The following is a 115,343-nucleotide window of genomic DNA, read 5'->3' on the forward strand; positions in this document are numbered from 1 at the left end:
AGTCCATCTCTGGTCTCTTCTGTGGATGTCAAGAGTAGGTAAGGTTCTTCGCGTTGCATCGAATTAAACCACATGCTCCACCGCTTGTGCGGGCCCCCGTCAATTCATTTGAGTTTTAACCTTGCGGCCGTACTCCCCAGGCGGTCTACTTAATGCGTTAGCTTGGGAGCCCAGTGACTAAGTCACCAAACTCCGAGTAGACATCGTTTACGGCGTGGACTACCAGGGTATCTAATCCTGTTTGCTCCCCACGCTTTCGTGCATGAGCGTCAGTCTTTGTCCAGGGGGCCGCCTTCGCCACCGGTATTCCTCCAGATATCTACGCATTTCACCGCTACACCTGGAATTCTACCCCCCTCTACAAGACTCTAGTTCGCCAGTTCCAAATGCAATTCCCAGGTTGAGCCCGGGGATTTCACATCTGGCTTAACAAACCGCCTGCGCACGCTTTACGCCCAGTAATTCCGATTAACGCTCGGACCCTCCGTATTACCGCGGCTGCTGGCACGGAGTTAGCCGGTCCTTCTTCTGTAGGTAACGTCACAGTGATAGTTTATTAAACTACCACCTTTCCTCCCTACTGAAAGTGCTTTACAACCCGAAGGCCTTCTTCACACACGCGGCATGGCTGCATCAGGGTTTCCCCCATTGTGCAATATTCCCCACTGCTGCCTCCCGTAGGAGTCTGGGCCGTGTCTCAGTCCCAGTGTGGCTGATCATCCTCTCAGAACAGCTAGGGATCGTCGCCTTGGTGAGCCATTACCTCACCAACTAGCTAATCCCACCTAGGTTCATCCTGTCGCGGAAGGCCCGAAGGTCCCCTCCTTTCCCCCGTAGGGCGTATGCGGTATTAGCAGTCGTTTCCAACTGTTATCCCCCTCGACTGGGCAGATCCCTAGGCATTACTCACCCGTCCGCCGCTCGTCACCTCAGGAGCAAGCTCCCTTGTGTTACCGCTCGACTTGCATGTGTTAGGCCTGCCGCCAGCGTTCAATCTGAGCCATGATCAAACTCTTCAATTAAAGTTTTTTGAAAACCCCATTCTTACAAGTAAGAACGACGCTTTCGGCTCAATGAATTCTGATTTCATTAATTAGACTCGGAAGAATCTAAATAATGTTTGTACATATTACTATGAACACTCATCGTTGCATTGAGTTGAAATTTTTTGATTGCCAACATTCCGAAGAACAGAAGACAATTTCGAATAACTCAATACCTGTGAATGTCCACACAGATTACTTGATAAATTGTTAAAGAGCGTTGACCGTTTCAGTAGGTCAGGGGTGCGTATTCTACGCATTCCCTTTATGGCGTCAAGTGTTTTTTCAAACTTCTTTTTGCCTGTTATCAACACTATTAAGTAGTTGTTAATAACGCTAACCGGTTTTTGCTTTCGCTGTATGCCGTGTCAGTGGATGCGCATTATAGGCAGCTTGAGATTTAGTGCAAGCGCTTTTGTGTAAAAAAATGACCTTTTTATGATCTTTTATTCATTTCACCACTTAACTACAAGATACCCACTATTTACCCCCAAAGTTATCCACAATTGGTTAATTTATCAGAGAGTTTTAAGATAACAGAAACAAAAAAGGTAGCGAATAATCGCTACCTTTTTTATCTAATATCAATGATGAACTGATAATTAACTGAGTTTACCGTGACATTGTTTGTACTTTTGGCCTGAACCACATGGGCATGGATCGTTACGGCCTATCTTCTCACCTTCACGGATCACCGTTTTAGGCGCTTTTGCTTGTTGTGTATCTTCATTGCCTAATGCTTCAGCTGATGCGTGTTGATAAGCCAGTTCGATCTTTGCTTCTTCGTCACGGCGACGCTGTTCCATTTCGTCTACATCGGACTGAGCTTGCACTTGGACCTTAGATAGAACACTTATCACATCATTTTTCAATGATTCAAGCATTTGTTGGAATAACTCAAAAGATTCACGCTTATATTCTTGCTTTGGATTTTTCTGTGCATAGCCACGTAAATGAATACCTTGACGCAAATGATCCATAGCAGCTAAGTGTTCTTTCCAGAGTCCATCGAGTGTTTGTAGCATTACCGATTTTTCAAATTGACGTAATACCTGTGCACCGACCATTTCTTCTTTAGCTTTATATAAATCAGTCCATGATGTCACGATACGTTCGCGTAAGGTTTCTTCATGCAGATTATCATCTTTATCTAACCATTCTTGTATCGTTAACGCTAGACCAAACTCATTACTGAGGCGTTGCTCAAGCCCAGGCACATCCCAGAGCTCTTCGAGTGAACGTGGTGGGATATATTGATCGATAATAGCGCTGATCACATCTTGTTCGATATTCTGAATCGTTTCTTGAATACTTTCAGCATCCATTAACTCATTACGCTGTGAATAGACGACTTGACGCTGATCGTTAGCAACATCATCATATTCCAGTAGTTGCTTACGAATATCGAAGTTACGCGCTTCTACTTTACGCTGGGCATTTTCGATAGCACGCGATACCCAAGGATGTTCAATCGCTTCACCTTCTTCCATCCCTAGTTTTTTCATCATGCCTGAAACACGATCTGAGGCGAAGATACGCATTAAGCTGTCATCCATCGACAAGTAAAAGCGTGAAGAACCGGCATCACCTTGACGACCTGAACGGCCACGTAGCTGATTATCGATACGACGTGATTCATGACGTTCTGTACCAAGAATATGTAAACCGCCAGCTTCGAGTACTTTACCATGCTGAATGTTCCAGTCTGAACGAACCTTAGCAATCTGTTCAGCCGTTGGATTTACTAATTCTTCAATTTCAACTTTCCAGTTACCACCCAGAACAATATCCGTACCGCGGCCAGCCATGTTTGTTGCAATGGTTACTGCGCCAATACGCCCGGCTTGAGCAATAATCTCTGCCTCTTTCTCGTGGAATTTGGCATTCAATACACTGTGTGGAATTTTTGCTTCTTTTAGTAATGATGCTAAAACTTCAGATTGTTCAATTGATACGGTACCAACAAGCACTGGCTGACCACGTTCACGACAAGCTTCAATGTCTTTAACAATAGCTGCATATTTCTCTGGCGCGGTGAGATAGACCAGATCAGGCATATCGTTACGCACCATAGGCTGATTGGTCGGTACAACAACAGTATCTAAACCATAGATATGTTGAAATTCAAATGCTTCAGTGTCTGCAGTACCTGTCATACCGGCAAGTTTGTCATACTGTCTAAAGTAGTTTTGGAAAGTAATAGAAGCCAGAGTTTGGTTTTCATTCTGGATTTTAGCGCCTTCTTTGGCTTCGACAGCTTGATGTAAGCCTTCAGACCAGCGACGTCCAGGCATAGTACGACCTGTATGTTCATCGACGATAATGACTTCATCATCTTTGACAATATAATCGATATCTTTTTCAAACAAGGTATGTGCGCGAAGTGCGGCATGAGCATGGTGCAACAAAGAGATATTCGACGCAGAATAGAGTGAATCACCTTCTGCTAACATGCCTTTCTCAATTAAGAGTAGCTCAACTTTTTCTTGCCCACGTTCAGTTAAATAAACCTGCTTACCCTTTTCATCAATTGTGTAATCACCTTCGCCAACATAGTCTTCGGTATCTTCTTTGTCTTGACGGATTAAACTTGGGATTAATAAATTGATTTTAGCGTATAGCTCAGAACTGTCTTCGGCCGCACCAGAAATAATCAACGGTGTACGGGCTTCATCAATTAAAATTGAATCGACTTCATCAATAAGGGCATAGTGCAATGGTCGCTGAACACGTTCTTGGGGAGAAAACGCCATGTTGTCACGAAGGTAGTCAAAACCAAATTCATTATTGGTGCCGTAGGTGATATCGGCAGCATAGGATTCTTTCTTTTCAAATTGGCCTATACCAGAAATGTTAATCCCGACACTTAAGCCTAAAAACTCAAACAGTGGGCGGTTATTTTCAGCATCACGCGTTGCTAAGTAGTCGTTCACAGTAATGATGTGAACACCTTTGCCCGTTATTCCATTAAGGTAGGCTGGCAGGGTTGCCGTCAGGGTTTTACCTTCACCGGTTCGCATTTCAGCAATACGATTGCTGTCTAATACCATGCCACCGAGTAATTGAACATCAAAGGGACGCATTTCAAACACACGCTTTGATGCTTCACGTACAACAGCAAAAGCCTCTGCCATGATATTATCTAACGTTTCACCATTTTCTAGACGGGTACGGAACTCTGCAGTTTTAGCTTTAAGTTCTTCATCAGAAAGTTTTTCGTAATCAGATTCTAATGCATTAATTTGATTAACAATTTTTCCAAGACTTTTCAGGGTGCGGTCGTTGCGACTTCCGAATACTTTTGTCAGTAGTTTGCCTAACATCTTAATCACTTATCTGTTGTAGGTTTGGCTCATTTGAGCGCATTAACCGTTAATATTATTAACTTGCTTTGCGGTAGACGTATTTCTGTGGATCTATTTGTTGTTTACCGCGCAGCACTTCGTAATGCACATGGGGGCCGGTTGAACGGCCTGTGCTTCCCATACTGGCAATTTTATCGCCTTTGGCAACGACGTCACCTACGTTTACTGACAGAGATTTATTATGTCCATACCGAGTGCGAAGACCATTTCCATGATCAATTTCGACTAACTCACCATAGCCAGACATCCTTCCTGACCATGTTACTACGCCTGCAGCAGTCGCAGTAACATCTGTCCCTTCTTTACCGGCGAAATCAATACCTTTATGCATTGTTCGTCGGCCATTAAAAGGGTCATTTCGTAAACCATAGGACGAAGATAACCAACCTTTATCGATTGGCCGCCCTGATATAAAACGCTCTTCATCTATATGGAGATTAGATGCTACTGTTTCAAGTAGTGATAGCTGAACGTTATTATTATCAATTCTAGATGCCAGCTCACTCATTTCATCGATAAGCTGACTTAATTCGACACCATTGCCTATTTCGCTTAAACCGCCGATACCAACTTCTGTAGAGAAATCAAATTGATCATCAAGGAGGTTATTTTGCGCTACTTGTTGCCCCAGGGCTTCAAGACGGGTGATTTTGGCTTGCATCTTGGCCACATGAACAACCAAAGTTGTCAGCTGGGTTTCTGTTGCAGTTTTGAGTTCTACCACTTGTTGCTTTTGCTGTTGGCGCAGTTGTTTATTTTCATCAACTTTCGCTTGTTGGTTAGCAAAACGCTCAGTGCTATATTGATATATTCCTGTGCCTGTGGCCATTAGAATAATAGGTAGGAGTAACCAACGCTTGCTAGGTTGCCAGCGCGTTACACCATTTCGACCTTGGATAAAAACTGTTACACTCATAGCTTCATTCAGCCATCTAATTATCATATGAAAAAGCCCCCTCAAGATCTCAGTAATTTAGTTCATCTGTCTGGGAGACTGCCTGAACTGGCCGAGAAAGCAGAACTACTTAATAATCTGAATCGTTATGTAAAACAGACGTTAAATGGTCCTGTGGCCGAGCAGCTCAAAGTCGCCAATCTCCGCCAGGGTGTTCTTGTTATTGAAACTACATCAGCAGCATGGGCTGCTAGAATAAACTTTCAAAAGCAGAAGCTATTAAAACAGCTTCAAACTGATACGCTTCCGATGCTTACCGGTATTGAGGTTAAAGTCAATCCTGGACTTTCCTTAGCAAAACCACAATCTCAACCTAATCAAAATATGATCAGCACCACTGCTGCAAAACATATTGAAGCATTAGCAGAACATATCGATGGTTCTTTAGGTGAAAAACTAAAACGGCTGGCTGCATTAGCCAGCCGTAATAGGCAATCTTAACCAGTTAAGCGAGTGTTAACGCACCTGGAACCATGAAACTGACAGGCACATCAGCCTCTTTGTCAAAGCTCACTAATTCCCACGCATCTTGCTGAGCAAGTAATGCACGGACAAGTTGGTTGTTTAACGCATGACCAGTTTTATAAGCCGAAAACTCACCGACAATGGCATGGCCAGCAACATATAAGTCACCAAATGCATCGAGAATTTTATGCTTAACGAATTCGTCTTCATAACGCAGACCATCAGGGTTTAATACACGATATTCGTCAAGTACAACGGCATTTTCCATGCTGCCACCCAGTGCAAGATTATTCGCACGTAGATATTCAATATCTCGCATAAAACCAAATGTTCTGGCACGACTAATGTCTTTCACGAACGCTGATGTCGAAAAGTCCATCACCATGTGTTGCTGACTGCGAGCAATTTCTGGGTGAGCAAAGTCAATTTCAAAATCAACTCTAAACCCTTTGAAAGGTTTTAACTCGGCCCATTTATCGCCATCTTCAACACGCACAGGTTTGGTGATTTTTAGATATTTCTTCGCGGCTGCCTGTTCTTTAATACCTGCACTTTGCAGTAAGAACACAAATGGACTTGCACTGCCATCCATAATCGGGATTTCTGGAGCGTCAACTTCGATAATAGCATTATCGATGCCTAAGCCAGCAAGTGCAGCAAACAAATGCTCAATAGTTGATATTCTTATACCGTCATCGTTTACCAGGGCTGTACACATTGTTGTTTCACGAACCATATTGGCCTTTGCTGGTATAGACACAGCTGGGCTAAGATCGGTACGCTTTAGCACAATCCCGGTATTCACAGGTGCAGGCTTAATGCACAGAGTCACTTTGTTGCCAGAATGTAATCCGACACCAGTGCTCTTCACCATTTTTTGAACAGTTCTTTGAAAAATCATTCAGAAGCCCATAAATATCAATATTAAACAAATAGTTGCAATTATAGCCTCAGGCTATCATGCATAACTGGTACAACATCTTACCATAAATTTGGCTTTTCACAAAAAAAACGCCAAACACATAGCAAATTATAAACCTATTTACAAAATAACCCTTGTCAGCACATCGCGCTCATTAGTCACGCAAAAACATAGCGTTTTATCCGTGTACTAATCAGCTTGTTTACGCAAGAATGCTGGAATATCAAGATAGTCAGCATCTGTGCGCGGTACTGGTTGTGTCTGTGTCTGTGGAACAGCATTACCTTTTGACGCAGCATAACTTTGTTGTGATACAACTTCATCAACAGGTTCTGGACGAGGCTCCATTACAACGGGCTCTGGACGAGCAACAGGCTTAGACACTAATTGAATGTCTGGCTTTTTCTCTGCACCAATACCTGTCGCAACAACGGTTACTCGCAATTCGTCACTCATTTCTGGATCAATAACAGCACCCACAACAACAGTTGCATTCTCAGATGCATAGGCTTTAACGTGATTACCCACAGTTTCAAGCTCTTCAATGGTGATATCCATACCGGCGGTAATGTTCACTAACACACCGCGAGCACCTGCTAAATCGATATCTTCAAGTAATGGGCTGGCAACAGCTGCTTCTGCAGCTTCTTCAGCGCGATCATCACCACGAGCAACACCGGTACCCATCATGGCATTACCCATTTCAGACATAACGGTTTTCACATCGGCGAAATCGACGTTGATAAGACCTGGGCGAGTAATTAGCTCTGCGATGCCTTGAACGGCACCAAGCAATACGTTGTTAGCAGCAGCAAAGGCATCAAGTAGTGATGTGCCACGGCCAAGTACTTTTAATAACTTTTCGTTTGGAATCGTAATTAAAGAGTCAACATGTTTTGCTAATTCTGCAATACCAAGTTCAGCGTAGGCCATACGCTTTTTCCCTTCGAATGGGAAAGGCTTAGTCACTACTGCAACCGTTAGAATACCTTCTTCGCGAGCAATTTCTGCCACGACTGGAGCAGCACCAGTACCGGTACCACCACCCATACCGGCTGCGATAAAGATCATATCAGATCCTTTAATCGCCGCACGAATATTCTCGCGGTCTTCTTCAGCGGCTTGACGACCGACATCTGGGTTTGCACCCGCACCGAGCCCTTTGGTCACGTCGCGACCAAGCTGAATAGTTGAACCCGCACTTGATTTACGCAGTGCTTGTGCATCTGTATTTGTGACGATAAATTCAACACCTTCGATGCTGTGCTTTACCATATGTTCGACAGCATTTCCGCCGCCGCCACCGACGCCGATGACTTTAATCACCGCTTCGTCTGAATGTGTATCCATGATCTCAAACATTGTCTGATCTCCGATTGTCTGCGTTATTAAAATTCACCTTTAAACCAACTTTTGACCCGATTCAAAAAGCTGGTAACCCCTTGTCGCTCAGGTCGTTCGAACTGACGTTCGATAACTCGCCTTGCTCCATAATGAAGCAACCCTATTCCTGTCGAATAAATAGGTTGATCCACATATTCGTATAATCCTTTTACTGGTAGCGGTGATGCGACACGAACTGGCATGCCAAAGGTTGCTTCAGCAATTTCAACGGCACCCGATATCGAGGACGTTCCCCCAGTAAGCACAATCCCTGCTGCAATTTGATCTTCTAAACCGCTATCTTGTAACTGCTTGAGAACAAGCTCAAACAGCTCTTGGTATCTTGGCTCTACCACTTCTGCCAGAGTATGTCGTGACATGCTGCGTGAAGGACGACCACCCACCGATGGCACTTCAATACTGTCTTCACGACTTACCGTTGAACTTCTGGCACTAGCAAACTGCACTTTAATTTGTTCTGCATGGGTTAACGGTGTTCTGAATATCTTGGCGATGTCACTGGTGACTTGATTACCCGCGACAGGGATCACCGCACAATGACGTAATGCGCCGTTGGTATATACAGCAATATCGGTCGTTCCACCACCAATATCGACAATGCAGACACCTAAATCTTTCTCATCATTTGTGAGTACTGAATCCGCTGAGGCAATACCCGAAAACACGAGGTCATCCACTTTTAAGCCACATCGTTCAACACTTTTAGTAATGTTCTTTGCCATGTCATTGGCACACGTCACAATGTGAGCTTTGGCTTCCATACGCATGCCCGACATTCCAATTGGGCTCTTAATCCCGTCTTGAACATCGATAGAATATTCTTGCGGTAGTACATGCAAGATACGACGTTCTGTCGGGATCTTAACCGAGCGCGCAGTATGGATGACATTATCAACGTCTTCTTGAGTCACTTCTTCGTCGTTAATCGACACCATGCCGTTTTCATTTTGGCAGGCAATATGTTTACCCGAAATACTTAAGTACACCGATGACACCTGGCAATCCGCCATTAACTCAGCTTGATCTAACGCTCGTTGTACACTACGTACAATTGAGTCGAGATCATTTACACCGCCTTTATCCATGCCACGAGAAGGATGATTACCTAAACCAATGACACTAATCTCACCATCAGGTAATACTTCGCCAATGATCACTGCGACCTTGGATGTCCCTATATCTAACCCCACGATGAGGTTTCTTTCCTGATTTTTGGTCATTTATTGTCGACTCTCTGTTTTGAATCATCCCAACCTACGGCGAAACCGGTATCGTAACGTAAATCAACGGTCGCAACGGGTTTATTACTTTGCTTCAAAGTAGGATACACATTAATAAAACGTTGTATCCGTGACATTTTATCTTCTCGCCCAAGCTCAATTTCAATTCCATTTGCTAGTACGGCATGCCAGGCATGGCGTGGGCTTAAGCGTAAACTAGCCAACTTAAACTCGTTTATTGTCAATAAATCATCTAACTGCTGATAACTGGTCAAGACTTCTATTTCAGTCCCTTCTGGGCCAGATAACTTGGGTAGAGCATCATGTTCGGGATGCGCTAGCGCATCAAATATCTCACCGTTAATATTGAGCCACGACACTTCATTCCAATGCGCTACAGCTTGTTGCTCTTGCAAGGTGACCTTAAACTTTGCCGGCCATTCTCGTCTCACTGATGCATGATAAACCCAAGGCAAAGCCTCTAATGCTTTTTGTACATCCACGACATCGGCGTTAAAAAAACTACTTTGCATTAATGACTGCAATGCGTTTTTAATTTCGTCATCGGTGGTATAAATTCGCTCGCCTTTAATAGCAACCGCTTCAATTGGCAGTGTATCTGCATCATTTAACAGATCGTGTAGTTGCACACCGCCCCAGACTACGGTGCCAAGCACACTGCATAAAAACACTACACCAGTGCAAAAATACCAATTAACACGAGCCAGTTTATGTTTTAGTTGCCGCCCTTTATCGCTCCACGACACCTTAAATCCGCCTCTGACGTTGTTCTGACATTAGCCGCAAAAGATCGGTCATTATATAGGCCAATTTAGAAGGATTAAAGCCCGATTTTCACACTCAATAATGGGTGAGAAATCAATCACTTTATTGACCTTCTGCAGGCACTTTACAACCCAGATTATTCTGGGCTAATTCTTTCGATAAGCTACCAATATTACCTGCGCCTTGAGTCAGAAATAAATCCCCATGTTGCAATACATCAGATAATACTGACGCAAGTTGATCTGGGCTGGCGATAAAAATAGGGTCTAATTGGCCACGTAGTCGAATTGAACGGCACAATGAGCGCCCATCGGCACCGGGTATTGGCGCTTCACCTGCTGCATAAACATCTAATAACAATAAACAATCTACTTGTGATAATACGTCAACAAAATCTTCATATAGGTCACGGGTACGGCTGTAACGATGCGGTTGATATGCCATCACTAAGCGTTTATCTGGCCAACCTGCTCGCGCCGCTTTAATCGTTGCTAATACTTCACTTGGATGATGGCCGTAGTCGTCTACGAGCATCACACTGCCATTAGGCGTATCGAATTCACCTACATGCTGAAAACGACGGCCTATGCCTTCAAATTTTGCAAGTGCTTCTACAATCGCACTATCATCAATGTCATCTTCACTGGCGACAGCTATCGCGGCTAATGCATTAAGTACGTTATGCTCTCCAGGTAAATTAACCACAAAATCGACATTCTCTTTACCATGGCGCTTAACGGTAAAACTTGATTGGTAGCCATTCTGGGCAAAATTAATCGCCTGAACATCAGCCTCTTCGCTAAAACCATAAGTGACAATTTTACGACCTATTCGCGGCATAATTTCACCAATAACCTCATCGTCAATGCACATAACTGCCACACCGTAAAAGGGTAAATTATGCAAAAAATCGACAAAAGTGTTTTTCAACTTTTCAAAATCACCACCATAGGTATCCATGTGATCGGCTTCGATATTGGTGATCACACTCACCATTGGCTGCAAATGTAAAAAGCTTGCATCGCTTTCATCGGCTTCGGCAATGAGATAACGACTTGTGCCTAAACGTGCATTAGTACCTGCACTATTGAGCAAACCACCAATCACAAATGTTGGATCTCGTCCAGCTTGACCATAGACACTGGCGATTAGACTGGTTGTCGTGGTTTTACCATGGGTGCCAGCAATCGCAACACCATGACGATAACGCATTAACTCGGCCAGCATCTCTGCACGGCGCACGATCGGAACGCGTAACTCTTTAGCAGCAATAATCTCAGGATTTTGCTGGTTAATGGCAGTCGAAACGACAACCACATCAACCTGTTCAACACTTTGGGCCTGATGGCCAATAATGATTTTTGCGCCTAAACTCGCCAAACGTTCAGTGACTCTATTGATGGCGATATCCGAACCACTGACTTGATAACCTTCGTTCAAAAGTACTTCCGCAATACCCCCCATGCCAGCACCACCGATGCCAACAAAATGAATGCGCTTGATCCGCCTCATTTCAGGGATCATGCTACGAAGCTGTGCGTATCTTTCTGTCTTTGTCATTTCAACCCTTTATCGCAAATGAGGCACAAATATCTGCTACTCGTTGAGTCGCATCTAATACTGCCACGCCTCTTGCTTTGTGACCCATTTGGACCAGTTCTTGTCTATTTTTAGCAAATAACTGCAATTTCTCTGCAAGATTATCTGCATTTAAAATGGTTTGAGGTAATAAAAAACCTGCACCTGCATCAACAAGCACTGATGCATTAACGGTTTGATGATCATCAACCGCATGGGGGTACGGAACTAAAATACTCGGTAAGCCCACTGCAGCAAGTTCTGATACTGTAAGAGCGCCTGAACGGCACACCACTACATCGGCCCAACGATAAGCCGCTTCCATGTCATCAATAAATTCAGCAACATTTACACTGTCTGATTGTCCGAGTTGTTGATAGCTCGCTTTCACAGTGGCGAGGTTATTTTTACCCACTTGGTGCCAAACTGTCAGTGAATGGTGCTTGCTTAAATGAGCAACCACTGCTGGCATGACATCATTCAATACTTTGGCGCCTAAACTGCCACCCACCACCAGTACTCTTAACGCATCAGCTTGTGACGCTTTAATTTGTCCGCCTAACTCTATCAATTCTTGGCGAATTGGATTGCCCACAACCTCCACATTAGCCACGTGGCTGGCAAAGGTATTTGGGAATGCACACAATACCTTTTTGGCAATCTTAGATAACAATTTATTGGTTAATCCTGGAATCGCATTTTGCTCATGCAATACTAAAGGAATACCTGATAATCTCCCTGCCACGCCACCAGGGCCACTGGCAAAACCGCCCATGCCTAAAATCACGTCGGGCTGGAAATCATCAATCACGGCTTTGGCTTGAATGATTGAACGAATAATTTTAAACGGTGCCGCTAATTTGCGAATAAGTCCATTACCACGCACGCCTTTAATATCAATAAACTCAATATCAAATCCATGTTGCGGAACAAGGCGAGCTTCCATCCGCTCAGCAGTACCTAACCAGCGAATTTGCCAACCTTTGTCTGCTAAGTACTTAGCCACCGCAAGTGCTGGGAAAACATGGCCGCCAGTGCCGCCAGCCATAATCAATATCTTAGGAGAGCTACTAATATTACTGTTCATTAACTCGTTCTCCCTTGTACTGCTTGCACCAAACTAACTCGACGTTCATGATCTATCCTAACAAGCAACATCACAGCAGCGGTCATAATCCACAAACTACTGCCACCATAGCTAATAAACGGTAGGGTAAGCCCTTTGGTTGGTAACATACCAATACTGGCTCCCACATTCACTACGGTCTGAAAACATATCCAAATACCCACACCATAGGCGACATAACTTTCAAATGGTCGCTGCATTTTCAAACATAAATTACCTAATCTAATCGCACGAATAGCAATAAAAAATAATGTGGATAACACAATAATAATACCGATAAACCCCAGTTCTTCACCAATCACCGCAAAAATGAAATCAGTATGGGCTTCGGGTAAATACGCTAACTTCTGAATACTGTTACCCAATCCCTGACCAAACCAATCACCGCGGCCATAAGCCATTAATGATTGTGTTAATTGATAACCACTGCCAAATGGATCTTCCCACGGGTCCATAAATGAGGTCACTCGTCGCATACGATAAGGCTCAAATAGCACCAGTAATACGAATGTTGCTACGCCAAGTAAAACCAACACCATAAAGTCAGTAATGCGGGCACCAGCTAAAAACAGCAAGCTTACCGTACACACAAATAGCACCACCACGGTGCCAAGGTCGGGTTGTAATAAAATCAACACGGCGAACAGACCGTAAACCCCAATCGGTTTATAAAAGCCTTTACGGTTTTCACGAAGCTCACCATGGCGACGCACCAAGTAACCCGCCATGTAAACAATAAATACAAACTTGGCTATTTCGGCTACTTGGATCCTAATCGGACCGATAGACAACCAACGACGCGCACCGTTAACAGATGTGCCGATAAACAGCACTGCTATCAATAAGACCAACACGGCGAGCATCAACATGCCGCTATTTTTTTCCCAATAACTGACTTCGAACTTAAGTACCACATACGAAATAATCACGCAGCCCACAAGATAAAGCACATGGCGGTACATAAAATAAAATGGATCGCCAGTCAGTTTGGTCGCTTCAGGCATCGAAGCGGACATTACCATTACAAAGCCAAAACATATCAAGCCGACAATCGCGACTACAAAACTTCGGTCGTACAGCAGCATATCAGGAGCATGCTCATCCGATAATAACGAGGGTAAAGACCAATTAAGACCTCGTTTAAACAAGCTCAGTTGCGGCTCGTTATTCGCCATTGGCTAACAACTCCACACACTGCCTAAAATCATCACCGCGGGCCATAAAGTTCTTGTACATATCTAAACTGGCACACGCAGGAGACAATAGTACTATGTCTCCCGACGACGCTAATTCAGCAGCTTTGGCGACAGCATCGGCCATTGTTGCCACCTGAAGAGTGCCTTTTTTTAATTTGGCTATTTTGGGGCCATCTCGCCCCAAGGTAATCAATTGAGTAATATTGCTCAGCGGTTTTGCAAGTGGACGAAAGTCGCTTCCTTTGCCAGCGCCCCCAGCGATCAAGTACAAATCGCCTAAGTGTGAATTAAGCCCCTCAAGTGCGGCAACTGTCGCGCCGACATTAGTGGCTTTAGAGTCATTGATGTACGACACGCCTTGTTTAACCGCTATCAGCTCACAACGATGGCTTAAACCAACAAAGTTTTTGGCCACTTTAATCATGATCCCTTTACCCACACCACAGGCATCGGCTAATGCCATTGCGGCTACTAAGTTTGCATGGTTGTGGCTACCAATTAAGGTCACGTCAATTAAATTAATAATCTCACTGTCACCATGAAAAATCTTGCCATCACTTAATCCCCATGCATCACCCTCTGGCACGCCTAAACCAAAATTATTTTGATTCATAGGCTCTAAAGGATAAGTTAACTGATCGTCACGGTTGTACATTACAAAACGGCTTTGTGAATATAAACGCAATTTTGCTTCGCGATATGAATTCAAATCGCTGTAACGATCCATATGATCTTCGCTGATATTGAGACATGTTGCCGCGATACAATTTAACGAATAAGTGGTTTCCAGTTGAAAACTCGACAATTCAAGCACATAAAAATCAACTTCTTGAGCCAATAAATCGAGTGCAGGAGTGCCAATATTGCCACCCATCGCCACCGACTTACCGGCAGCTCGCAGCATATCGTAGACTAATGTTGTAACCGTGGATTTACCATTGGAGCCAGTAATACCAACAACACAAGGTTTTCTGTCAGCAATGTGGCGCGCAAATAGCTCAATGTCACCGATCACTTCAATGCCCATGTCCAATGCGGCACGCACTTCAGGCGTATCAACCGGAACGCCAGGACTTATAATGATTTGGCTGGCCTGAACTAAATAGCGACAATCAAACCCGCCGGCCAATAACTCAATATCGGCAAACTCTTGCGCCAACGTCTCAGCACCAGGTGGATGACGACGACTGTCCATCACTAAAGGTTTAATGCCTTTAGTCGCTAAAAAACGCACGACCGAGAGCCCTGTAGCCCCTAAGCCTAAAACAATGTGCGTGTATTGAGTTTGCATAATACTGACCTTTATTAATTGCTTAGCGTAATTTTAGAGTCGCAAGACCCAGTAACACTAAAAACAACGAGATAATCCAAAAACGCACAATAACCCGCGGCTCTGGCCACCCTTTTAACTCATAGTGATGATGAATAGGCGCCATACGAAAAATACGTTGGCCACGTAACTTATACGAGCCCACCTGTAAGATCACCGAGACTGTTTCCATCACAAAAACGCCACCCATAATAACCAACAAGATTTCTTGGCGAACTAAAATGGCAATCACACCCAATGCGGCGCCCAATGCTAATGAACCCACATCCCCCATAAACACTTGTGCGGGATAAGTGTTAAACCATAAAAAGCCTAAACCTGCACCGACCATTGCAGTACACACAATCACTAATTCACCCGCTAAAGGTAAATGAGGGATGTGTAAATAACTGGCAAACTGAGCATGGCCAGATAAGTAAGCAATTAATGCAAAGGCAGCCGCGACCATCACAGTTGGCATAATCGCCAAACCATCTAAACCATCGGTTAAGTTCACCGCATTACTGGCACCAACAATGGTGAAATACGCTAACACGACAAACATAACGCCTAATTGAGGCATAATATCTTTAAAAAATGGCACCACTAATTGGATTTCACCGGCCATAGTCGATGAACTGTACAAATACACTGCCACCACTAAAGCGGCGATAGACTGTAGAGCATATTTCCAGCGAGCAATCAGACCTTTAGTATCTTTTTTTACCACTTTACGATAATCATCAATAAAGCCAATTAACCCAAAACTAGCCAATACAAACAAAGTCACCAATACATAACGATTGGATAAATCACCCCATAACAACACGCTGATAAAAATACCCGCAAGGATCAATATGCCACCCATTGTCGGCGTACCATGTTTGCTAAAATGAGACTCTGGGCCATCACTTCGAACCACTTGACCAATTTGCAACATCTGCAAACGATTGATCAAAATAGGTCCCCACCACAAACTAAAGACCAACGCGGTTAACAAGCCTAAAATAGCCCGAAACGTTACATATGAAAAAACGTTAAATCCAGAATAAAACTGGGTTAAATACTCGGCTAGATAAACCAGCATCTACACTAACTCCCCACGCCCATAGGCATCTAATAAACTGTCCACAACTCGCTCCATGGCGGCGCTGCGGGAACCTTTAACTAAAACAGTGATATTACCTGTGATACTTGCTAACTGTTTTTGTAATGCCACTATTAATGCCTCTTGAGCAGAAAAGTGTTTACAACCAAATACTTCACTGGTATTAGCCGATAGCTGGCCACAACAAAACAATGACTCTATGGTTGCATTTTTAATCTGCAATCCAATGCTGGTGTGCAAAGGGCCAGCATTGTCGCCTAATTCGCCTAAATCTCCCAGCACTAAACATCGATATCCATCACGTTGTTGCAACCAATTAATTGCTGCGCTAACCGACGTTGGATTCGCGTTATAACTATCATCTATTAATAACACCCGGCCAAGTTCATGTGGCTGCATTCGGCCCTTTACGGGTTTGAGTGACGTAAAGCCTTGCGCAATCTCAACAAGCGATAGTCCTAAAGCAATGCACATAGACGCCGCCGCGAGCGCATTACTCACTTGATGTATACCTGCTAGCGGTAACTGCACCATCTCATGCTGCCCAGCAAAGGTTAATGTAAACTGAGAACAACCATTGGTATCTGCCACTATGTCTGTGGCGGTGACATCTGCATCAACATTTATTTCACGGGAAAAACGCAGTTGTTTACGCCCTTGCGACTGTTGCATCATAAAATCGGCAAACGGGTCGTCAGCATTGATAATCGCGCTGCCATCTTGTGAAAGATGATTAAAAATTTCAGATTTAGCCTGAGCAACACCTTCAAGCGAACCAAATCCTTCAAGGTGAGCGTTGCCGACATTGTTAACCAGTGCGACTCGGGGTTGAACTAATGATGAGGTGTAATCAATCTCACCACTATGGTTTGCACCAAGCTCAAATACCCCATATTCATCACCCTCAGTTAACCGCAGTAAGGTTAACGGCACACCAATGTCGTTATTAAAATTACCCGCGGTAAACAACACTTGATGATGTTGAGATAAAATAGTGGCCAGCATTTCTTTAACGCTGGTTTTGCCGTTTGATCCGGTTAAGGCCACACAAATAGGTGCAACCGTTTGGCGAACCCATGCTCCCATTTCGCCCATAGCCTTTTGGGGATCAGCAACCACAATTTGCGGAACATCTGCTGCAAGAGGGTGATCGACTAATAGATGATCAACCAAAACTGCTACCGCACCATTTTTTATCGCTGTCGCGGCAAAATCATGGCCATCAAAACGTTCGCCTTTTAACGCGATAAACAAGCATTGAGCGGCAATATTGCGACTGTCAGTACTAACACTGGTGATCACTCTATCCTGGCCGTGTAAAGTGCCATTAAGGTGCTGCGCTAATGCTAACAAATTGACGCTAATCATGACGTCTCCTGGGACAACTTGAATGCTAAGGCGCGTTCATCATAATCAATTCGCTCGCCAGCGACTTCTTGATAGGTTTCATGACCCTTACCCGCAAGCAGCACAATATCGTCAGCTTGTGCCAATGAAACAACATGGGTAATGGCTTGAATACGATCAACCTCGGTGAGTACGTTTTGAGGCTGACTAATTCCTTGCAAAATATCATTGATAATGGCTTGTGGATCTTCGCTTCTGGCATTGTCACTCGTGATCATCACATTATCTGCATATTGCTCAGAGGCTTGTGCCATCAAAGGGCGTTTACCTTTGTCACGATCGCCACCGCAACCGAATACACACCATAACGTCCCTTTGCAGTGCAGTCTTAATGCCTTTAACGCTTGTTCAATGGCATCAGGAGTATGGGCATAATCAACAACCAAAGTAGCTTTGTTAACCGATGAAAAACGCTCCATACGCCCTGCGACAGGAACCAATTGTGGGATCACGGCTAATATGGATGCCATTGCCATTCCTTGTAGATATAACACCGATATGGCTGCCACAAGATTAGACAAATTAAAGGCACCTAATAGCGGTGAGCTAAACATCGTGCTTAGCGGACGTTCACTATTATTGTCGACAAAATGCAGTGTCGCCGTCACCCCAGCATCATGGTATTGGATGGCATCACAGTAAAAGTCCGCTGCGGTATTAGCTTCAATGCTGAAGGATTTATTCTTTTGGTTCGCCAGTTCGGTCAACCATTTGGCACCGACTGCATCATCAAGGTTAATCACCCCATGTTGGACACAGGGGAATTGAAATAAACGTTTTTTAGCGGCGGCGTAGGTATCCATATCACCATGATAATCAAGGTGATCACGGCTTAAATTGGTAAAAACTGCTATCTCAAACGGCGCAGCTTCGACACGACCTTGGACTAAACCATGGCTTGACACTTCCATCGCACACAGTTCAGCGCCTTGAGCAACAAACTCTCCAAGTTGACGCATAACAGTCACCGCATCAGCCGTCGTATTGCCGCTATCAACAAGCTGCCCCCACAAACCATTACCTAACGTCCCCATTACCGCGGCTTGATGGCCGAGTAAATCAACAATTTGAGCGATAATTTGGCTTACTGAGGTTTTGCCATTGGTCCCCGTTATTCCAATCAAAGACAACGATTGACTATTGGGTAAATAAAACTGTCCGGCAACTGCCGATAATTGACGGCTTAACTGGGAAAAATACACTAATGGCACAGTATATTGAAGGCGATCGACCTTACCGTGTTCATCAGGATTATCAGTATGAATAAGTATTGCCGAAGCTCCCGCTTGGATCGCTTGAGAAATGAAGACTCGACCATCAACTTTATAACCGGGCAGCGCCACAAATAAACCACCCGCTTTAACATCACGGCTGTCTAGCGTTAATCCGCTAATAGATTCGCCGCCAGAATAATGAAACCACGGTGCTAATAGGTCATTTAATAACATCATTGTGGACTCCTTGCACAGCGGCCACATGAATAGCATCCCTAGGTTCAACATTGAGCATTTGTAAGGCACCTGACATAATTTTAGCGAATGCGGGGCCAGCAACATCACCACCGTAATATTTGTCACCTTTAGGCTCATTAATCACAACCGAAATGGCTAAACGCGGGTTATGAACCGGCGCAATACCCGCAAATATGGCCACATAGTCATCGCCATAACCACCAGCAACGGCTTTACGGCTGGTACCGGTTTTACCGGCTACAGGGTAACCATCAATATGAGCTTTAGTCGCCGTTCCTCCAGCCTCAGTCACACCCACTAACATTTTCATTACGTCGTGAGCCACTTGAGTTGAAATCACTTGCTCACCCTTGGGTGCTTGCCTCAGCTTTAATATCGACACCGGATAGAGAATACCGCCACTGCCTAGCGTGGCGTACATACGTGCAATTTGTAATGGCGTCGCAGTCAAGCCATACCCGAAAGACAGGGTGGCACGCTCAAAGTCAGACCAGCGATGACGAACATGAATTAACCCAGCGCTTTCACCGGTTAGATTAATACCTGAATAATTGCCTAAACCCATTGATTGATAAGTGGCTAATAACTCTTGCACAGGTATAGACAACGCCAGTTTACTAATGCCAACGTTACTCGACTTAACCAGAATTTTAGCTAATGAAATTTCACCGTAATTATGGGAGTCGCGAACTTGACGCCCACCAAGTCGGATCCAACCTGGTGATGTCGATATCAATTCATTTACTTTCACTGTGCCAGCTTCAAGCGCTGCAGCAACAACAAAGGGTTTAATCGTTGAGCCCGGTTCAAATGTGTCAGTTAATGCACGATTACGCATCCGATGTGGTTGTAAATTATCTCGGGCATTGGGATTATATGAAGGCGTATTCGCCATCGCTAATACTTCTCCGGTATTAACATCCATAACCACCACAGACCCAGAAGTCGCTTGGTATGTTTCAGTTGCACGCTTCAGTTCGCGATAAGCCAATTGCTGAATACGTTGATCAATACTGAGCACTAAATCGTTAGAACTTTCGCCTTCTTGGACAATATCTAAACGCTCAACGACGCTACCATCGCGTGATTTACGGACTTTTTGTTTAGATGGCGTCCCGGTTAACCAAGTATTATAAGTGTTCTCAATGCCTTCAATACCCACATCGTCAATATTGGTAATGCCAATTAATTGAGCGGCTATTTCACCTGAGGGATAATAGCGGCGCGATTCTGGTTTAAGATAAATACCACCAATTTTAAGCTCCTCTATATAGTCAGCAACCGCTGATGTTACCTGACGTTTGAGGTATACAAAGCGTTTGTCGGGGTTGTTTTTAACTTTGTTAACCAGCTTATCAACAGGCTCTTGCAATACATCGGCGAGGGCTTGCCAACGGCGCATATCTTTAAACGCATCTTGATCATGGGCATGTTTTGGATCCGCCCACACCGCTCGTACGGGCACACTGACCGCCAGCATATCGCCATTACGATCGGTTATTAAGCCTCGCTGAACTTGGTTACTGGTCGTGCGCAACGTGCGCATATCACTTTCGTGGCGAAGTTTGTCAGGTTCTATAATTTGAATATAAGCCGCACGTGCAACTAGACTGCAAAATAACAACAATACGAACCCCACCACAACGTATAAACGCCATGGAATGAGTTCGTGATTTAACTTTTGCTTTGCTTGTCTAGCCATATTCCCTATGCTCACTGGACTCGAATGATCACTTCCTCCTTAGGAAGTGGCCGAGCCATATTTAATTCTTTGGTTGCCATCCGAGTCACGCGACTGTGCTCAGATTGCGATTGTTCTTCTAATAATAAATTTCGCCATTCAATATCTAAGCGATCTTGCTCTTGCAGAAGTTGATCCCATTGGGTAATTAACTTACGAGTTTCGTGGCTGGTGTAAACAACAGCTACCGCATTTAACATCACCAATACACTCAACAGCAATATCCACTTGTGGTGCCAAATGTCCTGTAATACAATTTGAGGCAAATTTAATGGTGATTGGCTCACATGACCCTCAGTGGTTAATAATCCAGACGCTCGGCAACTCGTAACACCGAGCTGCGCGCGCGTGGATTTTGCTCTAATTCCGCATCAGAAGGCTTCATCGCCTTACTAACTGCTTTTAATTTACGAGATTTATTAATTTCAGCTTCGGTGATCGGTAAACCACGTGGCACGCTTTCACCTTGGCTATGACGACGAATAAAACGTTTCACCATACGATCTTCTAGCGAATGGAAACTGATCACCGATAGCCGGCCTTGAGGTGCTAACACTGCTAATGCACCTTCTAATGCTTGATCTATCTGTTCTAATTCACTGTTGATATAAATACGAATCGCTTGAAACACTCGCGTCGCTGGATGCTTATTACGCTCTTTCTTTTTGGTAATACGCGCGATTAAATCAGCTAAGTCTTTGGTGCGTAAAAAGGGGGTTTTCTCACGATCAGCTGCAATACAACGTGCAATATGACGCGAATTCTTTTCTTCACCGTAGGTTTTAAATACCCATGCCATATCTTCAATTTCTGCACGCGCTATCCACTGGGCAGCTGTTTGACCTTGGCTGTTATCCATCCGCATATCGAGCGGGCCATCACGTAAAAAACTAAAGCCACGTTCCGCATCGTCTAATTGTGGCGACGACACCCCAAGATCAAGCAATACGCCATTTATCTGGCCTGTTAATCCAAGCTCATCGACATACTCAGCTAATTGACCAAAGCCACCGTGGACAATTTGGAATCGTGGGTCATCAGCAAACTGCTTAGCAGCCTCGATGGCTTGCGGATCTCTGTCAATCGCAATTAAACGACCATTTTCACCCAGATGACTCAATACATGACGCGAATGCCCACCACGGCCAAAAGTGCCATCAATGTAGATGCCATCACTTTGGATATTGAGACCATCGACGGTCTCATTCAGTAATACAGATAAATGGGCAAACTCTTGGCTCATTGGATTCTTCTAACCTTTTTGGTTACTACAGTGAAAAGTGTGCCAAGCGTTCATTGCTGGCTAAATCTTGGCTTTGAATGAGCGTATTGCCATCATCCATTTGTTGCTGCCAAGCACTCTCTTCCCATAATTCAAATTTATTCAGTAAGCCCACCAGCATGGTTTTCTTTTCTAAGCTGGCGAAACTTCGTAATGCCGGCGGGATCACAATGCGTCCGTGGCTGTCTAGTTCGCAATCTTGTGCGTGACCTAGTAATTTTCGTTTAAAGGAGCGCTCAAGTGGATCGGTATCAGAAAGCAATCTTAGCTTTGCTTCAATCTGCTCCCATTCGTGTAGCGGATAAATCAACAAACAAGCGGCTTCAATGTCTACGGTAATAATCACAGTCCCGGCATGTTCGACACGCAACGCATCACGGTATCTCGCTGGAATAGCGATCCGCCCTTTAGCATCCATGTTGATTGCACTGGCACCACGAAACACGTTATTGAGTCCTTATTGTTATCATTTGATCCACAATGATCCACTTCTTCCCACAAATGCTAAGTTTAGGGACTCTATGCAAGTTTTGTCAAGGGATGGACAGATATATTAAATCCAGACACCAAGCGGGTTAGCAGCAAATTAATATCAAGCAGGATGAATGACAGAGCCATTTGTAGAAAACAGCTAAAAATCAGGGTAAATGAGTTAAACCAGAGACATAACGGTCGTTTTATCGGCAAAAATAAACACGTGATCTTTTTAATTAATCTTATTTTATGCTTCGAATACTCCATCTTTACGTCGTAATCTTGCCCATAAACGCCATTTTAATCACATTAAAGATCAACAAATAGTCGACTGAGTCCACTTTATATGGTTAAAAACCGCCTTATCTTATGCAATGTCTTGCGACTGTATTCAATCTCAGCATTGATCGCCGCGTTATTGAGACGTAAAAGCCTCTTTATTCACCTTGATGTGCATTGTACTGATGAAATGAATAACAATGCTTAAACGACTTGGTATCATTAGCTTATGCTAAAACGCTATCACTCAAGATCACGGTATTTGTCTTCGATATCTTAATGTTGAGCGCAGCATTTTATCAATTTATCTGGCAATCACAGTTAATTATGTTTAATGCCTTAAGGGTCATGCGGTTGTGATGACTCAATGAAAACGGTTAAAGGCAGTGCTCGAAAGTGAATAACGCGGTGATCACACTAAATCTAAATCCAACCAGAAGTTACACCTTCTTTGGTCAGCTAAGATCAAAGCGATGCGTTGTTGACGTCACTCTGTTAGTAACGCTCTGTTAGCATTATTCTGTTAGTGTTAATGCATCATTGAAATAACGCATAACAATAATGAAATGAGCATATTTGCTGATACCCAACACAAGCAAAGGGCCAGTCTAAATGCATCCATCAAGAGAATGAAAATGTCAGCCAAATTATTCTTAACCGAAAAAGATTAAATTTTAACCAACCTGAGTCGATAAACAGTTATGATGATTAACATCAGCGTCATTTCATCGTTACAGGAGAGCAACATGAGTATTGACAGCATTTATGCCATGCTAGCCAGGCCAGTACAGGCTGTGAGTGAACGTAAACGGATTGTTGAACAAGTCAAAAATGCCAGTGCGATTAGTGCTGACAGTCACGAAGCGCCTCAGTCACAATTACCACCAAACATTAGCCATAAAATGCCTATTCAACGGCAGGAAGCACCTCGACAAGATAGACGAGCCAAACCGCGAACGGTTAATGAGAAAAAAAATGTCGGTAACAAAATTAGACTAATGAAAAGTGATAAGCGATTCTCCACTCGTGGAGAAACCGCCAGTCAGCATATTGATATTGAAGTGTAACGCTTGCCTTAGTTAAGCAAGGTTACCATTAGGACTCACTTGAGATACTGCTTGCTTCCAACCATGGTACAACTTTGCACGGATCTCTATATCCATTGTCGAGGTAAATTCCCGCTCGGTAGACAGCATGGTTTGTAATTCATCCGTCGACTTCCACACACCAACGGCCAAGCCCGCTAGAAATGCCGCCCCCATCGCGGTGGTTTCAGTTACAAGGGGACGAATAACTGTTGCCCCAGTAATATCTGCTTGAAATTGCATTAAAAAATCATTTGCCACCGCACCACCATCGACTCGAATTTGTGTCAGTGGTACATTAGAATCTTTACTCATAGCATCAAGCACATCACGTGATTGGTAAGCAATCGCCTCTAACGCCGCACGAATAATATGATTCCGATTGGCGCCACGGGTTAAGCCAATGATGGCACCACGGGCATCGGCATCCCAATAAGGTGCACCTAAGCCCACAAATGCAGGCACTAAGTACACGCCATTGGTGTCACTCACTTTGTCGGCAAAATATTGAGTGTCGCAGGCATCGGTAATAAGACCTAGCTCATCACGCAACCATTGAATCACGGCCCCGCCCATAAATACCGAGCCTTCTAAGGCATAATTCACTTTTGCATCAGTACCAATAGCAATGGTGGTTAATAAACCATGGGTTGACTCGACAGCTTTGACACCGGTATTCATTAACAAAAAACACCCTGTGCCATAAGTATTTTTAGCCATCCCAGGTTCGATACATAATTGGCCAAACAAAGCCGATTGTTGATCACCCGCCATCCCCGCCACAGGAACAGGATTGCCTGCAAGTTCGGTATAACCGTATATTGCGCAAGAAGGTTTCACTTCAGGTAACATTGCCCGAGGTATCGTAAACAAATCGAGTAATTCTTGGTCCCACTGTTGATCGTGAATGTTAAATAACATGGTCCGAGAGGCATTAGTCGGTTCGGTCACATGAACGTTACCTTGTGTTAGCTTCCACACCAACCAAGTGTCAACGGTGCCAAACAATAGATCGCCCGCTTCTGCTTGTTCACGAGCACCGTCAACATTATTCAAAATCCACTCAATTTTTGACGCCGAAAAGTACGGATCAAGTACTAGCCCGGTTTTCTGACGCACCATCTCTTCAGCACCTTGTGCTTTATGATGTTGGCATATTGCTTGGCTGCGGCGGCATTGCCATACAATGGCGTTATATACTGGCTTACCTGTGTGTTTATTCCAGACTATCGTGGTCTCACGTTGATTGCTAATACCAATCGCGGCAACATCATGATGACTTATCCCTTTACGAGTCAGTACTTCAACCAGTACTGAACTTTGTGAAGACCATATCTCCATGGGATCATGCTCTACCCATCCCGCTTGCGGATAATGTTGGGTAAATTCACGCTGAGCCACGGCGACGATATTGGCTTGATGATCAAACACAATGGCACGAGAGCTTGTAGTGCCTTGGTCTAACGCGACAATGTATTTATTGGCAACCATCTGACTTCCTATCTCATGTAGATGTGATCTGTTATGTGGTTTTATTATTCAATTATTTACATAATTGTTTTATCTGAATTTTATACTTTTTTATATCGTTTCTGTACTGACTAATCCAACATTACATCGTAAATCGATATATAAAATCAATGCAAGTAAATGTCCTCTGTTAGCATAAACCCAAACCACTTCAACATGCTCGTGTCAGTACTCCCGTAGGAAAACGAACAAGGCAGTAATTGAAGGTAATGGTGACAGCCTTACCGAGAGCGTCGCTTCGCGACTGATAGGTTCTAGGAACTGGCAAGCTCGCCAAAGGGCGGACTTCGTCCTACTAGATCCTAGCAGCCGCAGGCTCTCTAGCACCTAGAAGCGACCCTAGGCCGCACTATCCGTGAGCGCAGCGTTCGCTTGTTATCCGTTATCAGCTTTCCGTAAGCATAGCGCCCTATTCCTAGCACCTTAAACCTTGTCTCTTCTCGACATGCTATATACTGCATCTAGGGGTCGTTTAGACATAAACCTCATCATGATTTTAGGCTATTTAATGATGTTAGTAGCTTAACTGCATCACGTAAATAGCAGACTAAAAGGCCCCGCAATTGCGAGGCCCTTTGATCAATGATATCCAACGACATCGATTACATTTTATAGTTTAACTGCACGCCTGTTATCCAGACATCACCGGTGGCTTCACCAGTATAGCTAACAGCAGCAAGGCCTAATAGGTCTTGTGTTTCAGTAATAGGCGCATCACCGTGGGTTTTAATATACGTCACCCCTAAATCTACATTCAGATTTTTAGTCAATTGATAGCCTGTACCAACGCTGAACCATAAACGGTCAGAATCAGGGATTGTGGTGGTGCGATCTTGATCGTCAACTGCGGTTTTATCTAATGCCATACCTGCACGTAATGTCCACTGATCATTAAGGGTATAGGTAGTACCGAGCGCATAACGCCAGTTATCATTAAAGTTCTCTTCTTTTACTATGTTTGACGTTAAGTCACCGACAGGCTTAACATCTCCAGGGAAATACGCCACTAGTTGCTCAAACACATTCCATTCAGTCCAGTTTACGCTGGCATGCATTGCCCAATTTTCAGTTAACTGATGATAAGAAGCAAGTTCGGCAAAGGCAGGTAACTCAACCGGTAAATAACCTTCAATTTCGATATCTTGACCACCAGTATAAACCACGCCATCAACATGACCGTCGAGTTTAAGGTCGACGCTACTGTGGTAAGCCAAACCAATGCGGTTAGCGGAGTTAATTTGCCAGCTCGCGCCCGCTTTCCAACCATAGCCAACATCATCACCTTCCATTGACTTTAGATTCGTCCCACCCGCGGGTAAACGTGCGCTAATGCTTGCGGGTAAACTCGTTTTAATCGTATCAATCCAACCTGGCGCAGTAGCACCCACTTCACCTTCGCCGTACACCACACGAAGGCCAGCGCCTACGGTAAATGCATCATCAAGACGGTAGGCAACATTCGGGTTAAATTCGACTGTCGTAATTGAAGTTTTACTGCCAAAAATAGCCGCCGCATCCGCCACTGGAATATTGGTTTCTAAACCATAATTTGAATTGACGGCTAAACCCCAAGTCCATTGGTCATTCAACTGGTTTGAATAGTAAAAGTTTGGCACGAGTGCATTATCAGCAACATCGTAGTCATCTGCACCGATCACTAATGGCTCTGAGCCTAATAGTGGTGAAGAAATGCCAACATCACCCATCACATCCACATTTGGCATGACATAGATGCCGCCTGATGACACCTGGCGGCCTTCGAGATAAGCCAGCATCGCAGGATTACGCGCTTGAGTTGACGCATTATCTGCAATGGCGGCTTCACCAGCAAATGCACGGCCTAAACCTGTCGCTGAATATTCTGCAAGTTGGAAACCTGCCGCATTCACTTGAGTCGTTGCCCCAAATACAATGGCGCTAATCGCCAGTGTTAACACTGTTTTTTTCATTATAATTCTCTGTGTTTAGATTCAAACTGCATAAATCGGCTTATATAGAGTTAAAGCTCGACTTAAATGAAGCTGTCAGTGTACTGATCCAAAAAAGCATTGCAACAGCCGCAAGGGACTGAACAAGAAGTGAGTGATTCAATTTTAAATTGTGATCGTGATCAAACTTTTGATTTAATGATGTAAAAGACAACCCGAAAAACAGGGTAACGGTAAATCTAATGGACCTCACCTTACCAATAGTTAATTTTTTGCATTAATAAACAGTATCTTAAATAAAAACTATCGTATAACAATAAGCTTAAATGGTTAAAAATATTGGCCTAAAATAAGCCTAGCTTGTTTTTGTGTACAAAATGGTTACATAAAAGTTTTTACAATTAAAAACAAAAAAAACCTCTTCATGACAAGATGAAGAGGTTTTAATTCATTGTTTACACAATATTAACGACACACTAAACACTCAGTGATAGCCGATTATGCATACCAATCGGGTATATGAGCTTCATAGTCACTGATCTGTTGCTCAAATGACAATGTCAATCCGATAGCATCCAGACCATTGAGTAATTTATGCCTTGCAGACTCAACCATGGCAAAATCAAACACACAACCAGAGGGTGATGTGACCGTTAGCGCATGTAAATCTACTGTAATCTGCGCTCCTTCTTGGGCTGCCACTTCATCCATCAATTGTTGTACTTCAGCAGAGGTTAGCGTTACCGGTAGAAAGCCATTATTTATCGAGTTGCCGTAAAATATGTCCGCAAACGTCGGGGCAATGATGACCCTAAGACCAAAATCAGCTAATGCCCAAGGTGCATGTTCACGTGATGACCCACAACCAAAGTTTTCTTGCGCTAATAAAATAGAAGCACCTTGGTAACGAGGCTGATTGAGCACGAACTCAGGATTAGGCTGATCACCCGCATCATCTAAATAACGCCAATCATGGAACAAGTGCACCCCAAAACCGTCACGAGTCACTTTTGACAAGAACTGCTTAGGAATGATTTGATCAGTGTCAACATTGGCGCTGTTAATGGCTACCGCTAAACCGGTATGTGCTGTAAAAGCTTGCATAAAATATCCTTGTTTAGCTGATTAATAAGGTTGACGAATATCAACAAAGTGGCCCGCAACTGCTGCAGCTGCAGCCATAGCAGGGCTAACCAAATGGGTACGACTGCCACGACCTTGACGACCTTCGAAATTACGATTGCTGGTTGATGCACAGCGATCACCCGCGTCTAAACGGTCATCATTCATTGCCAAGCACATCGAACAACCTGGTAAACGCCATTCAAAACCGGCTTCAATAAAAATCTTATCTAAGCCTTCAGCTTCTGCTTGCCGTTTGACTGGGCCCGATCCCGGCACCACAATCGCCACCACGCCGTCAGCCACTTTACGATTTTTAGCCTGCGCAGCAGCAGAACGTAAATCTTCAATGCGCGAGTTAGTACAAGAACCAATAAACACTTTATTAATGCTAATGTCGGTCATTTTAGTACCCGGCGTAAGGCCGATATACTCTAACGCTTTGACCATACTCGTCCGATTGGTAATATTGGTTTCTTGTTCAGGATTAGGCACCACACCGTCAATAGCCACCACTTGACCAGGGTTAGTACCCCAGGTTAACTGCGGCGCTATATCGTTTGCGTCAAATACCACTTCAGCATCAAATACCGCATCAGCATCGGTCTTCAATTGTGACCATGTGGCAACCGCTTGCTCCCACAGCGCATCTTTAGGAGCAAACTCACGGCCTTTAAGATAGTTAAATGTGGTCTCATCAGGCGCGACCATACCGGCTTTGGCACCCATTTCGATGGCCATGTTGCACAAGGTCATTCGTCCTTCCATGGTTAATGCCTCAATGGCATCACCACAAAACTCAACCACATAACCTGTGCCGCCATCCATACCTAATTTACCAATAATGGCTAATACGATATCTTTTGCTGTTACGCCATCGGTCACTTGGCCGCGAACATCAATCTTCATGGTTTTGGCTTTTAACTGGCGTAGGGTCTGGGTGGCCAATACGTGCTCAACTTCTGAGGTGCCAATACCAAACGCCAATGCACCAAATGCACCATGGGTCGCGGTGTGCGAATCACCACACACAATAACGGATCCCGGTAGAGTAATCCCCAATTCAGGCCCCATTACATGGACAATACCTTGATTAGGATGATGAATATCATACAAACGCACGCCAAACTCTTTACAGTTTTGCGCCAGGGTTTCAACTTGAGTGCGGGCCATAGGGCTCAGTGCATCTAAACTGGCACTGCGGGTCGAGGTATTATGATCCATGGTGGCAAAGGTTTTGTGTGGTGCACGTAGTGTGCGTCCAGCCACTTTTAAGCCACTAAATGCTTGAGGTGATGTCACCTCATGCACTAAATGCCGGTCAACATACACGACGGGGGCTTCGCCTTCAGGAGAGGCGACAATGTGTGCATCCCACACTTTTTCATATAAGGTTTTACCCATAACTTGAGCCATTACACACCTTCCTTTATCGCTTGGGCAATAAAATCGCCCATTTGTGCGGTCGACTTTGCTTCACTACGTTTATCTGCTGCCATAAGTTCGCCGGTTAAATAACCACTGGCGAGTGCTTTTGTCACCGCGCGTTCAATGGCATTAGCGGCGTCTTCTTGCTTTAAGCTATGACGTAACATCAGTGCGGCAGATAAAATCTGCGCCACCGGATTAGCGATACCTTGACCAGCAATATCGGGGGCACTGCCGCCGGCCGGTTCAAATAAACCAAAGCCTTTACTGTTCATGCTTGCCGAAGACAATAGCCCCATAGAGCCGGTTAACATGGCAATTTCATCGGATAAAATATCACCAAATAAATTAGAACATAACATCACGTCAAACTCATCTGGACGACGCAATAGCTGCATAGTCGCATTATCGATGTAGATGTGTTCTAAGGTGACATCAGGGAAGTCTTTAGCCACTTCTTCTACCACTTGACGCCATAGCACTGAACAAGCCAGCACATTGGCTTTATCTACAGAAGTGACTTTGTTTTTACGTCCTCGCGCAGCTTCAAAAGCAATACGAGCAATGCGGCTAATTTCGCGGCGACTATAACGCATAGTGTCGAAGGCTTCTTCGTCGTCACCTTCACCTTGACGCCCTTTTGGCTTACCAAAGTAAATACCGCCGGTTAACTCACGTACGCACAACACATCAAAACCACGAGCTGAAATATCGCTGCGCAGTGGTGACATATGCTCTAAGCCGTCATGTAATTTGGCTGGGCGTAAATTACAAAATAGCTCAAAGTGACCACGTAACGGTAATAATGCGCCACGTTCCGGTTGATCATTGGGTGGTAAATGTTCCCACTTGGGGCCACCAACGCTGCCAAATAAAATGGCATCGGCAGCTTCACAGCCTGTTAATGTTGCATCAGGTAATGGACAACCATGGTTATCAATCGCAATGCCGCCAACATCATATTCGGTATAGTTAATATCTAATCCAAAACGCGCTTCTACCGCACTCAGCACTTTACGCGCTTCTGCCATCACTTCAGGACCGATACCATCACCCGACAAAACTGCTATTTGATAACTCATACGCCACCTAACTCCCTATTTTTATGGATCTGTTGTTTAAAATCAGCAACCTTGTCTGCGCGGTACACTAAATTCATCACATGAACTAACGCTTGGGCTGACGCCTCAACCACATCGGTGGCTAATCCGACACCGTGGAACGTCTGCTCGTTGTATTTCGCGGTAATATCAACCTGCCCTAGGGCGTTTTGGCCTTCACCTTTGGCACTTAATTTATAGTTGGTAATATTGATTTGACGACCGGTTGCCCGTGCAATGGCATTATAAGCGGCATCGACAGGTCCATTACCTGTCGATGCTTCGGTAAGATCTTTGCCATCTACCGCAATACGCACCGTCGCGGTTGCCACACCTTCAGTCGAATCTGAATGCACCATCATATGTTGTAGTTGATATTTATCATCATCTTGAGCTTGCGACTCCACGAACACTAACGCTTCTAAGTCGTAATCAAATACCTGACCTTTCTTATCTGCCAAGGTTAAAAACTGCTCGTAAAGGCTGTCCATATCATAATCGCTTGGCTGGTAACCCATTTCTTCCATGCGATGCTTAATCACATGGCGACCAGAGCGTGAAGTCATGTTCATATTATTACGATTCAAACCAATGCTTTCTGGGGTCATGATCTCATAGGTATTTTTGGCTTTTAGCATACCATCTTGATGGATACCCGATGAATGAGAAAATGCATTAGTCCCCACGATGGCCTTATTAGCTTGAATAGGCATATTACATAGTTGACTGACCAACGACGACGTACGATGTATTTCTTTGGCGTTAATACCACACTCTACATCAAGCAAATCTTTGCGTGTTGCAAGGATCATGGCAATTTCTTCTAACGAGCAATTACCGGCTCGTTCACCAATGCCATTAATAGTACATTCTACTTGGCGAGCCCCCATCTCTACTGCAGCAATCGAATTAGCAACCGACAAACCTAAATCATCATGACAATGAACCGAAATCACCGCTTGGTCGATATTTGGCACTCGATTAAATAAGGTTTTAATAATGCCAGCAAACTCGCTTGGCACAGTATAGCCAACAGTGTCTGGAATATTAATGGTACGGGCACCGGCTTTAATTGCCGCCTCTACCATACGACACAAATTGTCGATTGGCGTGCGGCCAGCATCTTCACAGGAAAACTCAACGTCATCCGTAAAACGTCTGGCGTACTTAACCGCGTTAACGGCCATCTCTAACACATCGTCAAAAGAGCGCTTTAATTTACTTTCAACATGAATGGTCGAGGTTGAAATAAAAGTATGGATCCGAAATTGATCGGCTACCGATAAGGCTTGGGCTGCGGCATCAATGTCCTTTTCAAGTGCACGGGATAACGCGCACACTCGGCTATTTTTAATGGTTTTGGCAATGGTTTGCACCGATTTAAAATCACCAGGAGAAGACACCGGGAAACCCACTTCCATTACATCAACGCCTAAACGTTCCAGCGCCAAGGCAATTTGTAGTTTTTCTTTAACGGTTAAACTCGCTGCCAGTGCTTGCTCGCCATCACGTAGCGTAGTATCAAAAATTATAACTCTATTGGACATCGAATTTCTCCATCGACCATCATGTATCTATTTACCCAACTGCAAACAGCACAATTGGTACATTTCAAAAGGGCTAGAAACAAAAAACCCCGCGACTGTTAGCGCGGGGTTTGTGTATGCTTAATGAATTATTTTGCATGTAACACAAAGGATTCCGCGCAGGGTATGCGAGAGAGGAGAAGGAGTCCGAGTAAAAACAATTGTGTGTTCATGGCGTTAATATTCACTTTTAATAACTAAATATGCTAAATGTGCTAAATGTGTGATGCAAAAAATATGTCTATACCTAATATGTAACTCGACCAGCCTTCTGTGTCAACCCTAATTTAACCATCGTGAAAAAGATGATAGTGTACTAGTGCCTCATTACAGTTAACCAACAACATTATCAGCCAATATGGATTCGCTTTCAATTAATGAACTTACCTCTCAAAGTGCAAATAAACATCAATCTAAGTTGCTGCATCAATTATATTTTTATGTATCTGGATATAAATAATCGTATACTGCTACCACCCCATGTTAAGTAGATATATGACGATGATGTTGTCGAAAAAGAGTATTGAATATAACTTTAGTCGCATTTTTGCTTTAATCTTTGGCATCACACTATATTTAGCGACTACGGTAGTTTTTGCTCAACCAGCGCAACGTTTATTACTCTCCGGCGATATCATTGCCCAAACTCAACAACTGAGCGCTCGTGAACAACTCGATGTGATCAGCAGTATCAATTCTCAACGATCTACAGACGCAAAATCACTGATTGATTCACTTGAACAACAACATGCTCAACAACCATTAGCCAATATCGATGCGCTACGATTAACGCTGTTACGTTGTGTTAATTTATTGGAATTTGGTGAGTTCAATCAGGCTATCACCTTGGCAAAACAAGGGGAAATAAAGGCCAGGCAATTTAAGTACGACACGGCTCGTCCCTACTTCATGCAATGCCAAGCCGCAGCACATCAAAGCCTTGGCAATACACTCCAAGAACAACAACTCACCGAAGAAGCGCTACGCTTGGCAAAGCGTTACTCTGAAAAGCAAGCGATTGTAAACAGCCTTTATGCCAGAAGTAGGCAAAATACTAGCTTAGAAAATTATAATCAATCGATTGAGGATTTACGCTTAGCATTAGCTATTTTTGATGAGGCACAAACACAATTTCAACATTGGTACTTATTGCCGAAATCATTCATCCAATCGGAAATTTCAAACGTTTTTTTCTCTATGGGTGATTATGTAGAGGCACTGTATTTTTCAGAAGCGGCTTATAAAGGTATTTCTTTTTTCGGAAAAATAAAATCGACAGTGGCTATCAATTTAGCACTTATACATATCGCGCTAAATGATAAATCCAACGTGCTGTATTATTTAAATAAAGCAGAAGATTTCAGTAGAAATATAACCATGGGCTCTGAGAGAGATGCGGCAAACCAGGATGCTATACTTGCGATAATTCATTTATACGTTGGCGATTATGACATCGCCGAGCAACTCGCCCACTCAAGCATCAGCCTTTTCACAAAATACCAACAGCCTATTTATGTGATGCGCATTAAGCGTACATTAGCCAAAGTGTATTTTGCACAACATAAAGATCCCCTCGCCTTGTCGCTATTAAATGAGATTATTGAACAAGCCACTGAACTCAAGCAATTTTCGGATTTAGAAGAATTTAATCAAATAATCAGCCAATACTACGCTGAACAAAATCAATTCGAGTCGGCTTATCAATTTCAAGTGCAGCGTTTTGACGCTGCTAAACAAGCTGCGGCCAAGTTAAACAATGCCCACTTTATGCAGTTTAAAGCCAGAATAGCTGCACAAAGTGAAGTCAGTACAGCACCCGAAAAACCTGCCAGCAACATCAATCAAAATTTGACCATTACAGCTTTAATCATTTTGTTACTGTCCGTTGGATTAGTGCTGTTTTTGGCCCGAAGACCACAACGCCTCAATGCTGATACTCAAGAAGAAAACCAGCAGCAACGTATTGATCATATGCTGAGCAATGCCAAACAAGGGCAGTATCAACTGAGTCTATTGCTGATTAATATCAATCATATTAATCTCGAGGATATACCGTTTATGATCCCACGACTCAAACTCACACTGAGAGAACAAGACCAATTATTTCGTCACAACACTGACGAACTCATTATTATCCTGCCACACACCTCGTCAATGGGAGCGGCGAGAGTCGTAACCCAAATAGAACGAGTACTCAGCGAATGGAAAACGGGGATCAAAGCAAATATTGGTATGGCGAGTTTACAGCAACTTGACAACTTTGACGTGCTAGTAAAAAAAGCCGTTATAAATCAATTAAACAAAATAAAACTTCAAGAGACCCCGCCTAATGATGAACATTAAATGACTAACTTTTGGTCAGATAATCAGAGATTTCATCTAAAAAATCTCCGCCAAATCGGTCAAGTTTAATCTGCCCAACCCCGTTTACTGCGAGCATCTCTCCAGGACTTGTGGGCAGCATGACACACATTTCAACCAAGGTAGCATCGTTAAAGACTAAATAAGGTGGAATGTCATTCTTTTCAGCCAGTTCACGGCGCAGTAATTTTAAACGCGCAAATAATTTACGATCATATTGCTGCGGCCCACGCGCACTTGGCTTACGTTTAACATTGATTAATTGAATTCTGGGTTCCGCTAACTTTAACGATAGCTCAGCCTTTAACACCGGCCTCGCGGCAGGATTAAGCTTAATCGCAGATCCCCGAGTAATATCCTGACTCATCAAACCTAAGTGAATTAACTGGCGGATAACACTGAGCCAAAACTCTGTTGATTTATCTTTACCAATGCCCCATGTCGATAACTTATCATGGCCTCTATCAACGATATTAGCCGCTTTAGACCCGCGTAATACTTCAATAACATGGTGGATACCAAAACGTTGCTGCAAACGATAAATACAAGAAAGCACTTTTTGTGCATCTTCAGTACCATCATATCGTTTAGGTGGGTCAAGACAGATATCACAGTTACCACAAGGCTTAGAAGCCACTTCATCAAAGTAGTTTAATAGCACTTGGCGACGACAAGTCTGCGCTTCAGCAAAGGCTGCCATGGTATGCAATTTATGAAATTCGACTTGTTGTTGAGGACCCGGTTCAGATTGCTCAATCAAATGTCTGACTCGGCCTATATCAGCAGGGTCAAACAACATATAGGCTTCAGCGTCTAACCCATCGCGGCCTGCACGCCCGGTTTCTTGGTAATAAGCTTCAATGCTTTTAGGAATATCGTAATGCACCACAAAGCGCACGTTAGACTTGTTGATCCCCATACCAAAAGCCACGGTTGCCACCACAATATCGATTTGATCTTTTAGAAATTTATCTTGAACATTGCCACGATCTTGCTGGCTCAATCCTGCGTGATACGCTTGGGCATTAAACCCCTGTAGGCGTAAACGCTCAGCCACCTCATCAACTCGTCGCCGGCTACTGCAATACACAATACCACTGGTGCCGTTTTGCACCGTTAAAAACTGACGCAGCTGATTCGCCGCATTCAGTTTTTCAGCCACGGTATAACGAATATTGGGGCGATCGAAACTCGACAGCAAAGTATAAGGTGTTACCCCTAAACGTTCGCAAATGCTTAAACGCGTGGCGTGATCTGCCGTCGCGGTTAAAGCCATTAATGGTAAATAAGGAAAATATTCTTTTAATTGACCTAATGCAGCATATTCAGGTCTAAAATCATGGCCCCATTGACTAATGCAGTGCGCTTCATCGACGGCAAACATTGAAATATCAACTGATTGAAGACGCTCAATAAAGTCAGGACGTAACAAACGCTCTGGCGACACATACAACAATTTAATCTCGCCCGCATGAAGCTTGCGTAACACCTCAGCACTTTGTTCGCGCGGTAATGATGAATTGAGATAAGCTGCCGATACCCCACTTTGCAATAAACTGTCGACTTGGTCCTTCATCAACGAAATTAATGGCGAAACGACCACAGTAACGCCAGGCAACACAATAGCAGGCAATTGATAGCACATACTTTTGCCGCCACCAGTAGGCATAATCACTAAGGTATCTTGGCCTTGTAAACTTTGCTCAATGACTTCTCGCTGCCCTTCACGAAAGGCGCGATAACCAAACACCTGCTGCAAGCTTGCAGCAAGTACATCTTGCTCTGTCGTCAACACATCTGAGGACGCAATATTGGCCGAAATCGGAGTATCCATTACACTACATCATCATTCAAGGGGCACTCATTTTAAAGCACTCAGCCACAGATGTCTTGAACCAAAACACCTTTACGCTGTTTTCACCCAAGATAGAAGATTGAGTCAATGTCACTTTAGGGTTAGATTAAATACTCTTTAGCAGTAAGCCGCCCCTACAAACAACAAGCATAATAATTATAAAACAGACAAGGATTGCTCATGACCACCGCTATTCAAACCCAAGTATTACAACAAGTTGCACAAATATTTGACCAACATGTTCCGTTTCATAACCTGCTCGGATTAGACATAAAACATTACGACATCAATGGGGTTGAAGTGGTAATAAAAATGAAGCCTGAGCTTATTGGTAATATTCATCAAAACATTTTACATGGTGGTGTCACAGCAACCTTACTCGATGTTGTCGGCGGGCTCACGGTATTTGCTGGGCTAGTTGCCAGTAAAGAAAATTGGACAATAGAGGAATTACAACAACGTTTAACCACCTTAAGCACTATCGATATGCGCGTCGACTTTCTTCGTCCGGGTCGCGGTGAAGTCTTCACTGGCACAGGCAGTGTTATCCGAGCGGGTAATCGCGTATCAGTTTGTCGGATGGAGTTACATAATGAACAAGGGGTCCACATCGCCTTCGGCACAGGGACTTATATGGTGGGATAAGCTAAACGCGCTGCCATTTAAAGCTGACAACCGGTTTATAAAAGAATTCGCTTAATCACTTGTGTCATCCAAAATGGCGACCTACAATCGCCATCTATTATTGTTCTTCCCACTGTTGACTCACTATGCCTGATTTAGAATACCGTAAAGGGGTTTTACTGGCCGTTTGCGCTTACACCATTTGGGGTGTCGCACCGCTGTATTTTAAACTTTTACATAACGTCCCCGCGACAGAAATATTAATGCACCGTGTGATTTGGTCATTTATTTTTATGATCATCATGATGCAGTTTATCGGTGGTTTTGATCGTCTGCGCCTTATTCTCAAACAACCTAAACAACTTGCGGTACTGTTTGTCACCTCGGTGCTAATTGCAGCAAATTGGCTGATTTTTATTTGGGCCGTCAACAACGACCATATGCTCGATGCCAGTCTAGGTTACTTTATTAACCCGCTGTTTAACGTATTGCTTGGGATGGTATTTTTAGGTGAGCGTCTACGTAAATTGCAATGGGTTGCGGTAGGTTTAGCCAGTACCGGAGTGCTGGTACAATTAATTTCTTTTGGCTCTATTCCACTATTGTCATTAGCCTTGGCGGCCAGTTTTGGTTTTTATGGTTTATTACGTAAAAAAGTTAATATCGATGCTAAATCAGGATTATTGGTCGAAACGGCCATTTTATTACCTATTGCCTTAGGGTATTTACTCATCACCTTAGATACGTCATCGGCAAGCATGTTAACCAATGGCCTTAATTTGAACCTATTACTGATTGCCGCGGGCATTATCACCACTATCCCATTATTATGTTTTGCGGGTTCTGCGGTAAGAATTCCATTGTCGAATTTGGGGTTCTTCCAATATATTGGTCCTAGCATAATGTTTATCTTGGCAGTGAAACTCTTTAATGAACCGTTTGATATTGAAAAAGGCATTACCTTTGGCTTTATTTGGGGCGCGTTAGTTATCTTTGTTGGCGACATGATATTGCAACGTCAACGACGTAACGCCTTAGCCAAAGCGTCAGCTTGATAATTCAACATTGGTTAGTTTAAGCCACTAAAATAATTGATAATTGATAATTGACTCACAAAAATGCCAGATTACTTTATTCAGTAATCCGGCATTTTTTATGTGTTAACTGTCTTGTTACTTCTACAAATCTAACGCAAGAATTTTTGAGCGACGTTGATAGTTATACAGCTGCTTTTTCATATTCGGGAGCACATCGACATCGACAATATTAAAGCCATGCTCTAAAAACCAATGAATACTCCGAGTTGTCAGTGCAAATAAACGCGAATAACCACGAACACGGGCCTGACCAATAATATTATTTAGCAGTAAACTACCTCGGTCAGCATCACGATAATCGGGGTGCACCACCAGACACGCAAACTCACCCGCATTGTCTTCTTCAAATGGATACAATGCTGCACAGCCAATAACCAAATTGTCACGTTCAACCAGCATAAACTGTTCGATTTCCATTTCAAGTTGCTCACGAGAGCGGCGCACCAAAATACCTTGTTCTTCCAAAGGCCGAATAAGATTTAAAATACCGCCGATATCGCTAATGGTTGCCCGGCGTAAACGTTCGGCGCTTTGGGTAACAATTTGAGTACCAATACCTTCGCGTGAAAATAATTCTTGTAATAATGCGCCATCTTCTAAATAGCTCACCAAATGACAACGTGGCACGCCTCGGCGACACGCTTCAACGCTGGCTTTTAAGAAAGCCATCGTCCCCACAGAAGCATGCGTATCTGTAGACATCGTCTTAAGCATTTCTTCAACTTCGTCTGGCATCAGTTCAGCAATCACGTCGCCATTTTCATCCAAAATGCCGTGACTATTACTAAAACCAATAATCTTATCAGCCTTTAGCTTTATCGCGACTTGGGTCGCGACTTCTTCTGCCGTAAGGTTAAAACTTTCACCGGTAACTGAAGCCGCAATCGGTCCCATCAAGACTATGCCATTATTGTCTAATTGACGACGAAGTCCCAACGCATCAATACGGCGCACCTTACCACTTAAACAAAAATCGACACCGTCTTCGATGCCTAACGGTTGCGCAATCACAAAATTACCACTGACAAGGTTAATTTGGGCATTTTGCATTGGCGTGTTGCCTAAACACATCGACAACCTTGCGGTGATATCAAATTGAGTCGCTCCCGCAACCTGTTTGATAATTTTAAGGGTTTCATCATCAGTAATGCGTATACCGTTATGATAGGCGGGTTCAATTCCAGCAGCCTTCAACCCCTCATCAATCTGTGGCCTGGCCCCGTAAACTAATACCACCTCTATTCCAAGTGAGTGCAACATAGCCACATCATTTAAAATACCGCGAAACTGCGGATGTGCTAAAGCTTCGCCACCGAGCATGACGACAAAAGTTTTACCTCTATGTGCATTAACATAAGGAGCAGAATGACGAAATCCATCAACCAGTTCAGTGGTTCTCACAGGCAAATTCACCTCAGGATAAGTTTGATATTCATTAATAGTTATGACAAAGAACGTCACATGATTTTTTATTACGTTAAAAGGAATGGTATTGCATTTTAATTCACTTTTAAAGCATTTTATTTCACTTTTACTAAAATATAGTGTGTCACTTTAGTGTGAAAAAATCATGACAGCCAAAAAGTTAACTCATTTTAGCCGCTAATAGCCCTTTACGCATTTTTTATATCGATTGAGTTACATTTTTACATCAAAATATTAACGAAATAGCAGGTTACCAATGTTGAAGACTCAATCAAAATAAAACGACATTAATGATGAGCGCATCAGATCAACGCTGTAAATTAGCACAACTTGGGATAATAAACGCTTATCAAACATTTTTGTGGCCAGTCTAAGGTGTTATTCAGTATAGACTATTTTTAAACGGCCATAAAAAAAGCCCCTATTAAGGGGCTTTTTTAAGAATCAAAAATCAATTACTTAATTTTAGCTTCTTTGTACATAACGTGCTGACGAATGACTGGATCAAATTTCTTGATTTCCATTTTTTCAGGCATGTTACGCTTGTTCTTTTCAGTAGTGTAGAAGTGACCAGTTTTAGCACTAGATACTAATTTGATCTTCTCACGATTACCTTTAGATTTAGCCATTTTCTATTATACCTTCTCGCCACTGGCACGAAGTTCAGCAACAACTACTTCAATACCTTTTTTGTCGATAATACGAATACCTTTAGTAGATACACGTAATTGCACGAAACGCTTTTCTTCTTCTAACCAAAAACGATGGTTTTGTAGGTTAGGTAAAAAACGACGACGAGTCGAATTTTTTGCGTGCGAACGGTTGTTACCAACCATTGGCTTCTTGCCAGTTACTTGGCATACTCTTGACATGTCAATCTTCTCCAAAACAATTTTTTAACGCTCGAGCATTAATGTGCCTCGTATGGCCGTCGCCCGAGGCACAAAGAGGGCGCATTTTATACACGATTGACCATATAAGATCAAGCAGTGTTTATACTATCCACCCTCGCTCAGCAAAGGAGACTATCTCCTGATCACCTACAACCATATGATCTAACAAAGAAACATCTATGGTTGCCAATGCATTTTTTATTCGCTCAGTTATTCGCCGATCAGCCTGACTTGGCTCTGCGATGCCAGACGGGTGATTGTGACACACTATTACTGCCGCTGCTTTTTTCTCCAAAACAAGGCTTACAACCTCGCGAGGATAAACAGAAGCGGAATCGATGGTGCCACGAAATAATTCTACAAATTGAATGACTCTATGTTGGGTATCCAACAATAGTAAGGCGAACACTTCATAGGATCGGTCGCCTAATTGTCTCATTAAATAGTCCCGAGTTAAATCAGGATTTGTCAAAATTTGCCCTCTTTGTAGATTTTCATGGGCAATTCGCTTAGAAATCTCGGCCGCGGCCTGTAATTGAGCGTATTTTACCGGTCCAACGCCAGCTAATTTACACACTTGGCTTTTCGATGCACTCAGCAAACTGCGCAAACCACCAAACTGACTGATCATCTCTCGGGCTAAATCCACCGCATTTTGCCCCGCCAGACCATTACGCAATAACACCGCAAGCAATTCTGCATCAGACAAATGTCCAGCGCCTTTGAGCAGTAACTTGTCTCGAGGTCCTTCTCCTTGAGGCCAATCTTTAATTCCCATGAATGTCCCTTATATTCAATGTGGCGATTTAATTGCACGCATTAACTCGACGCTATACCCGATGACCACACCCACAACGGCTGGTTATCTTTTTCAACAACAGAGTTCGAATTAATGACTACAGTATGGTTGATATTTTTGAGATTGGATCTGCGCCACTTGTCATAGGTTTGTGATATTGTTAGCCGTAATTAGATTTGAGTCGGATAATGTGCATCATGCTGACAAATAAAAAAGTATTACTCGGAATTGGTGGCGGCATTGCCGCCTATAAAAGCGCGGACCTTATTCGCCGTTTAAAAGAGCGTGGCGCGGATGTGCGAGTCATTATGACTCAAAGCGCCATGGCGTTTATCACCCCGTTAACCATACAAGCGCTTTCTGGCAACCCAGTGGCCTCTGACTTGCTTGATCCCGCAGCAGAAGCGGCTATGGGTCATATCGAACTCGCTCGTTGGGCTGAGGTGGTATTAATTGCTCCAGCAACAGCAAACATAATCGCGCGGATCAATGCCGGTATGGCTAATGACTTATTAACCACAACCTGCTTAGCCACCAGTGCGCCTGTCATTGTATGCCCAGCGATGAATCAACAGATGTACCAAAATATTGCCACCCAAGAGAACATGGCCAATTTAGTCCGTAAAGGCCTGATAATTTGGCACCCAGCATCGGGTAGCCAAGCCTGCGGTGAAGTCGGCCCCGGCAGAATGCAAGAGCCCGTGGTTATGGCAGAACAACTGGTACAATTTTTTGGTCCTAAAACACTTCAAGGTCATCAACTACTCATTACTGCTGGGCCAACGCGCGAAGCGATAGACCCTGTGCGTTATATTTCCAACCACAGCTCAGGGAAAATGGGTTTTGCCTTAGCCCAAGCCGCAGCAGAAATGGGCGCCAGCGTAACATTAGTGTCTGGTCCAGTTAACTTGGCAACCCCAGCAGGTGTGACTCGTATTAACGTTGATTCTGCACAGCAAATGCTTAACGCAGTGATGGAACAGGTTGAGCAGCATGATATTTTTATCGGCTGCGCCGCAGTAGCGGATTATCGAATTGCCGATATAGCAGAGCAGAAAATCAAAAAATCAGCCGAAAAAATGCAGCTTGCACTAGTACGTAATCCTGATATCTTAGCCACGGTTGCTGAGCACACACCTCGACCTTTTACTGTCGGTTTTGCAGCAGAAACTAACGATGTGGAGCAATACGCTCGCGGTAAATTACAACGCAAAAAGCTCGATATGATTGCCGCTAACGATGTTTCTATTCAAGGCTTAGGCTTTAATGCCGATAGCAATGCACTACAGGTATTTTGGCAACACGGCAGCCAACAACTGCCAGCAACAGACAAACTAACACTGGCGCGCCAATTACTCTCATTAATAGAAAAACAATTAAAAAAATCATGAAAACACCCATTGAACTAAAAATTCTCGACTCGCGTATTGGCAATGAATTTCCATTGCCAGCCTACGCAACTCCCGGTAGCGCAGGCATGGACTTACGTGCCATGACCGACACCACTATGGTGATTGAACCTGGCCAAACGGTATTAATTCCAACGGGTATTGCCATTCATGTGGCCGACCCAAGCCTTGCCGCGGTTATCTTGCCACGCTCAGGTATGGGTCATAAACATGGCATCGTTTTGGGTAATTTAGTGGGCTTAATTGACTCCGATTACCAAGGGCCATTAATGGTGTCATGTTGGAACCGAAGTGATAAACCATTCACGCTCGAAATAGGCGATCGTTTAGCCCAATTGATGTTTGTACCTGTGGTACAGGCAACATTTACCTTAGTGGATGAGTTTAATCTCTCAGATCGTGGAGAAGGCGGATTTGGTCACTCAGGAACCAAATAATCTTTTCTAGTCGTCACTGAGCCAAGGAACAGATAATGGCTGAAAGCCCTAAAATGAATCGTCGTGAGCATATTTTACAATGCTTAGCAAAAATGCTCGAAACCAGCCCAGGCCAACGAATTACCACAGCTAAACTTGCTGCCGAAGTCGGTGTATCAGAAGCGGCATTGTATCGTCATTTCCCCAGTAAAGCGCGGATGTTCGAAGGCTTAATCGAGTTTATTGAAGATGCGATATTATCGCGCTTAAACCTCATCATGGATGAAGAAAAAGACACCATGGCCCGCTGTCAGTTAGTACTGCAGTTATTACTGGTCTTCTCTGAACGTAATCCTGGTATTTCACGGGTATTAAATGGCGATGCTCTGCTGGGTGAAAACGAACGTTTACGTAGCCGAATCGATGTGCTATTTGCCAAAATTGAAACCCAAATAAAACAAATTCTGCGCGAAAAGACTTTACGCGAAGGCGTAGGCTTTAACCTCGACGAAGCCGTTCTCGCCAATCTATTACTCGCTTTTGTAGAAGGCAGAATTTCACAGTTTGTCCGCAGCGAATTTAAACAAAAACCAACGCTCCACTTTGATGAGCAATGGACCTTTATTCAGCAGCAATTATTAAGAAGCTAATATCGCATAGATAAAGGATCTAGTTCGGTCCTTTTTCGGCCAATGCTACTGACTCTTCCTTTACCCTTAAACCGTATCAAATCGAATATTTATACCACATAAAAACAAAGTAAGAACGAAGTAAGAACGAAGTAAGAACGAAGTAAGAACGAAGTAAGAACGAAGTAAGAACGAAGTAAGATCGAATGATTAAACAAGGATGTCTCATGATTTTCACCAAATACCTAACCATTATGTTACTTGTCTGTGGTGGCCTATTCACCCATGCATTTGCTGCAGAAAGTCTTTCTACTGCACAGCTATTTAGCCGAGGGGCTGAATTTAGCAATGTAAAAATATCTCCAACAGGCGAATATATTAGTGCAATAACCAAGCACGATGGCAAAGACAAACTACTGATATTAAATGCTAAAACAAAACAAATACATCACGCGATATTTTTCCCTAGCAATGCCCAAGTGGGTGATTACGCTTGGGTAAATAATGAACGAATCGTCTTGCAAAAAGAATACTTAAAAGGTTGGAGTGACGTACCGCTGTATTATGGTGAGCTAATGGCTGTTAATGCCGATGGATCAAGAGCAACTTACCTTTTTGGTTTTAATAGCGGCGAGCAACAAACTGGCTCACATCTGAAAAAAAATACCCCGATAAGAGCAACTGCTTTTATTTTAGATCCCCTCCCCGATGACGACCGCTATATGCTCGTCAATGCAATCCCATGGAATGAGTCGAATTCTTTAAACTATGAATTATCACAAACTGTATACCGTGTAAATTTATACAAAGGGTTCCGCAGAAAAGTCACCACTTCGCCTATAGGTTACTCTCGATTTTTAACCGATCATGATGGTGAAGTACGCTTTGTTGCAGGCGAAGATGAAAACAACATAACAAAAGTATTTTATCGTCAAGACCGCGAATGGCTTAACACCGATAAGCTCAAACTCAATTTAGATGATTTCTACCCAATATCTTTTGCCGAAAATAAAAACAGTATTTATGCAGCAGCTCGGGTAAAAGGCGAAACCTTAGGGATTTATGAAATAAATCTAGAAACAGGTGAAAAAACACAAATTATTAAAGATGACAAAAGTGATCCCAGTAATTACTGGATAAACCAAACGACCAAAAAACTCTATGCAGTTGAATTTGAAAATGGTTATCCGTCTTACGCTTTCGTCAATCCAGAAGACAGTCATTCAAAATTGCTAAAACAGTTGCTCGCATCATTACCTGGCCATCAAGTTCGTATCGTTAGCGAAACTCGTCATTCAGAAAAACTCATCGTGGTGGCATTTAACGATCGGAATCCTGGTGATTATTATATATTTGATACCGAGGCGCTCACACTCCAACACTTAGCCTCTGCCAAGAAATGGCTCGACCCAACGCGAATGTCAGAAGTGAAGCCAATTAGTTTTACCAGCCGAGACGGTAAAATAATTAACGGTTATTTAACATTACCTTATGGTAAAGAAGCGACAAACCTCCCTCTTGTGGTCAACCCCCATGGTGGTCCGCATGGAATAAGAGATGAATGGGGATTTAATACTCAAAACCAAATGCTAGCAAATCAAGGGATGGCGGTATTACAAGTCAATTTCCGTGGTTCAGGTGGTTTTGGACAAAATTTTGAACAAGCTGGATTCCAAAAATGGGGTTCAGAAGTACAATATGACATTCTCGACGCCACTCATTACGTCATTGAGCAAGGTTATGTAGATAAAAACCGTATCTGTATTTCTGGTGGTAGTTTTGGGGGTTATAGTGCATTGCAAAGCGCAATACTTGAACCAGATCTGTTCAAATGCGCTATCGGTTTTGCAGGGATTTATAATTTAGAGTTAATGTTCGATGAAGGAGATATTGCAAGTAGTGCTTCGGGAACTAGTTACCTTAAAAATGTTTTAGGTCAAAATAGTGAAGTACTAAGAGCGATGTCTCCCTCAGAGAATGTAGATAAGCTTAAAGCAAACTTGCTTCTAGTACATGGCGGTGACGATGAACGAGCGCCCATTGAACAGCTAGAATCATTAGAAAAAGCCCTTAAAGCACGTGATTATCCCTATGAAAAACTGGTGATGGATGATGAAGGCCATGGTTTCTACAATGATGACAATCGTGCCCAATATTATGAAAAAATGCTTCTATTCCTTAAAAAGAACCTAAACATTAAATCGTAATGAGCTAATAAATATTATTTCAACAAGCCGAGACTCAGTTAACGGGGGGTCGGCTTTTTTGTGCCTGTTTTATGACTTTCAAGCAAATTCTACTGCGCAAAGAGGCCAATAAAATGGGTATTAACATAAATTAAAAGTCGTAATACACGTTCATATTCTACCTCATTTCAATGAATAAATAGTGAGTACGTATTGCTCTGATCACTTGAATTAAATACAATACCGTTACACTTTTAACATTTATTACACGGATTGTAGTCATGCTGCGTATTTTATACCTCACTTGCTGTTTGCTTATTCTTTTTACCTCTCACACTTTTGCTAGTCCTCAGATCAAAGATTTTAGTGCTGATTCCGAATTCTCTGAAGTCAAAATATCACCCGATGGTAAACACCTTGGCGTTATTTTAATTGAAGATGAAAAGCGCACCCTATTAATCCTAAACCTTGAAACCATGAAGCCGACTAATGCAGTCAAATTTAGTGGTGATGAAGAAGTTGGTAGTTACTATTGGGTGAATGATGAGCGGATTGTATTACAAAAACTCTATAAGCACGCACAACGTGAGGTTTCTGATTATTACGGGGAGTTACTGGCGGTAAATTATGACGGCAGCAAATCTAAGTACCTGTTCGGTTATAATGGCGGTTCCTCAACTGGCACAAGCATTTCCAGTAATGAAACTATCCGAGCAAGCGCATTTGTTTTAGACACGTTAAAAGATGATGATAAATATATCTATGTTATGGCATATCCTTGGAATGGCCTTAACTATTCTTACACCCTTGTATACCGAGTCAATGTCTATTCCGGTAAACGCAAACGCCTTACCACGTCACCTATCGCCAATGCAGGTTTCCTTGTTGATAATAAAGAAGACGTTCGCTTTAGCTTTGCACGAGATAACAAAAACGATGATCAGCTCTTCTACTATGAAAATGGTGAATGGGTTGATGCTGAAAGAATAAAAGGCGGACTAACAGATTTCTACCCTATTTCGTTCACCGAAGACAACAAATCAATTTATGCTATTGCACACGGTGAAGGCGCTACTCAGGCGATTTATGAAGTAGAACTTGCAACGGCGAAACATAAAAAAATCATCCAACATGATGTTGTTGACCCATTTATGACTTGGATTAGCGGACAAACAAACACACTCTACGCGGTAGAGTTTGAAAACGGTTACCCAGAATACCAATTTGTCGATACCGAAAGTGCTAAAGCCAAAGCATTGCAGCAGCTTATGGCAGCAATTCCTGATCATCGTATTCGTATCGTAAGCGAAACCATCGACGGTAACACACTCATCGTTGCGGCAATGAATGATAAAAACTCGGGTGACTACTATCTGTTTGATCGTAAAAAACTCAAACTCAAATTCCTGTTTGCTGGAAATGCAGCACTTGACCCAAGCGAGATGTCTGAAGTACGCCCCATCAGTTTCACAAATCGTGACGGTGTAACGATCCATGGTTATTTAACCCTTCCAAGTGGCATTAAAGATCATAAAAATATGCCACTTGTAGTTAACCCTCATGGTGGCCCGCACGGTCCACGCGACTTATGGGTATTTAATCCAGAAAATCAATTACTCGCACAAAATGGAATAGCGGTATTACAAGTTAACTTCCGAGGTTCAGGTGGATACGGTAAAGCGTTTGAGGAGTCAGGCTACCTCGCATGGGGAAGTAAAATTCAATATGACATTATCGACGCAACTCAATATGTTATTGACCAAGGTTATGTAGATAAAGATAGAGTGTGTATTTCTGGTGGTAGTTTTGGCGGATATTCAGCACTAATCAGCCCGATGTTAGCACCCGATATGTTCAAATGCGCCATTGGTGTTGCCGGAGTATACGACTTAGAACAAATGTATAACACAGGCGATATTCCAGACTCTTATGGTGGGGAAGCATTTTTAAAAGAAGTGCTCGGTACAAATACCCAACAACTACAGACAATGTCGCCAACCCACAATGTCAGCAAGCTCAAGGCCAAAGTGTTATTAATTCATGGTGAAGAAGATGAACGTGCACCCATAGAGCAATTTGAAGCAATGGAAAAAGCCTTAAATCAAGCCAATTACCCATTCCAAAAAGAAATCTGGGAAAAAGAAGGTCATGGCTTCTACAATGCCGAAAATCGCGCTAAATATTATGAAATAATGCTTAAATTCATCAAAGAGAATCTAAACGTTAAATAGTCATAGCCAAAGCGTTTACACCTCAAAAAGCCGATACCCGACTAAAAGGGTCGGCTTTTTTATCGTCTACAGTGTTAATTTGCAACGAATCACGTTATTCTCCATTCCCCTTATGGCATAAGCGTCCTAAGGCTTTTTAAGATATACTTATCGCAGTATGACAGGGTTGTTGGAGGATATATGGCACTAAGTGAAGCCGCAATAAAAGTACAAGCCGCGCTGAAAGATCGTGGGCTAGAAACACCTATGTTGCCAAAAACCTCGACGCCAGAACAACGTAAGGTAAAAATTGAGCATCATATGAGAGAGATCCTGACATTAATGTCATTGGATTTATCAGATGACAGCTTAGTCGATACCCCTCGGCGTATTGCAAAAATGTATGTCGATGAAATATTCTCAGGCCTAGATTATGAAAACTTCCCCAAGATCACTGTTATCGAAAACAAAATGGGTGTCGATGAAATGGTGCGGGTGCAAGACATCAGTCTGACCAGCACCTGCGAGCATCACCTAGTGACCATTGATGGATTAGCCACAGTAGCCTACTTACCCCGCAGCAAAATTATTGGCTTATCGAAAATTAATCGTATCGTACGATTTTTTTCCCAACGCCCACAAGTGCAAGAGCGCTTAACCCAGCAAGTGTTAGTGGCACTGCAAACCCTACTTGAAACCAAAGACGTAGCGGTAAAAATGGATGCAGTACATTACTGCGTTAAATCACGTGGCGTGATGGATTCAACCAGCTCAACGACCACCACGGCATTGGGCGGCGTGTTTAAATCTAACCCTGCGACACGTGCCGAGTTTTTACATCTGGTAAAATAGGCTATGACTCAGTGTTATTGCCAATAAAAAAACGCAGCCGACTAACGCAGCCATCTAAGGCTGCGTTGTTGTTTAGGATGATAAATAGAAAAGATTAACAGAAAAGATTAAATCCCGTATTGCTCACGATAAGCGCTAACGGATGCTAACTCAGCTTCCATGCCCGGTTTTTCAGACAAGTAACAGATTAAATCAGCCAACTTAATAATCGACACAATTTGGCAGCCAAAGTCGCGCTCAACTTCTTGGATCGCCGACAACTCACCCGGGCCTTTTTCTTGACGATCTAATGCAATCAATACACCGGCAAGCTGTGCATTATGGGCATTAATAATCTCCATCGACTCACGAATAGCGGTACCTGCAGTGATCACATCATCCACCAGCATCACTTTGCCTTTGAGCTCGCTGCCCACCAAACTGCCACCTTCGCCGTGGGTTTTGGCTTCTTTGCGGTTGAAACAATAGGGAATGTCCACATCGTGATGATCGCACAAGGCAACTGCGGTGGTAGTCGCAATCGGAATACCTTTGTACGCAGGGCCAAATAACAAATCGAACTCAATACCCGAGTCCATTAACGCCGCGGCATAAAAACGGCCTAAACGTGCCAAGTCTTTACCCGTATTAAACAGTCCAGCATTAAAGAAGTACGGGCTAGTACGGCCAGATTTAAGGGTAAACTCACCAAAACGTAACACTTGGCGGGCTAAAGCAAACTCAATAAATTCGCGTTGATAGGCTTTCACGGTTAGTCCTCTATGATCAATTTTCAGGCTAAAAAAAAGGACCGTAATCGGTCCTCATTTTTCAACTGCATATTAACTTAATGCGGCTTTTTGCACATCGACAATTTCGCGAATACTGTTTTTAGCTAACACTAACAACTCAAGCAACTCTTCATGGCTGAATGGCTCGCCTTCTGCAGTACCTTGAATTTCAATAATTTTACCGGTTTCGGTCATCACTACGTTCATATCAGTTTCTGCAGCGCTGTCTTCAATGTATTCTAAATCACTGATCGTTTCGCCTTTATAAATACCCACGCTCACAGCGGCAATTAAAAACTTAAGCGGGTTAGCTTTAATAATGCCTTTGCCACGCGCCCAGTTAAGCGCATCAACCAATGCCACACACGCACCCGTAATGGCAGCAGTACGCGTACCACCATCAGCTTGAATCACATCACAATCGATAACGATAGTGTTTTCACCCAATAATTTCATATCAACCGCAGCACGTAATGCGCGGCCAATTAAACGTTGGATCTCTTGAGTACGGCCAGATTGCTTACCACGAGCGGCCTCACGGTCCATACGGCTATGAGTTGAACGCGGTAACATACCGTATTCAGCTGTTACCCAACCTTGACCCTGACCTTTAAGAAAACGCGGCACGCCTTCGGTAAAGCTCGCGGTACATAACACTTTTGTGTCGCCAAATTCGACTAAAACAGAGCCTTCAGCATGTGCAGTAAAAGAACGCGTAATAGTGATCGGGCGAGTTTGAGCAGGTGTACGGTTACTTGGGCGCATGAAAAGTCCTGTAGTCGATTTTAGATCATATTTGAGGGCGTATTATAGAGCTTCATGCCGTTAGATACTATGCCAAGCCAAAAATCTATCGACTAATCCTTTAACCTAGTCACCTAAAACGGCTATAATCAACCCACATTCGCGTAATAATATAACAGGACATTTCATGATCCAAAGCATGACAGCTTTCGCTCGTATCGAGCACAAAGCACAATGGGGTACCGCCTCATGGGAAATCCGCTCAGTCAACCAGCGCTACTTAGAAACCTACCTGCGCCTACCTGAGCAGTTTCGCAGCTTTGAACCTGTCTTACGCGATCGTCTACGTAAACGCCTAAACCGCGGCAAAGTAGAAGTTAATTTACGTTATGAACTCGTCGACAGCAGCAATAATGAATTGCAACTTAATCAAGACTTAGCCAAGCAATTGCTTAACGCTGCCAATTGGTTAAAGCAAGAAGCCGGACAAGGCGAACTTAGCCTAACTGACGTATTGCGCTGGCCTGGAGTTCTCTCCGCAGCGGAACAAGATATGGACAGCATGGGTGCCGAGCTAATGACCGCGTTTGACAGCGCTGTCGATCAGTTTATCGAAGCCCGTGGCCGCGAAGGCGAAGCGATTAAAGACATGCTACTGACTCGCTTAGACGGCGTTATGAAGCAAGTGACGATTGTGCGTGAACACATGCCAACCGTGATGCAGTACCAACGCGAAAAACTCACTAATCGCTTAGCAGACATCGTCGGCGAATTAGACTCTACCCGTGTAGAACAGGAAATGGTACTGCTGGCGCAAAAACAAGATGTCGCCGAAGAAATGGACCGTCTTGAAGCCCACGTCACCGAAGCCCGCCGCATCCTCAAAAAGGGTGGCAGCGAAGGCCGTCGTTTAGACTTTATGATGCAAGAATTTAATCGCGAATCAAATACCTTAGCCTCAAAATCCATTAGCGCCGAAATCACCTCGGCCGCAGTAGAGTTAAAAGTATTGATTGAGCAAATGCGCGAGCAAATTCAAAACGTCGAATAACTTTTTTGGCTCCAACATTTGTAACGTAAAAACATTAAGCCCAGTATTTGCTGGGCTTAATGTTGTTAATGTTTTAAATAGGGATGAATTAAGCCAAGATATAAACGATCAATAATAACCAAGGTTGCCACCATTAAATGACCACTAACACGCTATAGCGCGTAAAAAAACGTCAACAATGGTCTGTCATACTCTCTTGCCAGCTCAAGCTCGATCCTAGTTATAAACCAGCAACCCTTAATGTCGTGACCAAATGGCCAAGACTAAAACTCACACCCAAGTAGCAAAGATGAATATCGCTAAATCTGGCGGTTATTAAAGCTAAATCTAGCCGTTATTAGTACTAATAGTGGGTACCACTGACATGCCGACACGTAGTTGAGCGGTATCAGCTTGCCCGTCATCAATGTTGATTTTAACCTGTAAACGCTGAACAATTTTGGTAAAGTTACCTGTCGCATTATGGGGTGCCACCGCAGAATAACTGACGCCACTGGCTGGTGCGATACTATCAACATGGCCTGTTAATACTGTACCCGGTAATGCATCTACCGCTATGTTCACCACTTGGCCTGCGGTTACATTCGCCAGTTGAGTTTCTCTAAAATTAGCATACACATAAACCTCATCAAGCGGCACCACAGCCAATAGCGGTACCCCAGGATTAACATAGCTGCCAACTCGTAGCGATTTTTTACCCACTATACCGTCAATTGGCGCACTAATTTGAGTATATGATAACGTCAAATTGGCCACATCTAATATCGAATTAGCTTGCTGTAGAACAGCCTTAGCTTTATCAATATCGGCATATTGAATATCTTTATCTTGCTTAGCCGCCAGTAAACCCGCCTCGTTTTTGCGTAAGTTAGCTTGCTGAATACTCACTTGCGCTTCAGCTTCTTGTCGCGCCTGCACAGTGCCAGAACCGTCTAACGCCAAGTTGCGATAACGCTCAAGGTTAAAATTAGCCAATTTAAGCGCAAAAAAATTGGCATCTAACGTTGCCCGAGCTTGTTCAATGACCGATGCCTGATGGATAAGCCTAGCCTGCAGGCTGTTAATACTGGCTTGCGCACTAACCACTTGTGCTGCAGCGGTTTTCACTGCGGCAACAAAATCACGGTCGTCAATGATGGCAATAATATCGCCCTGCTTGACCACCTGATTGTCATTAACCAATACCTGGCTAATTTTACCGGCGATTTGGGGCGCCACTATGGTGAAATCGGCTTGAATATACGCGTCATCGGTCGATTGTGTTGCACTCGCTGACTCGGGTGTGTTGAGGTAAAAAATACCACCAATCGCTACCACTAATAAACTGGCTACTACGGTGACTTTCATTGATTTAGATAATGCGATTTGTAATTACTCACTTGAAAAATATAAACTTAAGATTTGCTAAGATCCGGTGCTGGCACATGAGTCATCATAAATGCCAACGGGATTAACATTAGTGCCAAAACACCCAGTACCCAATAAGCATCAATCACAGACAACACCATAGATTGCTGTGCCACTGCAGTGCCCAGTGCCGATACATCTAAGGCTTGTGGAATCGAACCATCTACTAGGCCAGCATGATCAAGTAACATCTCGCTATGAAATCGACTGCGTACCGTCATTAATTGGCCAACCACCGCCCCACCAATAAGCGAACCAAATACTCTAAAGGTGTTGATAGCCCCAGAAAAATACGGGCCTTCACTGGCGTGTAAAACACTGGTCATTAAAAATAAAATCGACACCACGGCCATAGGCTGACCCAAGGCTTGGAGTAACTGAGTAAAAATAAATTGGTCGCGGTTCCACTGCGGTGTAAGCTGCGCGCCAGAAAAACAAGCCAAGGCAATAAGCACTAAACCCAACGCCAAAATAGCCCGCGCATCGACCCACTTTTGATATAAAAGAAAAGCAACCACAGACCCTAACACTAACTGCGGCAGGGCAATTAATAACCCTATAGGCGCAATTTGCATCGCCCGGTAATCTTGTAACCCTGCCAAGTAGCTAGCGGGAAGTAACGATCCTGACATCAGTACTACAAGTAAAAAAGTTAACAAAATAGTGCCAATAAATAGGTTTCGACGGCCCATTAATTGAGGTTTAATAAACGGAGCATGATGATGCCACTCGGTGAACGTATAACTGCCAAACAATATAAGCCCGCCGATTAACGACACCACAATCAAAGGTGAATTAAACCAATCTAGGCGCACACCTTGATCCAGCGCGATAGTGAGCAATAACAACGATGCCACCCCGCAAACCATTCCCAACCAATTACCTTCAGAAAATCGATCATACTTGACCTTTTCATGTGGTAAGCCCCACCCGACAAATAACCCCGCCAAGGCGCACAAAGGAATAACCTGCCAATATATCCAGCGCCAGTCAGACAAACCGTCAGTCCACATACCGGTTAACCAAATCGAAAGATTAGGCGCAAAAGTCGCGGTCATCGCATACAGCGCCAAGCCATGTAAACGAATATGTGGCGGAAGAAACTTAAGTGCCGCCATCATCAGAAGAGGGATCAAGGCACCACTACTAATGCCTTGTACAAAACGTAATGCAATCAGTAAATTTAGGTTTTGAATAAAAGGCAAAATGGCCGCAATTAGCGCACAAATAAACACCATCGACAGATGAAAACGCCTAACCGACAAGGTAATAGCAAACCAAGCCGCAAACGGCATAGCAATCAGTTCACCCATGGCATATGCGGTCGAAAGCCAAGAGCCATCGTCTGAGCTGACGCCCATCACACCACGCACATCAGCTAAACCGAGCGCACCAACCCGATTGTTTAAGCCCGACATCATGGCCGCAATAAAAATACCAATTAGCCCAGCAATAACCTGCTTTGGCAAACCGGCTTTGTGTGTAGGAGCTGCGGCGACTTGATCAGGAAGTACTGCAGAGTTCATTTAGCCTCCCCAAGTGCGGCGACAGATATGGCGCCATCGTTTGCTTGCATAAGGCTGTTATTCCAACCACCACCCAGTGCTTTATACAAGGTCACCACGGCCATTTCAGCTTGAGTTGTACTGTTATTAAGTTGAATCTGGCTATTGAACACATTGCTTTGTTGCTGCAACACACTTAAATAATCGCTGCTACCTTGTTGATAGTTTCGCTCAACCATACTCAGTGCTTGCTCAATGAAATGGTGGGCAATCGATAATCTTTGATGCTGACTCTGCTGTGCACGCCAAGCATCAATCGAGTTATCAACCTCATGCCAAGCTCCAAGCACGGTTTGACGATAATTCAACGCCGAGCTTTTCTGTTGCTCTTTGGTTAATTCAAGTTGTTGAGTCAACTTACCACCGGAAAAAATGGGTAAATACACCTTAGGGCCAAGAGAAAATGAGCGAGAATCCCACCCCAGTAAATCACTGCTATCAAAAGACTCAACCCCAAGGCTGCCAGACAAGGTAATACGAGGATAAAAATCAGCTTCTGCAACGCCAATGGCCGCAACCGACGCATGTAAACGTGCTTGCGCTTCAAGAATATCCGGACGACGTTGCGCTAAGTCCGATGACCATTCAAGTGGCACGCCACTGGGCAGTTGCATGCGATAATCCGAGGTTGCTAACAATTCGTCTAGCGCTCGCGGCTGTTCACCAAGTAACAATGCCAGAGCATTCATTAGTTTATTACTGCCCATGGTCAACTCAGGAAGCGTCGCCTCAAGTGTGGCTAGCTTTGTTTGCGCCGTAATGGTGTCAAAATGTGTGCCTACGCCATTGGTTTCGCGGCTTAATACCAATGCCAACGCACGCTTAGCTATCGATTGTTTTTCAAGGGTTATAGCTAATTGGGCTTGCGCATTACGCAGTAACAAATACGTTTTGGCCACTTCGGCAGATAAGCTGACACGCATCGCTTCACGTTGGTACATCGACGCCTCAAGTCTTGCGTTCGCGCCTTCGGTTGCACGCTGTGCTCGGCCCCATAAGTCAAGCTCCCAACTGGCATCAAAACCTGCAGTCCAATAATTAGTCGCCGCTGACGGTGCACCCAACCCCACCATTTTACCGTTTTCACTGTTACCTTCACGGGCATAACTCGCATTGGAAGCAACACGTATTTGCTGATCTGCCGCGGTAATACCTAATGCTGCACGGCTTTGTGCAATGCGGCTACCAGCCATTTGCAAATCCAAATTACCAGATTGAGCTTTCGACTCGAGCGATGTCAAAATGGGATCGTTAAACATTGCCCACCACTGCCAACCGACATCTTGACTGTTTTGAGACGGGTTTAAACCATAATCGGTTCTAGGCGTTAACGTCTGTGCAATTTCATGGTTTGGTATTTCAAAATCTGGCCCTACCGCACACCCTGACAGCATCGCCAACGACACCATCATGGTTATTGCATAACTTGAAGGACGAATATTTTTGCAATTAGACATCGTTTTTCACTCTCGTTAATCCACAATCAAAACTAAACTGTACCGCTCGGTTCAATGCAAAGGCAATAAAAAATCGTTGGTTAGCACTAAGGCATCACTCAACGAAACATTTAGCGTCTACTTCTTAAAATTGAATCAAGCAATTGAACTGTACCGTACGGTTTGATATGGTGTCAGTATCAGGCATTATTGTCAAGAGGACAAATCGATGAACGTTCCACAAACTGTCGCTCAACTAAATTTAGATCTGGGTCCCAAAGCACGTACCGTCATACATGCAGCCAGTAAGATTTTTTTAACCCATGGCTTTAATGGCGCTACAACCGATATGATCCAACGCGAAGCGGGGGTATCAAAGTCGACGGTATATGCTCATTTTGCCAATAAAGAAACGTTATTTTTGGCCGTCATTCAAAATGAATGCGCCATGTTTACAGCATCAATCCAAGACATTGAATTTACCCCAGGTAATATCAACCAAAGCCTACGACTGTTAGGTCACGCTTACCTCAACGTCATCTTGTCAGACTCCGCCCTAGCACTGTACCGCATCGTTGTCGCCGAAGCGCCCCGCTTTCCGTCGCTTGGCCACATGTTTTATCGGTCTGGCCCTAATGTTGTGAAATCCATGGTGGCTACCTGTTTATCTCACGCCAACAACGCCAATGAAATTAATTTAAACGATATTAACGAACAAGAAGCGGCAGAAGTATTTATTGCCTTGATGCGCAGTGAATTGCATTTGTATCGTTTAACTCACCCAGATAAGCCCGTAGAACCCAGCTTACAAGAACGTTGGACAGAAATTGCTATCATGACTTTTGTGCGCGCATATGGGGTGCATTAATTTATCAGATTGATAAGGCTCAAATACGTTAACATGACAAGCGTTACTGCCAAGTCGTCAAAAACGCCTCAAAAAATGCATCATGCAAGCAAACAAATGCACACCTTTGATACACTTATGTGTGCACTGCGGCCTAATGTCGACTATGTTATCGATTACTTATCAAAAAGGCATTTAATGACAAACCCCTACTCAGCTAAGCAGTGGCTCCAACTCAATATGCAGCAACAAGGGTTATTACAACCCGCCACCTCGTTAAGCGCATTACTGCAGCAATTAAGTTATGTGCAAATCGACTCGATTAATGTGGTCGAACGCGCGCATCATCATGTATTACACACTCGCCTGCCCGATTATTCGACCACCATGCTTGACCAGGCAATGCGCAATAAAACCGTATTTGAATATTGGTCACATGCGGCCGCATATCTGCCCATCGATGATTACCGTTTTAGCCTATATCGCAAGCAGCATTTACAACAAGGTGGCACACATTGGTTTGAACCCGAACATAAAGTCATGCGCGAAGTTAAAGCCCGTATTAGCAGCGAGGGTCCATTAAAATCCAGTCAGTTTACCCATAGATCAGATACCCCCAATGGCACTTGGTGGGACTGGAAACCGGCAAAAAAAGCCCTTGAGCAATTGTTTATGCAAGGCGAGTTAATGGTCGCTAGGCGCGACAAGTTTCAAAAGGTGTATGACTTAACCGAGCGAGTACTCCCCAAGCATATCGACACTACAGTACCTAGTGATACCGAATTTGCCCAACACTTGATCCACCGTTATTTATCCGCCCACGGCTTTGGTAATTTGCAGCAAATACAATATTTACGCAAAGGCCTTAAACCGCTACTCAGTAAAACATTGGCGCAAATGTGCGAGCAAGGTGATATCGCCAGCTTTACTGCATCCAGCTCCAACACACAACAAGTTTACTTTTACCAACCTCAGCATCAATTACCGATAAAGATACCCAATAAAGTCTGGCTGCTTAATCCGTTTGATAATTTAGTCATTCAACGCCAAAAGCTTAAGCAGTGGTTTGGGTTTAACTATCAAATCGAAGTGTATGTGCCTGAAGCAAAACGTCAATTTGGCTATTACTCACTGCCTATCCTCTGGCGCGACCGCTTTGTTGGCCGTGTTGATGTTAAAGCCGACCGTAAAAATCAGTGCTTGTTACTGCAACAAATCAGCTTTGAAGCAGATGCTTTTGATGATCACTCTACAGATATAAGCATGAGTGACACTACCGATAGAGAGGCGTTTATAGCCGCATTTGTCGATGCCATTGAACACTATGCAACATTCAACAACTGCCAGCGCTGGCAACTGGTGCAATGTAACGACGCAGCCATTCGTTATTTATTGGTTAAAGCCAGTAAGCATAGGCCGTGATTGACAGATAAAAACGGCTTGTGTGACTTATCAATCGTAATGAATCGTTGTTCAGTATTTAGCTTGTTTAACGAAAAACGTCCACTCTTACTGTAGATTTTGATTCAATCTACACGTTCCACATTGCCGTTAGATAGTGACTTTCGAATAACGTAAACCGATTAAATGCACTGCTCAAGACCTACGCGGATCGAGTACAAATAAAAGTACCCTAAGGTTTGTCATATCGTTCACATTTATAACCTTTGCAATAACATACAACTCAATTACTTGAATTAAATCACTAACGGAAAAATACATTGTGATATACCTTCTCAAGGCTAACTAATGCCTAAATCCATTGGGAGAGAACACAATGTTTTATATACACATGCTGCTGTTATTGGCGGTGATATTTGTTGGTATACGCCACGGCGGTATTGCCTTTGGTTTACTTGGTGGATTAGGCGTTTCGGTACTCGCATTTGTCTTTGGCATTGCGCCAGGCACACCTCCGGTCAGCGTAATGTTAATTATTCTGGCGGTTGTAGCTGCCTCGGCGACATTAGAAGCCACCGGCGGTTTAAAGCTGTTGGTAACGTTTGCGGAAAAGCTGTTACGTAAACATCCTGAACATATCGTCTTTTTAGGCCCACTTTGTACTTATTCTTTAACAGTACTTGTTGGCACCGGCCATTCCGTTTATCCCCTTCTTCCTGTTATTTACGATGTGTCATACAAGAAAGGTATTCGACCTGAACGTCCATTAGCCATGGCAACCGTAGCTTCACAAATGGGTATTACTGCTAGCCCAATTGCAGCCGCAGCGGCTGTGGTGCTTGCCACTGCCGTTGATAATAATCTTGATATTAACTTAATTGATGTACTGATGGTGACCATTCCAGCTACCTTAACGGGTTTGCTATTGGCGTGTACTTGGAGTTTAAAGCGCGGTAAAGATTTAGATAAAGATGAACAGTTTCAGGCGCGCCTGACTGATGAAGAATTTCGTGAAGCATTAACAGATCCAACCACTGACGCAGAACAAACCCCACAAGCTAAGTCGACGGCAAAGAAAGGCTTAATCGTGTTCTTACTCGGTATTCTTGCCGTTATCATGGTGGCGATGTTTAGCAAGCAAGTGCTGCCAGATGGCGTAAAAATGTCGGTAGCCATTCAGTTTATGATGCTGTCCGTCGGTGGCTTGATATTACTGGCCACTAATATATCACCGAAAAAAATTGTCACCAGTAACGTGTTTACCGCCGGTATGACTGCAGTGATTATTATCTTCGGTATAGCCTGGATGAGTGACACCATCATCGAACACCATAAAACCTTTTTGGTGAGCGCGGTAAGCGACATTGTCAGTGTTTATCCATGGACATTTGCTATCGCCATGTTTGTGTCATCAATCTTCTTAAAAAGTCAGGCGGCAGTATTAACCATTATGTTGCCATTAGGGTTTTCATTAGGCATCCCAGCACCGGTATTAATTGGGGTACTGCCAGCGTGTTATGCCTACTTCTTCTTTCCGTTCTACCCAAGCGATTTAGCGGCGATTAGTTTTGATAGAACCGGTACCACTCATATTGGTAAATACGTACTCAACCATAGCTTTATTATTCCAGGCTTTATCGGTGTAGGTACTGCAACGGTTGTTGGTTACTTCCTATCGATGGCAATTAACTAATCTCAGCTTTGGTTTGAGCTTTGGTTTGAGCTTTGGTTTGAGCTTTGGCTTTAGCTTTGGCTTTAGCTTTGGAGAAAGTGATTCACTAGCATCAATAAAAATGGCAGCCAACATGGCTGCCATTTTTATTTTTAACCATTGAGAACCTAAACCCTCTAAGATCTAAAAAGCTAAATTATATAATGAGTTATCGACAGGTTTATTCGGTAATCCGCCCACCACATAGTCCTCTGCAACACGCCGTACACCCACCCATGGAGGCTTGACGAAAACATCCTGTTTTCAACAGCTGCCTATGCCTATATGGCAGGTTTCTGTAGTATTCATTTGTTTATAACAATGAGTAGTGCATTAACACTACTCATTGGTTCGCCATTACTTAAACAGACTAATCCTCCCCAACATAATCCTCATTATTTGGGTTATGGATATCAGCCCAATCATCCATATCCGCTTCATTATTCGGATTATTAATATCAGACCAATTGTCCAACTCTTCTTGCGACATTTCAGATGTATCTGGCATAAAAATTTCCTTATTTTTTGCCTTGATGGCGTGGGTTATTAGGGTTCAATTGCTGACTGCGATTATCCAACGCCTTTTGATAGGATTTGTTAGTTCCTGAAGAGCCTTTGTTTTCATTTGATTGATCTGCTTTATGGTTATTCATTTTTATATCCTTAAAAAGTAAGTTAATTTGATTACAGGAGGATTAGTTAGCTAATCCCCCTGTAATCGTCGTACATCACTTTTAAAGTTATTGAATGCCCTTACATCACTGGGGGTTCCAGGTACTGACAATTTACGCCCATTCGGAGCAATTAAGATAAGATGTCGCCCACGACGATACTCCTCCCATCCCTTACTTTTAATAATATGATAAACAAGGTTATTAATATTTTTATCACTGCTGTATTTTTTCATGGAGCATCCCTAAGTTTTAAAGACAGCAGCTGCATAGCTATTTCTGCAAGCTGCGTTTAAGCCGAATCTCTAAAAATTTTGGGAATACTCAAAACTAAGTGAAGGTTGGTAGCGATGAGAAAATGCTTCTGCATTAAAGCTTATCTGTTCAAATGCCGCTTTAACGCCAACAGCTAAAATGGGCTGGCTTTGGGTTAGCCCTGCACCATGGCTACTATTCTGATAAAAACAGCCATCTGGATTAATCATCAAATATGATTGCCACATCGCGTCGTTATCTTCCTCAACAATACAGTCCGACAATGACTGATGCCAAGTAACATAGGCCCGATATTGATAATCAGTAATCGTACAATTCTGATTATGCACAGGCAGGACTCTTAATAATTTCCACTTATCGGGTTTAATCTGTTGTACTGTATTTAATAGGTTTTCACGCCAGTTGAATGCATTAACAACAGTGTTGAGTTTAAGCTTACCTACTGGATTCAAAACCCGGTAAGTACGACAAATGTCGATCAGTTTATCGGGTGATAACCAAGATCCTTTTCTATCAATACGTCCCATGCTACTTGCAACGAGATAATCTCCTGTGTCAAAACTGATCCCCAACATATCTATTTTCGATGCAATGCGGGTTAACATCTGAACATTCAAAAAATGCCCATTAGTAATTATCGAAGTATTAAACCCTAGTGATTTAGCATAAATCAACGCATCGATAAATCGACTACCAAGCATAATAGGCTCACCACCAGCGAAATTAATTCGTACGGTGTGATAACCCATTCGATGTTTTAGAGGATTGTCATGAAGGAAATAAGCTGCCAAGTTATCGAGCAAGTGAATAACTTGGGTTGTATCGTGGTGTAATTCTGATGAGTGAACATGGTTATTCCATGTCGCATAGCAGTAGTCGCAACGGTAGTTGCACGCCTCGGTCATGTGAAAGTTAATCACGAGTTCTTGAACTTTACTTGTTAGCATTTTGAATCTCCGTTTGTTGATAACAAACTCAGATTCATTCAGTGCAATGCACTAACAAGACATTATTTTAAACTTTTTAAAAATTTTTCATTTGATCAAGCAAATCATCAAAACCTCTAGCCTCTTCCAATTGTGAAGCGATTGATTGTTTGAGTTCTTTCATACCCAAAACAGAGTCATCTATATGCTCACATAATTGTTGAGCATTATCCCAATCAGATTGAAGATAAGCCATCAATATTGTATCAGTAGAGGCTAACGTTGAAGATTGAACCAACAGCGCATTTAAAATGCCAGTATTATCATCCATAGCTACCTGTGGAAGCTTAGAAAATGGATTAGGGAGCTTAATTTCGTAAAGGCTTGCTGCTGACGACAAAGTATCAACTAAATCCTGTACTAGCTTATTTTGAAGTGCTATCCCCATAACACTATTCATCCCAGTTAAAAGAGCCTTAATCGTCTGGGAACACTCATCCCGATAAGCTCTATCATCAAAAATTTTTTTCACATCTTTGGGGTCAAGGTAAATAGCATTGATAATTAAGGCATTATGTAAAACTGTTAATTGATCGCGATCGGCTAAATAAACAGTCGCGCGTTGGACATGCTTTTCTTGAACAGTTTTAATCAAACCGTTGCGGACCAAAGAATTAGCTTTATTCTTAAGGAATGGGCTGTCTTTCGCTACTTTAATACCAAATAATTTATAGATAGCATCCGGTATTGTCATTCCACTATCCATCACAATAAACCCTTTCTAATAAAGCAGATGATGAGGTCGCTGGATCAATCGCATTAGCACCAAAAGAGATGTTTGCGATTGATTCAGCTATTGGATACCAGTTACTTCTCAGGTAACGACTGTAACCACAAGACAAATTCTGCCTTATGTATTGCTGCAAAACACCAATACAATACCCAGCTCTTAGAGCCTCTGATGAAGATGTTCTTACCGCGGCCAATAATGCTTTTTCATCACGGCTCTTGTAAACACTAACGGCTTCTTGGCAAGCTTGTACTAAAAACTCTGCATCATCACTAAAAGGTAACGGCTTAGCATGTGCTGGCACAAAAATGTTCGCACAGAGCATCAAACTAATTAATGTTATTTGTTTAAATACCATTAGGTTTTAGCTCCAGATCAGAATCATTATCAACTTCTTTAGGAGTCTCAACCTGAGAGTCTTTTTTGTCATCTGCAGTGTTTACACGTTTTGGCTTAGCAGTAGGTATTAGCCCGTATAGCATGATTATCAAGACTATTGAGTCAAAAAAGTTGACCTCATCTTTAAAGCGCTCAAAATAGGCAGTAGTAAGACTTCCCTGTTCGTCAAGAAGGATGTACATGAAGCTAGCTTCTATTAAATTCAAAAATAACAAGCCTAAAGTGAGAACAATACATAGTTTTTTTATTGCTGCCCAGTAACTAAACCCTGCGGTTTTAGATTTTTTGACGAAGCGCCAGATCATAATAAAAAAGAGAGCGATTAAGAACGTTTCCAAAAAATCGAGATCTGCAAACCCTTCTGAATACTCAAGGAAAGTAAGCGGAATTGAAATAATTGCGGTTATACCAAGTAGAGCAACCAAAACATAACCTATCTTGTAAATTAGCCATGCCACTACATTGGTAAAAAATAAATCTATTTTGCTTATAACTGTCATAAACCGTCCTTGGATACAATCTATATTATTGAAATTAATTACTTTATCATTTTATACCCGTCCTATAGCCCCGTCTACGTTTACATATAAATACAATCCAAATTAGTGAATTTCCACACATTGCTAACCAAAAATCAATCTGTAGTGGTCAACAATCAATGTGACTCATAGTCCGTGGACTCACAATTGAATAATGCCGACAATAAAACATGTATTTTATTGGAGATAACACCATGTGTGGTGATTCATATACCGAAATAATTGAAGAGACTATTGATGGTTTTGATATTTATATCGAACCCAATCCCGACCAATACCGTGGCGGCTATGCTTGGTCGGTTTCGAAGAATGATGACGAGTTAGAAACGGGGCTGGTTTTTACACTAGATGATGCAGTATCAGAAGCTCTTAAAATGATAACTGGCTTAAGTGCTTCTAGGTATTAATGCATGGCAAAAAAGTCCGCTTACTGAACAAAAAGAAAAACAACCACCAACTAACCATGAAAAACTAGCAGAATAACTCTTGCCATGTATAATTTGCGGTTCGAATTTTGTGTTTGGGCTAATGATTAATGAAAGCGATAGATCTCTTTGCTGGTGCTGGTGGCTTCTCTTTAGCCGCACATCAATGCGGTATTGATGTAGTAGCAGCCATAGAGTTAGATAAAGCCGCTTCCATTACTTATCAAGCCAATCTTATCGAACGTCTAGAAGCACCAACAAAACTCATTAATGGTGACATTAATGAAGTCGATCTTCCTACTCTGATGAAAGAGCTAAAACTTAAATCGGGCGATCTAGATTTATTACTTGGTGGTCCACCATGCCAAGGCTTCTCGACACATCGCATTAATAATGCAGGCATCGATGATCCTAGAAACCAGTTACTGTTAAAATATTTCGATTTTGTTGATGGATTAAAGCCTAAAGCTTTTCTCATTGAGAATGTGGCTGGGCTACTGTGGAAACGCCACGAAGACTACCTTAATCAACTTTTAATTCTGGCAGAACAACACGGATACACGATCCATTTTTGCGGAATACTAAACGCTAAAGACTACGGTGTGCCACAAAACCGTAAGCGGGTATTCATTTTTGGTACACGTAAAGATTTCAATATTGAAAACCCAGAGTTTCCACCTGTTACCACTCATTTTTCACCTTCATCTAAAAATGAACCAAAATGGAAAACAGCTTCAAGTGTGTTTGAAAAGCTTACTCCAGAATTAGTAGAGCTCTATATCGAAGAGTATTTTCGCCCAAAAACCAAAATATCTGATGAAAACGCAAGATTACTCTTAATGTCACTAGAACACGGTGAACCTGTTAACCCTGCTGATGTGTGTAACATCAATATGCAGCCAACTCCTGCAATGGTCACACGATTCGAAAACACGCCACTTAATGGCGGACGAGTCGATTCCGGCCACACTCTGAAATGTCACTCAAATGGATATGAAGGCCATAAAGATGTATACGGCAGAATAATGATCCACATACCGGGTAATACTATTACTACAGGTTGCAACAACCCTTCGAAAGGCCGTTTTGTTCACCCATGGAAGAACCATGGCATGACACTTCGCCATACCGCACGATTCCAAACCTTTCCTGACAGCTTTAATTTTATAGGTACTTCGACTCAACAAGGCAAACAGATAGGCAATGCCGTACCAGTCAAATTAGGTAAAGAATTAATCAATTCTATAAAGACAATTATCACATCATAGTCTAATAGACTATTTATTCTGACGAGAAAAAAGCATATTATCCTGACTAATAAGGAATTTTAGTTAGGGAAGCCAAATGCTCACGTCAGTATCATTTCAAACTCGAGCCCGCACAATTGATCACCTAGGTCGCGAACAAATAGCTGATTGCCCAACAGCAATTTCTGAGCTTTGGAAAAATGCTTATGATGCTTATGCCCGTAATGTCGAGCTACATATTTTCGACGGTGAAATTGAAGTCGCAGCTTTGATTGATGATGGCCATGGTATGAGTCGTCTGGAGTTTGAAGAGAAATGGCTCACCATTGGAACTGAGTCAAAAACCTCTGGCTTTGAAATCAATGATAATGATCGTGATGGATTAAAATATCGTGCAAAGCAGGGGCAAAAAGGCATAGGTAGACTATCAAGTGCTGCGCTAGGCTCACTTCTGCTAATTATTTCTAAACGTAAAGATAATAACTATGTTGCCGCACTTATCGATTGGCGACTATTTGAAAACCCTTTTATGTTTCTTCAAGATATCCGAATTCCAATTGTTGATTTTGAATCTTGCCATGAACTAACCGATGTTCTGCCAAATTTATTTGATCAGATGATGGGTAATGTATGGGGAGGTGGTGATGGTGATGATGAAGGAAGAGATTCCCGCCTGACGAAGGCTTGGCAAATGTTTAGTGAACAAGAAGAGCAAGAAGGGAAAGAAAAGCTAACAAAAGATGAAATCGTAAACACCTTGATTAGTGATGCTTTTGGCGAAAGGCACTTTGATAAATGGCCTTTATGGCAACAAAACGTAGGTCAAGGTACAGCTATGTTTATATCTAATATAAATGATGATTTACGACATCAATTATCAAAAAAACCGATACAAGATGCCGATGGACCTGAAACAGTTGCTAGAGAACGATTTTTCCAAACACTTTCTAATTTTACCGATCCTTTTTCCGCAGCAAATGAGCCGCAAGCAGCAAACTTTTGTAATTCTGTCACTGTATGGCATGGACCATTTTCGCGAGTATTAATTGACGATGTACGTGAATTTGATTTAAAAAACCTTGAAGGTTTAGAGCATATTATTGAAGGAGAAGTTGATAGTGATGGTTACTTTAATGGAAAAGTTAAAGCCTTCGGTGTATGGCATGAGGATTACACAGTAAAACCTAAAGTCTCGTACAAAACACGTAAAGATAGTGCATTTGGCTCCTTTCATATTAGATTAGGTACTTTTGAACTACAGGTGGGAAGCACTTCTCTATCGGATGTTATGCATTCCGCTTTTGTACAACAAGCCGAAAAATATGCTGGTTTTAGGGTGTATAGAGATGGCCTACGTGTAATGCCTTACGGTCGTGTTGATAGTGATTATTTTGAAGTAGAGTATCGTCGCTCAAAGCATGCTGGTCGGTACTTTTGGGCAAATCGTCGTATGTTTGGCCGAATTGCAATTACTCGAGAGGATAATCCAAATCTAAAAGATAAAGCGGGTCGGGAAGGTTTTATAGAAAATCGAGCTTCAAAATTATTCCGAGAAATAGTCGAGAATATTTTACAAGATGTAGCAGATCGTTATTTAGGAACTAAATCGGAAAATAGAAAAGAAAACATAACGGATATTAAAGAGAAAAAAGACCAGTTAAAAGCTGAAGAAGATCGTAAAAAACTGCAAGCCGAAGAGCGTAAAAGAATACGCAATTCGATTAAAAATAATATTGACTCATTAGAAAGTCACACTCGTGAATTGGAGGGAATACGCGCCACATTCATTAGTAGGATAGAGTTAAATGATCTAAAAGAGTTACAAGAACTTAAAAAGCAAGTTGATGCCTTTGTTGATAAAACGAGGAGATACTCTTTAAGCCCTATACCTGCCAATCTGGGCCGACTTGAAGATGACTATCGTGCTTATAGAAAGCAAGAGCTTTTAGCTAAAGATTACGTAAATGAACTCAGTATTTTAGTTAATAAAGCCATTTCAGACTCCAGTGAAAAGTCTTTAGTTGAAAAAGCTGAAGAAGTGTATCGCAGTAAATTAGCTAGCTTAAATTCAGGTATTACACAATATGCCCGTGACGGTAAAGAAATGCTGGCAAAACAACATGAAGAATTTAACGAGTTAGTAAAACAATGTCGTGATCAATATAAACTAGCAACTCAAGAATACCTTGAAGATCTAAAATTAGAGCGAATTAGCCTTAACGACGTATTGAACAAGCTTGATGAAGAACAAGAAAAATTAGAAATTGAAAATAAACAAAAGCTATCGCCTTACGTTACTGCACTTTCACGTATTAATGAGCAGATTGATCTCGAAGGTCTGGCTATACATAGCATGAATGAAACGATTAAGTATCGAGAAGAAATAAATCGATTACATGCTTTGGCACAATTAGGAATAACAGTAGAAATTATAGGCCATGAAATCGAAGGTTTAGATATGACAATTACTCGCGGCCTTAAAACTATAGCTAATGGTGTACTCAGTCCAAGCCAAGAGCAAGCTTACCAAAATGTACTTGGTGCTCAGCAATCACTTAGTGATAAATGGAGATTTTTATCACCACTTAAGCTTTCTGGTGAAAAGGTTAATCGTAAGATAACGGGTCAGGATATCTACCAATATATTTTGAAGTATTTCTCTCAATTATTCAGCGGTTTAAATGTAACTTTTACTGCGACTAATGCATTTTTAAAAATGTCAATTGTCGAACAATCTTCTAGGATTTACCCTGTGTTTGTGAATATTGTAAACAATGCGCAATATTGGGTACAGAAAAATGAATCTAATCAAAAATTAATCACTCTCGATCTAAAAAATCAATACGTAATAGTTGCCGATACGGGTCCTGGAGTTGACAGGGATGATTTAGAACAATTATTTACTTTATTTTTCACCCGAAAACAACGTGGAGGAAGAGGTATTGGCCTGTATTTATGCCGACAAAACTTAATGGCAGGTGGTCACAAAATTCGCTACGAAACTCAGGATGAGAATAAGATATTACCAGGTGCTAATTTTGTAATTGAATTTAAAGGACTAAGACATGACTAATTCAGCTACAGCCGAAGAATCATACTCGGACTTAATTATAGAGGCTTTTGTCAATCCGATACGAAGTGTAGCGATTATCGACGATGAGTATCCAACTCTAAATAGCTTTTTGAATGTAGAGCTTAACAAAAGTAGAAACTTTGGCGTTTGGGCTAGAGCAGAAGAGCCTGAAGAAAAACAATTAAAAATTGAAAATATTGAACGGCTTAATGCTATTACTCAGATGTGCCAGCAAAAACATAAATGGAGTATAAGTATTTATGATGGTAAAACTCCTGGATTTGGATTTGATCAGCAAGCACATGAGGAGAATCTTAATCATAATGATCTATTAATTTTAGATTACCATTTAGATGGTGATACAGCTGATACAGGCGGCATTAGGGCAAGAAACATACTAAATAGTTTGTCTCAAAATAATCATTTCAATTTAGTGATTGTTCATACTAAAGGTGATGGACATAGCATCGAAAGTGTATTCGATGATATTTTGAAAGATTTTTTAAAAATTGAAAAGCATGAATTTGATATTGATGAAAAAACTAACAATATAATTGAAGAATGGCTAGATGAAAACGACCCCGACGGTTCTGATATTACCGCAGTGAATGATTCATTAGATATAAAAGACCTCATCAAAATTCTAACTTGTAAGGCATTAAAAACCAATATTCGCAATCCTCAGCATCCTTTTCATTACGCACAAGATGATGTTAGAACGTTAGAAAATGGAACTGGTTTATCAAAATCTGAAGTAGTAAGTTGGTTAGTGCTCAAAGAGCTAGCAAAACATCAGGAGCTTCAGAGTGGTCATTCAAACTCCCATTTAGATTGGGGCTATGAAGCCGATGGTAATTTTATTGCGACTGGCCGTGTGTTTATTACGGTTGTGAAGAAAGAAAAAAGTGAAGCCGCTGAATTGCTTTACGATAAACTTTGCCTTGCACTAACGAAGCAAAGTGCAACACCAATGTATCTATTAATGGCAAAAATGCGCTATGAATTAGACGAAAGAGGCTTGGCTCAAGCTAGCGATATTATCAATAACCGCTATGCACAAGCTGGTTGGTTGTTTAACCTTTTAGATAAATCAGACAACGATCCGACACAACATGAAAAAGCAATAGATCTCCACTGGGAGCAGTTATCGACCTCATCAAAAAGAGAACTAGTCAATTTTTCTAAAAGAATGATCGACAGTTTAAAAACTACAAACCCCGATAAAAGAGATATTGTTAAAAGCTTCTTTCGCGAGTGTGTTGGAAACAAAGACCTAGCGCTTGGAAATTTAAATGCTTACTCATGCTCGAGATCTGTTTCAAATTATCACTTAACCACTGGCACTATTTTAGAAACAGAAAATAATGAACTTTGGCTTTGTCTTTCACCAGCCTGTGATCTAGTTCCCAAGCAACGACAAAATGATTGGGAAGATAGAATTGGCCTTAACTATATAGCTTTCAAAGCAGTTAAGCTCCATAACGATAATTCTCAAATTTCTACGGCCAATAATAAAGCCAATGATAATGAATATATTTTTTTAAATATTAATGGGACGCTTAATCACTATAAGTTTTCAGATGGCAACCCACTATGGGAAACATTTTATGCTAATGATTTAGGTATATTCAACTCTGATGGCATAGTTAAAGAAATAAATGTTAATTGTTTACGCATTGAGAATTTTGATGAAGGTGCAGGCGATAACACTATCGTTCAAATCCCTGCTTTAGTAATCGTTAATTTGAAAATGAAAGCAATTGCTGAATTACGCTATGAGTACGCTTTAAACTTTCTTCATAAGTTTGGTTCTAATCAAACTCGAGTTGGGTTAGGTTTTGCAGATAAGTTATGGTAATAAGTACTCTCATATGACATCAGGATATCCCAACTGGGAAAAATATGAGCGCTTGATTGCTCAAATGATGCGAGATCAGTTAGACACTAATTTCACAGTTACACCTAATGCTAAAATTAAAGGTATTTTAAGCAATCAAAATCGTCAAATTGATGTGTTGATTGATTCTCGTCATGATACAGATAACTCAACTAGACTAATTGTCGACGCAAAAATACGGAAAAGGAAAATAAACCTTTTAGATATTGAGTCGTTTATTGGTTTAATGAGTGATGTTCAAGCGACACATGGTTATTTAGTCTCGACAAATGGGTTTACAAAGTCAGCAATCATAAGGGCACAGGCAGCAATCACGCTAAGGATTCTTCCGCTTGAACATCTGGAAAACTTCGAACCATCGGATTGGCCTGATTGCACAGTAAAAAGCTGTAAAAATGGAAAGGTGTTTTGGGATGGCTATCCAACTATAGATTTATATGTTCAGCCACTGGGTACTATTAATCATGAAATATCAAAGTTAACAATTGTGCATTATGTAGGAAAATGTGATAAATGCAGATGCTTTTATATAAAATGCACTAATTGCAAAACAATTTTAATGATTCCACACTCAGATAACAAAGACTATGGCCATCAATGCACCTGCAAACCAAGTTGGTTTTGGCTAGGGAGTATTGAAAGCGATTCTTCTGGAAAGAAATCAGCTGAATTACATTTAATAACCTCTAATGAAGTTATGACAGTAAGCCGCAGATCATTCTAAAAAATCTATAGGTTTAAAATCTCTTCAGCTTGCCTTTGCTTTAATCGCGACGGATACATTGTATCCATCGCGATTAGAAACTCGTGTACATTCGAATAAACTTCACTTTCATACACAATCTTGGCGACTTCTTCGGCAACCCTTAGCCCATGGATCAATATTATGGGGTATTTATCTTCGATCACTTCTCTTTGAACTGAGTCTGAGAAATAGCTGGTTGTCACATACACACCTAACCAACCACGCTTTAACCGAGCAACGGTTCGGGCAATATGATTGCCGCCTGTTGGAGTATTCAATGATTCACACTTAGCTTGGCCTAATACAATCAGTTCGACCTTAGAAAAACCGCTGCCAAGAGTTACCTTACCGATAAAATCAGCACCACCGTCACCAGAGCCTTGAGTGACCCAACCTTTTTGATAGATACCATATTCTCTATCTATAACACGCTCTGCAATAACCTCAGCTAGCGCTTCAAAACTATGTTTCTTGTCTGCATAAAAAACATAAATTTCATTCAATATTCTGTCAGTTTCACTGCCTGATATTGGCTTTTGATTCACGGCTTTTTCAAGACGTAATTTTGAAACTCGCCGACGTAACTTATTAAGTGAATTGCTACCCTCTTTAAGCCATTGTCGCCAACTCTTCGGTGCAGTTTGATTCGTCAGATCTAAAGAAAATGCTTTTTTTCGCCGACTGTTAATCCAACCCCATTCAAACTTTTCATGTTCGAGGGCTATACAAAACACAGTAAAATCGAAAGCATAGTTGGTAAACGTACGCCCCAGTTTGTTATCCCATTGGGTGACTAACTCAACACTATTAATAACACCTAAGCCTTGAAATTGAGGAAAGCCTTTCGCTTTGCTTTTAATAACCACACGCTTAAAAAATAAAATTGGCGGTGTCAAAGAACGCTCTTGTGGACAATGTGAATGTGCTAAGCGAAATGCTTCAAGTAATGCTTTATTACCTGGAGCGGTAGCAGGATCTCTCCCGGGTTCCTTGTTATCACCAAAGTAGCGAATATGGCCATTATCAGCGTCATAGAAATCTTCCCACGGCGTTTCTGTTGAACCCTTCTTGTTTGGACTGCTTGAAATGAGTATTGCGGGACGAACAAGCTCACCAGAGCTAGTTTTAATTTTTGCAGAAGCGTTAATACCTTTCTCTAACTGCAGGTTTTTAGCATCCAGTGATTTAGTCAGAAAATGAAAGTTTAGGTAACCATCTTCATAAATTCTTTCAGCACAAGCAGGCTTTTTATATCTGAGTACATCACCAATCTGAATTTCCATATCCGCCTACTGACAACAAAGCTTTATGAGTAATAATACTACAGTGACCAACAAACAACACAATGTTATTGTTAGATTTTATTGATTTCTATCAAGTTGAGGTAAACATGACAAATAGAGAAACACTAGATTTTGCAAATAGGGATTTCAATGCAGATTTTACAACCTCAAATACTCACTTTTTCAATGTAAATACAGCTAAGCCAATCTGGTGGATAGAAATACCAATCAGTAAAATAAAATCACCTAGTTTGCCTTATATTCATTTGCTTCTAAAAAGTGATAACAACTTAAATTGGTTAAAAGTAGATAAACTGTATCTTGTCGATAATTTGAAAGGCTTTAAGATTAGACAAAACAAAGATGTGATTTGTTTAGAAATTGATTCGCATACATTTCAAAATATGGTTGGCTCCAGCAAAACTTCATTCAAACAGTTTTTAACCTAATACAAAAATCACAACGCCAACACATACCTCGTGCTTCGACCACCCGCACCAGTTTTGACCAAACATTGCGGTTCAACAAGCAAGGCCAAATGACGGGTGGCGGTGGCGCGCTGACTTTAGCGACTTTTTGATACTGGCTACTGCTGATCCCATCATTAAAGTCACCATCTAACAGCCTATTAAGCACTTTTACTTGTTCTGTTGTTAATGCTGGAGTGAGTAAGCGTTGGTCCACTCGACGCCAAAATTGGGTTTTAGCAGTGGTTTGCTCAATGCTATTGAGTGTGTGTTGAATAGCGTCATTTAAGGTGTCTAAAAACCACAGCAGCCAAGGTGTGATATCTAATGCACCTTGTTGGGTAGACTCTACTATTGCGTAATAGGCTTTGCGTCGCTCAAGTATGCTGACTGACATAGCGTAAAAATGAATAGAACGATATTTTCCTCAAAAGCTTATCAAACATTAAAGGCTTCTTGCTTCATGGTTTGTTCTGCCCGACTGATCCCTAAACGCTGGGCAACTTGCTGCCACTGCTTCACTGCATTTAAAACCTCATCGTAAATTTGTGTTGCTTCGATTTGAGTTAGCCTAAAAAAATCGATTACATCAAATGCAAGCTGATAGTCCAACGCATTGTCTGATTCTGTAATGTTCAGGTGAAGTCCTTGTTTACCCACTATGGGGTTTAAATCGTAAGCGGGTGATAGCTTCCACCCCTTGCCTGTTAATAGAAAACCATGATTGCGAAGGTGATCGTCTGTATTAGACACTGCAATATTAAACACTATCCGACGCCATAATTGGGCAAGATCGGCTTTCGTTTGTGATCCCTGGTTAGAAAGAAACTCGGCTATTTCAAGATAACTGGCACCGTGCGAATGCTCACCATCATAATACTGAAGTTGAGTCATTGCTGATGAAAAATGCAGACGTTTACTACCAATCCGATCAAAACGTTTGGTCAAAAAGGTATGGTGCTGCGTCGAAAATTTTCGGATCTCACTAGGGCACATTTCAACGCTGGCCGCTAACGCAAGTTCGTAGCACACCATCTCCCATGCGCCTACATCACAGGTATCATTTAAATTTGGAAATTTGGCAATCCACAGGTGATTTCTCTCGTCAGTGACGCAGGCCTTTGGCCTTGCTCCACCCAAAGAAGAGCCCGGAGAAATAAGCATTTTCAGCCAGTGATAATATTCGTCACTTTCTATATTGTCGTCTTTTTCGATTTGAATGGCGGCATGCTCTAACTCACGTAACGATGCCATTGGTGGCGCGGTAAAATCGGTGTTGTTATCCAAAAAATTATGGGAGCCTGATTTTTTAAAGCGAATACCACCCATTCGGTAGGAGTCATGCACACCGAGTAAATAATCCAGTTCAGTTAAACGATTGCTCGGTCTAATACGTTTACGACATTCAATAGCCGCTCTCCGCTGCATAAGAATACGACCCCAGCGATCTGGGGCTGAATCTACAAAGGCGCGAAAGTTTTTATCGGCGTCATCATTGTATAACTCACCTGAATGCAGGGTAAGCAAGGGGTCAATTTGCAAACAGTATGGTGATGTTAAAAAGGCTTTATCGTAGGCAAAGCTAAAGACACCGCCTCGGCTTGAATCACTATATGCCAGCTGACCAATTAATATCGGCTTCTCGATTGGATACCAATCAGCATATACTTCTACCAATTCTCGGCTCATGCTGAACCTTCCAGTAGTTTAATGTTTTGCAGCTTAATGCCTAATTCGTCATGCGCAGCCAGTTCAGAAAAATTGTTTTCCATGCCCAGCACAGCCATAATTTTCAAATAGGTTCCTATAGCCACGCCCGGATCACCAGCAAACACTTTGTTCACGGTTTTATGGTCAAACCCGGTTCGCTCGCAGAGCGTTTTTTTTTTCAATCCACGTCGCTTCATCGCTAGCAGCAAATCCTCACCAAAAAGAGTGAGAATTTTTCGCTGCTTTGGAAACAGCACACTATGTAAGTCTCGCCTTGCCATACAACCACCCAGAATAGGACTATGTTCCCATTTTCAAACATATAGTGGGAATATAGTCCTACATTTATTAATTAGCAAATCGAAGATCGAAAAATAGGACAATATTCCCATTTTTAATAAAATAATGGGAATACAGTCCAACTCGCTATGTTGAGGTATACGCTAACGGATCATTGTTTGGCTTCAGGTTCTATCGTCACATAAGACTAGATACTATAGAGTCTATTTTCAGCAAAAATAAGAATTTCGGATTCTATAATATCAATTAGCTTAAGATTTTCCTTTCACTCAGAGTTAAGCTGTGAACCAGATAACTTGAGCCGATGATTCAAACTCTGCTCAATAATCCCTTTAAAATCGACTATTCTCTCCCCTAACAGCAACACACTTTTCAGACTTTTTTCAGGAAGAACAACACTATGTCCCAATGCCCACAACTAAAATGTAGTCAATGCCAAAGACTAGTGGTGGGCAAACAGATTTTTATAGTTACTTCTTCGTTAACTGACTGAGTAGATATGGCGATTTGGGCAAATAGCAAGTTATTCGCCTCACCAAATGAGGCGAATAGGATGGCTAATTGCCTCATGATTCTCATTAGCCAGCTCAATAACACCTTGGCTGGCATTTCGGTATAATCATTTACTGTCTCTATACCTTCAATTTCTATAACCCAATGCGACTGTAATTAATGACATCCAAGCCGACTGAAATATTAACATCACCACAAGCCGCTATGCCTAAACCGACTTTGGCAAATAAGCTGCCCCATAAAGTGTTTATTATCGGCTTGCCGCGAACGGGTACTACCAGCGTGAGTGTAGCCTTGCTTGAGAAAGGGTTAACGGTGGCCCACCAAGCCTTTACTAAGCAGGCGTTTATGTTGGCCGATGCGGTGTCGGATGCGCCGTGCTTTAGTGATTATCAGCAGCTTGATGTGTTATTCCCCAAGGCAAAGTTTGTTTATTTAGATAGGCCGGTAGATAAGTGGCTGCCGTCGATGCAAATGTTACTCAGCAGAATGTTAGTGCATTTAGATAAACACCATGGCCGCTTTCATCCGCTGATGAAGCGCAGTTTTAAGCATTGTTTTGATATAGGGCAGGTTGACGATGCACTTGATGAAGCCCATTTAACAGCCTGTTATCAACGCCACCAGCAACAAGTGTTCAGTTATTTTGCTGGTCGCGATGACTTTTTATCCATTGATATTAGTGTTGCAGGCAGCTTTGCCGCGCTATTGCAGTTTATCGGCTTGCCTCAGCCAAATGAGGTTGAATTTCCGCTACTTCAATTTCCACAACTGAATTTTCCGCAGCTAAATATGGGCCGTAATGTGGCCAGCTGGGATGAATATAAACACCCCAACAAGATTAGCGCCAATGCCTCAGGGCCCGATAAACGCAAGTTTTTTGATTACCAACTGTAACGATCTCAATTTGGAATGAGCGAGTGAATGCAGCACTCGTCGCGCGACAACCGCGGCTTGATAACCGTTGATATGTCACATTGAAGTTACTTATCTTTATCGCGCTTTTTCTTAGCGACGGTTAACCAATCTAAACTGACACCCGATATGGCATTAAAACCACGGATCCGGAAAATAAGTGTCAGTAATTGCGGCCTTGGGCGCGCTTTGGGTTCAACTAAGCGCGGAATAAACCACAATGCCACCAGCGATCGCATGGTGGTCGATACCATAAACACCAAAAATATTGGGTTGGATAACCAAGCGTTTAAACCTGTCCAGATTAAAAACGCTGCTGCATACGAGGCAATTATTCCTCCCACCATCGCGCCAACAAACACAAAACTCGCACTCAATGCAGCCTGTAATGCGGCATAAATAGCAAAGTCACTGCGAAAGGGTCGAATATCGTAAAGGTAATTGGCGGTACTTAAGGTAAAGCCGCTCCAACCAAAACCGGCAAAAGCTTGAATGGCGAGAATGTATAAATAATTATCTGAGAATAACCATAATAATGGCAAACTTGGAATTAAACAGCTGGTGATGATCATCACTAACCTATTACCGTATAGATCGCTAAATCGGCCCCAAAATCGCAAAGTAATAAACTGAGTAACAATAGAAGCCACGCTAGAAAGGACAAATTCAAAATAGCTAAAATGCAGATTTTCAAGCATGTATACCGCAAAAAATGGTGCCGAAATGGCGACCATGCACTGCATACTAGCAACAAATAAGCTGTAATGGCGGAAGGTTTTATCTTTCCAAGCTTCGCGGAAATTACCAAATGTTTGTTTAAACACCCCAGGTGCTTTCGCCACTCTCGGTTCAGGGTCGTGCATTTGCAACAATAACCAAGCCGATACAAACCGGCCCATTGCCGCAATCGAAAACAGTAAACTAAAACCCAACCACGCCATTTGCACTGAGTCGGTTAGCGTTAATATGCCACCGCCGACAAAGAACACACTCAGCGAGGCCATCATGGTTAAACGGGTGCGTGAAGCAAAAAAGGCGCCACGACGACGCTGCGGTACTATCATGCCCATCCATGCACGCCAATGTGGCTGAATGAGATTGATAAACCCTTGATATAGCGCCGCCAAACCAATAAATATCCACACAGCATTATCTGGCCTAAACGCCGCTAGCGCGCCCATTGCCAATACAACAACAGCCTGCAATACCGCACATGCAACAATGAACTGCCGACGGCTAAAATGACTCGCCAACCAAACAGATAACAGTTGTGCCATAGCACCAAACAGCTGAGGTAAGCCTGTTACCCAGCCCATCTGACCAAGGCTTGCTCCTAAAAAGATCGCATAGGCATTAAAAAAATTATCACTGGTGGCGGTCATGGTAGACGACGCCACCGCCTCTTGTTGGCTACGTCGCAGGGTACATCTAAGCCACGACAGTCTATCGCGACTGCGTGAACAAAGGTTATTGATGTCTGATGAATGCGCTGCAGCCATAAAATATTTTAATGCATGTTTTTGATAAATTATTGATTAAAATTATGACTGATAAATGTTTAGCTCACAATCTATAACGATTACATAATCACCTATTGTTATTGTAAGATTAAGTAACCACCTTAATGTGGTAATTATTACGATTAACAAGCTATAACCTAATGGCTTAGCCAACAATAAGTGATATCGAAATGAATAATCACCTTGACTAAAATGAAACAAAAAAACTACATTAGTAAAACAAGATGAGTGCTATGGAAAGTGCTTCACCAACTAACATAATATTGTTAAGGCCTATTCACATAGGCAATGTTGGCCCTTCTGCTTTCTGCAACCCATTGGTAAAACTCAATCTAGGTAAATACGTCGCACGCTTTGTCTTTTAGAGTGTGTTTATTCATGTTGTCACCTTAATATAAAAGTAAAAAAATATGAAATTACCCTTAATTATCAGTTGTTTTGTTTTAGTAGGATGCCAGTCGACGCCTTACGCCATGATTGATGGTAGTCAAAGTAAGATATCAGATGCTGACAATTATAATGTTGAGATTATCGCCATTGATGGTGCTTTTCAAAGCGGTAAGCTGACAAAAAATATTAAACCGGGATATCACACTGTACACCTAAGCACCACAGGACCACTACGCAGCAAAAAAGCCTCTTCGACATTAGTTTATCCGCTATTAGCCAAAGAGTGCATGCGTTACGTCGTATCCGCACAGCATGGACCTAGCAATAAAGATGACTGGGAAATAAAAGTATTAGATGAAAGGCTTATTCCGGCGTGCACGCCGTCTCCAGCAGAACCTGAAGTCGCGGTGGTGATCCCTGATTACGCTAAACCACCTAGTGAAGTAAACTGCTTAATGCCTAGCCAATTGAATAATCACACAACACCTGTTGTGCTGTTTCATTCTGTTGCTGCTTGTATACAATCACAAGACTATAACGCGGCAATTAACGGCTATTTTTTAGCCGGCGCATATGTGTATTTTGATACTCTACGGGTCACCCACAAGCCATCACACGCAGTGGTAGAGTTAATTAAAAAAAACTCTATTTGGAAGCTATCAGCTCTTGAACAACAACATTTTGAGCAAAAGCTTGCGGAGTTTCTTGCGTCAGAACAAAAAAAAACAGCTTGTGAATGGGTCGCCACGGTGGCTGAACCAGATTACTCACCTGATTATATGCTACAACATTTACCCAAAGCAGGTGCCACTTCAAATAGCGCAACAGATCTATCGGTAGACATAAAAGCCACCTTATTTAACGCAACACTAAAAGACTATCTTGGGTGCCCGTCACCAAAAGCATAATGCTGTTGTAACGTGGTCAATGGTAAAAAGCTCTGGCGACATTAACCGACAGGGCTTTTTTACTGCAGTGATTTTGGTTAAATCAAAACGACACAATAAAAATAAACTAGGCCGTACGGCCTTCATCCGCATCAAAGCGCCTACCCATAACGATATGATCTACATGATGCAATAACTTAACTGGCGTTTTGTCATTTAACTATTTGTCAGCATTTTTTGTTGTTTGGCTCGCCATTCGCCAGCAGTCAGGCCAACATAACGTTTAAAGGCTTTTTGAAAGGCCGATTCTGAACTATAACCCACGTGCTCAGCAACGCACACAATACTCATGCCATCAGATAATAGCTTTGAAGCCAGTTGCATTCTCCAGCGATTGATATATTGCATCGGTGGTTGTCCAACATAATGATTAAATCGCTCCGCCAGTGATGAGCGGGACATGCCACACTCAATAGCGAGTATTGCTAGGTTCCATTTTTTAAACGGCTCTTGATGGATCAATATCAGCGCCCGGCTTATGTGCTCATCTTTCATGGCCGCGAGCCAACTTTGGCCCTGCGTGTCCGCAAGATTTTCCATGTGTTGCCTTAAGGCCTGAGTAAAAATTAATTCACTTAACTTAGTGACAATATTGCGCGCCCCCTCACTGGACTTGCGCATTTCACTTAAGGTAGAAACGAGTAATTGCTTCATCACCCCCTCACTACCCACATGCTCTTTGACCACCAGCATGTCTGGTAAGGTCTTTAACAGCGGATTTAAGGGCTGGGCATTAAAACCGATATAGCCGCAAATAAGTTTTGAGCGCTCACCTTCTTCACCAATTTTTACTAATGTAAACGGTTGTTTTTTTGCAGCAGTTTGTTGATAAAAACGGGCATCCGCTGCTATTCCCTGCCAATTATTGATGTTGGATGTCAAGGAATGGCTTGAACCCTTAGGAAACATAACGACGTCGCCAGATTCAAGTCTTGATGGTGCCATCAGCTTATTGTCAGATTTTACCCAGCCGTTGCCGTCCAACATAATATGAAAAGGAATAACATGTTCTACTTCGGTCAACATAAAAGAACCAATTAAATTCATCGTTGGATTAACTAATACCCATGGCTCTGCCGCTTCCACTTCAAAATAGAGCGCACCTTTTATATGTATGGTATCGAGTACTTTTGACAATATATCCATATCAATCATCCTTTAATTTATGCAAAAGCTAGCTTTGCACAATTCTTGTTTGTTCAATTTGGTTTTATTGAGAGCTTCATTACTCAATTTTTTTACTCGCGTTCAAAGTTTAGGTTAATAAATGGACGATTGGACATTAATTAAAGCGCAATGGCTATTCACTATTCGCGGTATACCACCCAAGATAAACTATGCTTTTTACATGGCGGGCAGATAACCGTGCTCACTGCTGATTATCAAAGCCTTGCCCCGTAAAAATCAGTATTCAAGGTCAATTCAATAAAATTCAATGACCTACTGGATTGGGTGGTTTTGATCTCGGCATCATTATGCAATGACTGGGTAAACACTGATGTTTATAGCTTATTCAAAACCTCGAATATAGAACGATAATCTTGAAGTAGAGCAGTAATGGATAGGAGTAATAAGCATATGAATACAATACGTTTTAAAAAAATGGATGGCACGGCTGTAGCCTTAAAGAAAAGCGACATTAACAGCTCTCTATCGGGAGAGATCATCATGCCTGACTCAGAAAAATATGATGACGCCCGCGCCCTATGGAATGGCATGATAGATAAAAAACCGAGTTTATTTGTTCGCGTTAGCGATGAACAAGCGGTAGTCAAAGCTGTCAATTTCGCCCGTACCCATGGCATTTTGTTAGCGATAAAATCGGGCGGCCATAATATCGCCGGTAAGGCATTAGCGGACGGTGGACTGGTAATTGATTTTCAAGCGATGACAGATGTTATCGTTAACCAACAACAGCAAACCGTCAAGGTCGGTCCCGGCGCAACCTTAGCGGATGTAGACAAGGCGACGCAACAATATGGTCTGCTGGTGCCAACTGGGATCAATTCAACCACGGGGATTGCGGGGTTGACCCTGGGCGGTGGTTTTGGCTGGACAACCCGAAAATTTGGTTTAACCATCGATAGTCTGCGCTCGGCTAAGCTGGTCATCGCAACAGGCGAATTACTCGAGGTTAATGCCAACCAACATGCAGATCTCTTTTGGGCAATACGGGGTGGTAGCAGTAATTTTGGTGTGGTCACTGAATTTGAATTTAATTTGCATCTAGCTGGCCCAGAGGTATTAGCCGGCATGGTAGTGCACCCCTTTAATGATGTGAAAAACGTGCTGCAACAGTATCAAGCCGCCATCGATAAGGCTCCTGAAGAACTCAGTTGTTGGGTGGTGATGCGCAAAGCACCACCTTTACCGTTTTTACCGGAAGAGTGGCATGGTAAAGAAGTGGTAGTATTGGCTATGTGTTATGTGGGCGATATTGCCCAAGGTCAGGCTGCCACAGCAGAAATTAGAAAAATTGGCCAACCCATTGCCGACGTGGTGGGGCCGATGCCGTTTGTTGATTGGCAAGCCGCATTTGATCCCTTGTTAGCCGAAGGCGCCAGAAATTATTGGAAAAGTCTTGATATGGCGCAGCTCAACACTGAAACCGTGACCGAAATAGCACACGCCATCCAAACCTTACCCAGCGATGAGTGTGAAATTTTTATTGCTCACCTTGGCGGGGCGATGACAAAGGTGGCGCCGCACGCAACGCCCTGGCTCAATCGTAATGCACACTTCACCATGAATATTCACACCCGCTGGCAACATGCACAAGACGACGATCTTTGTCGACAATGGGCGCGGCAGTTACATGCAAAGTTAACTCAATATTCAATGGGCAGTATTTACGTGAATTTTATCCCAGAAGGCGATGACAACAGTATTGGCGAAGCCTATGGCTCGAACTTTGCTCGGCTCAAAAGCATAAAACAGCAATTCGACCCCGCCAATCTATTTAGGATTAATCAAAATATTGTCCCCTAAATATAGCCCCCTAAATATTATCCCCAAATATAGTCCCCTAAATTAGCAAGCAATAGCGTCAGCCGAACAAGATTTTCGGCTTACGCTAATTAAGCTTTCAAAGGGGGGCGTTGATGAATAAAAGCAAGGTCAACGGCATTAGCACGACAAAGTGTGTTAACTAACCTGTTGGTAAAATAGATTTTTTATCAGCTTAATCGACAAAGCGTCGCTGGGTCGTTCACATCTAGGCCGAGGCGGATTAAACAATCGTTTCTACGTGCCAGAACGCCTTGTCCAACCTTGTTTAACAAAAAGGTCAGTTTAAGGGGGTGCGACGACACGTTACCACCAATGTAGCGCCTAAATGGTGAATTGAATCCACCATCTTATTTTGTAGGTCATTGATTATCCGAGCAGGATAATCCGCCCAAAAATCAGCTAACAAAAAGACACTAAGCCCTCGATAACAAACTCCTCAGGGAGCTTTTGTAATTGTTTTAACAATAAAGGGTTACCCAGTAAATAGGCCAATTCTTGACGCGTAAAAAGGTTGGCAATGTTGTGTTGGCATTGTGCCTCTTGCACTTTAACGCGAGTAATCGCTTCGAGCGACTCAACCGCAGAACCTGGTAAGCGATGAGGTTTTTTATCAATAATGGCTAAATGAAGCTCCATTAACTCTGGGTCTTGCAGCAGTGTTGATAAGGTCCACGGCTGAGCAATGGCGTTAATATAATCTTCACGGCGAGATAACGAGTCTAGGCTGAGCTTTGGCGCACACATTTCTTCCGGTGTGGCCAAAATTTGCAGACGCTTGACCCACAACCCCAAACGCTCTGATCCTGTCATGCCAGAAAGCGGCACCGCCAGCCACAAACCAATTAATGCCGGACTCATCCAAGCCAGTAAGGTAAGTGAATCCAGCACCGCAGCGTAACCTAATAGCGCACCAACCAACATGTGCCAACGATGGCGGTAAATCAGGGTTAACCAGGGTAAGCTGCCGTCGTCACGTCGTTGTGGCGACCAACCGCTATCGCGTCCTGCTAAAATCGATAGTACTGCACCGCAATGGATTAGCATCATGATTGGCGCAATGAGTGCCGACAAAATCACCTCAACCACCACGCTAATCATGGCTTTGCCTCTGCCACCTAATTGCTTACTCATGGTGCTATTTTTCAGTAATAACACTATCCCCAGAATTTTAGGACCGAACAATATCCCCATGGTGATATAGAACAACCGCAGGGCACGGTCTGAGTCCATAACAGGCCAGGTCGGAAACAATGAGAATTGATCGGTGAAATATTCTGGGCGAATAAAATGCGCCTGTAACGCCAGCATTAACCCCGACAAGATCAGCATTAACCAAAATGGCGATGACAAATAGGCCATAATTCCGGTGAGTAAATGTAAGCGACTAACCCAATGCAACCCTTTAGTAAACAACACTCGAGTGTGCTGTAAATTACCTTGGCACCAACGTCGATCGCGCACGGCTAAATCGACAATCGAAGGCGGGCATTCTTCATAAGAGCCTGGCAGGTCTGCGGCAATTACCACACTCCAACCCGCACGGCGGATCAAGGCTGCTTCAACAAAGTCGTGGCTCATAATATGGCCACCAAAAGGCGGTTTACCTGCAAGGTTGGGCAAGCCTGCGGCGCTCATAAATGCCTCAGTACGAATGATGGCATTATGACCCCAAAAGTTGCCTTCTTTGTGCGCCCACCAGGATAGCCCCGTACCAATAACAGGACCATAAATTCGCGCAGCAAATTGCTGTAACCGCGCCATTAAGGTATTGCCATTGATTAAATACGGAATGGTTTGGATAAGTCCGGCGTCTGGATCGGCCTGCATGCGCTGAGCAAGGCTAACGATAGTATGGGTTTCCATTAAACTATCTGCGTCTAGCACTAAAAGGTGATCGTATCTGGCGCCCCAACGTTTACAAAAGTCGGCCACGTTACCGGCTTTACGGGCATCATTTTTACGACGACGTCGGTAATAAACCCGCGCATCTTTGCTCACTTGATGACGCAAAATCAAAAAAGCCTGCTCTTCAGCCAACGCAATATCGGGATCGGTAGTGTCACTTAATATAAACCAGTCAAAAGCATGTGCTTCGCCCGACGCCGCCAGCGCCATGGCCATCACTTCAACTGCGGCAAAAACACGATCGGGTGATTCGTTATAAGTCGGCATTAATATCGCGGTTCGGGTATGCAGCGCTACGGTTGCCGTAGGTACAGATGAGGTGCTTTTCAATAGAATAACAAAGCCTGCTATGCCACCACTAAATGCCAACGCTATCCAACAAAAGTTAACCGCAAACAAGACTAAAACGATGTATTCAAGCGGCGTAATACCGCCGACATTAAATACCGACACCATTTCATAAATCGCCATCACCGAGATAATAAAAGCACTACCAACCACCCAAAATCGGCGGGAAGCCTCGGACGTTACCCCATTGGCGATGGTGCTTTTACGCGGCATGCCTTCAGACAGCACGCGTAAACTCTGCGGCGCCATTGGGCTTGGTCGCTCTAGTGGCATCACTGCGCCGCCGACCAAGTTGATTTCGGTGTCGCTTATCCTAGTGTCGCTTATCCTAGTGTCGCTTATCCTAGTGTCGCTTATCCTAGTGTCGCGGGTAATAGTGTCGCGAGTAATAGATTCAGTCTGCATCATGTTTGCTATGACCGAGTCCAACGGTAAAGCCAGGTTTCGACTTCGCGTGGGCCAGTAAACTTAAGCTCAGCACGCAGCTCAATCAATTCCGCATCTTGTGGGTCCATTTCAAATGCCAAACGATAACCATTGTTTTTTGGCTGACGAGACACGACTACATTGGTGATAACGCCCGCTGAACTTTGGACTTTCACAACGGGCATTTCATCGTTATTGCCGGCTTTAACTTGATAGTCGACAACAAACAAGCGCCTTGGCGTGGCTTTAGCAATATCAGCTCGGCCGCTAGCAGTGCGCGCAACAATAACAGTGCCATCATCTACTTCGGGCTCATCACCCCAAATTAAACGATAGGTAAAATGAAACTCGCTGCCTGCGGCGATAGGTTGTTTGGGTTTCCAATAACTGACGATATTGTCATGAATTTCAGAATCAGTCGGTATTTCGGTCAACACCACCTCACCTGCACCCCAATTTCCGACCGGTTCAACCCATAAACTTGGGCGACGTTCATAGTGAGCTTCGAGGTCTTGATAAGCTTCAAAACTGCGTTCGCGTTGAATTAAGCCAAAACCTTGAGGCGAGTTATCCATAAAGGCACTCACCTGTAATTGCTTTGGGTTAGCCAATGGCCGCCATAAGCGTTCGCCACGACCGTTTAATATTAATAGCGCATCGGAGTCGTGCACTTCAGGCCGAAAATCATCGGTGTTTTGACGACCATTCATCGAGTGTAAAAACATACTCGTGCTAGGAGCCAAGCCCACTTTGACTAACTCTTTGCGCGGAAATAAGGTCGCTTCCACATCGATATGAGTATTATCGCCAGGCCTAACAGAGAATCGATACGCCCCAGCAACGCTAGGACTGTCTAGCAATGCATGCACCACGATTAAATTGCTGTCACTGTTTGGGCGTTCAACCCAAAAGGCGCGAAATATCGGAAATTCTTCGCCTTCAGGCTCTGCGGTATTTAACGCTAAGCCCCTTGAAGACAAGCCGTAATCGCTACCTTTACCCAAGGCACGGAAATAACTCGCCCCTTGGAATACCATTAATTCATCAAAATACGCTGGGTTATTCAGCGGGTAATGAATGCGTAAACCTGAATAGCCAATATCTTGTGTCGGTAACTTTTGGCTAAGCACATCGCCAGCAGTAAAAAATCCCGAATTATAGGCCAAATGGGTGGCTTGATTGCCTTCGACCAAGGCAATTTCAATTAAATCTTGGAAATAGAAACCACGATGAAATAGCTGCATTTGATAAGGCAAGCCTTCGGCTTTCCAAATGGAGGCTTCTGGCTTAAAGCGAATATCGCGATATTCATCATAAGAGATTTTGGCCAAACCAGGCGGTAATGGATCATTAAGAACCCCATACGGTTTTTGGGCTAGTCGGCGGGCTATTTTAACCACGGAATCAGGATCAAAATTGGCCGTTTTCGCAAAACGTACTTTAGTTGGCACTTCTTCGGTATTTTGCGCTTTAAGCGGTAATTTTTCATCTGCGTAAGTCTGCAGCGGTATGGTCACACTCGGTGGGACAGTGATAGGCGTGTTTGATTCTTGTGCCGTAAGGTTAAAACAAAGTCCTGCGGCAATGGCTAACGACAAGCTCGTCAGCCCTTTTTTTAGCGTTTTAGATGAAACAAATATGCGAAAATTCAGTAAGCTAACCATAGATAGGCAACCCAAAATAAACAGCGTTAACGTGCATTTTTTAACGCGGTAATTGCTGCAAAATATCTTTGGATACAACCCCACATTAGATTGCGCGAAAGATATCAGAATGGCAAAAAATTGCACAGGCATTTATAGATAAAGCCGACTAACGGTAATAACATTTTAATCTATTGATATAGCCAAATATCACACTTGCTTGCATGAAAAATTAACATAATAATTTTTATATGGTTAAAGCAATCCTAATGTCATCAATCCCAACTACAATTAAATCTATACGACAGATTAATTATTGTTTCTATTACTCATTTTTATGCTGTTCTAGTGTCTGAGTGACAGTGTCTCTCTAATGATTATTGATATTAATCATTAGAATTTATAGTTTTATAACAACAAGGTAATAGGTTAGGGAGCCAAAATGATTTCAGCGTTATCAGCTAGGTTCAACATCTTATGCTTAAGTGCATTATTGACTTTGATAATATCTTGTAACGCTATGACTGAAACACTGGAACTCTCCACTCTTGAATGGCCACCATTCACAGGATCACAATTAATTGATGCTGGAATTACCAGTCAAATAGTTGAACAAGCATTAAGCTATGAAGGGCATAAGCTTAACGTCACGGTTTTACCCTGGAATCGTGCCATACGAATGGTGAAGATAGGCAAGATTGTTGGTTATTTCCCTGAATATATGATGACTTCAAATGATTTTCTATTTTCTAATTCTTTAGGAATGAGTCCGATAGGCTTACTTGAACGTAAAGCAAAGCCTATCATTTGGAGTAAAGAGAGTGACTTAAACCAATATGTATTAGGGGTTGTTAATGGCTTTGTGAATACGGTAAAAATCGATAAAATGATACTTGATGGAAGTCAGAAATATGAAACAGCCAACAATGAGAGACAAAACATATTGAAATTGGCAGCTGGACGTATTGATACCATAGTGATTGACGTCAATGTCTACCAGTATTTGAAGTCAGATCCACAAGTAGCAAAAATTACCTCCCTTGTGCAAATGAACAAAAAAGTTCTAAAACAGAAGAGTTTACACATTGCATTTGGTAATAATCCGCAGGGGGAAAAGTGGCTAGCGATTATTAATAGAGGCCTATCAAAATTTGATGTCCAAGCCACTCTGGATGCTTCAATACAGAAGACAATTCAGCCGTAATGGGGATAGGGTATTAGGTAAAGGCTCCCTAATATGTTGTCAACGCAAGCTAGTTGATGTGGAACCACTGTGCTATATGGAGTGTCTATGCATGGCCATGTTGCTTCATCTCGGGCCACTGGGCCGAAAACCAAACTGGGCAAACCTATCGGCTAATGTTGAAATTCGCTTAAGCTAGGCGCTATTGAGGCAATTCTTGCCCTTATTATATTACCGCCAAAAAAATAAAGTTAATCGTTAATCGTGAGTTAGGTGACCGCAAAGCATCACCATGAGAAATAACACCATTAAGAGGGCGACGCCAATAACTGAAATCGCCCCAATAAATGCTTAAATTAATGCTTAAATAAATGCTTAAACAATCAAATCCTTCATTAAACCTTCCAACACATCCGCCTGACGGCTCAAACTCTCGATTTCTGTAGCCGTGGTATTCACTAAGTCCATCACTTGAATAGAGCTACTTCTGACTGAATCGACATCACTGGCAATATTATCGGCCACAGCACCTTGCTCTTCAGCCGCGGCGGCAATTTCCAAACTTCTATCGGAGATATGCTGATTTTGCTCCGCGATCTCACTAATACTTTGGCTGGCATGAGTCATCAACTGTTCGCTTGATCCAGCCTCTGTTACGGTTTGCGCCATAACGTTCATCACACCTTGGCTATTGGTCTGCAGGGTTTCAATGATTTTTTGGATCTCTACTGTCGCCGTTTGAGTTCTACCCGCTAAGGTTTTCACTTCATCGGCAACCACTGAAAATCCGCGGCCATGTTCGCCTGCTCGAGCAGCTTCAATTGCAGCATTAAGGGCCAGCAAGTTAGTTTGGTCGGAGATGGCATTAATCGTTGCAATCACATCACCAATTTTAGTCGCACTGCTATCAAGTTCAGCAACGGCAACAGAGGCACCACGAACTTCGCCAGCCAAATGATTAATCTCTACTAATGTTTTTTGGATCTGAGCTTGTCCTTGCGTAGTTTTTTCTGTTGCACGCGATATTTGCGTCGACGATTCTTGGGCGTGACTGGCAACCTCTCTGATCGAGACCGCCATTTCTTCAGTGGCACTGGCTAGCGAATCAATGCGGTCTTGCTGCACGCTGGCCAACTGGGTATTTTCATCACTACGAACACGTAACTGGGCACTAATTTGTTGAATAAGCGCAACCGCTTCTTGAGTGGTTTTCACCAACAGATGCTCTCGCTCTGAAACCCGATCAACGGTTCTGGCGATCAAATTGAATTCATTTCGTGATGGCGCATAACCAATACGAGCAGCAAGATCGCCCTCGGCTAACTTTCTCAATGCTTCATAAATATGAAATAGGCCGCCGCCAATAAACGTCTTAATATAGTGGGAGCAAACAAGCATCAACAATAAACTAAGGCATATAGTAATGATGTGCCACAGGCCTAATCCAGTCAAAAAGCTGTTGCTACCAACATAACTGAGTGAATAATCCTGACCTGACACCTGAGCTGAAATATCAGTATTACGGTCAATTTTGATCGCGGAATGTTGCAGTACTGGCGCCAATTCGGCTGCGGATAATTGAGTAGCAGATGCCAATTTGGCAATCACATCGACTTGTTTTTGCGCCTCCACAGTACGCTGCGAAGATGCGGCGTCAGTCAAACTCACGCCAATAACCACAATAGCAAACAATGCAGTGAAGAAAAGAACAAGAAAATTTTCCTGTAGTTTTACGTTGATCAGATACTTATCTACCCAACGGAATGCAACCTCTTTCACGATGATATCTCCAACAAAAAAATGAAACAGTGACTACCGAGTGTGGCTTACAAGGTTCCTTCAGCCAGTATTATTGATATACAAAACACCCAACTCGATGAGTGTTATAAACAATATATGACTATCGCTATCAGATAATTCTAAATGACTAAAGTGATGCCTAGATCACAAAGAATGTTACTCATGACACTTATGGCAACTGAATAATCACAAACTGATAACCTTAGCCAAAGGGGCGTTGTGGTATAAAGAATCGTAAGTATGTCCCGAAATATTGCCTCAGCAAGCTACGCCCGCAATAAACGAGCCCAACAAAAAATGACTTAGCGGATCCCGTCCTTGCAAGATTAGAGATAACGTTATCATTATCCCGAGCTTAGGTGAGTATCATTAGTAAGCATTTAACCCGTTCATATATTTCATCGGTGATGTTTTCATGACTTTTTTAAACATGGTAATAAACGCACTTACCGACTCATAGCCTAATAATTCAGAAACCTGTTGCACACTTTGCCTATCTGACAGCGCTTGCAGCGAAGTAATAATATGCAGCTGAGTGCGCCATTTCCCAAATGTCATCCCGGTTTCTTTTGTAATCAGTCGCGCCAATGTGCGCTCTGTTAATGCAAATTGTTCGGCCCATTGCGGCAGAGTTTTTCTCTCGCCAGGCTGACTTATCAATTGTTGGCTCATCGCCTGAATGACCCTATTTTTAGAGAGTACAAAATCTAAATGCTGGATCGGCATCTCAGTAAGTTGCTCAAATAATACCTGCGCAAGCCGGGCGGTTTTGCTGTGTGAACCGTAATGCTGATTGCTCCCAGCAAGCGCAAACATCAGCTCTTTAACTAAGGGCGTAATCGCCAAGGTGCAGGTATTTTGTGGCATACCGGGCATATTGCCATCAATAAATAAGTGGCATAACTCAGCGTTATCTGACGCGCGGTTACTATGAACTTTATTTGCCGGGATCCAAATAGCACTATGGGTTGGCACCATCCACATTTTTGCAGATACCTCACAGGTGACATAACCATGCAAAGCTAAAATTAGCTGCCCTTTGGGATGAGTGTGTAAAGGAATTTCATGGCTAGCACAAGCCTGCTCTATTTTGGCTATAATGGGTTGGTCCATATATTCAAAATTTTTGATTTCATCCCAGCCAATGGTTTCAAACATAGTTTTGTCAGTTTTTAGTTATTTAATGTCACTATTTCTAAATTATATCGCCCGCAAAATCTTTATACTAGCGGCCATTATTTTGCTATAAAAACAAAAGCACCTTATGACGGCACTTACGTTAACTCAAAAACCGCAATCTCGCTTCTCAGGCATATTGCTGGTGATAGGTATTTTGCTTATTGCGGCTAATTTACGCGCGCCTTTTACCGGTATTGCGCCAGTGCTGGAGCAAATTATTAGTCACTTTGGCCTAACCGATCCTCAAGCAGGTTACTTAACCACACTGCCGTTAATTGCCTTTGCAATTGTTTCACCCATGGCGGCTTTTTTTGCGAGAAAACAAGGCTTAGAGCATGCCTTGTTTGCCGCGTTAATCCTGATATTGTTAGGCATTGCGACTCGTTTTATCAATTCATCAACCATGCTATTTATCGGTACCGCCATTATTGGCGTAGGCATTGCGATTGCTAACGTATTATTACCAAGCCTCATTAAACGTGATTTTGCCACTAAAGTGGCACTCATGACCTCGGCCTACGTGCTGACGATGGGGGTAACATCAGGTGGTTTTTCTGCGTTGGTATTCCCGCTTAGTCAACTAAACGGTTTGGGCTGGCAACTGGCACTTGGCTCGGCAGGCATCATCACGGTTGCCAGCTTAATTGTGTGGACAGCACAACTGGGCAAACACACAAGACCGACCTATTGCGCACACCAATCGGCACCATCAAAAAGTGTATGGCGTTATTTATTAGCCTGGCAAATTAGTTTGTTATTAGGCCTAAACTCATTTCTGAATTACATCATCATTACTTGGTTGCCAAGCATATTGACCGATACCGGCCACTCGGCCGTTGAAGCGGGGGCGTATCATGGCGCTTTTCAAATAGCGACAGCATTACCTGGCTTAGTATTAATACCACTGCTGGCGAAGTTAAAAGATCAAAGCGCGCTGAGCTTTATTCTGGCACTACTGAGCGCCGGCAGCGCACTTGGGCTGCAGTATATGCCTCACTTTGCCTTTGTATGGACGCTAATGCTGGGCTTTTGCTCTGGGGCGTGTTTTATTTTGGGGCTGTCGTTTATTAGTTTACGCACCGATGACCCGCATCAAGCTGCGTCACTTTCTGGTATGTCGCAAAGTGTCGGTTATTTACTGGCGGCAGTTGGTCCCATGGTGGCAGGCGCGCTGCACACTGCAACAGGCAATTGGGATGCGCCATTATGGTTATGTGCTATTGCAGCTGTGTTGTGTGCGTTATGCGGTTTCGCTGGCGGCAGAAATACCACCTTACATAAGTCGGCTAGCTAAAAAACCACAAATCGGCTACTTCGAAATCGTGATAGCCGATTTGCTATTGGAAAACATTAAAGACTTCGGTTGAGATATTTAAGCGCTTTTTCATTACCTAATTCAGCACTTTGCTTTATCCATTTATCACCTTCAACTTGATCTTGGTTGCCAATCAATCGCTTTCCCAAAGCATATTGAGCATCGTTCTGTCCAAGCTCAGCGGCTTTAGTTAACCAACTCAAACCGAGCTTTTCGTTAACCGCTACCCCTTCGCCATTCAAATAAATTTCACTAAGATTCACCATGGCAATTATTCCACCCCAGTCTATAGAGGCTTCATAGAGTGAAATTGCTTTGTGTATATCTTGTGGCACACCCGTTCCTAAGCGATACATTTCGCCCAGGTTATTAGCAGCAGTGAGCTGCTTATTGGCGATTGCCCTTTCAAAGTGCAACTTAGCTTTTTGATAATCTTGTTCAACTACATCGCCGAAAAAGTATAGATTACCAATAAGCGCATCTGCATCGGCCTTTTCTATTCGTGCATATTCACGGTAAAGCTCAAACCCCTTATCGAGGTCTTTGGCTACACCCTCACCTTTTAGATATAACTTGGCTAGCCTAATACATGAATAAGAACTTGAAAGACTTTGTTGATACCAGTTAATGGCCTTTTGAATATTATGATGTTCTGGACTTGCAGTTTCATATATCCAACCAAGATTCGAACCAGTCTGTTGACGCCCTAGCTCATATGCTTTTTCAAAGTAAGTAATGGCTTTGTCAAAATCATGAGTAACCTCGGAACTTTGCGAATAAATAACCCCACTATAATAAGCTGAGTTAGCACTATGGTTAACTGAATCCAATAGATATGATAGCGCTAACTTATCATTCTTCTCAGTCCCTTTGCCTAAATGATAACTAATACCCAGATGCTTATAAGCAGCTTTAAAGCCTAAATCTGCAGCTTGCTTAAGGTAAGAAAATGATTGTTTATCATCTTGTTGCACACCATTGCCGAAACGATACATTACACCTAAGTTTGTGAGTGCATTTGGATTACCTAATGAAGCTGCTTTATAAAAAAACGGTACCGCAGTTGATAAATCTTTCTCTACTTTTTCACCGTTTAAATAGAGTACTGCAATATTATTTAACGCGAGCGCATTACCTTGATCGGCAGCCATCTTATAGAGTTGTAAAGCTGTTTGAATGTTTTGGGAAACATACTCACCATTTTCATAAAACATACCCAAATTGACTTGCGAGTCTGCGTCACCAAGCTCTGCGGCTTTATGATAAAGCTCTACAGCAGCTAATTTATCCTCACCAACATTCCAGCCAAAATCATATATTTTAGCAAGATAACCAACAGCAAAAGGATAATTATGCTCTACAGCAATGGCTAAATATTCATGCCCAAGTTGGATGTTTTTGTCAGCTCCAGCCCCATTAATATACATGAGAGCAAGGTTATACTGCGCAATTGCTGAATCACTATCAGCCGCCAATTTGTACCATCGAAAAGCTTGCTGTTGATCATTTTGTTCAAAGTCATAAAGATAAGCTAGCCCCAAATAACAAGGTACTTGTTCTGACTCCGCCCCCATAAGGAAGTTAGCCTCGGCTTTGTGTAAATCTTGATAACTTGGTTCATCTAGATACAGGTACCCTAACTCGCAATTTGCCATGGCAAACTTTTGATTAAGTGCTTTTTGATAATAGAAAATCGCTTTATCAAGTTCTTTTTCTACAAATTCACCTTCACGATAAAAAGAAGCCAAATTAACAAAGGATTGAGGGTCATTTTGTTTCGCGGCTTTATTATACCAATGGAATGCAAGAGCATTATCTTCTTTAACCCCTAAAGCACCTAGGTCATAAATCAACCCCAATTCACCCTGAGCTCTAGCATTACCGTCATTTGCTGCTTGCTGATAGAGTGTTAATGCTTTCTCTGGCTGATTGTTCTTATAATACGACTCTGCTAAACGTAATTTATCATCACTGCTATGAAGATTCGTATCCGTTTTGGTTTTGTCATTATTGCTAGATGTCGATGAACAAGCAGCTAAAAGTCCAGCGATCAGAGTGATAAGAAGAAGGTGATACATGTTATTCCTTTAACGATAATTTAGCATTTCAACATCATGACTAGTGAGCCCACAATAATAAATATCACTTAGGTTACTGTTTAGTTTTTATTATAAAAACATTTAATATCATGAAGTTATTAAACTTCCATTTATTCCGCACAACAAAGTTCTACATAAGCGTCATGCTCTATATATGGGTTCAGCGACACAAGTGGCACACTAACTTCTGCCTTCAAAATAGAAGCTATTTCATCGCAGCGCGAACATACACGTCAAAACGATTTTTCTTACTTGCGATGATCATGCTGGGTTTTACCCCATCAAGATCGCCGGCGTAATCTGGACGCTTTACTACGACTCTTTTTGTGGCTAAGGCGATTGCGGGGGCTAATAGTCCATCAGCATCGAGGTCTGCGCCGACTAAGGTTTGGAACACGCGCATCTCTTTTTTAACCAGAGCTGATTTTTCGCGGTGTGGGTACATGGGGTCGAGGTAAACCACATCAATTTCGCTGACGTTAGTGCTAGTGCTAGTTTTCACTACATCGGCTAATGCATTAATACTTGAACCGTGAAATAAGCTCATCCGCTCGCGCATCCACTGACCGATTTCGGCATCTTCATAGGCTCGGCGTAAACCGTCTTCTAACAAGGCTGCGACCACGGGATTACGTTCAACCATAATGACCTTACAACCTAGGCTGGCCAGTACAAATGCATCACGACCTAAGCCAGCAGTGCCATCGACAACGGTCGGCGTGACGCCTTGCTTTAGTCCGACCGCTTTGGCAATTGATTGGCCTCGACCGCCACCAAACTTGCGGCGATGCGCCACTGCACCAGAGACAAAATCGACACTAATGCCATCAAGCTTAGGCTCATCACGCTTATGCAAACTTAAGCAGTTTTGCTCAAAACGCAATTCAAAAGCAGCGTCGTTGTCCCACACCAAGTGCCAGCGCTGGGCGATATCGACTAATGAAGGATACTGCTGATTAAAGAAGATAGGTGTCTGCAACAAGATGATTACCATGCCAATGTAAGAAACTACGCCATTATGCCAAAAGCCATCACCAGTGAACACCTATACCTCGCGCGCTAGACCACTTATAATGTCACTATTACACAGTTTTACTGTCTCATTTAGTTAATGGAAACGCCCATGCTCAGTTATCGTCACGGTTATCATGCAGGCAATTATGCCGATGTACTTAAGCACGCAATGCTTATTCAAGTATTAAAAGCGATGCAGAAAAAAGATAAACCTTATGTGTATATCGATACTCATGCAGGCGCAGGCGCGTACTCGCTAACCGATGAGTTTGCCCAAAAGACCGGTGAATACTTAGAGGGTGTTGCCAAATTATGGGACCACGCTAATTTACCCAGCGCATTAGCCGATTATGTTGAATCGGTACGACACTTTAACGCTGAATTTGATGGCGAGTTAACGGTTTACCCTGGCTCACCGGCCATTGTCGATGTTGAACTTCGCCCGCAAGACCGTATGGTGTTACACGAACTGCACATTACTGATCATGAATTACTTGAAAATTATTTTATGAAAGACAAGCAAGTCAAGGTCATTAAAGGCGATGGTTTGCAGGGATTAATTGCCGCGGTACCGCCATTAGAGCGCCGCGGAGTAATATTAATTGACCCTAGCTATGAAATGAAAACTGACTATCAAGATGTTGCAGAAACCCTCATTAAAGCCCATAAGCGTTTTGCGACTGGGACATTTATTTTATGGTATCCGGTAGTGAAACGTGAGCAAACTGAGGCGATGTTAACCCTGCTCAAAAATAGCGGCATTAAGAAACAACTGCGTATTGAGCAAGCGATTAATGCCGACAGTGATGAGTTTGGCATGACGGCTGCAGGTTTATGGGTGATTAATCCCCCTTGGCAAATGGATGTATTGGCTAAAGAAGCACTGGATTATTTAGCGCCTTTATTAGGCCATGCCGACGGAAAAACGACGGTAAAGTGGGAAGTGGGCGAATAATTTATGATACCCATTCTATTCATTATTCTGTACGGTTTTATTAATGAGTATTGATATATAAAAATGCCCAAACAGCAGCAACTGTTTGGGCATTTTTGATGATTATTTTTAATATACATTACGGGTTTTTATTTAAAAAATGCCCCCGCAGCGCCTGGAAATACCACGGGGCTGACATTACCATTGGCAGCGACACTCGCGACGCCAAATAGATAGTTGTCGATAACCATATTATCTAAGGTGAACTGATCCACTTTGCCGACATAGCGACTGTGAGTCCATTGTGGCACTGTCGTTAATCGCCAATAAATGCGATAGCCGACAATGGTTTTATCGTCACTCTTTGCCCAGCTTAACGTAGTGCTCGGTGACACTTGCCCTGCAATGGTAACCTTGGTTGGCGGCGCGGGCGCCCACGCCATTGAGGCTAAACTAAGGGCATTTAATGTGGTGAGCTTAGCAGTAAAATCAAAATCGACACCTTCAATCACATCACCATACGCAATGCCGTTTTCAACACGAATATCTTGATGTTGACGATTATAGTTCTCGTTGGTTTCCATGATACGAACGGCAGGTAAACCGGCCTGATTAAACGGTAAATGATGACCACCACGGCCAAAGCGGTCGAGGCGATACACTAGCATCACCTCCAAATTAGTCATGTATTGGTCAGCTAGCGACTTAATTTTACGGGCTAGATTACGTGACGCGGAATCATTCTCGCCGCCGCTAAAATAACGCTGTTTGGCTTCTTCTGCGGTTTCGGTAAAACGTACCCCTTCAGAAAACACCCGTACACTACTATTATTAATCACCCCATTAATGCCAGAGATATTGCCAATCATGTCATTGTTTAATACTGCTTGAACCTGCCATTTTTGCGCTTTGGCATAGTCCGCTAAAATATTACCGCCATACAAGCCTTGCTCTTCGCCCGACAACGCCGCATACACAATCGTGCCGTTAAATTGATATTTTGACAATACTCTGGCAGCTTCTAGCGCTCCAGCAACACCCGATGCATTATCGTTTGCACCAGGAGAAACCGACGTCGCATCCAATACATCACTGACACGCGAATCAATGTCACCGCTCATCATCACTACGCGCTTAGGGTCGGTTTTACCGCGTTGAATGGCGATAACGTTAACCACTTCAGTTGGGTTCGCGATTCGCTTGCCTTGAACTGTGTCACCCACAGTAATAACCTCTAAACAACCGCCGCACTCTGTTGATATCCGCTTAAATTCTGCTTCAATCCAACGCCTTGCCGCGCCAATACCTTGTTTGTCCGATGCAGTATCTGACAAGGTATGGCGGGTACCAAAACTGACTAAAGTGCGAAGATCTTGTTCAATTCGTTTGGCTTGTGGTGCGCTAGCAATGTCGTATAAACGCATATCTTCTTGTGATGGGGCGACTAGCGATGATTTGTCTGCAGCAAATGCGGGTAACGCCGCAGCCCCTAATACCAATAGCCCAGTAATACTGGCCATACAATAACCGTTAGTACGACTCATTTTAACGCGCTTAGGTTGAACGTTTTCAATTAGTTGATTCATCAATAAATACCTTAAATTAACTGGATAATGCTTTTTGGTAACGTTTTAATAAGATTTTTACCCGCATCACATAAGCTTGTGTTTCAGGATAGGGCGGTATACCGCTGTATTGCATCACAGTAGTCGGACCGGCATTGTATGCCGCACAAGCTAAGTCGATGTCGCCGTCAAACTGACTTAATAACTGGGCAAGATAACGGCTACCACCGCGAATATTTTGTTGCGCATTAAAAGGATCATCCACCCCCATGTCCTTGGCAGTCCCTGGCATTAATTGCATCAGGCCTTTGGCGCCAGCTTTTGATAGCGCTCGCATTTTAAATGCCGACTCTGCATGGATAACGGCGCGGATTAATGCCGGGTCTAACTGATATTGGCGCGCAGCCAACGCAACGTCGGTAGTAAAAGGTGAGGTAAATAGTGGGATCTTATACCAGTCGATAACCGAATCGACTCGACACGCAAAGCATTCATACAGTAAAACTTGGAAGTCTTGATGTGATGGTTGCTGATCACTAAATACCATCACGCCGTTGGTTTGCTTGTATTGATATACTTTACGTTTTTCAACGCCAAAATCACTGACAATACCATTTTCGGAGTAAAGGGCCTTCACCCTAGGCTTACTTGGAACCCCGCTCGGTTGCGTTAACGGATAATCATTGGTCAGGGTGCGTTGTTGCGGTGTTTCGCCGACAAAGCCGGCGTCCAATAACCATTGATCATTCGCAGGCTGATCATTCACCGATGTAGTTTTACCTTGATTCATCACATTATTCACTTCGAGAGTCGGCGCGATGAGATTTTCAGTAGTAGTACGTTGAGATGGTTGTAACGATAACTGTTTTTTTACTGTGGTTTGCTCAGGAATAAACTTAGCGTTGATTTGCGGTTTTACAACCTCTTCTACGGCAGGATGAACCACTTGTTTGGCTTGTACATGCACTTGTACACAAGCACAAGACAACAGCATACCGATACCCAATAGCGTCTGCCGATTACGCCATATCATTGGGCTAATCATGCACTTGATCAAATATCGGCATCGGCGCGATACGAGCCAATTTAGCCACAGCAGCACCTGGGAAAATTTTAACACCACTGTTCAACTCATCGACAGCTTTACGATAAAAATCTTCTGCGTGAACAAAATCGAGTTCTAATTGTAAATATTCGGCAAGCTTGTCTTCACTCAACTTGTCTTTATTCACCGTAGCTAATAACGCCTCTAAACCTTGATCAATTTGTTGCCAAGCAGCAATCGATACTGACAAAGAGCCGCCCGTCACGTTTGACGCTTCAATGGGTTGTCCCCAATCATGCTGAGGTTGCAGTTGTTTTAGTTGCTGTAATTGGGCTTGCTGATCATCCGTTAAGGGATGGTAAGACGGTCTGGCCTGACACAGCTCAGTAAACAGCGTCAATCGCATATCAATTCTTGAGTCGATCACTTTCAGTGCTTCAATGGCTGAAGTGCGTTTTTTAAGTAAACTGGCATACCAAAGATAAGCCAAAATAGTGGCTAAAGTAAGGCTAAGTAACAGCGCCTGCATGATGACATCCTTTATTCTTGTTATTAGCTATCATAATCATAATTTAATCAAAAGTTCATCTTTATCGGCGCAACCTTAGCGAAAAAACAACCACTAAAGTATAAACCCTGTGCCTATAGATGTTAATAAACTGTTTTGATTAAGATTTTAACTATAACACAAGTATCCGCACTGACACGGTCAAACATTCTACAGTTAAATTTTTAATGTTTAGCCTTATCAACCACCTAAATCAATGTTGATAAGGGCGTTTTTTAAACACTCTTACAGTTTTCTATCGAATAATAATAAGAATATCGTTAAATAATGCTGACTTAACACCCTTTAAGCAATTTATTAATGACGATACCGACATCTACACAATAGACACAAAAAAGCCCAGCAAAACTGGGCTTTTAAACTTAACGATTTAAAAAATTAAATATCTTTTCTATCGTTATCGACTTTCTCATCTTCTTCTGCAGTGGGCTTTTCACGCTTACTGAAAAGGCGCTCAACCACCACAAAGAATAGCGGCACAAAGAAAATACCTAAGAATGTCGATGATATCATACCGCCTAATACCGCAGTACCAATGGCATTTTGACTACCAGAACCCACTCCAGAACTAATGGCTAATGGCAGTACACCTAGACCAAATGCTAATGAAGTCATCAGAATTGGACGTAAACGCACTCGCACCGCATGCAAGGTGGCCTCGATTAATCCCGACCCTTTTTCGTAGTATTCCTTAGCAAACTCGACAATTAAGATGGCGTTTTTAGTCGCTAGGCCCACCGTAGTTAACAAGCCGACTTGGAAAAACACGTCATTAGGTAAACCGCGAGCACTCATTGCCAATAGCGCACCGATAACCCCAACGGGAACCACTAAAATAACTGACAATGGTACCGACCAACTTTCATACAGCGCCGCGAGTACCAAGAACACGATTAACACCGACAAAGCATATAAGCTCGGTGCTTGGTTACCCGATAGACGTTCTTCGTACGATAAGCCATTCCACTCTAAGCCATAACCAGGCGGTAGTTTCTTGGCCATCTCTTCTAACGCATCCATTGCAGCACCGGTACTATAGCCTGGTACTGTTGAGCCCTGAATATTGATTGCAGGTACACCGTTAAAGCGTTGTAATTGCGGCGAACCGAACTCCCAAGTACCTGATGCAAATGCCGAAAACGGCACCATTTCGCCAAGGTTGTTACGCACATACCAAGAGTCTAAGTCGCCAGGCTGCATACGGTATTTAGCCTCACCTTGAACATAAACTTTTTTCACTCGGCCACGGTCAATAAAGTCATTTACATATGACCCACCCCATGCTGTTCCTAAGACACTGTTGACGCTGTTGATATCAATGTCTAACGCACGCAATTTTGCGTGATCGACATTAATTTTGTATATCGGCGCATCTTCTTGACCATTTGGACGCACCCCAACAAGGTTAGCGTTTTGTGAGGCCATGCCTAATAATTGATTACGCGCCTCAATTAACTTGCTATGCCCTTGACCGTTTAAGTCTTTCAGATAGACGTCAAAACCATTTGCAGTACCCAGTTCAATCACTGATGGTGGCACAAAGGCAAATACTAACGCCTCTTTGATTTGCGAAAAACGGCCCATGGCTCGACCCGCCAACGATTTCACATCTTCACCCGGCGCCTCACGTGTAGACCAATCTTTTAAGCCCACAAACGCAAGACCCATATTTTGCCCAGAACCGGCAAAACTAAAGCCTGCAACGGTAAACACTGAATTTACAATGTCTTTTTCTTCAGTAAGGTAATAATCAGAGACCTCTTTTAAGACCTTAACCGTGCTTTCTTGAGTTGAATTGGTTGGCAAAATTGCTTGAGTGAACAAGATGCCTTGGTCTTCATCAGGTAAGAATGCGGTTGGCATGCGTAAGAAAATCCAACCCACAGCGATAACCAAACCAACGTAAATCAACATGACTCGAAAAGAGCGTTTAAGAATACTGCCCACACTCGATTCATAACGCGATGTCATTGCATCAAACTTGCTATTAAACCAACCGAAGAAACCTGTATCGGCATAGGTATGGCCTTTTTTAATCGGCTTTAGCATGGTGGCGCATAATGCCGGTGTCAGCACAATCGCCACAAATACCGATAAGGCCATCGCCGATACAATAGTGATCGAGAACTGACGATAAATAACTCCAGTGGAACCAGACATAAAGGCCATTGGGACAAACACCGCCGACAAGGTCAAACCGATCCCGACTAAGGCACTGGTGATTTGGTCCATTGACTTGCGGGTGGCTTCAAGCGGGCTTAAGCCCTCTTCAGACATGATCCGCTCAACGTTCTCAACCACCACAATCGCGTCATCCACCAGCAAACCAATGGCCAAGACCATGGCAAACATGGTTAAGGTATTGATAGTAAAACCTGATGCAGATAACACAGCAAACGTTCCTAACAGCACCACCGGAACAGCAATAGTTGGAATAAGTGTGGCTCTAAAATTTTGCAAGAACAGATACATAATCAAGAACACCAACACAATGGCTTCTATCAGTGTCTCTACAACCCCTTCAATGGATTGCTCTATGAATGGCGTGGTGTCATAGGGATAAACAACTTCAAGCCCTTGAGGGAAAAACTCTTTCATCTCATTGACTTTAGTCTTAATACCTTCCGCCGTATCTAACGCATTCGCACCCGTGGCTAACTTAAACGCTAAACCTGAGGCAGGCTTACCATTATAGTATGAGTCAACCGCGTAGCTTTCTGCGCCTAATTCGACTCTGGCGACATCGCCTAAATAAACATTGGCACCTGATGAGTCAGATTTAACAATAATTTGCTTAAATTGCTCTGGGGTTTGTAATCGACTCTGCGCTGATACGGTCGCGTTAAGTTCTTGGCCTGCAACCGAGGGAGCACCACCTAATTGACCTGCTGATATTTGTGCGTTTTGCTCACGTACCGCTGCAATAACATCAATACTGGTTAATTTGTATTGGGTTAACTTAAGCGGGTCTAACCAAATACGCATAGCATATTGCGCACCAAAAAGGGTGATCTCACCAACCCCAGGTACACGACTCATTGGATCTTGAACATTGGCAGCAACATAATCAGAAATATCGCTTTTGCCCATTGAACCATCAGCAGACACAAAACCGAGTACCATTAAAAAGCCCGAACTGGACTTGTTAACTTGTACACCTTGTTGCTGAACTTCAGTAGGTAACAAGGGGGTAGCCGCTTGCAGCTTATTCTGAACTTGCACTTGAGCAATATCAGGATCGGCCTCAGCGTTGAATGTTAACGTAATCTTGGTATTACCAAAACTGTCACTGGTTGAAGAGATATAGCGTAAGTGATCAAGTCCCGTCATGCGCTGCTCAATCACCTGAGTAACCGTGTCTTCCATGGTTTTAGCCGAAGCTCCAGGATAGAAAGCACTGATCACCACAGTTGGTGGTGCAATGCTCGGATACTGTGCAATGGGCAAGCCTCTAATGGCTAGTACACCCGCGAGCATAATCAATAATGCAATCACCCATGCAAAGATAGGGCGATCAATAAAAAAGCGAGCCATAATTATTCCCTATTTCTGTGGTTGGTCAGCCGTTAAAACCTGTGGTGAAACCGGTACACCAGGGCGGATTTTTTGTAATCCTTCAACAATTAATTTATCACCAGCAGATAAGCCATCAACAATACGCCATTGATGGTCAATCACTTCGGCTGTTTTTACTACACGCATTTCGACATTGTTGTCTTGATTGACAATCATTGCGACGGCTTCACCTTTGGAATTACGCGTAATCGCACGTTGCGGCACTAAAATCGCTTGTGGATCTTGGCCAGCATTTAATAGCGCACGAACAAACATTCCAGGTAACAATATGCCGTCAGGGTTAGGGAACTCTGCACGTAAGGTTACCGAACCGGTAGTTTCATTAACATTGACTTCAGCAAATTGAAGTATGCCCTCTTGTTCGTAGGTCCTGCCGTCTTCAAGCACCAAGGTCACTTCGGCATTGTTACTTTTCAGTAACTCACCAGAACGTAAGTTCGCTTTTAAACGCAGTAGTTGTGCGCTCGACTGAACGATATCGACATTAATCGGGTCAAGCTGTTGAATAGTCGCTAGCGTGGCACTTTGATTGGCGGTAACTAACGCGCCAGCGGTCACAGCTGATTTACCAATACGACCTGAAATAGGCGCTTTCACTTCAGTATATTCAAGGTTAATTGTCGCTGTATTAATGGCGGCTTTAGCAACCGTTACTGAAGCTTGCGCTTCTTTATATGCCGCTTCTGCTTCATCAAAGTCTTGCTTACTAATGGCATTGGTTTTCACTAACTCGGCATAACGCGCGGCTTTCGCTTTTGCTGAGACTAACCCTGCATTTGCACTCGCAAGAGCAGCTTCTGCACTGACAAGAGCTGCACTATAAGTGGCTGAATCAATTTGATACAGTGATTGACCTTGCTCAACTTCGGTCCCTTCTGTAAAAGCTCGTTTGGTTATAATACCAGAGACTTGTGGACGCACTTCGGCTTCTAAAAATGCTCGACTGCGCCCGGGTAGTTCAACTTGAATCGATTGCGAAATCGCTTCAACGGTCATCACGCCAACAGGTGTAGGGGGCCGCGGTTGTTGTGATTGGGCATTTTCATCCCCTTGACCACAAGCGGTAATCCATAATGCTGCAGAAATAACTGCGGCGACTTTCAATGCTTTGTGCATGAGTGCTCCTACTCCAATATATTTTCAATATGTCACCCTCAATGTTGAGCAGCCCATTTGAAAGTAGCTAATATTAAACTGTTAAATTTTCTGTGTACTTTATCGCATAGGTGTAAAAACCAAACAACTCAGCTCATGCGAATAAATTGTAAATAAATAATAAGCTTACGTTCTCTATCACTAAATGTTGATTTATTGTAAACGTAGGGCGGGTAATCAAACAAACTCGACCTATTGATTCATGAAATACACCATTAGATAACATCTTGGTAAAATTAATTTGTCGTTTAACAATGCTTATCGATATGCACTGTTAATAGATTAACTTAGTTGTTATTCATGACAAGCTTATTTACTTCATCCGCCTTTTGTGGCTCAAGCATAATAGTACGCCACCACAACTCGTCAGCGTGTGGATTTGCCAACATCACCGCCTGCCCAAACTTAGGGATCAGCAAAGTAACGTCATTGTGTTTAGCCAATTGACTAATGCGTTCAAAAGGTTCAAACCAATCATGCAGGGCTAAATCAAAGGTGCCATTGTGTACTGGCATCATCGCCTTTGCGCGAACATCAAGATGTGCTTGTAAGCTTTGTTCTGGCAACATATGGATCTCACTCCACAATTCATTATAGGCACCGGTTTCAATCATGCTGAGGTCAAACGGTCCATAACGCTCACCAATTTGTTTGAATCCATTAAAATAGCCACTGTCACCGCTGAAAAATACTTTGTGCTGTAGCCCTTGGATCACCCAACTTGCCCATAGGGTTTGATTGCGATCAAGTAGGCCACGGCCAGAAAAATGCTGTGCCGGGGTGGCGGTAATGGTCAGCCCATTTAATTCAACCGACTGCCACCATTCCAGTTCGGTCACTTGAATAGGATCGATTCCCCAAGCCGTTAAGTACTCACCCACGTTAAGTGGGGTAACAAAATGCTGCACTTTAGTCGCCAATTGTTCAATCGCGGCCTTATCAAGATGATCATAATGATCGTGGCTAATAATAACGGTTTTAATCGCCGGTAAATCGGCAATACTAATGGGTGATTGATGGAAACGCTTTGGTCCAGCCCATTGCACTGGAGATGCTCGCTCGCTAAACACCGGGTCAATCAGCAAGTATTCGCCATCGATACGCATTAATAACGTTGAATGGCCTAAACGATATACGGCATCTTCTGTCGATTGCGCCAATATCTCTGGGGTTAATTCGGCTAATGGAATCGCATCTTGGGGAATGGGCGCTTGGCGCGTTGCCGACCAATACGCTTTGGCGATAGGCCATAAACGGCTAAAACCGGCTTGGTAGACTTTTTCGGTATTGCTGAAAATTTGCGTTTTATGTCCACGAGATGTAGACCAACATTTACTGAGCCAAATAATAGCAATCAATACACCAAGCACTAATAAAAGACTGATTAATATTTTCATCTATCGCTTCCAAAAGTAAACTACACGGTGTAGTTTAATAATGAATTGCTAAAAAGTAAACTGCTCAGTGTAAAATATTACAATAAGATGGCTTAGATGAAACCAATGAAACCAGAAAAGCAAACATGCAGCCAAATAAAACGCGCCGCGATTATTGAAGCCGCCAGAACAACCTTTAAAGAATTAGGGGTTGCAGCAACCAGCATGGATAAATTAGCCGAAGTGGCTAGTGTGTCGAAGCGAACAGTGTATAACCACTTTGCCACCAAAGAAGCCTTAGTGATGACCTTGATGACAGACTTATGGCAACAAGCGTTATCGCAGCCATCTGTTGTGTATAACTCACATCAACCTTTGGCTGAACAACTGCAGCAGCTGGTGCGTTTTGATATGGACTACATTCAATCAGAAGAGCACATTGAAGTGTCGCGAATGGTGATTGGCCATCTCTTTTATACCACTGAGATGCAGCAAGAATTGCAAAAAATCATCAAAGAAGAAACGGCTATTTTACGTTGGATAAAAGCGGCAACGCTGGATGGACGCTTAACGGTGACCAATGTTGAACAAGCCCAAACAGAAGTACAAAGCTTGATTAAAGGCCAATGTTTTTGGCCATTAATATTTAGAGTTGAATCGCCATTAAACGATCAGCAAAAAGATGACATTGCGACTGAAATCGCTAAAATGTTTTTATGTCGCTATCAAGTATAACGACATAAAATACCCCATTAAACTCGATTATCGCCCACGCCTAACGAAATAACCCGACTGATATGCGCTAAGCTCAATCCTGACTCTTGTTGCCATTGATTAAACGCCGCTTGAGTTTGGCGCAACGCGGTTTGCGATGTAAAACCTGCATCAACCACGTTATGGCCAGTTAAATACGCCTGTACATCTTGGGTGAGTAAAAAAGTATCTTTGCCCATGGTACGCAGAAAATAAGGCCCAGTATTGCCGCCTAAACGGGTGCCGCGCTTTTTGAGTGTTCGCCATAAACCGGTAATATCATCAGTTGGCCACTGGGCGATAAACGCTGCAAAACTTCCGTATTCAGCACTGATGGCTTGTACCATATAAGCGTTATCAACAATCGCTTGAGTTTTCTTTTGGTGCCTAATCAATGCAGGATCGCTAGCGCGTTGTTGAATTTGATCAGGTGATAGCATTAGCACCTTCATCGGTTCAAAGTCAAAAAAGGCTTTTTCGTAAGCGGGCCATTTATTGACCACCACTCGCCACACAAAGCCACTTTGAAACACTTGTTTGCTGAGAGCAGACAATAGAGTGGCATCTGAATAATCGCCAATATCATCGGCCGTTAAAGTGTGTGGTAATAATGACTTTACCGCTTCTGGGCCGCCTTTTCGTTCGCAAGCGCGCACCCACATATCGTTGAACTTTTCTAATGTCGCCACACTTCATCCTCACTACCGTATTTATTACACGCCAAAATGCATTACACGCCAATATTCATTCACGTCAACACCGGTCACTGATACGTGACTACCTATAATCCAGTTTACTTTGAAGTGTATTTCAATTCTCGGCGATTAAATATTACGTTGTTTTTTAAGCTGTAAAAACTGTTTCCATTTAATCACTTCTGCTGGCATTTCAGGCGCACCATTGGTGTAGCCTGCTGCGGTAATTAAGGTTTCAATGGGGACTTGCTTGCCTCGACACATAAACACTCCACGTACATGGGCAATGCAATGCAGGCCACGGTCGGTGAGTATGCGATGCTCAATATAAAAGTACTTTTCGTCCCAACCGACAATTTTAGTTTCGATGGTAAACTTTTCAAACGGTTTGATATCGCGGATATAAGTAAACTCTGCGGCATTGACGATGGGAAACCATTTATTTTTTATAAACGGCTTCATCAAACCTATTTCGGCAATCAAATAGGTTCGTGCTAAATCAAAAAAAGCAGGATAGCGAGAGTTAGTTAAATGCAAATTGATGTCGCAATCTAACGGCAAAACACGATAATTAATCCGGCTAGAATCTATAAAACCTATTTTTTTACAATGACCTATTCGCCATAAAAACAACCAAATAAAACGAAAATACAGGTTCATGAACAGTTTACTCCTAATGTAAGCGCAACAGGCTAACAAAGGTCATACCAGTGAGCAAGCTTGTCCACCTGATTAGACTAATAATACTCCCATGCAGCACTTAACATGATTGAGCAATAGTATTGTTCTATTCTCATAAAACAGTTATTAGCAACGCTTTATTACATTAATGCGACCGATCCCCCTTTTCATCTTAATCTGAACTGATTACCATAGCGACGCGTACTTTGGTGAGCAACACTTTGAGCTCCCATCCCTTAACGCACACTTATTGTTTTTAATTCTCAGGGCGGGGTGCGATTCCCCACCGGCGGTATACTTGAAAAAGTGAGCCCGCGAGCGCTCGATTCGTCGAGGTCAGCAGATCTGGTTACTTAGGCCATTACTCTTAAATTAGTCATGCCTAACAGTCCAGAGCCGACGGTTATAGTCCGGATGAGAGAGAATAAAGATACATCATAAGCCTCGGCTTTTAGGTGCAATTTGTTTTGGATTTATATCCCTCTTTATAAGCCCTGATTCTGGTCATTTTAGGAGTACAACCATGAATCAGTTATCACTACTTGCCGAATTTGGCGAACCAATCATGCGTGTCGAAAACGCATTAGCTGCACTAAGAGAAGGTCGAGGCGTATTGCTTCTAGACGATGAAGACCGCGAAAATGAAGGCGACGTTATTTATTCAGTCGAACATTTAACCACACCTCAAATGGCGTTAATGATCCGCGAATGCAGCGGCATTGTGTGTTTATGCTTAACTGACGCTCACGCTAACAAGCTTGAATTGCCACCGATGGTTATTAATAACAACAGCGCCAATCAAACCGCATTTACCATCTCCATTGAAGCAAAGCTTGGTGTCACCACGGGTGTATCGGCTCAAGACCGCGTGACCACCATTAAAACTGCGGCAAACCGCAATGCCAAAGCATCTGACTTAGCCCATCCTGGACATGTGTTCCCATTACGCGCTCGCGCTGGCGGAGTAATGTCACGCCGCGGCCATACCGAAGGTACAGTCGACTTAATGCAAATGGCCGGATTAATGCCTGCCGGGGTGTTATGTGAACTGACCAACGAAGATGGCACCATGGCTAAAGCACCTGAAATTGTCGCTTTTGGCCGTAAGCACAATATGCCAGTACTGACCATTGAAGATATGGTGATGTACCGCAACCAGTACGATTTAAAGCTGGCGTAGTTAATTAAAGTCATTAATAGGCTGTCACAAGAGTGACGCACTATCAGATAAAAGTAAGAGACGCATTATTAAATGGCGTCTCTTTTTTTACATCTAATAAGTTATAAAAAATATCTTAAATATAGATTAAGCTTCGATTTGGCTTATCGTCATGTCATATTATAAGTCGAACGTCATAACCGATACGCAACGAGGTATAAATGAGATGTGAATTTATTCTCGCCACCGAAAAAGACAAAAACTACCTACTCGATTTACGTAAATTAACGATGGTTGAGCATTTAGAAAAGTCTGGGCAGTTCTTGTCTGATGCACAACATGAATTTAGATTGAACGATGCTTATGAATGCTCTTATCTGGTCATGTACGCCAACGAGTTAATCGGTACTTTAAAGTATCGAGCCAATGAAACTACAGTCGAAATAATGCAACTCCAAATCCATCCATTGTTTCAAAGGCAAGGATTTGGCCAAAAAATTTTACAACAAATCATCACAGATTCGAAGCCAAAATTGTTTGAGTTAACCGTGTTAAAAGAGAATCCTGCATTGCAGCTATACAAAAGGTTAGGATTTGAAATCACGGGTGAAGATCAGCACGAATATTTTATGCAAATTAGTACTGGCTATTAGCCATCCATGACCGCTTAATGGTTTCATTCCTGAAACAGAAGATTACAGCTGCATCACCCCATCGGCTTTAATTTGCACCAGACTAGTATGCATAAAAAATTGAAAACCTTTACATCACTGGTAAATAAAAGCAGGATAATGAATTACTTAACATACAGTCTTACAAAAAAATGGAACCTCACTTGAAAATTGAATTAGCATCCTCACCGTCATCGGCAGATCTAAAAACAATCAGCGAAGGCATTCAGGCATTTAATCAACAGCATATGCCAACCGAGGTAGTGCTTGAGCCTGATACTCGTTTTGCGGTATTTGCTCGAAACGAAGCGGGTCAAGTTGTTGGTGGTATTCGCGCTAATGCATTTTGGAACTACTGCATTATCGAATTGCTCTGGCTGTCCGAAGAAGCGCGTGGTCATCGACTCGGCTCTAAACTTATGCATGAAGCTGAAGCGTATGCAAAGTCAAAAGGCTTTCAATATATTCGCACTGAAACACTCGACTTTCAAGCCAAGGCATTTTACGAAAAACTCGGCTATAAGGTCTTTGGTGAGTTGTCAGAATACCCAAAAGGTCACATTACTTACTGCTTAGTTAAAACCTTGTAGTGGCGGATAAAATATAACGAAAGACTTGATTTGAAATTAACTAATCCGAATAAAAAAACAACATATTAATATAAGTAAATCAATTTTAAGAAGATAACATCGGAGGTTCACATGAATCGAGTCACAGGTATCGGCGGCATATTTTTTAAAGCAAAAGATGCACCTGCATTGCAGGCTTGGTACAAGCGTCATCTCGGCATTGACGTTCAAGAATGGGGCGGCACTGCTTTTTCTTGGACCGACTCAAATGACAAGCCCGTAGGTGGAACCACTATCTGGGCCGTGAGTTCAGAGAAAAGCGACCAATTTGCCCCGAGCCAAGCCCCATTTATGATCAACTACCGCGTTGCAGACCTTCACGCTGTAGTTGCCGCCCTCAAAGCAGAAGGCTGTAATGTCCTCGATAAAATAGATGAATCTGAATACGGCAAATTCGCGTGGGTCATCGATCCAGAAGGGAACAAAGTCGAATTGTGGCAACCACCTTTGGGTCAGTAGCTGCACTTTTAACATCCATGTGAAATTAACTTGGATACAAACTAAATCACAATGCAGTAATAAACGTCTGATACTGACTCATGGTATTGGCATCGTCTAACATGCCTTGATGGCCAACGTTGGGCACCATAATTAACTGCTTATTGGCTGACTGACTAGCTACAAACAGTTTTTCAGACAGTTCAGGCGGGACTTCTTCATCATCTTCTGCCGCAATCACCAATAATGGCCCTTGATAATATTGCGCGACCACTTGCTTATTATCTGTTTTACGAAAATCTTCTGACATTTCCAAAGTCATAAACGGTGCCATATACCAAGGTGTTTTTTCATCAACCCAGTCGTCGGCATTAGTTGCTGAACCGTGTAAAACCAGCGCATCTATTTTATTATTTTTTGCTAAATCAGCGGCAATAAAACTGCCTAGTGAGTAACCGTGCAATATCACTTTTTCAGGCTGATATTGCTGATGTAAATAATCCAGTTGTTGCTGTGCATCTGCAATAATATTGTTAATGCTTGGTTGGCCTTCACTTGCCCCTAATCCACGGCGATCCATCACTAAAATGTCGGTATTGAGCGTTGATAATGTGCTAAGTACCGACAGGCCATGTGGTTCGATTTTCATGCCGTTGCCTTGATAAAAGACCAAGGTTGTAAGGCTATTGGGGTTATCGATATAAAAACCATTTAACTTAACGTGATCACTTGCCTCTAAGCTGAGTTGGGTAATCAAATGATTAGGCATCGCCTGCTGTAATTGTTGAGTAAACTCAGCGGTAAAGGCTGCGGGGACTTCATCGCTGGCAATAAAAGTGCTTTCACTTAGGCGCATAGTACACGCAGAAGTCATTAGTATTGTGGTGCCTATCATTGCACCTGTAGTGATTTTTTTTAGCAAACCTTGCATGTCATCTTCCTTAATTTATTCATCGTCCTTGTGGACTAAAATGTCACCTGGCGAGCATTGTAAATGCCGACAAATAGCGTCTAGAGTCGAAAATCGAATGGCTTTTGCGCGGCCACTTCTAAGCACTGACAAATTTTGAGGGGTTATACCTATCAATTCGGCCAATTCAGTGGACTTCATTTTTCGCCTTGCCAGCATCACATCCAGCTCAATAATTATGGCCATTAAATTGTCAACTCCACCTCTTCTTGAAGCTCAGTTGCATGCTTCATTACCCATGCCACACAGTAAAAAATCATTCCGAAAAGTGCATACTTTAACTCTTGGCTGCCAAGGCTAAAATAAACAGGTACCGCACTTGATGTACCGCTAAAGTGCAATGTAAATGCGATGATCATCGGGTAAAAAAGGCTGAGTAAAATCCAGACTAAAAATACCAAGGCAATACGGCTCAAGCAGCGGAAGTTACTTGGGGTAAACACATGACCTTGCTGATACAGCCCAAAAAGTTGGTAGAGAAAATAGTAAATAAACAGGTAAGGTAGAATTTCAACACTGCCCAGAATGATCCCAGGATGAAATCCCGCATCATAAAGGCTTTGAGCGAGTGCTTGCCAAGGTGTACCAAAGTCGACAGCTAGATAACTACTAAACCAACCCCACCAGTCAATCGTTAACACATATTCGCCCGCTTGGAATTTTCCGAACACCATAGTGCCGCTATAACTAGTGATTTGTAATAAGGCTAAAAATACAATTAGCCATTTAATCCATTTACTTAACGAGATAATTCTATCCATGATTATTCTAAGCTGGTTAATGTTAAAACAAAGTTAACACACAAACCTTTTATCAGCAATAAATTATCGATAAACGGTAATTTTTGCCTATTAATATCTATTGGGCACAGCCAAATCATTTGTTTGAATCACCATTAAAGGCTATCGTATTAAATGACGAAAGTGCCTATATGATTGATTAAAAATGAGTGGCATAATTTCGTTGATAATATTCAAAAGTCTCTATCAGATAGCCTTGTTTCACATCAGCAGCACATAAGAGTAAAGTCAGTAAATCTCTATAATAAAAGCTTTTTAACAGATAGATAATCAGTGACGCAAGGGGCAATTATGAACATGAAAGCGTTCTCGACGTTAGTCGGATTATCAGCTTATACACTGCGTTATTATGAGAAAGTCGGTTTACTCAACAATATTCAGCGCAATAGCAGTGGCCATCGAGCCTATACAAGCAAAGACTTGGAATGGGTTAATTTTGTCAAACGCCTCAAAGATACCGGTATGCCTTTAGCCGAAATCCAACAATACGCCCGATTACGAGAGTTAGGTTCAAGTACAGTGTTAGACCGCCAACAACTACTTGAGCGTCACAAAGACCAGTTGCAAGCTCACATTGAACGACAGAAAAATCATTTACTGGCGCTAGAAAACAAAATTAGTTTGTATAAAGCCAATAAAGTCAGTTGACTTAGAGTTAACTCTAACTTGTAAAGTGTGACTTCTACTTATCGATAGGAGTACATCAATGCCAAACTCAAGATTCACTTTAGGCTTGGAGCAGTTGTCAAAAATTGACGGCGAAGCGGGTCACAATGTAATCGAAAGCCTGCAAGATATTTGTCCTGACTTAGCCCGCTTTACTATTGAATATCCATTTGGCGATATCTATAGCCGACAAGCATTAGATGTAAAGTCACGAGAAATAGCCACCGTTGCCGCTCTAACCGCCTTGGGTCATTGTAGGCCTCAGCTCAAGGTTCATTTGAATGCGGCTTTGAATGTTGGATGCAGCGAAGATGAAGTAAAAGAAGTACTGTTACAAATGTCAGTTTATGCAGGCTTCCCGGCGGCGTTAAATGGTATGTTTGCGTTTAAAGAAGTCCTTCAAGAGCGACAGGCATAACAAATGACAAATAAGGCTTAACAGGCAACGAATATCGCTGTACATTATTTGAGTATATAAGTCTTAAAAATAAGTAAAAAAAAAGCATAAACCGAGGTTTATGCTTTTAACATTTTAACGATGTTTATTCGTTGGTCTACACCGCAATACCACTGTGGCGCAATAACGCATCGGTATTGGGTTCACGGCCCATAAAGCGTTTAAACAACTCCATAGGCTCTTCGCTGCCGCCCATTTCAAGAATATTGTTTAAGAAGCTCTTACCCGTTTCTGAGTTGAAAATACCCTCGGCTTCAAAACGCGAAAACGCATCGGCTGATAACACTTCGGCCCATTTATAGCTGTAGTATCCTGCGGCATAACCACCGGCAAAAATATGCGCAAAACCATGTTGAAAACGATTAAAGCTTGGCGGGGTTAATACCGCAATTTGGCTACGGACTTCATCTAAAATACCTTGAATGTCGACGCCTTTAGCTGGGTCAAATTCATGGTGCATTCTAAAATCGAACAATGAAAGCTCAAGCTGACGCACCATCATCATGCCCGAATGGAAGTTTTTGGCGGCTAACATTTTATCAAGTAGCACTTTAGGTAATGGCTCGCCTGTTTCATAGTGGCCAGATATTTCCGCTAACGCTTCTTCTTGCCAGCACCAGTTTTCCATAAATTGACTTGGTAGCTCTACTGCATCCCAAGGCACACCATTAATACCCGATACCCCGCCCACATCGACTTTGGTTAGCATGTGGTGAATGCCATGGCCAAACTCATGGAACAATGTGGTGACTTCGTCATGGGTAAAGAGTGCAGGTTTGCCATCTACGGGACCGTTAAAGTTACAGGTTAAATACGCCACTGGCTTTTGCAGACCTGTGCTGGTCACACGGCGACCACGACAATCGTCCATCCATGCACCGCCACGCTTACCGCTGCGAGCATATAAATCTAAATAAAAGCTACCACGATGTGTTTTTTGATTGTCAAAAATATCAAAGAAACGCACATCTTTATGCCAAGTATCTACGCCTTTTTGTTCACTGATGGTTAAGCCAAATAAGCGGTTTACCGTGTAAAATAAGCCTGACAAGACTTTGTCTTCAGGAAAGTACGGACGCAATATCTCTTGCGACACTTCATATTTGTACTGCTGCAGTTTTTCAGCGTAAAAGCTTAAGTCCCATGACGCCATTTCGGTCACCTGGTAATGCTCTTTAGCAAAGGCACGCAGTTCGGCTAATTCAGTTGCCGCTTGGTCTTTAGAACGCTCACCTAACTCGTTTAAAAAGCCTAATACTTGCGCTGGGTTTTCTGCCATTTTGGTGGCTAACGATTTATCTGCGTAGCTGGCAAAACCGAGTAAATTAGCTAATTCATGACGCAATGCCACAATTTCATTCATATTATTGGTGTTATCAAACTCACCGGCATTTGGGCCTTGATCAGACGCGCGAGTGACAAATGCACGATAACACTCTTCGCGTAACTCACGATTTTCACTGTAGGTCATCACAGGTAAATAAGACGGGAAATCGAGGGTGAATAACCAACCCTTTTGCTCTTTGGCGTCTGCCATAGCTTTCGCTGCGGCGATGGCTGACCCAGGTAAACCCGCTAAGTCCGCTTCGTCGGTGATAAGCTTAGCCCATGCTTCTGTTGCGTCTAGCAGCTGGTTAGAAAAGTTGCTGGAG

At 42.8% G+C, this 115,343-nt stretch carries 96 protein-coding genes, 1 rRNA gene, 2 pseudogenes and 1 riboswitch (1 of these 100 running past the window's edge); of the genes and pseudogenes, 34 read left to right on the forward strand and 65 right to left on the reverse strand.

Annotation, left to right across the window (positions count from 1 at the left end; all coding sequences use genetic code 11):
- The 3 genes from AAEZ00_RS01880 to AAEZ00_RS01890 all read right to left on the reverse strand — a co-directional run.
- A 16S ribosomal RNA gene (locus AAEZ00_RS01880) occupies window positions 1–1,022 on the reverse strand; the annotation flags it as partial.
- A 623-nt stretch (window positions 1,023–1,645) separates the two neighbouring features.
- Entirely contained in the window at window positions 1,646–4,366 is a 2,721-nt protein-coding gene (secA, locus tag AAEZ00_RS01885; protein ID WP_124012775.1) for a preprotein translocase subunit SecA, read from the reverse strand.
- A gap of 58 nt (window positions 4,367–4,424) precedes the next feature.
- Complete coding sequence (locus tag AAEZ00_RS01890; protein WP_124012776.1) at window positions 4,425–5,324, reverse strand: M23 family metallopeptidase; 900 nt, start codon at window positions 5,322–5,324, stop codon at window positions 4,425–4,427.
- 27 nt (window positions 5,325–5,351) lie between these two features.
- On the opposite strand from AAEZ00_RS01890, the gene AAEZ00_RS01895 reads away from it, so the two are divergent.
- Window positions 5,352–5,804, forward strand: coding sequence for a DUF721 domain-containing protein (locus AAEZ00_RS01895; protein WP_351088177.1), 453 nt, complete (start codon window positions 5,352–5,354; stop codon window positions 5,802–5,804).
- Between the two features lie 4 nt (window positions 5,805–5,808).
- Here the strand turns inward: AAEZ00_RS01895 and lpxC are convergent, their stop codons facing one another.
- From lpxC to mraZ, 15 genes are all read right to left on the reverse strand, one after another.
- Window positions 5,809–6,729, reverse strand: coding sequence for a UDP-3-O-acyl-N-acetylglucosamine deacetylase (gene lpxC / locus AAEZ00_RS01900; RefSeq protein ID WP_101033242.1), 921 nt, complete (start codon window positions 6,727–6,729; stop codon window positions 5,809–5,811).
- Between the two features lie 210 nt (window positions 6,730–6,939).
- On the reverse strand, window positions 6,940–8,112 hold the full coding sequence (gene ftsZ / locus AAEZ00_RS01905; RefSeq protein WP_101033243.1) for a cell division protein FtsZ: 1,173 nt from the start codon (window positions 8,110–8,112) through the stop codon (window positions 6,940–6,942).
- A gap of 26 nt (window positions 8,113–8,138) precedes the next feature.
- The gene (gene ftsA / locus AAEZ00_RS01910; protein WP_011639211.1) at window positions 8,139–9,374 is read right to left on the reverse strand and encodes a cell division protein FtsA; all 1,236 of its coding nucleotides are present in this window, start codon (window positions 9,372–9,374) and stop codon (window positions 8,139–8,141) included.
- Entirely contained in the window at window positions 9,371–10,141 is a 771-nt protein-coding gene (locus AAEZ00_RS01915) for a cell division protein FtsQ/DivIB (RefSeq protein ID WP_124012778.1), read from the reverse strand. The genes ftsA and AAEZ00_RS01915 overlap by 4 nt, the downstream gene beginning before the upstream one ends.
- A gap of 121 nt (window positions 10,142–10,262) precedes the next feature.
- Window positions 10,263–11,720, reverse strand: a complete 1,458-nt coding sequence (gene murC, locus AAEZ00_RS01920) for a UDP-N-acetylmuramate--L-alanine ligase (RefSeq protein ID WP_124012779.1) — start codon at window positions 11,718–11,720, stop codon at window positions 10,263–10,265.
- Window position 11,721: 1 nt separating this feature from the next.
- Complete coding sequence (murG, locus tag AAEZ00_RS01925; protein ID WP_124012780.1) at window positions 11,722–12,825, reverse strand: undecaprenyldiphospho-muramoylpentapeptide beta-N-acetylglucosaminyltransferase; 1,104 nt, start codon at window positions 12,823–12,825, stop codon at window positions 11,722–11,724.
- On the reverse strand, window positions 12,825–14,039 hold the full coding sequence (ftsW, locus tag AAEZ00_RS01930) for a cell division protein FtsW (protein WP_101033247.1): 1,215 nt from the start codon (window positions 14,037–14,039) through the stop codon (window positions 12,825–12,827). The genes murG and ftsW overlap by 1 nt, the downstream gene beginning before the upstream one ends.
- On the reverse strand, window positions 14,029–15,351 hold the full coding sequence (gene murD / locus AAEZ00_RS01935) for a UDP-N-acetylmuramoyl-L-alanine--D-glutamate ligase (RefSeq protein WP_351088179.1): 1,323 nt from the start codon (window positions 15,349–15,351) through the stop codon (window positions 14,029–14,031). Before murD ends, ftsW begins: the two co-directional genes overlap by 11 nt.
- Window positions 15,352–15,373: 22 nt before the next feature.
- Window positions 15,374–16,456 (reverse strand): phospho-N-acetylmuramoyl-pentapeptide-transferase, encoded by a 1,083-nt coding sequence (gene mraY, locus AAEZ00_RS01940; RefSeq protein WP_351088182.1) that lies wholly within the window; start codon window positions 16,454–16,456, stop codon window positions 15,374–15,376.
- Window positions 16,457–17,845: a UDP-N-acetylmuramoyl-tripeptide--D-alanyl-D-alanine ligase gene (locus AAEZ00_RS01945; RefSeq protein ID WP_351088184.1), complete on the reverse strand. Its 1,389-nt coding sequence runs from the start codon at window positions 17,843–17,845 to the stop codon at window positions 16,457–16,459.
- Window positions 17,842–19,335 (reverse strand): UDP-N-acetylmuramoyl-L-alanyl-D-glutamate--2,6-diaminopimelate ligase, encoded by a 1,494-nt coding sequence (gene murE, locus AAEZ00_RS01950; protein WP_351088186.1) that lies wholly within the window; start codon window positions 19,333–19,335, stop codon window positions 17,842–17,844. The genes AAEZ00_RS01945 and murE overlap by 4 nt, the downstream gene beginning before the upstream one ends.
- Window positions 19,319–21,058, reverse strand: coding sequence for a penicillin-binding transpeptidase domain-containing protein (locus AAEZ00_RS01955; RefSeq protein ID WP_351088188.1), 1,740 nt, complete (start codon window positions 21,056–21,058; stop codon window positions 19,319–19,321). The genes murE and AAEZ00_RS01955 overlap by 17 nt, the downstream gene beginning before the upstream one ends.
- A gap of 11 nt (window positions 21,059–21,069) precedes the next feature.
- Window positions 21,070–21,384, reverse strand: coding sequence for a cell division protein FtsL (gene ftsL, locus AAEZ00_RS01960; protein WP_351088190.1), 315 nt, complete (start codon window positions 21,382–21,384; stop codon window positions 21,070–21,072).
- Between the two features lie 14 nt (window positions 21,385–21,398).
- Entirely contained in the window at window positions 21,399–22,340 is a 942-nt protein-coding gene (rsmH, locus tag AAEZ00_RS01965; protein ID WP_351088192.1) for a 16S rRNA (cytosine(1402)-N(4))-methyltransferase RsmH, read from the reverse strand.
- Window positions 22,341–22,365: 25 nt separating this feature from the next.
- On the reverse strand, window positions 22,366–22,824 hold the full coding sequence (gene mraZ / locus AAEZ00_RS01970) for a division/cell wall cluster transcriptional repressor MraZ (RefSeq protein WP_101033255.1): 459 nt from the start codon (window positions 22,822–22,824) through the stop codon (window positions 22,366–22,368).
- 1,054 nt (window positions 22,825–23,878) lie between these two features.
- Between mraZ and AAEZ00_RS01975 the strand changes: the two genes are divergently transcribed.
- A complete protein-coding gene (locus tag AAEZ00_RS01975) occupies window positions 23,879–24,199 on the forward strand; it encodes a hypothetical protein (protein WP_124012786.1) in 321 nt (106 codons plus the stop codon).
- Between the two features lie 12 nt (window positions 24,200–24,211).
- Here AAEZ00_RS01975 and glpK read toward each other — a convergent pair whose 3' ends face one another.
- From glpK to leuA, 6 genes are all read right to left on the reverse strand, one after another.
- A complete protein-coding gene (gene glpK, locus AAEZ00_RS01980) occupies window positions 24,212–25,708 on the reverse strand; it encodes a glycerol kinase GlpK (protein WP_351088194.1) in 1,497 nt (498 codons plus the stop codon).
- A gap of 641 nt (window positions 25,709–26,349) precedes the next feature.
- Complete coding sequence (locus tag AAEZ00_RS01985; protein ID WP_351088196.1) at window positions 26,350–27,696, reverse strand: outer membrane protein transport protein; 1,347 nt, start codon at window positions 27,694–27,696, stop codon at window positions 26,350–26,352.
- A gap of 477 nt (window positions 27,697–28,173) precedes the next feature.
- Window positions 28,174–28,779 (reverse strand): 3-isopropylmalate dehydratase small subunit, encoded by a 606-nt coding sequence (gene leuD / locus AAEZ00_RS01990; RefSeq protein ID WP_101033259.1) that lies wholly within the window; start codon window positions 28,777–28,779, stop codon window positions 28,174–28,176.
- Window positions 28,780–28,800: 21 nt separating this feature from the next.
- Window positions 28,801–30,201 carry a 3-isopropylmalate dehydratase large subunit gene (leuC, locus tag AAEZ00_RS01995; RefSeq protein ID WP_124013005.1) on the reverse strand — a complete coding sequence of 467 codons (1,401 nt, stop codon included), beginning with the start codon at window positions 30,199–30,201 and terminating at the stop codon, window positions 28,801–28,803.
- An 11-nt stretch (window positions 30,202–30,212) separates the two neighbouring features.
- On the reverse strand, window positions 30,213–31,307 hold the full coding sequence (gene leuB / locus AAEZ00_RS02000) for a 3-isopropylmalate dehydrogenase (protein WP_335688790.1): 1,095 nt from the start codon (window positions 31,305–31,307) through the stop codon (window positions 30,213–30,215).
- A complete protein-coding gene (leuA, locus tag AAEZ00_RS02005) occupies window positions 31,304–32,872 on the reverse strand; it encodes a 2-isopropylmalate synthase (protein WP_101033261.1) in 1,569 nt (522 codons plus the stop codon). Before leuA ends, leuB begins: the two co-directional genes overlap by 4 nt.
- Window positions 32,873–33,406: 534 nt before the next feature.
- Between leuA and AAEZ00_RS02010 the strand changes: the two genes are divergently transcribed.
- A complete protein-coding gene (locus tag AAEZ00_RS02010; RefSeq protein ID WP_351088199.1) occupies window positions 33,407–35,254 on the forward strand; it encodes a hypothetical protein in 1,848 nt (615 codons plus the stop codon).
- Window positions 35,255–35,258: 4 nt separating this feature from the next.
- Here the strand turns inward: AAEZ00_RS02010 and recQ are convergent, their stop codons facing one another.
- Window positions 35,259–37,106 (reverse strand): DNA helicase RecQ, encoded by a 1,848-nt coding sequence (gene recQ / locus AAEZ00_RS02015; RefSeq protein WP_164839416.1) that lies wholly within the window; start codon window positions 37,104–37,106, stop codon window positions 35,259–35,261.
- A gap of 201 nt (window positions 37,107–37,307) precedes the next feature.
- On the opposite strand from recQ, the gene AAEZ00_RS02020 reads away from it, so the two are divergent.
- Together AAEZ00_RS02020 and rarD are read left to right on the forward strand one after the other, a co-directional pair.
- Complete coding sequence (locus AAEZ00_RS02020) at window positions 37,308–37,772, forward strand: thioesterase family protein (protein ID WP_101033263.1); 465 nt, start codon at window positions 37,308–37,310, stop codon at window positions 37,770–37,772.
- A gap of 125 nt (window positions 37,773–37,897) precedes the next feature.
- Window positions 37,898–38,806 carry an EamA family transporter RarD gene (gene rarD, locus AAEZ00_RS02025; RefSeq protein WP_335688797.1) on the forward strand — a complete coding sequence of 303 codons (909 nt, stop codon included), beginning with the start codon at window positions 37,898–37,900 and terminating at the stop codon, window positions 38,804–38,806.
- Between the two features lie 123 nt (window positions 38,807–38,929).
- Here the strand turns inward: rarD and argA are convergent, their stop codons facing one another.
- The 4 genes from argA to radC form a co-directional block, all read right to left on the reverse strand.
- Window positions 38,930–40,249 carry an amino-acid N-acetyltransferase gene (gene argA, locus AAEZ00_RS02030; protein ID WP_101033265.1) on the reverse strand — a complete coding sequence of 440 codons (1,320 nt, stop codon included), beginning with the start codon at window positions 40,247–40,249 and terminating at the stop codon, window positions 38,930–38,932.
- Between the two features lie 479 nt (window positions 40,250–40,728).
- The gene (gene rpmG / locus AAEZ00_RS02035) at window positions 40,729–40,902 is read right to left on the reverse strand and encodes a 50S ribosomal protein L33 (RefSeq protein ID WP_011494790.1); all 174 of its coding nucleotides are present in this window, start codon (window positions 40,900–40,902) and stop codon (window positions 40,729–40,731) included.
- Window positions 40,903–40,908: 6 nt separating this feature from the next.
- Window positions 40,909–41,145, reverse strand: coding sequence for a 50S ribosomal protein L28 (gene rpmB / locus AAEZ00_RS02040; protein ID WP_101033266.1), 237 nt, complete (start codon window positions 41,143–41,145; stop codon window positions 40,909–40,911).
- 121 nt (window positions 41,146–41,266) lie between these two features.
- A complete protein-coding gene (gene radC, locus AAEZ00_RS02045) occupies window positions 41,267–41,944 on the reverse strand; it encodes a RadC family protein (RefSeq protein WP_101033267.1) in 678 nt (225 codons plus the stop codon).
- Between the two features lie 215 nt (window positions 41,945–42,159).
- On the opposite strand from radC, the gene coaBC reads away from it, so the two are divergent.
- The 6 genes from coaBC (at window position 42,160) to folE (ending at window position 49,667) form a co-directional block, all read left to right on the forward strand.
- Window positions 42,160–43,356: a bifunctional phosphopantothenoylcysteine decarboxylase/phosphopantothenate--cysteine ligase CoaBC gene (coaBC, locus tag AAEZ00_RS02050; RefSeq protein WP_351088299.1), complete on the forward strand. Its 1,197-nt coding sequence runs from the start codon at window positions 42,160–42,162 to the stop codon at window positions 43,354–43,356.
- On the forward strand, window positions 43,353–43,811 hold the full coding sequence (gene dut, locus AAEZ00_RS02055; RefSeq protein WP_351088201.1) for a dUTP diphosphatase: 459 nt from the start codon (window positions 43,353–43,355) through the stop codon (window positions 43,809–43,811). The genes coaBC and dut overlap by 4 nt, the downstream gene beginning before the upstream one ends.
- A gap of 35 nt (window positions 43,812–43,846) precedes the next feature.
- Window positions 43,847–44,440, forward strand: coding sequence for a nucleoid occlusion factor SlmA (gene slmA / locus AAEZ00_RS02060; RefSeq protein WP_351088203.1), 594 nt, complete (start codon window positions 43,847–43,849; stop codon window positions 44,438–44,440).
- Window positions 44,441–44,673: 233 nt separating this feature from the next.
- Window positions 44,674–46,626, forward strand: coding sequence for an alpha/beta hydrolase family protein (locus tag AAEZ00_RS02065; protein WP_351078688.1), 1,953 nt, complete (start codon window positions 44,674–44,676; stop codon window positions 46,624–46,626).
- Between the two features lie 260 nt (window positions 46,627–46,886).
- Window positions 46,887–48,836 (forward strand): alpha/beta hydrolase family protein, encoded by a 1,950-nt coding sequence (locus AAEZ00_RS02070; RefSeq protein WP_351078674.1) that lies wholly within the window; start codon window positions 46,887–46,889, stop codon window positions 48,834–48,836.
- 180 nt (window positions 48,837–49,016) lie between these two features.
- Complete coding sequence (gene folE, locus AAEZ00_RS02075) at window positions 49,017–49,667, forward strand: GTP cyclohydrolase I FolE (RefSeq protein ID WP_101033271.1); 651 nt, start codon at window positions 49,017–49,019, stop codon at window positions 49,665–49,667.
- 107 nt (window positions 49,668–49,774) lie between these two features.
- On the opposite strand, the gene pyrE is transcribed toward folE, so the two are convergent.
- Both pyrE and rph read right to left on the reverse strand, forming a co-directional pair.
- A complete protein-coding gene (gene pyrE, locus AAEZ00_RS02080) occupies window positions 49,775–50,416 on the reverse strand; it encodes an orotate phosphoribosyltransferase (protein ID WP_351078671.1) in 642 nt (213 codons plus the stop codon).
- Window positions 50,417–50,488: 72 nt separating this feature from the next.
- Entirely contained in the window at window positions 50,489–51,202 is a 714-nt protein-coding gene (gene rph, locus AAEZ00_RS02085; RefSeq protein WP_101033273.1) for a ribonuclease PH, read from the reverse strand.
- A 166-nt stretch (window positions 51,203–51,368) separates the two neighbouring features.
- Between rph and AAEZ00_RS02090 the strand changes: the two genes are divergently transcribed.
- Window positions 51,369–52,232, forward strand: a complete 864-nt coding sequence (locus AAEZ00_RS02090) for a YicC/YloC family endoribonuclease (protein ID WP_351078668.1) — start codon at window positions 51,369–51,371, stop codon at window positions 52,230–52,232.
- Window positions 52,233–52,559: 327 nt separating this feature from the next.
- Here AAEZ00_RS02090 and AAEZ00_RS02095 read toward each other — a convergent pair whose 3' ends face one another.
- From AAEZ00_RS02095 to AAEZ00_RS02105, 3 genes are read right to left on the reverse strand one after another with little or no spacing between them, the layout of a single operon-like run.
- Complete coding sequence (locus AAEZ00_RS02095) at window positions 52,560–53,579, reverse strand: HlyD family secretion protein (protein WP_351088206.1); 1,020 nt, start codon at window positions 53,577–53,579, stop codon at window positions 52,560–52,562.
- 47 nt (window positions 53,580–53,626) lie between these two features.
- Window positions 53,627–55,165 carry an MFS transporter gene (locus AAEZ00_RS02100; RefSeq protein ID WP_351088208.1) on the reverse strand — a complete coding sequence of 513 codons (1,539 nt, stop codon included), beginning with the start codon at window positions 55,163–55,165 and terminating at the stop codon, window positions 53,627–53,629.
- Window positions 55,162–56,661 carry an efflux transporter outer membrane subunit gene (locus AAEZ00_RS02105; RefSeq protein WP_351088210.1) on the reverse strand — a complete coding sequence of 500 codons (1,500 nt, stop codon included), beginning with the start codon at window positions 56,659–56,661 and terminating at the stop codon, window positions 55,162–55,164. Before AAEZ00_RS02105 ends, AAEZ00_RS02100 begins: the two co-directional genes overlap by 4 nt.
- Window positions 56,662–56,869: 208 nt before the next feature.
- On the opposite strand from AAEZ00_RS02105, the gene AAEZ00_RS02110 reads away from it, so the two are divergent.
- The 3 genes from AAEZ00_RS02110 to AAEZ00_RS02120 all read left to right on the forward strand — a co-directional run bounded on the left by AAEZ00_RS02110 (window position 56,870) and on the right by AAEZ00_RS02120 (window position 60,581).
- The gene (locus tag AAEZ00_RS02110; protein WP_351088212.1) at window positions 56,870–57,508 is read left to right on the forward strand and encodes a TetR/AcrR family transcriptional regulator; all 639 of its coding nucleotides are present in this window, start codon (window positions 56,870–56,872) and stop codon (window positions 57,506–57,508) included.
- Between the two features lie 177 nt (window positions 57,509–57,685).
- A complete protein-coding gene (locus AAEZ00_RS02115; protein WP_351078654.1) occupies window positions 57,686–58,909 on the forward strand; it encodes a winged helix-turn-helix domain-containing protein in 1,224 nt (407 codons plus the stop codon).
- A 355-nt stretch (window positions 58,910–59,264) separates the two neighbouring features.
- A complete protein-coding gene (locus AAEZ00_RS02120) occupies window positions 59,265–60,581 on the forward strand; it encodes an anaerobic C4-dicarboxylate transporter (RefSeq protein ID WP_351078651.1) in 1,317 nt (438 codons plus the stop codon).
- Window positions 60,582–60,969: 388 nt separating this feature from the next.
- Here AAEZ00_RS02120 and AAEZ00_RS02125 read toward each other — a convergent pair whose 3' ends face one another.
- The 7 genes from AAEZ00_RS02125 to AAEZ00_RS02155 all read right to left on the reverse strand — a co-directional run bounded on the left by AAEZ00_RS02125 (window position 60,970) and on the right by AAEZ00_RS02155 (window position 64,161).
- The gene (locus AAEZ00_RS02125) at window positions 60,970–61,107 is read right to left on the reverse strand and encodes a hypothetical protein (RefSeq protein ID WP_351078648.1); all 138 of its coding nucleotides are present in this window, start codon (window positions 61,105–61,107) and stop codon (window positions 60,970–60,972) included.
- Between the two features lie 10 nt (window positions 61,108–61,117).
- Window positions 61,118–61,252, reverse strand: a complete 135-nt coding sequence (locus AAEZ00_RS02130; RefSeq protein WP_351078645.1) for a hypothetical protein — start codon at window positions 61,250–61,252, stop codon at window positions 61,118–61,120.
- Between the two features lie 50 nt (window positions 61,253–61,302).
- Window positions 61,303–61,506 carry a hypothetical protein gene (locus AAEZ00_RS02135; protein WP_351078642.1) on the reverse strand — a complete coding sequence of 68 codons (204 nt, stop codon included), beginning with the start codon at window positions 61,504–61,506 and terminating at the stop codon, window positions 61,303–61,305.
- Window positions 61,507–61,575: 69 nt separating this feature from the next.
- Entirely contained in the window at window positions 61,576–62,493 is a 918-nt protein-coding gene (locus AAEZ00_RS02140) for a viperin family antiviral radical SAM protein (protein ID WP_351088214.1), read from the reverse strand.
- A 76-nt stretch (window positions 62,494–62,569) separates the two neighbouring features.
- Complete coding sequence (locus tag AAEZ00_RS02145; RefSeq protein ID WP_351088216.1) at window positions 62,570–63,238, reverse strand: hypothetical protein; 669 nt, start codon at window positions 63,236–63,238, stop codon at window positions 62,570–62,572.
- On the reverse strand, window positions 63,231–63,620 hold the full coding sequence (locus AAEZ00_RS02150; RefSeq protein WP_351088218.1) for a hypothetical protein: 390 nt from the start codon (window positions 63,618–63,620) through the stop codon (window positions 63,231–63,233). Before AAEZ00_RS02150 ends, AAEZ00_RS02145 begins: the two co-directional genes overlap by 8 nt.
- The gene (locus AAEZ00_RS02155) at window positions 63,610–64,161 is read right to left on the reverse strand and encodes a hypothetical protein (protein ID WP_351078630.1); all 552 of its coding nucleotides are present in this window, start codon (window positions 64,159–64,161) and stop codon (window positions 63,610–63,612) included. Before AAEZ00_RS02155 ends, AAEZ00_RS02150 begins: the two co-directional genes overlap by 11 nt.
- Window positions 64,162–64,394: 233 nt before the next feature.
- Between AAEZ00_RS02155 and AAEZ00_RS02160 the strand changes: the two genes are divergently transcribed.
- From AAEZ00_RS02160 to AAEZ00_RS02180, 5 genes are all read left to right on the forward strand, one after another.
- The gene (locus tag AAEZ00_RS02160; protein WP_351088220.1) at window positions 64,395–64,607 is read left to right on the forward strand and encodes a hypothetical protein; all 213 of its coding nucleotides are present in this window, start codon (window positions 64,395–64,397) and stop codon (window positions 64,605–64,607) included.
- A 128-nt stretch (window positions 64,608–64,735) separates the two neighbouring features.
- Complete coding sequence (locus AAEZ00_RS02165) at window positions 64,736–65,893, forward strand: DNA cytosine methyltransferase (RefSeq protein ID WP_351088222.1); 1,158 nt, start codon at window positions 64,736–64,738, stop codon at window positions 65,891–65,893.
- Window positions 65,894–65,969: 76 nt separating this feature from the next.
- The gene (locus AAEZ00_RS02170; protein ID WP_351088225.1) at window positions 65,970–68,945 is read left to right on the forward strand and encodes an ATP-binding protein; all 2,976 of its coding nucleotides are present in this window, start codon (window positions 65,970–65,972) and stop codon (window positions 68,943–68,945) included.
- Window positions 68,938–70,803, forward strand: a complete 1,866-nt coding sequence (locus AAEZ00_RS02175; protein WP_351088227.1) for a response regulator receiver domain — start codon at window positions 68,938–68,940, stop codon at window positions 70,801–70,803. The genes AAEZ00_RS02170 and AAEZ00_RS02175 overlap by 8 nt, the downstream gene beginning before the upstream one ends.
- A gap of 13 nt (window positions 70,804–70,816) precedes the next feature.
- Complete coding sequence (locus AAEZ00_RS02180) at window positions 70,817–71,566, forward strand: restriction endonuclease (protein WP_351088229.1); 750 nt, start codon at window positions 70,817–70,819, stop codon at window positions 71,564–71,566.
- 5 nt (window positions 71,567–71,571) lie between these two features.
- On the opposite strand, the gene AAEZ00_RS02185 is transcribed toward AAEZ00_RS02180, so the two are convergent.
- Window positions 71,572–72,870: a restriction endonuclease gene (locus tag AAEZ00_RS02185; protein ID WP_351088231.1), complete on the reverse strand. Its 1,299-nt coding sequence runs from the start codon at window positions 72,868–72,870 to the stop codon at window positions 71,572–71,574.
- Between the two features lie 107 nt (window positions 72,871–72,977).
- Here AAEZ00_RS02185 and AAEZ00_RS02190 point away from each other — a divergent pair, with 107 nt between their 5' ends.
- The gene (locus AAEZ00_RS02190; RefSeq protein ID WP_351088234.1) at window positions 72,978–73,319 is read left to right on the forward strand and encodes a hypothetical protein; all 342 of its coding nucleotides are present in this window, start codon (window positions 72,978–72,980) and stop codon (window positions 73,317–73,319) included.
- An 8-nt stretch (window positions 73,320–73,327) separates the two neighbouring features.
- Here the strand turns inward: AAEZ00_RS02190 and AAEZ00_RS02195 are convergent.
- From AAEZ00_RS02195 to AAEZ00_RS02205, 3 genes and pseudogenes are all read right to left on the reverse strand, one after another.
- Window positions 73,328–73,755: pseudogene (locus AAEZ00_RS02195) on the reverse strand (Fic family protein); the annotation flags it as partial.
- Between the two features lie 20 nt (window positions 73,756–73,775).
- The gene (locus AAEZ00_RS02200; protein ID WP_351088236.1) at window positions 73,776–75,026 is read right to left on the reverse strand and encodes a type II toxin-antitoxin system HipA family toxin; all 1,251 of its coding nucleotides are present in this window, start codon (window positions 75,024–75,026) and stop codon (window positions 73,776–73,778) included.
- Window positions 75,023–75,328 carry a helix-turn-helix domain-containing protein gene (locus AAEZ00_RS02205; protein WP_351088238.1) on the reverse strand — a complete coding sequence of 102 codons (306 nt, stop codon included), beginning with the start codon at window positions 75,326–75,328 and terminating at the stop codon, window positions 75,023–75,025. Before AAEZ00_RS02205 ends, AAEZ00_RS02200 begins: the two co-directional genes overlap by 4 nt.
- A gap of 691 nt (window positions 75,329–76,019) precedes the next feature.
- On the opposite strand from AAEZ00_RS02205, the gene AAEZ00_RS02210 reads away from it, so the two are divergent.
- The gene (locus AAEZ00_RS02210) at window positions 76,020–76,757 is read left to right on the forward strand and encodes a sulfotransferase family protein (RefSeq protein WP_502959313.1); all 738 of its coding nucleotides are present in this window, start codon (window positions 76,020–76,022) and stop codon (window positions 76,755–76,757) included.
- Between the two features lie 86 nt (window positions 76,758–76,843).
- On the opposite strand, the gene AAEZ00_RS02215 is transcribed toward AAEZ00_RS02210, so the two are convergent.
- Complete coding sequence (locus tag AAEZ00_RS02215) at window positions 76,844–78,274, reverse strand: MFS transporter (RefSeq protein WP_351078618.1); 1,431 nt, start codon at window positions 78,272–78,274, stop codon at window positions 76,844–76,846.
- Between the two features lie 431 nt (window positions 78,275–78,705).
- Between AAEZ00_RS02215 and AAEZ00_RS02220 the strand changes: the two genes are divergently transcribed.
- A complete protein-coding gene (locus AAEZ00_RS02220) occupies window positions 78,706–79,593 on the forward strand; it encodes a hypothetical protein (RefSeq protein WP_124012807.1) in 888 nt (295 codons plus the stop codon).
- Between the two features lie 195 nt (window positions 79,594–79,788).
- Here the strand turns inward: AAEZ00_RS02220 and AAEZ00_RS02225 are convergent, their stop codons facing one another.
- Window positions 79,789–80,778, reverse strand: a complete 990-nt coding sequence (locus AAEZ00_RS02225) for an AraC family transcriptional regulator (RefSeq protein WP_350978380.1) — start codon at window positions 80,776–80,778, stop codon at window positions 79,789–79,791.
- A 432-nt stretch (window positions 80,779–81,210) separates the two neighbouring features.
- Here AAEZ00_RS02225 and AAEZ00_RS02230 point away from each other — a divergent pair, with 432 nt between their 5' ends.
- Window positions 81,211–82,620 (forward strand): FAD-binding oxidoreductase, encoded by a 1,410-nt coding sequence (locus AAEZ00_RS02230; protein WP_351088240.1) that lies wholly within the window; start codon window positions 81,211–81,213, stop codon window positions 82,618–82,620.
- Between the two features lie 420 nt (window positions 82,621–83,040).
- Here AAEZ00_RS02230 and mdoH read toward each other — a convergent pair whose 3' ends face one another.
- The gene (gene mdoH, locus AAEZ00_RS02235; protein ID WP_351088242.1) at window positions 83,041–85,302 is read right to left on the reverse strand and encodes a glucans biosynthesis glucosyltransferase MdoH; all 2,262 of its coding nucleotides are present in this window, start codon (window positions 85,300–85,302) and stop codon (window positions 83,041–83,043) included.
- Between the two features lie 5 nt (window positions 85,303–85,307).
- Window positions 85,308–86,984, reverse strand: coding sequence for a glucan biosynthesis protein G (locus AAEZ00_RS02240; protein WP_124012809.1), 1,677 nt, complete (start codon window positions 86,982–86,984; stop codon window positions 85,308–85,310).
- Window positions 86,985–87,405: 421 nt separating this feature from the next.
- Between AAEZ00_RS02240 and AAEZ00_RS02245 the strand changes: the two genes are divergently transcribed.
- Entirely contained in the window at window positions 87,406–88,167 is a 762-nt protein-coding gene (locus tag AAEZ00_RS02245; RefSeq protein WP_124012810.1) for a substrate-binding periplasmic protein, read from the forward strand.
- Between the two features lie 354 nt (window positions 88,168–88,521).
- Here AAEZ00_RS02245 and AAEZ00_RS02250 read toward each other — a convergent pair whose 3' ends face one another.
- On the reverse strand, window positions 88,522–89,925 hold the full coding sequence (locus AAEZ00_RS02250; RefSeq protein WP_351088245.1) for a methyl-accepting chemotaxis protein: 1,404 nt from the start codon (window positions 89,923–89,925) through the stop codon (window positions 88,522–88,524).
- A 390-nt stretch (window positions 89,926–90,315) separates the two neighbouring features.
- Window positions 90,316–91,104 carry an AraC family transcriptional regulator gene (locus AAEZ00_RS02255; protein WP_101033293.1) on the reverse strand — a complete coding sequence of 263 codons (789 nt, stop codon included), beginning with the start codon at window positions 91,102–91,104 and terminating at the stop codon, window positions 90,316–90,318.
- Window positions 91,105–91,210: 106 nt separating this feature from the next.
- On the opposite strand from AAEZ00_RS02255, the gene AAEZ00_RS02260 reads away from it, so the two are divergent.
- Window positions 91,211–92,419: an MFS transporter gene (locus AAEZ00_RS02260; RefSeq protein ID WP_351088248.1), complete on the forward strand. Its 1,209-nt coding sequence runs from the start codon at window positions 91,211–91,213 to the stop codon at window positions 92,417–92,419.
- 56 nt (window positions 92,420–92,475) lie between these two features.
- On the opposite strand, the gene AAEZ00_RS02265 is transcribed toward AAEZ00_RS02260, so the two are convergent.
- Window positions 92,476–94,518 (reverse strand): SEL1-like repeat protein, encoded by a 2,043-nt coding sequence (locus tag AAEZ00_RS02265; RefSeq protein WP_351088250.1) that lies wholly within the window; start codon window positions 94,516–94,518, stop codon window positions 92,476–92,478.
- A gap of 226 nt (window positions 94,519–94,744) precedes the next feature.
- Window positions 94,745–95,533 (reverse strand): class I SAM-dependent methyltransferase, encoded by a 789-nt coding sequence (locus AAEZ00_RS02270; RefSeq protein ID WP_351075501.1) that lies wholly within the window; start codon window positions 95,531–95,533, stop codon window positions 94,745–94,747.
- Window positions 95,534–95,662: 129 nt separating this feature from the next.
- Here AAEZ00_RS02270 and AAEZ00_RS02275 point away from each other — a divergent pair, with 129 nt between their 5' ends.
- Entirely contained in the window at window positions 95,663–96,508 is an 846-nt protein-coding gene (locus AAEZ00_RS02275; RefSeq protein WP_351088252.1) for a 23S rRNA (adenine(2030)-N(6))-methyltransferase RlmJ, read from the forward strand.
- Between the two features lie 128 nt (window positions 96,509–96,636).
- Here the strand turns inward: AAEZ00_RS02275 and AAEZ00_RS02280 are convergent, their stop codons facing one another.
- The 6 genes and pseudogenes from AAEZ00_RS02280 to AAEZ00_RS02305 form a co-directional block, all read right to left on the reverse strand.
- The gene (locus AAEZ00_RS02280) at window positions 96,637–98,007 is read right to left on the reverse strand and encodes a M28 family peptidase (protein ID WP_502959314.1); all 1,371 of its coding nucleotides are present in this window, start codon (window positions 98,005–98,007) and stop codon (window positions 96,637–96,639) included.
- 82 nt (window positions 98,008–98,089) lie between these two features.
- Window positions 98,090–98,719 (reverse strand): annotated as a pseudogene (locus tag AAEZ00_RS02285) (lytic transglycosylase domain-containing protein); the annotation flags it as partial.
- Window positions 98,720–99,089: 370 nt separating this feature from the next.
- Complete coding sequence (locus AAEZ00_RS02290) at window positions 99,090–99,626, reverse strand: hypothetical protein (protein ID WP_101033298.1); 537 nt, start codon at window positions 99,624–99,626, stop codon at window positions 99,090–99,092.
- 417 nt (window positions 99,627–100,043) lie between these two features.
- Entirely contained in the window at window positions 100,044–103,199 is a 3,156-nt protein-coding gene (locus AAEZ00_RS02295) for an efflux RND transporter permease subunit (protein WP_124012815.1), read from the reverse strand.
- 9 nt (window positions 103,200–103,208) lie between these two features.
- Window positions 103,209–104,357: an efflux RND transporter periplasmic adaptor subunit gene (locus AAEZ00_RS02300; protein ID WP_124012816.1), complete on the reverse strand. Its 1,149-nt coding sequence runs from the start codon at window positions 104,355–104,357 to the stop codon at window positions 103,209–103,211.
- A gap of 326 nt (window positions 104,358–104,683) precedes the next feature.
- Window positions 104,684–105,793: an MBL fold metallo-hydrolase gene (locus AAEZ00_RS02305; RefSeq protein ID WP_351088256.1), complete on the reverse strand. Its 1,110-nt coding sequence runs from the start codon at window positions 105,791–105,793 to the stop codon at window positions 104,684–104,686.
- A gap of 96 nt (window positions 105,794–105,889) precedes the next feature.
- Here AAEZ00_RS02305 and AAEZ00_RS02310 point away from each other — a divergent pair, with 96 nt between their 5' ends.
- Window positions 105,890–106,507 carry a TetR/AcrR family transcriptional regulator gene (locus tag AAEZ00_RS02310; RefSeq protein ID WP_101033302.1) on the forward strand — a complete coding sequence of 206 codons (618 nt, stop codon included), beginning with the start codon at window positions 105,890–105,892 and terminating at the stop codon, window positions 106,505–106,507.
- Between the two features lie 17 nt (window positions 106,508–106,524).
- On the opposite strand, the gene AAEZ00_RS02315 is transcribed toward AAEZ00_RS02310, so the two are convergent.
- Together AAEZ00_RS02315 and AAEZ00_RS02320 are read right to left on the reverse strand one after the other, a co-directional pair.
- Window positions 106,525–107,214 (reverse strand): DNA-3-methyladenine glycosylase I, encoded by a 690-nt coding sequence (locus AAEZ00_RS02315; protein WP_124012818.1) that lies wholly within the window; start codon window positions 107,212–107,214, stop codon window positions 106,525–106,527.
- Between the two features lie 135 nt (window positions 107,215–107,349).
- Entirely contained in the window at window positions 107,350–107,880 is a 531-nt protein-coding gene (locus tag AAEZ00_RS02320) for a thioesterase family protein (protein ID WP_101033304.1), read from the reverse strand.
- Between the two features lie 276 nt (window positions 107,881–108,156).
- Window positions 108,157–108,331, forward strand: a riboswitch (FMN riboswitch).
- Window positions 108,332–108,424: 93 nt separating this feature from the next.
- Here AAEZ00_RS02320 and ribB point away from each other — a divergent pair.
- The 4 genes from ribB (at window position 108,425) to AAEZ00_RS02340 (ending at window position 110,819) form a co-directional block, all read left to right on the forward strand.
- A complete protein-coding gene (gene ribB / locus AAEZ00_RS02325; protein WP_101033305.1) occupies window positions 108,425–109,081 on the forward strand; it encodes a 3,4-dihydroxy-2-butanone-4-phosphate synthase in 657 nt (218 codons plus the stop codon).
- 200 nt (window positions 109,082–109,281) lie between these two features.
- Window positions 109,282–109,713 (forward strand): GNAT family N-acetyltransferase, encoded by a 432-nt coding sequence (locus AAEZ00_RS02330; protein WP_351075473.1) that lies wholly within the window; start codon window positions 109,282–109,284, stop codon window positions 109,711–109,713.
- Between the two features lie 182 nt (window positions 109,714–109,895).
- On the forward strand, window positions 109,896–110,321 hold the full coding sequence (locus tag AAEZ00_RS02335; RefSeq protein ID WP_351088258.1) for a GNAT family N-acetyltransferase: 426 nt from the start codon (window positions 109,896–109,898) through the stop codon (window positions 110,319–110,321).
- 111 nt (window positions 110,322–110,432) lie between these two features.
- On the forward strand, window positions 110,433–110,819 hold the full coding sequence (locus AAEZ00_RS02340; protein ID WP_351088260.1) for a VOC family protein: 387 nt from the start codon (window positions 110,433–110,435) through the stop codon (window positions 110,817–110,819).
- Between the two features lie 46 nt (window positions 110,820–110,865).
- Here the strand turns inward: AAEZ00_RS02340 and AAEZ00_RS02345 are convergent, their stop codons facing one another.
- Genes AAEZ00_RS02345 through AAEZ00_RS02355 form a run of 3 tightly spaced genes read right to left on the reverse strand, consistent with a single transcriptional unit; the run spans window position 110,866 to window position 112,529 of the window.
- Complete coding sequence (locus AAEZ00_RS02345) at window positions 110,866–111,729, reverse strand: alpha/beta hydrolase (protein WP_351088262.1); 864 nt, start codon at window positions 111,727–111,729, stop codon at window positions 110,866–110,868.
- Between the two features lie 15 nt (window positions 111,730–111,744).
- The gene (locus AAEZ00_RS02350; RefSeq protein WP_101033307.1) at window positions 111,745–111,954 is read right to left on the reverse strand and encodes a helix-turn-helix domain-containing protein; all 210 of its coding nucleotides are present in this window, start codon (window positions 111,952–111,954) and stop codon (window positions 111,745–111,747) included.
- On the reverse strand, window positions 111,954–112,529 hold the full coding sequence (locus tag AAEZ00_RS02355; protein WP_351088264.1) for a DUF2975 domain-containing protein: 576 nt from the start codon (window positions 112,527–112,529) through the stop codon (window positions 111,954–111,956). Before AAEZ00_RS02355 ends, AAEZ00_RS02350 begins: the two co-directional genes overlap by 1 nt.
- 330 nt (window positions 112,530–112,859) lie before the next feature.
- On the opposite strand from AAEZ00_RS02355, the gene AAEZ00_RS02360 reads away from it, so the two are divergent.
- On the forward strand, window positions 112,860–113,216 hold the full coding sequence (locus tag AAEZ00_RS02360; protein ID WP_351088266.1) for a MerR family transcriptional regulator: 357 nt from the start codon (window positions 112,860–112,862) through the stop codon (window positions 113,214–113,216).
- A 58-nt stretch (window positions 113,217–113,274) separates the two neighbouring features.
- A complete protein-coding gene (locus AAEZ00_RS02365) occupies window positions 113,275–113,652 on the forward strand; it encodes a carboxymuconolactone decarboxylase family protein (RefSeq protein ID WP_351088268.1) in 378 nt (125 codons plus the stop codon).
- A 136-nt stretch (window positions 113,653–113,788) separates the two neighbouring features.
- On the opposite strand, the gene prlC is transcribed toward AAEZ00_RS02365, so the two are convergent.
- Window positions 113,789–115,343 carry the 3' portion of an oligopeptidase A gene (gene prlC / locus AAEZ00_RS02370; protein WP_351088270.1) on the reverse strand. It continues 485 nt past the right edge of the window, so only the last 1,555 of its 2,040 coding nucleotides appear in the window; its start codon lies off the right edge, out of view; its stop codon occupies window positions 113,789–113,791.

This window comes from Shewanella sp. S1-49-MNA-CIBAN-0167 (assembly GCF_040310145.1).
GTDB lineage: Bacteria > Pseudomonadota > Gammaproteobacteria > Enterobacterales > Shewanellaceae > Shewanella > Shewanella psychromarinicola.

Excerpts from the sequence above, each read along its gene's own strand:
- secA (WP_124012775.1), bottom strand. The coding sequence starts at position 4,366 with ATGTTAGGCAAACTACTGACAAAAGTATTCGGAAGTCGCAACGACCGC.
- AAEZ00_RS01890 (WP_124012776.1), bottom strand. The coding sequence starts at position 5,324 with ATGAGTGTAACAGTTTTTATCCAAGGTCGAAATGGTGTAACGCGCTGG.
- AAEZ00_RS01895 (WP_351088177.1), top strand. The coding sequence starts at position 5,352 with ATGAAAAAGCCCCCTCAAGATCTCAGTAATTTAGTTCATCTGTCTGGG.
- lpxC (WP_101033242.1), bottom strand. The coding sequence starts at position 6,729 with ATGATTTTTCAAAGAACTGTTCAAAAAATGGTGAAGAGCACTGGTGTC.
- ftsZ (WP_101033243.1), bottom strand. The coding sequence starts at position 8,112 with ATGTTTGAGATCATGGATACACATTCAGACGAAGCGGTGATTAAAGTC.
- ftsA (WP_011639211.1), bottom strand. The coding sequence starts at position 9,374 with ATGACCAAAAATCAGGAAAGAAACCTCATCGTGGGGTTAGATATAGGG.
- murC (WP_124012779.1), bottom strand. The coding sequence starts at position 11,720 with ATGACAAAGACAGAAAGATACGCACAGCTTCGTAGCATGATCCCTGAA.
- murG (WP_124012780.1), bottom strand. The coding sequence starts at position 12,825 with ATGAACAGTAATATTAGTAGCTCTCCTAAGATATTGATTATGGCTGGC.
- ftsW (WP_101033247.1), bottom strand. The coding sequence starts at position 14,039 with ATGGCGAATAACGAGCCGCAACTGAGCTTGTTTAAACGAGGTCTTAAT.
- murD (WP_351088179.1), bottom strand. The coding sequence starts at position 15,351 with ATGCAAACTCAATACACGCACATTGTTTTAGGCTTAGGGGCTACAGGG.
- mraY (WP_351088182.1), bottom strand. The coding sequence starts at position 16,456 with ATGCTGGTTTATCTAGCCGAGTATTTAACCCAGTTTTATTCTGGATTT.
- AAEZ00_RS01945 (WP_351088184.1), bottom strand. The coding sequence starts at position 17,845 with ATGATTAGCGTCAATTTGTTAGCATTAGCGCAGCACCTTAATGGCACT.
- murE (WP_351088186.1), bottom strand. The coding sequence starts at position 19,335 with ATGATGTTATTAAATGACCTATTAGCACCGTGGTTTCATTATTCTGGC.
- AAEZ00_RS01955 (WP_351088188.1), bottom strand. The coding sequence starts at position 21,058 with ATGGCTAGACAAGCAAAGCAAAAGTTAAATCACGAACTCATTCCATGG.
- rsmH (WP_351088192.1), bottom strand. The coding sequence starts at position 22,340 with ATGAGCCAAGAGTTTGCCCATTTATCTGTATTACTGAATGAGACCGTC.
- AAEZ00_RS01975 (WP_124012786.1), top strand. The coding sequence starts at position 23,879 with ATGAGTATTGACAGCATTTATGCCATGCTAGCCAGGCCAGTACAGGCT.
- glpK (WP_351088194.1), bottom strand. The coding sequence starts at position 25,708 with ATGGTTGCCAATAAATACATTGTCGCGTTAGACCAAGGCACTACAAGC.
- AAEZ00_RS01985 (WP_351088196.1), bottom strand. The coding sequence starts at position 27,696 with ATGAAAAAAACAGTGTTAACACTGGCGATTAGCGCCATTGTATTTGGG.
- leuD (WP_101033259.1), bottom strand. The coding sequence starts at position 28,779 with ATGCAAGCTTTTACAGCACATACCGGTTTAGCGGTAGCCATTAACAGC.
- leuC (WP_124013005.1), bottom strand. The coding sequence starts at position 30,201 with ATGGGTAAAACCTTATATGAAAAAGTGTGGGATGCACACATTGTCGCC.
- leuB (WP_335688790.1), bottom strand. The coding sequence starts at position 31,307 with ATGAGTTATCAAATAGCAGTTTTGTCGGGTGATGGTATCGGTCCTGAA.
- leuA (WP_101033261.1), bottom strand. The coding sequence starts at position 32,872 with ATGTCCAATAGAGTTATAATTTTTGATACTACGCTACGTGATGGCGAG.
- AAEZ00_RS02010 (WP_351088199.1), top strand. The coding sequence starts at position 33,407 with ATGACGATGATGTTGTCGAAAAAGAGTATTGAATATAACTTTAGTCGC.
- recQ (WP_164839416.1), bottom strand. The coding sequence starts at position 37,106 with ATGGATACTCCGATTTCGGCCAATATTGCGTCCTCAGATGTGTTGACG.
- AAEZ00_RS02020 (WP_101033263.1), top strand. The coding sequence starts at position 37,308 with ATGACCACCGCTATTCAAACCCAAGTATTACAACAAGTTGCACAAATA.
- rarD (WP_335688797.1), top strand. The coding sequence starts at position 37,898 with ATGCCTGATTTAGAATACCGTAAAGGGGTTTTACTGGCCGTTTGCGCT.
- rpmG (WP_011494790.1), bottom strand. The coding sequence starts at position 40,902 with ATGGCTAAATCTAAAGGTAATCGTGAGAAGATCAAATTAGTATCTAGT.
- rpmB (WP_101033266.1), bottom strand. The coding sequence starts at position 41,145 with ATGTCAAGAGTATGCCAAGTAACTGGCAAGAAGCCAATGGTTGGTAAC.
- radC (WP_101033267.1), bottom strand. The coding sequence starts at position 41,944 with ATGGGAATTAAAGATTGGCCTCAAGGAGAAGGACCTCGAGACAAGTTA.
- dut (WP_351088201.1), top strand. The coding sequence starts at position 43,353 with ATGAAAACACCCATTGAACTAAAAATTCTCGACTCGCGTATTGGCAAT.
- slmA (WP_351088203.1), top strand. The coding sequence starts at position 43,847 with ATGGCTGAAAGCCCTAAAATGAATCGTCGTGAGCATATTTTACAATGC.
- AAEZ00_RS02065 (WP_351078688.1), top strand. The coding sequence starts at position 44,674 with ATGTTACTTGTCTGTGGTGGCCTATTCACCCATGCATTTGCTGCAGAA.
- AAEZ00_RS02070 (WP_351078674.1), top strand. The coding sequence starts at position 46,887 with ATGCTGCGTATTTTATACCTCACTTGCTGTTTGCTTATTCTTTTTACC.
- folE (WP_101033271.1), top strand. The coding sequence starts at position 49,017 with ATGGCACTAAGTGAAGCCGCAATAAAAGTACAAGCCGCGCTGAAAGAT.
- rph (WP_101033273.1), bottom strand. The coding sequence starts at position 51,202 with ATGCGCCCAAGTAACCGTACACCTGCTCAAACTCGCCCGATCACTATT.
- AAEZ00_RS02090 (WP_351078668.1), top strand. The coding sequence starts at position 51,369 with ATGATCCAAAGCATGACAGCTTTCGCTCGTATCGAGCACAAAGCACAA.
- AAEZ00_RS02095 (WP_351088206.1), bottom strand. The coding sequence starts at position 53,579 with ATGAAAGTCACCGTAGTAGCCAGTTTATTAGTGGTAGCGATTGGTGGT.
- AAEZ00_RS02100 (WP_351088208.1), bottom strand. The coding sequence starts at position 55,165 with ATGAACTCTGCAGTACTTCCTGATCAAGTCGCCGCAGCTCCTACACAC.
- AAEZ00_RS02105 (WP_351088210.1), bottom strand. The coding sequence starts at position 56,661 with ATGTCTAATTGCAAAAATATTCGTCCTTCAAGTTATGCAATAACCATG.
- AAEZ00_RS02110 (WP_351088212.1), top strand. The coding sequence starts at position 56,870 with ATGAACGTTCCACAAACTGTCGCTCAACTAAATTTAGATCTGGGTCCC.
- AAEZ00_RS02115 (WP_351078654.1), top strand. The coding sequence starts at position 57,686 with ATGACAAACCCCTACTCAGCTAAGCAGTGGCTCCAACTCAATATGCAG.
- AAEZ00_RS02120 (WP_351078651.1), top strand. The coding sequence starts at position 59,265 with ATGTTTTATATACACATGCTGCTGTTATTGGCGGTGATATTTGTTGGT.
- AAEZ00_RS02125 (WP_351078648.1), bottom strand. The coding sequence starts at position 61,107 with ATGCCAGATACATCTGAAATGTCGCAAGAAGAGTTGGACAATTGGTCT.
- AAEZ00_RS02130 (WP_351078645.1), bottom strand. The coding sequence starts at position 61,252 with ATGAATAACCATAAAGCAGATCAATCAAATGAAAACAAAGGCTCTTCA.
- AAEZ00_RS02135 (WP_351078642.1), bottom strand. The coding sequence starts at position 61,506 with ATGAAAAAATACAGCAGTGATAAAAATATTAATAACCTTGTTTATCAT.
- AAEZ00_RS02140 (WP_351088214.1), bottom strand. The coding sequence starts at position 62,493 with ATGCTAACAAGTAAAGTTCAAGAACTCGTGATTAACTTTCACATGACC.
- AAEZ00_RS02145 (WP_351088216.1), bottom strand. The coding sequence starts at position 63,238 with ATGGATAGTGGAATGACAATACCGGATGCTATCTATAAATTATTTGGT.
- AAEZ00_RS02150 (WP_351088218.1), bottom strand. The coding sequence starts at position 63,620 with ATGGTATTTAAACAAATAACATTAATTAGTTTGATGCTCTGTGCGAAC.
- AAEZ00_RS02155 (WP_351078630.1), bottom strand. The coding sequence starts at position 64,161 with ATGACAGTTATAAGCAAAATAGATTTATTTTTTACCAATGTAGTGGCA.
- AAEZ00_RS02160 (WP_351088220.1), top strand. The coding sequence starts at position 64,395 with ATGTGTGGTGATTCATATACCGAAATAATTGAAGAGACTATTGATGGT.
- AAEZ00_RS02165 (WP_351088222.1), top strand. The coding sequence starts at position 64,736 with ATGAAAGCGATAGATCTCTTTGCTGGTGCTGGTGGCTTCTCTTTAGCC.
- AAEZ00_RS02170 (WP_351088225.1), top strand. The coding sequence starts at position 65,970 with ATGCTCACGTCAGTATCATTTCAAACTCGAGCCCGCACAATTGATCAC.
- AAEZ00_RS02175 (WP_351088227.1), top strand. The coding sequence starts at position 68,938 with ATGACTAATTCAGCTACAGCCGAAGAATCATACTCGGACTTAATTATA.
- AAEZ00_RS02180 (WP_351088229.1), top strand. The coding sequence starts at position 70,817 with ATGACATCAGGATATCCCAACTGGGAAAAATATGAGCGCTTGATTGCT.
- AAEZ00_RS02185 (WP_351088231.1), bottom strand. The coding sequence starts at position 72,870 with ATGGAAATTCAGATTGGTGATGTACTCAGATATAAAAAGCCTGCTTGT.
- AAEZ00_RS02190 (WP_351088234.1), top strand. The coding sequence starts at position 72,978 with ATGACAAATAGAGAAACACTAGATTTTGCAAATAGGGATTTCAATGCA.
- AAEZ00_RS02200 (WP_351088236.1), bottom strand. The coding sequence starts at position 75,026 with ATGAGCCGAGAATTGGTAGAAGTATATGCTGATTGGTATCCAATCGAG.
- AAEZ00_RS02205 (WP_351088238.1), bottom strand. The coding sequence starts at position 75,328 with ATGGCAAGGCGAGACTTACATAGTGTGCTGTTTCCAAAGCAGCGAAAA.
- AAEZ00_RS02210 (WP_502959313.1), top strand. The coding sequence starts at position 76,020 with ATGACATCCAAGCCGACTGAAATATTAACATCACCACAAGCCGCTATG.
- AAEZ00_RS02215 (WP_351078618.1), bottom strand. The coding sequence starts at position 78,274 with ATGGCTGCAGCGCATTCATCAGACATCAATAACCTTTGTTCACGCAGT.
- AAEZ00_RS02220 (WP_124012807.1), top strand. The coding sequence starts at position 78,706 with ATGAAATTACCCTTAATTATCAGTTGTTTTGTTTTAGTAGGATGCCAG.
- AAEZ00_RS02225 (WP_350978380.1), bottom strand. The coding sequence starts at position 80,778 with ATGGATATATTGTCAAAAGTACTCGATACCATACATATAAAAGGTGCG.
- AAEZ00_RS02230 (WP_351088240.1), top strand. The coding sequence starts at position 81,211 with ATGAATACAATACGTTTTAAAAAAATGGATGGCACGGCTGTAGCCTTA.
- mdoH (WP_351088242.1), bottom strand. The coding sequence starts at position 85,302 with ATGATGCAGACTGAATCTATTACTCGCGACACTATTACCCGCGACACT.
- AAEZ00_RS02240 (WP_124012809.1), bottom strand. The coding sequence starts at position 86,984 with ATGGTTAGCTTACTGAATTTTCGCATATTTGTTTCATCTAAAACGCTA.
- AAEZ00_RS02245 (WP_124012810.1), top strand. The coding sequence starts at position 87,406 with ATGATTTCAGCGTTATCAGCTAGGTTCAACATCTTATGCTTAAGTGCA.
- AAEZ00_RS02255 (WP_101033293.1), bottom strand. The coding sequence starts at position 91,104 with ATGTTTGAAACCATTGGCTGGGATGAAATCAAAAATTTTGAATATATG.
- AAEZ00_RS02260 (WP_351088248.1), top strand. The coding sequence starts at position 91,211 with ATGACGGCACTTACGTTAACTCAAAAACCGCAATCTCGCTTCTCAGGC.
- AAEZ00_RS02265 (WP_351088250.1), bottom strand. The coding sequence starts at position 94,518 with ATGTATCACCTTCTTCTTATCACTCTGATCGCTGGACTTTTAGCTGCT.
- AAEZ00_RS02270 (WP_351075501.1), bottom strand. The coding sequence starts at position 95,533 with ATGGTAATCATCTTGTTGCAGACACCTATCTTCTTTAATCAGCAGTAT.
- AAEZ00_RS02275 (WP_351088252.1), top strand. The coding sequence starts at position 95,663 with ATGCTCAGTTATCGTCACGGTTATCATGCAGGCAATTATGCCGATGTA.
- AAEZ00_RS02280 (WP_502959314.1), bottom strand. The coding sequence starts at position 98,007 with ATGGCCAGTATTACTGGGCTATTGGTATTAGGGGCTGCGGCGTTACCC.
- AAEZ00_RS02290 (WP_101033298.1), bottom strand. The coding sequence starts at position 99,626 with ATGCAGGCGCTGTTACTTAGCCTTACTTTAGCCACTATTTTGGCTTAT.
- AAEZ00_RS02295 (WP_124012815.1), bottom strand. The coding sequence starts at position 103,199 with ATGGCTCGCTTTTTTATTGATCGCCCTATCTTTGCATGGGTGATTGCA.
- AAEZ00_RS02300 (WP_124012816.1), bottom strand. The coding sequence starts at position 104,357 with ATGCACAAAGCATTGAAAGTCGCCGCAGTTATTTCTGCAGCATTATGG.
- AAEZ00_RS02305 (WP_351088256.1), bottom strand. The coding sequence starts at position 105,793 with ATGAAAATATTAATCAGTCTTTTATTAGTGCTTGGTGTATTGATTGCT.
- AAEZ00_RS02310 (WP_101033302.1), top strand. The coding sequence starts at position 105,890 with ATGAAACCAATGAAACCAGAAAAGCAAACATGCAGCCAAATAAAACGC.
- AAEZ00_RS02320 (WP_101033304.1), bottom strand. The coding sequence starts at position 107,880 with ATGAACCTGTATTTTCGTTTTATTTGGTTGTTTTTATGGCGAATAGGT.
- ribB (WP_101033305.1), top strand. The coding sequence starts at position 108,425 with ATGAATCAGTTATCACTACTTGCCGAATTTGGCGAACCAATCATGCGT.
- AAEZ00_RS02330 (WP_351075473.1), top strand. The coding sequence starts at position 109,282 with ATGAGATGTGAATTTATTCTCGCCACCGAAAAAGACAAAAACTACCTA.
- AAEZ00_RS02340 (WP_351088260.1), top strand. The coding sequence starts at position 110,433 with ATGAATCGAGTCACAGGTATCGGCGGCATATTTTTTAAAGCAAAAGAT.
- AAEZ00_RS02345 (WP_351088262.1), bottom strand. The coding sequence starts at position 111,729 with ATGCAAGGTTTGCTAAAAAAAATCACTACAGGTGCAATGATAGGCACC.
- AAEZ00_RS02350 (WP_101033307.1), bottom strand. The coding sequence starts at position 111,954 with ATGGCCATAATTATTGAGCTGGATGTGATGCTGGCAAGGCGAAAAATG.
- AAEZ00_RS02355 (WP_351088264.1), bottom strand. The coding sequence starts at position 112,529 with ATGGATAGAATTATCTCGTTAAGTAAATGGATTAAATGGCTAATTGTA.
- AAEZ00_RS02360 (WP_351088266.1), top strand. The coding sequence starts at position 112,860 with ATGAACATGAAAGCGTTCTCGACGTTAGTCGGATTATCAGCTTATACA.
- AAEZ00_RS02365 (WP_351088268.1), top strand. The coding sequence starts at position 113,275 with ATGCCAAACTCAAGATTCACTTTAGGCTTGGAGCAGTTGTCAAAAATT.